Source organism: Pseudomonas farris (genome assembly GCF_019145235.1).
Classification (GTDB): Bacteria; Pseudomonadota; Gammaproteobacteria; order Pseudomonadales; family Pseudomonadaceae; genus Aquipseudomonas; species Aquipseudomonas farris.
In genome coordinates, this window is record NZ_JAHSTV010000001.1 from 576,384 (window position 1) to 690,793 (window position 114,410).

The following is a 114,410-nucleotide window of genomic DNA, read 5'->3' on the forward strand; positions in this document are numbered from 1 at the left end:
GTAGAAGCCTTCAGCTTCAGCTTTGGACAGTTGCTTCAGTTTCGAAGCTACAACGCGCAGGCCAGCTTTTTCGAAACGAGTGGTGATCTCGCCGATAACGTTTTTTGCAACAGCGTCAGGCTTGATGATGGAGAAAGTACGTTGAACAGCCATGGTGTAACTCCAGAAACGGTAATTTGCGAAAAATTAAACCCGCGAATTATACGCGGGTTCTTTGGTATTGCCTAACTGCGTACGGTGCAGATTCAGTCTGCTTCTTCGATCCAGGCGGCCTGAATGGCTTCAAGCACCTTCTCGCCACCGCGGGTCGGATCATCACTGAACTCCGGCAATGCCAGCACCCATTTGTGCAGATCGACGAAGTTCACGTAACGCGGATCCACTTCCGGCTTGGCTTCAGCCAGCTGGATCGCGATTTCAAGCACATCAACCCATTTCAGACTCATGTCGGTTCCTTGAATCAGTGCGGCGCTTCGGCTGCATGGTTGAGCGAGTATTTCGGAATTTCGACAGTCAGGTCTTCAGTCCCGACGATCGCCTGACAGCCCAGACGCGATTGCGCTTCCAGACCCCAGGCCCGATCAAGAAAGTCTTCCTCCAGCTCGTCAGCCTCTTCCAGCGAGTCAAAGCCTTCGCGGATGATGCAATGGCAGGTAGTGCAAGCGCAGACGCCGCCACAGGCGCTTTCCATCTCAATATGGTGTTCGTGGGCCAGCTCGAGAATGGAAATACCGGGTTCAGCCTCTACAACCATGCCTTCCGGGCAGAACTTCTCGTGTGGCAGAAAAATGACCTGCGGCATCAGTTATCCTCGATTTCATTCAGGTTGCGCCCCGCCAGAGCGGCTTTCACCGTCGAATCCAGGCGGCGGGCAGCAAAGGCATCGGTCACCTGCGACAGACGCTTGGTCTGCTGCTCGATGGCGTAACCATCGGTGCCTTTCATCAATTCGGTCAGTTCCTGCATTTGCAATTCGATGACCATGCGCTCTTCGGCGTCGAGCAGGCGTTCGCCGTCAACCTCCAGAGCACCCTGCACCGCTTCGATCAGGCGCTGGGCATCGACCTGCTGCTCACGCAATACGCGGGCGACTTTATCGTCGTTGGCGTGCTGGAACGAATCCTTGAGCATTTTGGCGATTTCGCCGTCGGTCAGGCCGTAGGACGGCTTGACCTGGATGCTGGCTTCGACGCCCGAACCCAATTCGCGGGCCGAGACACTGAGCAGACCGTCGGCGTCGACCTGGAAGGTCACGCGAATCTTCGCCGCACCGGCCACCATCGCCGGAATACCGCGCAATTCGAAGCGTGCCAGGGAGCGGCAGTCGCTGATCAGCTCGCGCTCGCCCTGCAATACGTGGATCGCCATGGCCGACTGGCCATCTTTATAAGTCGTGAAGTCCTGGGCGCGGGCGACGGGGATGGTGGTGTTGCGCGGAATCACCTTCTCCATCAGGCCGCCCATGGTTTCCAGCCCCAGGGACAACGGAATCACGTCGAGCAACAGCAGTTCGCCGCCGTCACGCTTGTTGCCGGCCAGGGTATCGGCCTGGATCGCGGCACCGATGGCGACGACTTGATCCGGATCGATTTCGGTCAGCGGTTCGCGACCGAAGGCGTGCGCAACAGCTTCACGGACGCGAGGCACGCGGGTCGAGCCGCCGACCATGACCACAGCGTGAACGTCCTCCAGCTCGATGCCGGAATCACGCACCGCGCGGCGGCAGGCTTTCAAGCTGCGAGCGACCATCGGCTCGATCAGCGCATTGAAGGCTTCACGGGTCAGCTCGGCCTTCCAGTCGCCATAAGCAACTTCGACGGACGAGCAGTTGGTCAGGGCTTCTTTGGCCGCACAGGCGGTTTGTAGCAGATGGCGCTGTGTACCCGGATCGAGGTCGGCCGACAAACCGGCACCCTCAATAATCCAGCCTGCAATGGCGTGATCGAAGTCATCGCCACCCAGGGCACTGTCGCCGCCGGTAGCCAGCACTTCGAAGACACCGCCGGTCAGGCGCAGAATCGAAATATCGAAGGTGCCGCCGCCCAGATCATAAATCGCGACCAGGCCTTCGGCGTGCTGATCCAGACCGTAAGCGACCGCGGCGGCGGTTGGCTCATTGAGCAAACGCAGCACGTTCAGACCGGCCAGCTTGGCCGCATCCTTGGTGGCTTGACGCTGAGCATCATCGAAATAGGCCGGAACGGTGATCACCGCGCCAACCAATTCGCCACCCAAAGTCGCTTCAGCACGCTGACGCAGCACCTTGAGGATATCGGCGGAAACTTCGACCGGGCTTTTCGGGCCTTGCACCGTGTCGATGAACGGCATGTGCGACTCGCCGTCGACAAAACGGTACGGCAGCTGATCGCCCAATTGCTTGACGTCGGACAGACCACGACCCATCAAGCGCTTGACCGACAGCACGGTGTTCAAAGGATCGGACGCGGCGGCCAGTTTGGCCGACTCGCCGACTTCGACGTGATCGGCGTGATAGCGCACGGCAGACGGCAGGATGACCTGCCCTTGCGCGTCGGCCAGAGGCTCGGAAAGACCACTGCGCAACGCAGCGACCAGCGAATTGGTAGTGCCCAAGTCGATCCCCACAGCCAGACGACGCTGGTGCGGTTGAGGACTTTGGCCGGGTTCGGCGATCTGCAGTAGGGCCATCGTTATCAGGACTTATCTGTATATCAGGCGTGCGACCGGAGCGGCACTGGGTTAATCGTCGAGGCGCTCTTCTAACTGGCGCACTTCGTAGGTGAGCTTGTCGAGGAACTGCATGCGCCGCATCAGGCGTTCGGCCTGTTCACGTTGCGCTGCATCATCCCAACAGGCTGCGAAGCTTTCGTTCAGTTCATCCTGCGCGGTCTTCAGGCGACGCTTGAACACTGCAACACCCGCCAGGTCGGCGCTGTCTTGCAGGTCTTCGAGCTCTTCACGCAACTCCATCTGTTGCAGAAGAAACTCCGGATCATGCACCGTGACCTCCAGCGGCAGCTCGCGACCGCCCATGGCGAGCAAGTAGCGCGCGCGTTTGGGGGGGCTTTTGAGCGTCTGGTAGGCCTCGTTGAGACTCGCGGATTGCTCGAGCGCCAGCCGCTGCTCACGCTCGGAAGCGTCTGCAAAGCGGTCCGGATGAACACCGCGCGCCAACTCACGGTAGCGCGTGGCCAACTGCTCAAGATCCAGACGGAAGCTCGGCTGCAGTTCAAATAAAGCGAAATGACAAGGAGTTCCCACAAGCAGCCTCAGATGTTGAAGCTTTCGCCGCAGCCACATTCACCGCGCACGTTGGGGTTGTTGAACTTGAAGCCTTCGTTCAACCCTTCCTTGACGAAATCGAGTTCGGTGCCGTCCAGGTAGGCGAGGCTTTTCGGGTCGATGATCACTTTCTCGCCGTGACTTTCGAACACTTGATCCTCTGCCACTACCTCGTCGACAAACTCCAGCACGTAGGCAAGGCCGGAACAGCCTGTGGTGCGAACACCCAGACGAATCCCTTCACCTTTGCCGCGCCCGTTGAGGGAGCGTCGCACGTGTTGAGCAGCCGCTTCTGTCATGCTGATAGCCATCGGTGACTCCTTACTCGTCGCCAAATCTTGAAAGTCAGATCAAGCCTTTCTTCTGCTTGTAGTCGCGAACGGCCGCTTTGATAGCGTCTTCAGCAAGTACGGAGCAGTGAATTTTTACTGGCGGCAGAGCCAGTTCTTCGGCCAGCTGAGTGTTTTTGATGGTCTCTGCTTCATCCAGAGTCTTGCCTTTCATCCACTCGGTTGCCAGGGAGCTGGAGGCGATCGCCGAACCGCAACCGTAAGTCTTGAACTTGGCGTCTTCGATGATGCCTTGTTCGTTGACCTTGATCTGCAGGCGCATCACGTCGCCGCACGCCGGAGCGCCGACCATGCCGGTGCCGACATCAGGATCTTCCGCGTCCATCTTGCCGACGTTGCGCGGGTTCTCGTAGTGGTCGATGACCTTTTCGCTGTAAGCCATGATTCTTAATCCTCACTCATCAGAGAGTCGCTCTTAAGCCCTGCGAACCGTAGTTTTACAGGGCCGGTTTGCGGCGACTTGAAATCAGTGTGCCGCCCACTCGATTTTCGAAATGTCGACACCGTCTTTGTACATGTCCCACAGCGGCGACAGAGTGCGCAGCTTGGTAACGGCCTCGCAGACTTTCTGCGCGGCGTAGTCGATTTCTTCTTCGGTGGTGAAACGGCCGAAGGTAAAGCGAATCGAGCTGTGTGCCAGTTCGTCGTTGCGGCCCAGGGCGCGCAGTACATACGAAGGCTCAAGCGATGCCGAGGTGCAGGCCGAACCGGACGAAACCGCCAGATCCTTGAGCGCCATGATCAGCGACTCGCCTTCAACGTAGTTGAAGCTCAGGTTCAGGTTGTGCGGTACGCGGGCGGTCATGCTGCCATTGACGTACAGCTCTTCTAGGCCTTCGACCTGCTTGAAGAAACGGTCGCTCAGGGCTTTGATGCGTACGTTCTCGGCAGCCATGTCTTCCTTGGCTACACGGAAAGCTTCGCCCATGCCCACGATCTGGTGGGTCGCCAGGGTGCCGGAACGCATGCCACGTTCGTGACCGCCGCCGTGCATGGTCGCTTCGATGCGAACACGCGGCTTGCGGCTGACGTACAGTGCGCCGATGCCTTTAGGGCCGTAGGTTTTATGGGCAGAGAACGACATCATGTCGACTTTCAGTTTCGACAGATCGATCTCGACCTTGCCGGTGGACTGAGCAGCGTCGACGTGGAACAGAATCCCCTTGGAGCGGGTCAGTTCGCCGATGGCCGCGATGTCGTTGATGGTGCCGATTTCGTTGTTCACATGCATGATCGACACCAGGATGGTGTCGTCGCGCAGGGCAGCTTCAACCATCTCTGGAGTAACCAGACCATCTTCGCGAGGATCGAGGTAGGTCACTTCGAAACCTTCACGCTCCAGTTGGCGCATGGTGTCGAGGACAGCCTTGTGCTCAATCTTGGTGGTGATCAGGTGCTTGCCTTTGGTGGAGTAGAAATGCGCCGCACCCTTGATTGCCAGGTTGTCGGACTCGGTGGCACCGGAGGTCCAGACGATTTCACGCGGGTCGGCGTTAACCAGGTCAGCGACCTGACGACGAGCGTTCTCGACGGACTCTTCAGCTTTCCAGCCGAACACGTGGGAACGGGACGCCGGGTTACCGAAGTTTCCGTCGACCAGCAGGCATTCACTCATCTTTTGCGCGACACGTGGATCAACCGGGGTCGTCGCAGAGTAATCAAGGTAAATCGGCAATTTCATGGACTATCTCCTAAATCAGGCTGGCTGGCGTGCCGCTAGCTCTTTGGCTGTCATTCGACGGCGGACGCTTCAATCTTGTCCAGGCGTGGCGCCTTGCTGTTGCAACGACGCTGGTCCTGACGCTGGGCTACTTCTTGCACCTCACGGCGAGTTACAAGGTCAGCCAAGCTGATACCGCTCAGAAATTCGTGAATCTGCAGGCTCAGATCGCACCACAAGTGGTGGGTCAAGCAGGTGTCGCCTTGATGGCAATCACCTTGGCCCTGGCATTTGGTTGCATCGACCGATTCGTTGACCGCATCGATCACCTGGGCGACCTGGATGCCCTGCATGTCTCGGGACAGCTGGTAACCACCGCCTGGACCGCGAACACTGGAAACCAGATTGCTGCGGCGCAATTTGGCAAAAAGCTGCTCGAGGTAGGACAGGGAGATGCCTTGGCGCTCGGAGATATCGGCCAGGGACACCGGCCCGTGCTGCGCGTGCAACGCCAGGTCAAGCATGGCGGTCACGGCGTATCGGCCTTTTGTAGTCAGTCGCATGGACAATTACCACGGAGTTCGGAATGGGGCGAGTATGCAATTCCCGAGTATTTAAGTCAACTATAAGACCTAGTACTTTACTCAGGTTTACCCGCAAAAGAGCGCGCGCATCATAGCAAAGGCTGACCGCGTACAGCCAGCAATTGCGCGCTATCGTTCTTCGCGGGCAAGCCTCGCTCCTACATGGGTTGCGCGAATCCTGTAGGAGCGAGGCTTGCCCGCGAAGAAACTGACACGGTCTAGCTGGCCTGGCTCTGATCCTTGTCCTTCACACAGGCAAAGTCTTCTTCGCGCAGTTCAGGCAGATCTTTCGCACAGTAATTGCTGCCCAGGTCCTTCAGCGCCCCGCACATCCCTTCAAGTCGACCATCTACAGCCTGCAGATGATCGAGCAACTGGTTAATGGCTCGGGCCACCGGGTCCGGCATGTCTTCACCAACACCGTAGGCATCGAAACCGATCTTCTCGGCCATGGCCTTGCGCTTGGCGTCCTGCTCTTCATCTGACTTGACGATGATCCGCCCCGGAATCCCTACCACCGTCGCCCCGGGCGGAACCGCCTTGGTGACCACGGCATTGGAACCCACCTTGGCTCCGGCACCCACCGTAAACGGGCCGAGCACCTTGGCGCCCGCCCCGACCACCACGCCGTCTTCCAGAGTCGGGTGACGCTTGCCCTTGTTCCAGCTGGTGCCGCCAAGGGTCACGCCTTGATACAGGGTGACATCGTTGCCGATCTCAGCGGTCTCACCGATAACAATGCCCATGCCATGGTCGATAAAGAAGCGACGACCGACCTTGGCACCCGGATGAATCTCGATCCCGGTCAACCAGCGACCGAAGTTCGATACCAGCCGCGCCAGCCATTTCCAGCCCATGCCCCACAACGCTGACGACAGGCGATGGATCCAGATGGCATGCATGCCCGGGTAGCACGTCAGAACCTCAAAAGCATTACGCGCCGCTGGGTCACGATGGAAAACACTTTGGATATCTTCACGCAAACGCTCGAACATCATTAATCCTTCCGCTTTAGAAGCTCACCACGGGCCGCCTTCTGGGTTTCCGTGAGGATGCCACGCAATATATTCATTTCCGCCCGACTGACCGAGCTGCGTCCGTACAACCGGCGCAGACGCGCCATCAAGTGCCGTGGTTTTTCCGGGTCGAGAAATTCGATGGCCACCAGCGTCTGCTCCAGGTGTTCATAGAATCGCTCCAGCTCATCCATGGTCGCCAGCTCACCACTTTTGGTGGATGCCACTTCATCCTTCTCGACCTTGCTCGGCTGACCAGCAGCCGCCAACCAGGACATGCGCACTTCATAGCTCAGCACCTGCACCGCCGCCCCAAGGTTCAGCGAACTGAACTCAGGGTCTGATGGGATGTGCACGTGATAATGACATCGCTGCAGCTCCTCATTGGTCAGGCCGGAATCTTCACGACCGAACACCAATGCGATCTCGGCACCCTGCTCCGCCTCCTCGACCACCTTCACACCACATTCGCGGGGATCGAGTAACGGCCAGGGAATGCGACGATCACGAGCACTGGTACCGAGCACCAGATTGCAGCCGACCAAGGCATCTTCCAGGGTGGCGACGACCTGAGCATTTTCAAGGATATCACCGGCGCCGGACGCACGTGCATCGGCCTCGTGATGCGGGAACAACCGCGGTTCGACCAGCACCAGCCGCGACAGGCCCATGTTCTTCATGGCACGCGCAGCCCCGCCGATATTCCCGGGGTGACTGGTATTGACCAGGACGACACGAATGTTTTGCAGCAAGGGAGGCGCTCTCGAACACAGAATTAGGGAGCAGAATCTTACAGTTCATCCTACCGTTAAGCTACGAAAGCGAACACCGACCTTCACCTGTAGAAACTTTCTGATAGAATGCCCGGCTTTCTTTAACAACCTTAGGTGACACATCCATGCAGCCCATGCTGAATATCGCGCTGCGCGCCGCCCGCAGCGCCAGTGAATTGATTTTCCGCTCCATCGAGCGCCTGGATACCATCAAGGTCGACGAAAAAGACGCCAAGGATTATGTATCCGAAGTGGATCGCGCCGCCGAACAGAAAATCATCGATGCGCTGCGCAAGGCCTACCCTAATCACTCGATCATGGGTGAAGAAACCGGCATGCACGCCGGTAGCGGCATCGAAGGCGAAGAGTACCTGTGGATTATCGATCCACTGGATGGCACCACCAACTTCCTGCGCGGCATTCCTCACTTCGCTGTCAGCATCGCCTGCAAATACCGCGGTCGCCTGGAACACGCCGTTGTTCTGGACCCGGTTCGCCAGGAAGAATTCACCGCCAGCCGTGGTCGCGGCGCCCAACTGAACGGTCGTCGCCTGCGCGTCAGCGGCCGCACCAGCCTGGACGGCGCCCTGCTGGGTACCGGCTTCCCGTTCCGCGACGAGCAAATGGACAACCTCGACAACTACCTGGGCATGTTCCGCGCCCTGGTAGGCCAGACCGCCGGCATCCGCCGCGCTGGCGCAGCGAGTCTGGACCTGGCCTACGTGGCTGCCGGCCGTTTCGATGCATTCTGGGAGTCAGGCCTGTCCGAATGGGACATGGCTGCAGGCGCCCTGCTGATCCAGGAAGCTGGCGGCTTGGTGAGCGACTTCACCGGCGGTCACGACTTCCTTGAGAAAGGCCACATCGTTGCCGGTAACACCAAGTGCTTCAAGGCAGTATTGACGGCGATCCAGCCGCACCTGCCAGCTTCGCTTAAGCGCTAAACGCAAAAGCACCTCAAGAAAACGCCCCGACTTGTTCGGGGCGTTTTTTTTGCGCAGAAAAAGACGAAAAAGACTTTTCCCACCAACACGAGACCGGGAATAGGCCGAACAACTAACGCCAGTCAGCCAATTGTGGGAGCGGACTTGCTCGCGAAGGCGATATGCCAGGCAACATTGATGTCGACTGATACTGCCTCTTCGCGAGCAAGCCCGCTCCCACAGGGATTGCACCTAACTGATTGGCACTGGACTGTGTGACCACTTTAGAAGCACCCATAACGAAAAATGCCCCGCATCTTTCGATACGAGGCATTTTCTTGAATCGCCAGCCTGAACAGGCTGGCGTTTCGGCATCGGAAGCTGGACTTAAGCCAGTTTTTCCTTGATGCGAGCTGCTTTACCGGACAGGTCACGCAGGTAGTACAGCTTGGCTTTACGTACGTCACCGCGACGCTTAACGGCCATGCTGTCGATTTGCGGGCTGTAGGTCTGGAAAGTACGCTCTACGCCAACACCATTGGAGATTTTACGAACGGTGAAAGCACTGTTTACGCCACGGTTACGCTTGGCGATAACTACGCCTTCGAACGCTTGCAGACGCGAACGATCGCCTTCCTTCACTTTCACCTGAACGACAATGGTGTCGCCCGGGGCAAAGGTAGGGATCTCTTTGGTCATCTGCTCTGCTTCGAGTGCAAGGATGATTTTGTTAGTCATGCTGTGCTCCTAAGGTAAATCGTCGGATCTACCATCGATACGTTGTTAACTATCGTCCCGCTCGCGGATGTATTCCTCGAGCAGCTTCTTCTCTTCTCCAGAAAGCGAGCGGCTTTCCAGAAGATCGGCGCGTCGTTCAAAGGTCCTACCAAGGGACTGCTGTAAACGCCAACGCCGGATATGCGCGTGATTGCCACTTAGCAATACGTCGGGAACACGCTGATCCGCATACACCTCCGGTCGGGTGTAGTGCGGGCAATCCAGCAAACCATCCGTAAAGGAATCTTCCTCGGCGGAGTCCGCATGCCCTAAAGCTCCAGGCAGCAGTCGTGTAACCGCATCGATCAGGACCATCGCCGGCAGCTCACCGCCAGACAGTACATAGTCGCCAATCGACCACTCTTCATCGACATGAGCATCAATAAAACGCTCGTCAATGCCTTCATAGCGGCCGGCAATCAGGATCAATGCATCCAGATTCGCCAACTCGCGTACCGCCGACTGAGTCAGTTGACGGCCTTGGGGGGACAGGTAAATTACCTTCGCCGCCTCCCCGGCTGCTGCCTTGGCCTGAACCAACGCATCTTCCAGGGGCTTGATCTTCATCACCATGCCCGGACCACCGCCAAATGGGCGATCATCCACAGTGTGATGTCGATCCGTCGTGTAGTCTCGCGGATTCCAACAGGTAAGCTGCAACAGCCCCTGCTTCACCGCCCGACTGGTGATGCCGTACTCGCTGATGGCGGAGAACATCTCGGGAAACAAACTGATCACTTCTACGCGCAGGTTAGCCACGTTTAGAAGTCCGCATCCCATTCCACCTTCATCTCGCCTGCGGCAAGGTCGACAACCAACACGCATTGCTCCGTATAGGGCAACAGGCGTTCGCGATCATCCAGGCTGCCAGCGCAAGGCTTGACCACCATTACATCATTGGCGCCGGTTTCCAGAAGATGATCGATTTTCCCGAGCAATTGCCCAAGTTGATCAATAACCTTCAGACCTTCCAGCTGGTACCAGTAGTACTCGCCGTCGGTCAATTCAGGGAACAGGTTGCGCGGCACACAGATCTCATAACCAGCCAGAAGACGTGCTTCTTCACGATCATCAAGACCCTTGAGCTTTGCGACCAGGAACTTGTCGCTCCCACGTCCGCTGACCAGCTCGACCTGTTTCACATTGCCTTCGCGCTTGAGCGTCCAGGTTTTGTACTGCAACAGGTTTTCAGTCGGATCAGTAAAGGAATACACCTTCACTTCGCCGCGAACGCCATGAACAGAATAAATTTTGCCAATAACGATCAAATCATCGGCAACAGCTGGCGTCGCGTTCATATTGCTCAGGCCGCAGCCTTAGCAGATTCCTTCAGCAACTGAGCAACGCGCTCAGAAGGTTGTGCACCAACGCTCAGCCAGTAGGCTACGCGCTCTTGGTTCACGGACAGACGAACTTCTTGACCACGAGCAACAGGGTTGAAGAAACCAACCTGTTCCTTGTGCGAACCGTCGCGCGGGTTGCGGCTGTCGGTTACGGTCAAGTGGTAAAACGGGCGCTTTTTGGAGCCGCCAAGGGCAAGACGGATTGTTAGCATGTGAACATCGTTCCTGTAGTCGGTGCTGCAAATCTAAAGGCACAGCGGGCATAGGTGCCCGAAAGGCCGCATATTCTAAGGAATATCCGGACTTTTGCAAATGTCTTTTTCCGGCGGCCTATCGGTCGCCATGCAGATTTGCTATAGAGCCGTCGTTGAAAACGGCCAGTCAGCTCCCGCCAAGTGCGGGTTTGCTGGAGATCCCACTTCCTTGTGGGAGATGCAAGGGCAAGCCCTTGCGTAAATACTTTACATTTTCGGCATGCCGCCGCCGGGCAACATACCGCCCATGCCGCGCATCATTTTGGCCATTCCGCCTTTCGCGGAGAACTTCTTCATCATCTTCTGCATCTGCTTGTGCTGCTTGATCAAGCGACCGATGTCCTGCACCTGAGTGCCGGAACCCATGGCGATCCGGCGCTTGCGCGAACCGCTGATCAGCTCAGGGTCGCGGCGCTCGGCCGGGGTCATGGAGTTGATGATGGCTTCCATCTGCTTGAACTGCTTCTCTGCCGCGCCCTGGGCATTACCCATTTGCGCCAGATTCACACCGCCGATGTTCGGCAGTTTGTCCATGAGGCCGCCGAGGCCGCCCATGTTCTTCATCTGTTGCAGCTGATCGCGGAAGTCTTCAAGGTCGAAGCCCTTGCCCTTCTTCAGCTTCTTGGCCAGTTTATCGGCCTTGTCTTTGTCGAGGGTCTGTTCGGCCTGCTCGATCAGGCTGAGCACGTCGCCCATGCCGAGGATGCGCGAAGCGATACGCTCAGGATGGAACGGTTCGAGCGCTTCGCTCTTCTCGCCCATACCGATGAACTTGATCGGCTTGCCAGTGATGGCACGTACCGACAGCGCGGCACCGCCACGGGCATCGCCGTCGACCTTGGTCAGGATCACACCGGTCAGCGGCAGTGCATCGCCGAAGGCCTTGGCCGTGTTGGCGGCGTCCTGGCCGGTCATGGCATCGACCACGAACAGGGTTTCGACCGGATTGATCGCGGCGTGCAGGGCCTTGATCTCGCCCATCATCTCTTCGTCGATGTGCAGACGACCGGCGGTATCGACGATGACCACGTCGATGAATTTCAGCTTTGCTTCTTTAATAGCTGCTTGCGCGATGTCGACCGGCTTCTGGCTCAGGTCGGACGGGAAGAAGGTAACGCCAACTTCACCCGCGAGCATTTCAAGCTGCTTGATCGCCGCCGGACGGTAAACGTCCGCGGACACGACCATGACCGACTTCTTCTTGCGCTCTTTAAGGAAGCGCGCGAGTTTGCCGGCGGTGGTGGTTTTACCCGCACCCTGCAAACCGGCCATCAACACGACGGCAGGAGGAACGGCGCTCAGGTTCAAGTCTTCGTTGGCCGCGCCCATCAGGCTTTCGAGTTCGGCCTGGACGATTTTCACGAAGGCCTGGCCCGGCGTCAGGCTGCGCGACACCTCGGTGCCAACAGCGCGCTCCTTGACCGAGTTGACGAAGTCTTTGACCACCGGCAAGGCGACGTCGGCTTCAAGCAACGCCATGCGCACTTCACGCAGGGTGTCTTTGATGTTGTCTTCGGTCAGCTTGGCTTTGCCGGTGACATGGCGCAGCGTCTGCGAGAGACGGTCGGTTAAGTTTTCAAACATTGCGCGATCCTTTCAGGCCCTGTGTAGACCGGGATAATGGCGGCCCAGACCGGAATAAACATGTGCTCGGCGAGCCTGCGGCGTGGGCAGGTCGCGGATTATAGCGAAGACTGCGTCTGGCGGACACCTCGCCGTCAGGTTGCATGGTCTTTCGTGCTGTGGGGGTTCTATGCCAAACTCAGCGCCTTTCGGGCTTGCCTAACAGGATTTATGCTCCCCTTGTCACCCAGTTTGCTTACCACCCTCGCCGCCGCCTGCTTATATGCCGCTGCGACCCTCTATCAGGGCACTCGTCTGGCCACCGGCGCCAAGGCGAACAAGCGCCTGCTGGTCACGTTCGGTGTGCTGGCCGTGCTGGCCCACAGCGTCAGCCTGATCACCTATCTGCTGACACCGATCGGCCTGGCCCTGGACTTCTTCAGCGCCGCCAGCCTGATTGCCGCAGCGGTTATTGCCCTGACTCTGTTGGCCTGCTCGCGTATTCCGGTGGAAAACCTGCTGCTATTGCTGTTTCCGCTAGGCGCCGCCACCGTGCTGCTGGCACAGTTTGCCCCCGCCGGCACGGTGCAGATCATTGACGAAGAGCCAGGCATCCTCGCCCACATCCTCTTGTCGATCCTCGCTTACGGCATGTTCACCATCGCGGTCTTCCAGGCTTTGCTGCTGCTGGTTCAGGACCATCAGCTCAAACACAAGCATCCGTCCGGTCTGATCAAAAATTTCCCGCCGCTGCAAACCATGGAAAGCCTGCTGTTTGGTTTCCTTTGGGCCGGCTGGAGCCTGCTGTCGCTGTCGCTGATCTCCGGCTGGCTGTTTGTCGAGAACCTGTTCGCCCAGCACCTGGTGCATAAAACCCTGCTGGCGTGCCTGGCCTGGATCGTTTTCAGCGTGCTGCTTTGGGGGCGCAACCGCCTCGGCTGGCGCGGACACAAAGCCATCCGCTGGACCCTTGCCGGTTTTTGCCTGCTGATGCTGGCGTACTTCGGTAGCAAGCTGGTCCGCGAATACATTCTGCATATCTGACGGGCGGCATTAATGGACGACTTGCCCATAGGGCCGATGCTCGCGGTGCTGGCCCTGCTGGTTTTATGGTCGGGGCTGTTTACCGCCATCGAAATTGCACAACAGCACTTGCTGGCCCAGCGAACGGCCTCGCGCTCGAGCGACAAACCGGTGGCCAAGCTGAGTTTCCCACTCAACAGCCTGATCCTCTGCAACACCCTGTGCCGCGCGCTGGTAGTGGTCATCAGCACCTTGCTGGCGATTTTCATCTGGGTGCAAAACGGTCCATGGATTGCCTGTCTCGGTGCCAGCGCGGTGCTGCTGGTGTTCGCCGACTACCTGCCGCGCACTCTTGCCATGCGCTATCCGGATGCCGTCCTGTCCCTGGGCAACACACTGCTCGGCATACCTTTGAAGATCGTCTACCCGGCTGCCTGGCTCCTCAATGGCATCAGCCAGCTGCTGACGCGACCATTCGCCCGCAAAATCAATGTGGTGCAACAAAGCGGAGACGAGGTGCCAGCCGACCGGCATGACGATCACGAACACGCCGCCAGTCGCCCGCATCCGCTATCAGGTATCCACGCGCTGGATAACATCACGGTCAACGATATTCTGGTGCCGCGCAGTGAGGTCGACGGAATCAACCTGGACGATCCCCTCGAAGAAATCATCGAACAACTGCGCCATAACAGGCGCACCCGCCTACCGGTGTTCCACAGCGACATCAACCAGGTCGAAGCGGTGCTCAACACCCGGCAGATCCGTCATTTGCTGCCGGATTCAAGCCTGACCATGGAAGCGCTGCAGGCAGCCAGTCACGAACCGTACTTCGTACCGGAAAGCACCCCGCTGCAGCTGCAATTGCTGAATTTCCACAAGCAGCAGCGGCGTTTGGGCATGGTGGTCGACGAATATGGAGAAGTGCTGGGTATCGTGACCCTGGAAGACATTCTCGAAGAAATCGTCGGTGAATTCGAAAGCCAGCACAGCCTGGATAATCCGCACATCCACCCGCAGGCCGATGGTCGCCTGGTAATCGAAGGTGCAGCGTCGATTCGCGAATTGAACAAGAGCCTTGGCTGGCACCTGCCCAGCGATGGCCCGAAAACGCTCAATGGACTGGTGACAGAGGCACTGGAAACGATTCCGGACAGCGCGGTTTGCCTGAAGATCGGGCGTTATCGGCTGGAGATTCTGGAAACGGAAGACAATCGCGTCACGCGCGTGCTGATCTGGCATACCAGTTCGACGCCTGCGATTGCCTCTATCCGTTAGATAGTTAAAAGATCTATGCCCTTGTTAGATCGTTAGCCGCCTTCCTATAATCAAGCCGCTTACCCAAGCCCCCGCCGAACCACGTGCTTACCCCGCACGCAGCAGGTTCCGGCCAGATCATCGACGATATCCGCACCACTGCGACGACTGTTCCTACCTTGAACAGCGACCGTGCCTCCACCCACATCCCTGGGTATTCGACCATAATAATTCGCTCCACTGGGGCACATGACTGTCAGGGATTACCGCATGACGACCAGCACAACGTTCAGCGACACCGCGCCTGCGCAACCAACCAATTCCGCCACCCGAGTAGCCACCGCGAGTTTCATCGGCACGGCCATCGAGTTCTACGACTTCTACGTCTATGCCACCGCAGCAGCGCTGGTGATCGGGCCGGTGTTCTTTCCGCAAACCTCCGGCACCGCCCAGATGCTGTCGGCGTTCCTCACCTTCGGTATCGCCTTCCTTGCGCGGCCACTGGGTTCGGCGCTGTTCGGCCATTTCGGTGACCGCATCGGGCGCAAATCGACACTGGTCGCCTCCCTGCTATTGATGGGCGTGTGTACCACGCTGATTGGCGTGCTGCCGGGTTACGACAGCATTGGCGCCTGGGCGCCGATCCTGCTTTGCGTGCTGCGCTTCGGCCAGGGCCTGGGGCTGGGTGGTGAATGGGGCGGTGCCGCATTGCTGGCCACGGAGAACGCGCCCAAAGGCAAGCGCGCCTGGTACGGCATGTTTCCGCAACTCGGCCCATCGATCGGGTTTCTGGCGGCCAACGGCCTGTTCCTGACTCTGGCCATGAGTCTAAGCGACGAGCAGTTCCGCTCATGGGGCTGGCGGATTCCGTTCCTGCTCAGTGCCGCGCTGGTGATGGTCGGCCTGTATGTGCGCCTCAAGCTCCACGAAACCCCGGTGTTCGCCAACGCCATGGCTCGCCAGGAGCGAGTGAAGATCCCATTGGTCGAGCTGTTCAGCCAATACTGGGCGCCGATGCTGCTAGGTGCCGGGGCGATGGTGGTGTGCTATGCGCTGTTCTACATCTCGACAGTGTTTTCGCTGAGCTATGGCGTGTCGACGCTCGGCTACACCCGAGAAACCTTCCTCGGCCTGCTGTGTTTCGCTGTGTTGTTCATGGCGGCCGCGACACCGCTGTCGGCCTGGGCGAGTGATCGTTTCGGGCGCAAACCGGTGCTGATCATCGGCGGTGTGCTGGCGATTCTGTCCGGATTCCTGATGGAGCCGCTGCTGACCCAAGGCTCGACCTGGGGCGTGGCGCTGTTCCTGTGCATCGAGCTGTTTCTGATGGGCGTGACGTTTGCGCCGATGGGCGCGCTGCTGCCAGAGCTGTTTCCGACCCACGTGCGCTATACCGGCGCATCGGCGGCGTACAACCTGGGCGGGATTGTCGGAGCCTCGGCGGCACCGTTCTTTGCGCAAAAACTGGTGGCGATGGGCGGTTTGAGTTATGTCGGCGGGTATGTGTCGGGGGCGGCGGTGCTGAGCCTGATTGCGGTGCTGTGCCTGAAGGAGACGCGGCATAACGATTTGAATCGGGTGGCCTGAAGAAAAAGCAAAAGCTTCGCGAGCAAGCCCGCTCCCACATTAGATTTTGGATGTATACAAAATCTGTATTCACACCGATCAAGTGTGGGAGCGGGCTTGCTCGCGAATGGCGCGACTCGGTTTAGAGCTCTACACCAACAGCCTGAGAAGCACGGGTCGCTTTAGCCCGGGCAGCCTCGATCGATTCATCACGCGCCAACGCCACACCCATCCGGCGCTGGCCATTGACCTCTGGCTTGCCGAACAGACGCAACGCAGTATCCGGTTCGCTCAACGCAGCGCCCAAATTGGCGAATGCGGTTTGAGTCGACTGCCCTTCCACCAGAATCACCGCCGAAGCCGAAGGCCCGAACTGACGGATCAATGGAATCGGCAGGCCCAGGATCGCCCGTGCATGCAGCGCGAACTGCGACAGGTCCTGGGAAATAAGGGTCACCAGACCGGTGTCATGCGGGCGCGGCGAGACTTCGCTGAACCAGACCTGATCACCCTTGATGAACAACTCGACGCCAAACAAACCACGGCCACCCAAGGCTTCGGTCACCGCTTTAGCAACGCGCTCGGATTCAGCCAGAGCAACCGGGCTCATGGCTTGTGGCTGCCAGGATTCCTGGTAGTCGCCTTTCTCCTGACGGTGGCCAACCGGCGCACAGAACGTAGTGCCGCCAACGTGACGCACGGTCAGCAGGGTGATTTCGTAGTCGAAATCGATGAAGCCTTCGATGATCACGCGACCTTTACCGGCGCGGCCACCTTCTTGAGCGTAATCCCAGGCCTTCTGCACGTCATCGACACTGCGCAGCAGGCTCTGGCCTTTGCCCGAGGAACTCATGACCGGTTTGACCACGCATGGGAACCCCAGATCTTCGACAGCCTTGTTGTAGTCCTCGAAGGTGTCGGCGAAGTAGTACGGCGACGTCGGCAGGCCCAGCTCTTCAGCGGCCAGGCGACGGATGCCTTCGCGGTTCATGGTCAGCTGTGCGGCGCGAGCGGTCGGGATCACGGTGAAGCCTTCGGACTCCAGCTCTACCAGGGTCGCGGTGGCGATGGCTTCGATTTCCGGCACGATGAAGTCCGGCTTCTCGGCTTCGATCACTGCACGCAGGGCGGCGCCGTCGAGCATGTTGATCACATGGCTGCGATGGGCGACTTGCATGGCCGGCGCATTGGCGTAGCGATCGACGGCAATCACTTCAACGCCCAGGCGTTGCAGCTCGATCACCACTTCCTTGCCCAACTCACCACAGCCACACAGCAATACGCGGGTCGCGGTTGGCGACAATGGAGTTCCGATACGGGTCATCTCAGGTCCTCAAGAAGCGGATCATCGAGGGATGCGGTGCCTGGCACGCTTCCCATGGGGAGAAAGCGCGGCATTTTACATGAACCTGAGGGTTTGGCTTCAGCTGGCGACAGCCTGATTACGCAAGCGCCAGGCCATGATCAGCCATACGACCGTCACACCTGCGAACTTCGAGCCCATGGCGGTGAGGATCACGGCCGGAGTGAACGCATCGATCATGCCGAAGAAGATGAAGGTATCCAGCGGGATGCTCAGGGCCGAACTTATCCACAGGCGATCGTGCAATGGACGCTTGGTGATGCTGAACACCAGCCAGTCGATGCCCTCGGACACGGCGAATGCGATCGCGCTGGCCAGTGCGATGGATGGGTCGGAAGTGACGTAGGACAGTGCCAACGCCACCAGCATCGCCGCGATCGCGCCGTGACCGAAGCGGGTTTGCACCATGTCACGCAGCACGAACACCAGCCCACCCCAGGCCGACCAGATGATGTCCAGGTGCGGGGCGCTGGAAAAGGCGTAATTGATCAGCACGACGCTGCTGATGTAGGCGATCAGGAAGAGCATGGGGCGGGGGGATACCTGTCAATTTGGTGCACAGGGTACTTCATCTTCAGCGCACAGATCACCTGTGGCGAGGGGGCTTGCCCCCGTTGCACTGCGTAGCAGTGCTAAAACCTGCAACTGTTTTCTACCTGAATCACCGCGCGTACCGACTTTACGACTGCTGCGCAGCCGAACGGGGGCAAGCCCCCTCGCCACAAAAGCCACTCTAACCACAAAAAATTCACGAGTCAGACTTGGAGGGCAACATCCAGATCAACCCACTCGACTTCGCCCGCTCATGGCACAACCCCAACACCTTGCGCCGCTCTGCGTTGTCCATCCGGCTCCAGCGAGTGATTTCTTCCACCGTGCGCTGACACCCGGTGCAAATGTCATCCTCATCCAGCGCACAAATGCTCACGCACGGCGATGGAACCGGTCGTTCAATGGTGCTCATTCTTCCTGCTCGACCAAATCGCGGGCATAACGCTGCGAGTTATGCACATAGTGGGCGGCGCTGGCTTCGAGCATCTTCTTCTGCGGCTCGGTCAACTCGCGTACGACTTTGCCCGGTGAGCCCATGACCAGCGAACCGTCCGGAATTTCCTTGCCCTCACCGATCAGCGAGTTGGCGCCGATGATGCAGTTCTTGCCGATTTTCGCGCCGTTGAGAATCACCGCGTTGATGCCGATCAGGCTGTAATCGCCCACCGTGCAGCCGTGGAGCATGGCGTTGTGGCCGATGGTCACGCCGGTGCCAATGGTCAGCGGGTAGCCCATGTCGGTGTGCATCACGGTGCCGTCCTGCACGTTGCTGTTCTTGCCGATCAGGATCAATTCGTTGTCGCCACGCAACACGGCGTTGAACCAGACGTTGGCGCCCTCTTCCAGTTTGACCTTGCCCACCAAAACGGCATTGGGGGCGACCCAGCTCTGCGGATGGGTGTCGACACGGGCGTCGCCCAGGCGGTATTTCATCTTGTTGTCCTCAAAGGCTCAGGCAGCCGCAGACTCATGCCATGCGAACGATGACTTCAGGTTTTGATAAAACTCTTGGGTGGTTGATGCAGGCTGATTTTCGCGTCATAGAGCAGGTTGATCAACTCGACGATCATGATCGCCGTCAGCCCCCAGATCTTGTACTCGCCATAACGGTAGCTCGGCACGTACCAACTGTGGCCCTGATAGTCGATGCGGTGGGTGTGCTCGCGCGGGTCTTTGCGGAAGAACTCCAGCGGCACGCTGAACACGGCAGCAATCTCGGCATCGTTGGCCAGGTATTCGACGAAATCCGGAATCACGCCGACATAGGGCGTGACCTTGATACCGTGTAGGGAGATTAGTGGGCTCAGCGGGCCGATCACTTCAACCAACCCCGGTGGCAGGCCGATTTCTTCTTCAGCTTCGCGCAGGGCGGTAAAAATCAGATCTGGGTCTTCGGGGTCGCGTCGACCGCCGGGGAAGGCAACTTCACCGCCATGGGTCGAGAGCCCACTGGCGCGAAGGGTCAGGACCAGTTCCGGTTCGTCACTGCGCGTGATAGGCACCAATACCGCGGCTTCAGGGAAACGCAGGTCGGTTTCCAGCGTACGCGGCGTGTGATTACTTACCCGGTGCAGTAGCTCGTCCAGCATGAGTCTTCTCGATCTGTGCCTTACCCTGCATCATGCACCAATCGCACCGGCCGCCCAAGCCCCGAACAGCCTCATGTCGCGAAACGACAACTTGCCGACCGACACCGCTGCACGCCAAGATAGGCGCAGCATTCAGGAACCCAAGCATGAAATTTTGCAGCCAATGCGGCAACCCGGTAACCCAGCGCATTCCCGAAGGCGATTCGCGCCTGCGTTTTGTCTGCGATAGCTGTCATACCATCCATTACCAGAACCCCAATATTGTTGCCGGTTGCGTGCCGACCTGGGGTTCGAAGGTGTTGCTATGCCGTCGCGCCATCGAGCCACGGCTCGGTTACTGGACCCTGCCCGCCGGCTTCATGGAAAACGGTGAGACCATCGAACAGGCCGCCATTCGCGAGACCGCCGAAGAAGCCTGTGCCCGGGTGCGCAACCTGAGCATCTATACACTGATCGACGTGCCACACATCAGCCAGGTGCATGTTTTCTTTCGCGCCGAGCTGGTGGACCTGGATTTTTCCGCGGGTCCCGAGAGCCTGGAAGTGCAACTGTTCGAAGAAGCCGACATCCCTTGGGGCGAACTGGCTTTCCGCACGGTGGGGCGTACCTTAGAATGCTTCTTCGCTGACCGGCGGACCGAGATCTACCCCGTGCGGTCCGAATCGATCCCACCGCTCGTCCAGCCTGCCATCATTTAACGCACCTACACGTAAAAGCATCTATAAAATCAATAATCGCGACACCTCTTAGGGATATCGTTTCAATGCGCTGGTTGCTTGCCGTTTTTTGCTTGTCGTTCGTCGCTGTCAGCCAGGCTTCCTCCACGGAAACGCTGGACGGCAAAGTCATCGAAAAAGTTCTGGTTCTCAAATCTGCCCACCAGTTGCAATTGATCAATGACGGCAAGCCGATCAAGACCTATCGCATTTCCCTGGGTAAACGCCCCAAGGGGCCGAAGCTGATGGAGGGCGACAAACGCACCCCCGAAGGCTTTTATTGGGTCGACTGGCGCAAGATCAGCGATCGCTTCAACCTGGCGATGCACATCTCCTACCCTAATATCAGCGACGCCGCCCGCGCCCGGCGCGAAGGCGTTGAGCCTGGTGGCATGATCATGATCCATGGCACCCCGGACACCGAAGACAACCCCGAAGACCTGTTCCATACGCTGGACTGGACCGACGGCTGCATCGCCATGCGCAACATGGACATGCGCGAGGTGTGGGGTCTGGTGCCGGATGGCACGATGATTGAGATTCGTCCGTAACCTCCCCCCGTAATGATCGTTCCCACGCGCAGCAAAGGAATGCAGCCCGGGACGCTCCGCGTCCCCTCCAGAGCCGAACGCAGAGCGTCCGTTGAGGCATTCCCACGCAGAGCGTGGGAATGATCAAGTGACTACCTTCGGTCGGCATCGAAAAATAATTTCAAAAGATCGCAGCTTTCGGCAGCGCCTACAGGGTAGATACCAATTCCCCCTGTAGGCGCTGCCGAAGGCTGCGATCTTTGCTTTCAAAATCCCCGCCTCTAATACCACTTAGAACCTTCCCCCATTAATAGCCTCCAGTAAGCCCGGCCTTGCTGCGCCCACAGCTAAGTACTGGCATTGACATGGTATTTAAGTGGTATTAGTTTTTCCCCACAACCGGGCGACAACAATCCTACATCCGCATCGGACCAAACCTACATGAATGACCTACAGGCCCTACGCCCTGACGACACCCAGCCCACGCCGCTGTACCTGCAACTGGCGCGCAATCTGGAAGCCGCAATCCATGCCGGCCAGTGGAAAGCCGAACAGGCGATGCCATCGGAACGCAACCTCAGTGAACTGCTGGGCATCTCTCGCGTCACCGCGCGCAAAGCACTGGAAGTGCTGTTCGAGCAAGGCCTGATCCGGCGCAATCAAGGCTCTGGCACGTTCATCACGCCACGCCTGGAACAACCGCTGTCGCGCCTCTCGGGCTTCAGTGAAATGCTCCGGCTCAAAGGCTTCGTCCCTGGTTCGCAATGGCTGGAACGGGAAATCACCCCGCCGACCCACGAAGAACTGATCCGCCTCGGCCTCTCGCCCAACGACAAGGTCGCGCGGCTCAAACGCTTGCGCAAAGCCGACGATACGGTGATGGCAATCGAGATGAGCACCCTGCCCGCCTCGATCATTCCCAAGCCGCAAGCGGTGGGCGACTCCCTCTACGAATACCTCGACGGCATCGGCAAACCCGTAGTCCGCGCCCTGCAACATATCCAGGCGATCAACGCCTCGGACGAATTCGCTGCCCTGGTGGGCATCGCTCCCGGCACCGCCATGCTGCTGATGACCCGGGTCGGCTACATGGAAGACAACACGCCAATCGAAGTCACCGACACCTATTGCCGCAACGACTACTACGACTTTGTCGCAGAGCTCCGCAGATAAAGAGCTCCCTCGATAAAGAGCTTCGTTGCCAAAACGAGCAAACGAGAACCGATCATGTCCGAAGACAACATCCTCACCGCCCACGGCTGGGTTCGCGGCCGGCTGATCCACGAACACGGCAAGGTCGTGTCCATCGAAGGCCTGCCGTGCGATCCGGCGGACAACGACTTGCCTTACCTGCTGCCGGGTTTCATCGACCTGCACGTTCACGGCGGCGGTGGTAAAGACATCATGGAAGGTGCGCCCGCCTTCGAAACCATCACCAAAACCCACGTGCGCTTCGGCACCACGTCGCTGCTGGCGACCACCATGACTGCGCCGAACGAAGAAATCTCGCGAGTGCTCAAGGACGTCGGCGAGTTCTGCGAGCAGCGACCCAAAGGCAGCGCCCGGGTCCTCGGCGTGCATCTGGAAGGCCCATACATCAACCCCGGCAAACTCGGCGCTCAGCCGAATTTCGCCCACACCGCGTTGATGGCCGAAGTCGAAGAATACCTGGCGCTGGCGCCGATCAGGGTGATTACCATCGCCCCGGAAATCGCCGGCCACGACGGTTTGATCCGTGCCCTCAGCGCTCGCGGCGTGCGCATGCAAATCGGCCATACGCTGGGCAGTTACGAGGAAGGCGTCGCTGCGCTTGCGGCCGGGGCCAGCAGTTTCACCCACCTCTACAACGCCATGAGCCCGCTGCACCACCGCGAGCCGGGCATCGTCGGCGCAGCGCTGGCCCACGCCAAGTACGCCGAGCTGATTCCGGACCTTCTGCACGTGCACCCCGGCGCGATCCGCGTGGCCTTGCGCTCGATCCCGTGCCTGTATTGCGTCACCGATTCCACCGCTGCCGCCGGCATGCCCGACGGTGAATACAAGCTCGGCAGCCACACGGTGACCAAATGCCTGGGCGGCGTGCGCCTGCCCGACGGCACGCTGGCCGGCAGCACCCTGACCATGGATCAAGCCCTGCGCAACCTGGTGAAGATTGGTTTGCCGATTGCCGAAGCCTCGCAACGACTTTCGCAATTCCCCGCCGACTACCTCGGCCTTCAAGAACGCGGACGCCTGCAACCCGGCGCCTGGGCCGACTGCGTGCAGCTGGACCGCTCACTCACACTGACCGCCGTCATGGTCGAAGGAGAAGACATTGACTTCAAAAATGCTTGAAGAGGCGTTGTCCTCGTTCGAGGCCGTGCACGCCCAATTGCAGCAACTCGACCCGCAGATGATCGAGATCGCCGGGCGCCTGCGCCGTCAGCCGCCGCAAGTGGCGATGACTGTCGCTCGCGGCAGCTCCGACCATGCCGCGAGCTACTTTGCCTACCTGACCATGCAGCAACTGGGCATTCCGGTGGCGTCATTGCCGATGTCGGTGGTGACCATGCAGCAAGCGCCGCTGAAGGTCAGCGGCCAGGTCGCGTTCGCCTTCTCGCAGTCGGGGCAAAGCCCGGATCTGGTGAACAGCCTGCGTCTGCTGCGCAAGCGCGGTGCCCTGAGCATCTCCATGGTCAACGCCGAGAACTCGCCTTTGGAAGCCGCCTGCGAATTCAGCCTGCCGCTGTGCGCTGGCACTGAAAGCAGCGTCGCCGCGACCAAAAGTTTTATCGCCACCCTCACCGCCAGCGTCCGCCTGATCGCCCACTGGAAAGAAGACGTGGGGTTGCTGGAAGCAGGCCTTGCCCTGCCGGAAGGACTGCGCGAAGCGGCAAAACAGGACTGGAGCCTGGCCATTGATGCGTTGCGCGATTGTCAGCGCTTGATGGTGATCGGCCGTGGCGCCGGTTTCGCCATCGCCCAGGAAGCGGCGCTCAAATTCAAGGAAACCTCAGCGATTCAGGCCGAAGCCTTCAGCAGCGCCGAAGTCCGGCACGGCCCGATGGCGTTGATCGACGAGAACTATCCCCTACTGATCTTCGCCCCGCGCGGCGCCGAGCAGGCCGGGTTGCTGAGCCTGGCGGCGGACATGCGCCAGCGCGGCGCCCGCGTGCTACTGGCCGCGCCGGATGACGTCGCCGAACGCGATCTGACACTGAGTCGCGCCGAACACCCGGCCCTGGACCCGATTCTGGCGATCCAGAGTTTCTACGTCATGGCCGCAGGCTTGGCCGTCGCCCGAGGCATGGACCCGGACCAGCCGCGTCATTTGAGCAAAGTAACGCGCACGCACTAAGCCCAATGACAAGTCTGAACCGTAGTTTTTATTGATGAGACCGAGCCATGCACAACAACAATAAAGAGCTGACCCTCAGCGCCCCGCTCAGCGGCCCGGTGCTCACACTTGCCAAAGTCCCGGACCCGGTATTCGCCAGCGGCGCGATGGGCGACGGGATCGCCATCGATCCGCTGAACGACACCCTGTACTCGCCTTGTGAAGCTGTCGTGACCCACGTCGCCCGCACTGGCCACGCCATCACCTTGCGCGCCGATAACGGCGCCGAGTTGCTGCTGCACTTGGGCCTCGATACGGTCGAGTTACAGGGCGTCGGTTTCTCGATGCTGGTCAAGGAAGGTGCGCGCGTCAGCAATGGCCAGCCGCTGTTGCGTTATGACCTGGACCAGGTCGCGCAGCAGTGCAAAAGCCTGGTCAGCCTGATGATCCTGACCAACAGCCAGGACTTTCAGGCGCGGCCGATAACGCTGAAATCGGTGAAGGTTGGCGATCCGCTGCTGCACATCGTGCCGAAAGTGGCCAACGGTGTGCAGATCGACATTGGGGTCGTCGGCATCGAGGTTCAGGGGCATATTCATGTCGCCCATCGCGGCGGCCTGCACGCCCGGCCTGCCGCGCTGATCCGCCAGACCGCCCAACAGTTCACGAGCAAATCCCGGCTGCACTTCGCCGGCAAATCGGCGGCCTGCGACAGTTTGATCGGCCTGATGGCGCTAGCCGTCGGTGAGCAGGATGAAATCAGGGTCAGCTGCCAGGGACCGGACGCCGAGGCCGCGCTGCAAGCCCTGTTGGCGGCGTTATCCACAGCCCTGGCCGAAGACAGTCACGCCGCTGCGCCAGCACCGATGGTCCAACGCAATCGCCCTGCCGAAGCGGGTGTGTTGCATGGCGTGTGCGCAGCTCCCGGTCTGGTGGCTGGGCCGTTATTTCGTCTGAACTCGATCAGCCTGCCAATGGATGCCGGCAATCATGATCCCGAGCAACAACGGCAAAGTCTGGACACCGTACTGACTGGGGTGCGCAGCGACATCGACGCCACTCTGGCCCAAGCGAAGAAGCACAAGAATACCGACGAAGAAGCCATCTTTGCCGCGCACCTGGCGCTGCTCGAAGACCCGGCGCTGCTTGATGCGGCTTATCAATCCATCGACCACGGCACCGCCGCGACTCACGCTTGGAGCCAATCCATCGACGTGCAGTGTGAGGTGCTTCAGCAACTCGGCAGCCCGCTACTGGCCGAACGCGCCAACGACCTGCGCGATCTCAAACAGCGCGTGCTGCGCGCCCTGCTCGGTGAAACCTGGCAGTACGACGTGCCGGCCGGCGCCATCGTCGCGGCCCATGAACTGACCCCGTCCGACCTGCTGCAACTGAGCCAGCAAGGTGTGGCCGGGTTGTGCATGGCCGAGGGCGGCGCGACTTCCCATGTGGCAATTCTCGCTCGCGGGAAAGGCTTGCCGTGCATGGTTGCACTGGGTTCGACGCTGCTGGATCAGGTGCAAGGTCAAGCGGTGGTGCTGGATGCCGACGGCGGACGTCTCGAACTGACGCCCAACGCCGAGCGCCTGGCCGAGGTGCATCAGGCGCAACTCGATCATCAACAACGTCGTGCGCTTCAACAGTCTCAGGCTCATACCCCGGCACTGACACTTGATGGTTTGCAAATCGAAGTCGCCGCCAATGTCGCTTCCAGTGCTGAAGCGGCCGATGCTCTGGCCAATGGTGCGGACGGCGTCGGCCTGCTGCGCACCGAATTTCTGTTTGTGGACCGCAACACAGCGCCGGACGAACAGGAACAACGCGTCGCCTATCAAGCTGTGCTCGATGCCATGGGTGATAAGTCGGTGATCATCCGCACCATCGACGTCGGCGGCGACAAGCAACTCGACTATTTACCGCTTCCGGTCGAAGCGAATCCGGTGCTCGGATTACGCGGCATTCGTCTGGCTCAAGTCCGCCCGGAACTGCTGGATCAGCAACTGCGCGCGCTCCTGCAGGTCAGCCCGCTGTCGCGCTGTCGGATTCTGCTGCCGATGGTCACCGAAGTCGACGAACTGCTGCACATCCGCCAGCGTCTCGATGCGTTGTGCGACGAACTCGGCCTGATCCAACGCCCGGAGCTGGGCGTGATGATCGAAGTCCCGGCCGCCGCATTGCTGGTCGAGCAACTGGCCGAACACGCGGACTTCTTGTCGATCGGCACCAACGATTTGTCCCAATACACCCTGGCCATGGACCGCGACCACGCCGGCCTCGCCTCGCGGGTCGATGCGCTGCACCCGGCATTGCTGCGACTGATCGCCCAAACCTGCACCGGTGCGGCGGTGCATAACCGTTGGGTCGGCGTCTGCGGCGCCCTCGCTTCCGATCCGTTGGCCACGCCCGTATTGATTGGCCTGGGGGTCAGCGAGTTGTCAGTGAGCCCGGTGCAAATCGGGGAAATCAAGGACCGCGTCCGCCACCTCGATGCTACCCAATGCCGACGCATCAGCCAGGACCTGCTCAAGCTGAGCAGCGCCAGCGCGGTGCGTCACGCTTGTCACCAGCAATGGCCGCTGAGCTGAACAACAGCCACTAAAAACAACAAGAACCCTGGGAGATCCGCCATGTACCAATACTTCATCGAAGGCCTGCAGCGCCTCGGTCGTGCGCTGATGCTGCCGATCGCGATCCTGCCGATTGCCGGGTTACTGCTGCGCCTCGGCGACACCGACCTGCTGAACATCGCGATCATCCACGACGCAGGTCAGGTGATCTTCGCCAACCTGGCATTGATCTTCGCCATCGGCATCGCGGTCGGTTTCGCCAAAGACAACAACGGCACCGCAGGCCTGGCCGGGGTTATTGGCTATCTGGTGATGATCTCCACCCTCAAAGTGCTCGATGCGAGCATCAACATGGGCATGCTCGCCGGGATCGTCAGCGGCCTGATGGCCGGCGCACTGTACAACCGCTTCAAAGACATCAAGTTGCCGGAGTACCTGGCGTTCTTCGGCGGACGGCGTTTTGTACCGATCGTCACCGGGTTCGCCGCCGTCGGCCTGGGCGTCGTGTTTGGGTTCATCTGGCCGCCGATCCAGCACGGCATCAATGGCTTCGGCGCATTGATGATGGAGAGCGGCAGCTTCGGTGCTTTCGTCTTCGGCGTGTTCAACCGCCTGCTGATCGTCACCGGCCTGCACCACATTCTCAACAACATGGCGTGGTTCGTGTTCGGCAACTTCACCGACCCGACCACGGGAGCTCTAGTGACAGGCGACCTGTCGCGCTACTTTGCCGGCGATCCTAAAGGTGGCCAGTTCATGACCGGCATGTTCCCGATGATGATCTTCGGCCTGCCCGCCGCCTGCCTGGCGATGTACCGCAACGCCCTGCCGGAACGGCGCAAAGTCATGGGCGGGATTTTCCTCTCCATGGCCCTCACCTCGTTTCTGACGGGCGTGACGGAACCGATCGAATTCGCCTTCATGTTCCTCGCGCCGATGCTGTTTTTGCTTCACGCGCTTCTGACGGGGTTGTCGATGGCCGTCACCAATCTGCTGAACATTCACCTGGGCTTTACGTTCTCAGGCGGCTTCATCGACATGGTTCTGGGCTGGGGTGAATCCACCAATGGCTGGCGGGTGGTTCCGGTGGGGCTCGCATATGCAGTGATCTACTACGTTGTATTTGATTTCTGTATTCGTCGATTCAATTTGAAGACGCCGGGGCGTGAAGATGTGCCGACTGGCAACAAGGTGGTGGTCGCCGAGAATGAGCGCGCCGGGGCTTACATCAAGGCGCTGGGTGGTGCGCAGAATTTGATCACGGTGGGTGCATGCACCACTCGGTTGCGGCTGGATATGGTGGATCGCAACAAAGTGTCCGACGTTGATTTGAAAGCGCTGGGTGCGATGGCGGTTGTGCGCCCAGGTAAAGGCGGGAGTTTGCAAGTGGTGGTCGGGCCGATGGCCGACAGCATTGCCGATGAAATCCGGTTGGCGATGCCGGCGTTGGGGCGAGCGGTTATCGCCTCCCCCGCTGCCGTTGTCGACGTACCAGAACCTGCCGCCGTGGCAGATACAGAAGCCCAGCAATGGCTGAAGGCCCTGGGCGGTGGCGACAATGTGCTGCAAATGGATTGCGTGGCCATGACCCGGATTCGGCTGCAACTGGCGGATGGCAAGGCGTTGTCGGAGGGTCAGTTGAAAGTACTTGGTTGCCTGGGGGTCAGTCAGTTGGACGGTGGGGTTTGGCATTTGCTGATTGGCGACAAGGCAGCGAGTTTGAGTTGTGCGCTGGAAGCATTGGTTAATCGCAGTGAGGTGAGTGCCAGGGTTTAGATTTTTGGCGGCTGAGAGTCGGCTTTCGCGAGCAAGCCCGCTCCCACAGTAAATCGGCGGCGTTCGTAATTATTGTGACCGACTCGGTCAAAATGTGGGAGCGGGCTTGCTCGCGAAGAGGCCCTCACGAACACCACAAATCTCAAAGCCCGCTGACCGTCACAGGTCCAGCGGGCTTTTTTTATCGTGCTACACCTGCGGGTCCAGATGATCCAGCACACGATTCACCGACAACTCCGCCAGAGAAATCATCTGCTGAATCCCCAATGCCAGATTGCACGCCGGCCCGGTCAGATCGAACGCCAACTCGCTAGCCATGACATTCGCCGAAGCCAGGGTTTCACAGGCATGGGCCAGCAGGGTTTCGGAATCTACGTTGGGCGCGACGACGAAGATCGTGCTTGGACGCTGGCCGGCTTTGGCCTTCTTCCGGGAAGGTGGCACGAGATAGTGATCGAGTGCACGGATTGCGGCGTCGTGGAGTTTTTTGGAATTGAGGCAGGCGTAGGGGGAAACGGATTCGTTTTCCATGTTTGCTTCTACATCTTTTACGTCTGTTTCTACGTCTGTTTCTGGAGGATTTTGGCTGTCTTTGATCATTGTGTAACTCCTAATGAAAAGTCGGAGCTACCAGCATCACTTGCAGATGATGGGTGGCAGCTGTGTGCGGGCCTGCAAGACCAAAGTCATTAGGCAACCTCGGCAGACCCGGAGATCTCCCGCACACAGCCACCATAAATCGATGACCATTAATCTAAGCGCAACGATTATAGGTGCGCTTAGAGGTGCCTAACAAACTATCGGCGGGCTTGCAGTCCCGGTCGCTGAATTGGCAGCGACAGCTAAAGGTTAGAGAGCCCACTTCCGACGCACAACCTGAAAGACTTGTGGGAAGGTTCTGATGTTTTGGCTGACCGATAAACATCGTTGCTTGTGAGGCCGCCATCGCGAGCAGGCTCGCTCCCACAGATCTGGGGGAGATTGATCGGCTGTGAGGCCGTCTTCGCGGGCAAGCCTCGCTCCTACAAGTGAGCCGGCGTATGTCTGAGAGAGATTGGTCGGCTTTAAGGCCGCCACGCCCTAAATCGCAGCCAACAAAAAACCCGCTGAAATCACTTTCAGCGGGTTTCTCATTTCAGCAGTCAGGAAGATCAGAAATCCTCCAACCGCCATACCTCGTAAGCCGGCGTCTCATAGGGATGGCTCTCTTTCAGAGCCACCACCACCGCCCGAATCAACTCATCGCTGACCACAAGCTCAACCTTCCATTCCTCAACCTGCTCGACCTGCCCCGCTTCGCCAATAAACGGCTGACTGCCATCCAGTGGACGAAACTGACCCAACCCAAACACCTGCCACGCACAGTGATCATAAGCCCCGATTCGCCCGCCACCGGCAGCGAACACAGCACTCTTGACCACCTCGACATGACTGGCCGGAACAAAAAAACTGAGCTTGTACACGGCGCTTAGTTAACCCAGACGCGAGCATTACGGAACATACGCATCCAAGGTGCGTCTTCGTTCCAGTCTTCCGAACGCCACGAGTTCTGCACGGCGCGGAATACACGCTCCGGGTGCGGCATCATGATGGTCACGCGACCGTCACGGCTGGTCAAACCGGTGATCCCGCGCGGCGAGCCGTTCGGGTTGGCCGGGTAGTTTTCGGTGACCTTGCCGTGGTTGTCGACGAAACGCATTGCCACGCAACCCGACAGATCGGCTTCCAGCAACGCTTCTTCGCTGACGAATTCTGCATGGCCTTCGCCGTGCGCGATGGCGATCGGCATGCGCGAACCGGCCATGCCCTGCAGGAAGATCGAGTTCGACTCCTGGATCTGTACCATCGCCACGCGAGCTTCGAACTGTTCGGAACGGTTACGCACGAAGTGCGGCCAGAACTCGCTGCCCGGGATCAGCTCGTGCAGGTTGGACATCATCTGGCAACCATTGCACACGCCGAGGGTGAAGCTGTCGTTACGTTCGAAGAAGCCCTGGAAGGCATCGCGAGCGCGGCTGTTGAACAGCGCGGACTTGGCCCAGCCTTCGCCGGCACCCAATACGTCGCCGTAGGAGAAACCGCCACAAGCCACCAGACCTTTGAACTCGTTCAGGTCGACACGACCGGCCAGAATGTCGCTCATGTGCACGTCGATCGCGTTGAAACCGGCGCGGTCGAACGCGGCCGCCATTTCCACCTGACCGTTGACGCCCTGCTCACGCAGCACGGCAACCTGTGGGCGGATGCCTTTCTTGATGTAAGGCGCGGCGACGTCCTGATTGACGTCGTAGCTGAGCTTGACGCTCAGGCCCGGGTTGTCTTCTTCCAGCAGCACGTCGAACTCTTGTTCGGCGCAGTCGGCATTATCACGCAGACGCTGGATCTGGTAGCTGGTTTCAGCCCACTGACGTTGCAGCAGACGACGCTGACCTTCGAACACGGTGTCGCCGTTGAAAGTGATGCTGATCTGGCCGTTGTTCATCGGCTGACCGATCACCGACACGCAGTCACCCAGGCCAGCAGCACTGAACTGCGCGAGGATGTCTGGAGTGGCGTCCTGGCGAACCTGGATCACAGCGCCCAGTTCTTCGTTGAACAGGATCGCGGCGATGTCGGCGGAGGTTTCTGCCAGACCGTCGAGGTTCAGGCTCAGGCCGCAATGACCGGCGAAGGCCATTTCCACCACGCTGGTCAGCAGACCACCGTCGGAACGGTCGTGGTAAGCCAGCAAGTGACCGTCGGCGTTGAGGCCCTGGATCACGGCAAAGAAGGCTTTCAGGTCTTCGGCGTCATCGACGTCCGGGGCCTGCTTGCCGAGTTTGCCGTGAACCTGAGCGAGGATCGAAGCGCCCATGCGGTTCTGACCGCGACCGAGGTCGATCAGGATCAGGTCGGTGGTGCCCTTGTCCATGCGCAGTTGCGGGGTCATGGTCTGACGGATGTCAGCCACGGGCGCGAAACCGGTCACGATCAGCGACATCGGCGAAGTCACAGTCTTGTCGACGCCTTCGTCGTTCCAGCGGGTGGCCATGGACATGGAGTCCTTGCCTACCGGAATGGTGATGCCGAGGTCCGGGCACAATTCCATGCCGACTGCTTTCACGGTGTCGTACAGACGCGCGTCTTCACCCGGGTGACCGGCGGCGGACATCCAGTTGGCCGACAGTTTGATGTCGGAGATTTTGGCGATGCGCGACGCCGCGATGTTGGTCAGGGTTTCGCCGATGGCCATGCGGCCCGACGCCGGAGCGTCCAGCAGAGCCAGCGGAGTACGCTCGCCCATGGCCATGGCTTCACCGGTGTAGACGTCGAAGCTGGTGGCGGTGACGGCAACGTCGGCCACCGGAACCTGCCACGGGCCGACCATCTGATCACGGGCCACGAGGCCAGTGATGGTACGGTCGCCGATGGTGATCAGGAAGCTTTTGCTGGCCACGGCCGGGTGATGCAGAACGCGCTCGACGCAGTCGGCGATCTCGAGGGTCGACGGATCGAAATCGTCGCCCAGCTCGTTTTCGCGAACGGCCGAACGGTGCATGCGCGGGGCTTTGCCCAGCAGCACTTCGAGCGGCATGTCCACCGGGCTGTTGCCGAAGTGGCTGTCGGTCACGGTCAGTTGCGGTTCAGCAGTGGCTTCGCCGACCACGGCAAACGGGCAACGCTCACGTTCGCAGATCGCCTGGAAGCGTTCGAAGTCCGCCGGGCCGACTGCCAGGACGTAGCGTTCCTGGGATTCGTTACTCCAGATTTCGTGCGGGGCCATGCCCGGCTCGTCGTTTGGAATGTTGCGCAGTTCGAAGCGACCGCCACGGTTGCCGTCGTTGACCAATTCCGGGAAGGCGTTGGACAGACCGCCCGCGCCGACGTCGTGGATGAAGCTGATCGGGTTTTTGTCACCCAACTGCCAGCAACGGTCGATAACTTCCTGGCAGCGACGCTCCATTTCCGGGTTTTCGCGCTGTACGGATGCAAAGTCCAGATCCGCCGAGCTGGTGCCGGTGGCCATGGAAGAGGCAGCGCCGCCGCCCAGGCCAATGAGCATTGCCGGGCCGCCGAGCACGATCAGCTTGGAGCCAACGGTGATCTCGCCTTTCTGTACGTGTTCGGCACGGATGTTACCCATGCCGCCGGCCAGCATGATCGGCTTGTGGTAACCGCGAACTTCGTCGCCACGCGGGGTGGTGATCGATTGTTCGAAGGTACGGAAGTAGCCGGTCAGGGCCGGACGGCCGAATTCGTTGTTGAACGCGGCGCCACCCAGTGGGCCTTCGATCATGATGTCCAGCGCGGTAACGATGCGCTCAGGCTTGCCGTACGGCACTTCCCACGGCTGTTCGAAGCCCGGGATCTGCAGGTTGGACACGGTGAAACCGGTCAGGCCAGCCTTTGGCTTGGCGCCGCGACCGGTTGCACCTTCGTCGCGAATCTCACCGCCGCTACCGGTGGACGCGCCCGGGAACGGGGCAATCGCGGTCGGGTGGTTGTGAGTTTCGACTTTCATCAGGATGTGCACCGGTTCCTGCACCGCGCCGTACTGACGGGTTTCAGGGTCCGGGAAGAAACGGCCGGCAACGGAGCCGACGATTACCGAGGCGTTGTCCTTATAAGCCGACAGAACACCTTCGCTGTGCATCTGATAGGTGTTCTTGATCATGCCGAACAGGCTTTTTTCCTGGCTCTGACCGTCGATGTCCCAACTGGCGTTGAAGATCTTGTGACGGCAGTGCTCGGAGTTCGCCTGGGCGAACATCATCAGTTCGATGTCATGCGGGTTGCGCTTCAAGCCGACGAAGGCTGCGACCAGGTAGTCGATCTCGTCTTCGGCCAGGGCCAGGCCCAGTTCGGTGTTGGCTTTTTCCAGCGCGGCGCGGCCGCCGCCCAACACGTCGATCGCGGTCAGGGGCTTGGGTTCGGCGTGGCTGAACAGGCCGGCGGCTTGTTCAAGGTTGTCCAATACGATCTGGGTCATGCGGTCATGCAGCGCGCCTGCGATCAGCTGCGCTTCGGCATCGCTGAACTGGCCGGCGACGTAGAACGCGATACCGCGCTCCAGGCGCTGGATCTTGGTCAGGCCGCAGTTGCGAGCGATGTCGCTGGCTTTACTGGACCACGGCGAGATAGTGCCAAAACGTGGCAACACCAGAAACAGACGACCGGTTGGCTCTTGTACTGGAACGCTTGGGCCGTACTTCAGAAGGCGCGCGAGCACCTGCTGTTCGTCGCCGGTCAGGACGCCGGTAACTTCGGCGAAGTGAGCGAATTCAGCATACAAGCCGCTGACAGCCGGAACCTTCTGGCTCAGTTGCTCAAGGAGTTTGCTGTGGCGAAAGGCAGAAAGGGCAGGAGCGCCGCGCAGGATCAACATCTTCGGGACAGCCTCGGGAAGGGGTGTGCTTTGAGGCCGTGCATTCTAGCCTAAACCGCCCGCGACAGCACCCGAAACGGTACGCACGGCTGCACCCGAACGTCGGGCCGGGTATTCGAGCCCGAAACAGGCGCGCGCCGCGGGTTATTTTTTCTGTCACAAAATGCTGTTCGGGCCCATTCCTGCGGGCTCCAAGCGGGTTTTAGACTCTCTAGCAGACAAGCCCTTCGCTGTCGAGATATGGCGCTCGTGGTCCTTTGCGTATACTGCGCAGATGTTTTCCCCAACGGCTTTGCGTCCGCGGTATGCCAAATGGCTGATCGCAACCGGACTCTTCCTGGTGCTCAGTGGCTGTGTTGATAAACCCAACACGCTGGAGCGCGTAAAGGAGGATGGCGTGCTGCGGGTGGTTACCCGTAACAGTCCCGCCACCTACTTTCAGGATCGCAACGGTGAAACCGGCTTCGAATACGAGCTGGTGAAGCGCTTCGCCGACGATCTGGGGGTCGAACTCAAGATCGAAACCGCCGACAACCTCGATGACCTGTTCAGTCAGGTGGGCAAGCCCAATGGCCCGGTGCTGGCTGCTGCCGGCTTGGTCAGCAGCGAGCAACGCAAACAGCAGGTGCGGTTTTCCCACTCTTACCTCGAAGTCACCCCACAGATCATCTACCGCAACGGCCAGTCACGGCCGACCGACGCAGGCGATCTGGTCGGCAAGAAGATCATGGTGCTCAAGGGCAGCACCCACGCCGAGCAATTGGCAGAGCTGAAAAAGAAATATCCCGGCATTGAATACGAAGAGTCCGACGCGGTTGAAGTCGTCGACTTGCTGCGCATGGTCGACGAAGCCCAGATCGATCTGACCCTGGTCGACTCCAACGAAGTCGCGATGAACCAGGTGTACTTCCCCAAAGTGCGGGTCGCCTTCGATCTCGGTGACGCCAGCAATCAGAGCTGGGCCGTGGCCGCCGGCGAAGACAACAGCCTGCTAAACGAGATCAACACCTACCTTGATAAGGTGAAGAAAAACGGCACCCTGCAACGCCTCAAAGACCGCTATTACGGGCACGTCGACGTACTGGGTTACATGGGCGCCTACACCTTCGCCCAGCATCTGCAGCAGCGGTTGCCCAAGTACGAACAGCATTTCAAGACGTACGCCAAGAAAGAGAAAGTCGACTGGCGCTTGTTGGCGGCGATCGGTTATCAGGAATCGCTGTGGCAAGCGGCGGTCACGTCCAAGACCGGCGTGCGCGGATTGATGATGCTGACCCAGAACACGGCGCAAGCCATGGGCGTGTCCAATCGCCTCGACCCCAAGCAAAGCATCATGGGCGGCGCAAAGTACCTGGCTTATATGAAGGAGCAACTGGACGAGTCGATCCAGGAGCCGGATCGTACGTGGTTCGCGCTCGCAGCCTACAACGTCGGCAGCGGTCACCTGGATGACGCGCGCAAACTGGCGGCCAAGGAAGGGTTGAACCCGGACAAGTGGCTGGACGTGAAGAAAATCCTGCCGCGCCTGTCCGAGAAGAAATGGTTCAGCAAAACCCGTTACGGCTACGCCCGGGGCGGCGAGCCGGTGCACTTCGTGGCGAACATTCGTCGTTACTACGACATCCTGACATGGGTCACGCAGCCGCAGTTGGAAGGCAATCAGGTCGCCGAGGGCAACCTGCATGTGCCGGGGGTCGACAAGACCAAGCCGAGCCAGGAAACCCCGCCGCTCTAACAGCCACCACCCATCAAATGTGGGAGCGAGCCTGCTCGCGAAGGCGGTTCAACATTCAGCATCTCTGTCGACTGCCACACCTCATTCGCGAGCAAGCCCGCTCCCACATTGGTTTTGTGTTTGGCTTTTAAGCTTTGGCGGCAGCCAGAATCAGCGCTTTCATCTCCGATACCGCCGACTTGAACCCGACGAACAACGCGTGGGCCACCAGCGCATGGCCGATGTTCAACTCGTTGATGCCCTTGATCGCCGCAACAGCTTCGACGTTGTGATAGTGCAGGCCGTGACCGGCGTTGACGATCAGCCCCTGGGCCAGACCGAATGCCACGCCATCGACCACGCGCTTGAGCTCTTCAGCGACTTCGGTTGGCGTCTCGGCGTCCGCATAACGCCCGGTGTGCAATTCAATGGCCGGTGCACCGACACGGCGGGACGCTTCGATCTGCCGCTCGTCTGCGTCGATGAACAGCGACACTTCACAGCCGATCTTCGTCAGGCGATCCACCGCTGCCTTGATCCGCGCCTCCTGCCCTGCCACGTCCAGACCGCCTTCGGTGGTCAGCTCCTGACGGGTTTCCGGAACCAGGCAAATATGTGCCGGGCGGATGCGTTCGGCGAACGCCATCATTTCTTCGGTGACGCCCATTTCGAAGTTCATGCGGGTTTGCAGCACATCCTTGAGCAGCAGCACATCGCGCTCCTGAATGTGCCGGCGGTCTTCGCGCAGGTGCACGGTGATGCCATCAGCGCCCGCCTCTTCCGCGTCCAGCGCTGCCTTGACCGGATCCGGGTAACGAGTACCCCGGGCCTGACGCAGGGTGGCAACGTGGTCGATGTTCACGCCAAGAAGAATGCGATTGCTGGTGGTCACGGAAGCGCTCCTGAAATAAGGGAAAGTTCGGTGCACAGCATACACGGGGAGCTTGGGTCTGTTGACGCAAGCATCAACAGTTCCTGTGGCTTGCGAAACTATGGCTTGCGGAACAACTCGCGACTGACCAGAGGACGACCGCCCAGATGAACGGCCAATGCCTGACGCATTAGGCGCTTGGCAGCGGACAGCGCTCCGGGTGCGGACCAGTCGGCATCGGCCATGGCCAGCAGTTCGGTGCCGTTGAACAGACCCGGTTGCAGCAGATAGACCCGCTCCAGACCCGCATCCACTTGCAAGCGATAGAGGCCGTCCGGCGCGATGGGGTCGTCATGGATGTCGGTATTCAACGCAAAGCCGTAGCCGAGGTCGTCGAGCAAACGCCATTCGAAGGAGCGCAGCAAAGGCTCCAGCGGACGGCCTTCCGCCAGGGCGAGCAAGGTCGCGGCGTAGTGATCGAAAACTGCGGGATGAGGGTCTTCGGCGGGCAGCAGACGGATCAGCAGTTCGTTGAGGTAGAGGCCGCTGAACAGCGCCTCGCCGTTGAGCCAGGTAGAAACACCGGCACTTTCCATGCGGCCGACGTTTTTCAGTTCACCCCGCCCCCGAAACTCGACTTCGAGCGGCACGAACGGCCGCGCCAATGTCCCGGCCTTGCCCCGCGCGCTACGCAACACCGCCCGCAGCCGACCTTGCGGCGTAAGGAAATCCACCAGCGCACTGCTTTCGCGGTAGGCGCGGCTGTGGAGGACGTAGGCGGCTTGGCCGATGGGGGCTTGAGACATGGAGTCAGGGTTCTCAATGACGGAGCGCAGTTTTAAAAACAACCCAAAACCAATGTGGGAGCGGGCTTGCTCGCGAAAGCGGTGTAACAGTCAACATCAATGCTGAATGTTACATCCTCTTCGCGAGCAAGCCCGCTCCCACAGTAGATCTATGTGCTGCCAAACGGTTTACAGGTCGCCATAACCCAGCGAACGCAATGCACGCTCGTCATCGGACCAGCCGCCCTTAACCTTGACCCACAGGTTGAGCATGATCTTGGAGTCGAACAGCAGCTCCATGTCCTTGCGCGCCTCGGTGCCGATGCGCTTGATGCGCTCGCCCTTGTCGCCAATGATGATTTTCTTCTGGCCGTCACGTTCGACGAGGATCAACGCATGAATGTGCAGGGTTTTGCCCTGCTGCTTGAACTCTTCGATTTCCACGGTGATCTGGTACGGCAGCTCGGCGCCCAACTGGCGCATGATTTTCTCGCGCACCAATTCGGCGGCGAGGAAGCGGCTGCTACGGTCAGTGATCTGATCTTCCGGGAAGAAGTGATCGTTTTCCGGCAGGTGCTCGGCGATCACTCGTTCCAGCGCGTCCAGGTTGTGCCCGTGCTGGGCCGAGATCGGCATGATCTGCGCGTTCGGCAGCTGCTCCTGCAACCAGCTCAGGTGCGGCATCAGCTCGGATTTGTCTTCGATACGGTCAGTCTTGTTCAGCGCCACGATCAGCGGGCCGGTCACGTACTGTACGCGTTCGAGGACCATCTGGTCTTCGTCGGTCCACTTGGTGCGGTCAACCACGAAGATCACCACGTCGACGTCTTTCAACGCCGCCGAAGCGGTCTTGTTCATGTAACGGTTCAGGGCCTTTTCGCCCCCCTTGTGCATGCCAGGGGTGTCGACATAGATCGCCTGAACGGCGCCTTCGGTCTTGATGCCGAGCATGTTGTGACGGGTAGTCTGCGGCTTGCGCGAGGTGATCGCCAGTTTCTGACCCAGAATGTGGTTCAGCAGCGTGGACTTGCCCACGTTGGGACGGCCGACGATGGCAACATAGCCACAGCGAGTTGCGGTTGAATCAGTCATGGCCATTCTCCACGCCCAGGGCAATCAGTGCTGCGGCGGCCGCTACCTGTTCGGCAATACGACGGCTCACACCCTGACCTCGGCTTTTTTCATTCAGTAAGATGATTTCACATTCGACGAAGAACGTCCGGCAATGCGGCTCACCCTGGATATCCACCACTTCGTAACGCGGCAGCTCACAACCACGGGACTGCAGGAATTCCTGCAGGCGGGTTTTCGGATCTTTGTTGGTGTCGACCAGCGTCAGGCCTTCGAACTCCCCGGCCAGCCAAGCCAGCACGCGCTCGCGCGCCATGTCCATGCCGGCGTCCAGATAGATCGCACCGATCAGGGCTTCCAGGGCATCGGCCAGAATCGACTCGCGACGGAAACCACCGCTTTTCAATTCGCCAGAGCCCAGGCGCAGGTATTCGCCCAGGTCGAAACCACGGGCCAGCACGGCCAGGGTCTCACCTTTCACCAAGCGGGCGCGCAAACGCGACAACTGGCCTTCGCGGGCCAACGGGAAGCGATCGAACAGCGCCTCGCCAGCGACGAAGTTGAGGATGGCATCACCGAGGAACTCCAGGCGTTCGTTGTTGCGCCCGGCAAAGCTGCGGTGAGTCAGGGCCAGGACCATCAGCTCCTGGTCTTTGAAGGTGTAGCCGAGCTGACGCTCTAGACGGCTTAAGGAGACGCTCACGGTTTACCCACGCTGAGTTCGTGGCTGGATTCCACCGCCATCGCCGTGGTGCGGCGCAGGCTTGGGACAATTAACGCTGTGTTCAAAAATAACGTCCTGAATATCGTTGTTTTCATGCTTCTGTCGCCGATTATGCCGACTCCAGAAATGCATTCGGCGCTGTGTTCAACAGCGCCGCGTGTGATTACTTGATCAGGCCAACCCGCGAGAAATTCGGCAGGTGACTGAGTTTGGGTTCCGGCCAGCTCATCCAGACTGCGAAGGCCTTGCCGACAATATTCTTGTCGGGAACCATGCCCAGCAGATCCTTGGGAATACTCGGATCATCCCAGTAGCGACTGTCGTTGGAGTTGTCGCGGTTGTCGCCCATCATGAAGTAGTGCCCGGCAGGCACGGTCCACGAACGATCCGGCGCTGCGCGGTAGCGGCTCATTTCCTTGCGGATAAGGTGCTCGGCGATGCCGAGTTTTTCCTTGTAGAGTTCGGCGCTGCCCAACGTGCCCGGCTCGGAGCCGACCAGTTGTTCGGCAACCGACTCACCGTTGACGAACAGACGCTTGTCCGCGGTGTAGCGAATCTGGTCACCCGGCAGGCCCACCACACGCTTGATGTAATTGACGTTCGGATCGCTCGGGTAGCGGAACACCATCACATCGCCGCGCTGCGGATCACCGACTTCGATGACTTTCTTGTCGATCACCGGCAGGCGGATCCCGTAAGAAAATTTGTTCACCAGAATGAAGTCGCCGACGTCCAGGGTCGGTTTCATCGAGCCGGAAGGAATCTGGAACGGTTCCACCAGGAACGAACGCAGCACCAGCACGATGAACAACACCGGGAAGAACGACTTGCCGTATTCGACCAGCAGCGGCTCTTTGTTCAGTTTCTCGACCACCACCATGTCAGCCTGGCTGACGCTACCCTGGTAAGAGTTAATGGCAGCCCGGCGCCGTGGCGCCAGGAACAGCAGATCGAGCAACGCCAACAGGCCGCAGACGAACACGGCGATGACCAGCAACAGCGGGAAATTTAGTGACATAGGACCTAACTATCCAACCTGAGCACTGCAAGGAAGGCTTCTTGTGGAATCTCCACGTTACCGACCTGCTTCATGCGTTTTTTACCGGCCTTCTGCTTTTCCAACAGCTTGCGCTTACGGCTGACGTCGCCACCGTAGCATTTGGCCAATACGTTCTTTCTGAGTGCCTTGACGGAAGTCCGCGCAATGATCTGCCCGCCGATGGCGGCCTGGATCGCGACGTCGAACATCTGGCGCGGAATCAGTTCTTTCATCTTCTCGGTCAACTGGCGACCTTTGTAGTGCGCATTGTCGCGGTGCACGATCAGCGCCAGGGCGTCGACCTTGTCACCGTTAATCAGCACATCCAGTTTCACCAGATTAGCTGATTGATAACGGTCGAAATGGTAATCCAGCGAAGCATAGCCACGGCTGGTGGATTTCAGACGATCGAAGAAGTCCAGAACCACTTCGTTCATCGGCAAATCGTAGGTCACCTGGACCTGAGTGCCGAGGAACAGCATGTCGTGCTGCACGCCACGCTTTTCGATACACAGGGTAATGACGTTACCCAGGTGCTCTTGCGGCACAAGGATATTGGCCCGCACGATCGGTTCACGCATGTCTTCGATCGACGACAGGTCCGGGAGCTTCGACGGGTTATCGACGTAAATCGTTTCGCCGGTTTTCAGCAACAGCTCGAAAATTACCGTCGGCGCCGTGGTAATCAGGTCCAGGTCGTACTCGCGCTCCAGGCGCTCCTGGATGATTTCCATGTGCAGCATGCCGAGGAACCCGCAACGGAAGCCGAAGCCCAGGGCGTCGGAGCTTTCCGGGGTGTACTGCAGGGAGGAGTCGTTGAGCGTGAGCTTTTGCAGCGCTTCACGGAAATCTTCGAAGTCGTCGGAGCTGACCGGGAACAGACCGGCGTACACCTGCGGCTGAATGCGTTTGAAGCCTGGCAGCACGTCAACGTCTGGCGTGGAGCTCAAGGTCAGGGTGTCACCGACCGGTGCACCGTGAATGTCCTTGATACCGGCAATGATGAAGCCCACTTCGCCGGCCTTCAGGTCAACGGTGGCGGTGTGTTTCGGGTTGAAGACACCGACGCTGTCCACCAGGTGGATCTTGCCGGTGGATTTAACGAGAATCTTGTCGCCCTTCTTCACACGACCGTGACGCACGCGTACCAGGGACACAACGCCCAGGTAGTTGTCGAACCAGGAGTCGATGATCAACGCTTGCAGCGGATCTTCGTAGTTGCCGGTCGGCGCAGGAATCGTGGTTACCAGACGCTCGAGCACTTCGTCGACGCCCAGGCCAGTCTTGGCAGAGCACTCGACCGCATCGGTGGCATCGATGCCGATGATTTTTTCGATTTCTTCTTTGACGCGGTCCGGATCGGCCTGTGGCAGGTCGATCTTGTTCAGGACTGGCATGACTTCCAGGCCCTGCTCGATCGCCGTATAGCAGTTGGCAACCGACTGCGCCTCAACGCCCTGACCGGCATCGACCACCAGCAATGCACCTTCACAGGCCGCCAGCGACCGGCTGACTTCGTAGGTGAAGTCAACGTGGCCCGGGGTGTCAATGAAGTTCAGCTGGTACTTGATGCCATCGCGAGCGGTGTAATAAAGGGTGACGCTATGGGCCTTGATGGTGATCCCGCGTTCACGCTCCAGGTCCATGGAGTCCAGTACCTGGGCTTCCATTTCACGCTCGGCAAGGCCGCCGCACATCTGGATGAAGCGATCGGCCAGCGTCGACTTGCCATGGTCAATGTGGGCGATGATGGAGAAATTGCGGATATGACTCAAATCACTCACGGATCAACACTCAAAAAGGCTGCAGGCATAGCCCGCCGAAAAATAGCCGGGAATTGTACCTGATCCACGGCGCAAGCGTCACGTTCGCAGGTCAGACGGCGCGTACAAAAACGCCCCGGTCTTGCGACAGGGGCGTTTTGAGTGACAAGCAATGTCGGGAATAACCCGCGATCAACCGGCCCGGCGCAACAACCAGACCCCGGCCAGGGCACAGACACCGGCCGGTACCAGCACCGCAAACAGCGGCGAGAAACCGAATACCAGGCTCGAAGGCCCCAACAAATCCTGGACGATACGGAAGGTGAAGCCCACCAGCACACCGGTAAACACCCGCTGACCGAGGGTCACCGAACGCAGCGGGCCGAAGATGAAGGAAATCGCCATCAGCACCAATGCGGCGGTCACCAGCGGCTGCAACACCTTGACCCAAAATGCCAGCCAGTACCGACCGTTGCTCAGGCCCTGGTCAGCCAGGTAGTGGATGTAACTCCACAGACCGGTGATCGACAGTGATTCAGGCGCCATCACCACGGTGCTCAGCAGTTGCGGGCTCAGGGCTACTTCCCAACGCTCCACCGGGGTCGTCACCACTTCGGTGTTCTTTTCATGGAACAACGTGGTCGTGACATCGCTCAGTTGCCAGTGATCCGTGTCGAATTCCGCGCGCTTGGCGAAGCTCGAAGACAGCATGTGGCGTTGATCGTCGAAGCGATAACGGGTCACGCCATACAGCAGACCGTTGGGTTGCACAGAGTTGACGTGAATGAACTCGTCACCCTGACGGTGCCATAGACCGTGCTTGGCGCTTTGCGCGTCGCCACTGCCTTGGGCCAGCGAGCGGTTGGCCTGAGCGGTGACTTCCGTGGCCGGCGCGACGTATTCGCCAATCACCAACCCCACCACCATCAAAAGCAGCATCGGCTTCATGACAGCCCAGACGATCCGCCCCAACGACACGCCCGCAGCGCGCATGATGGTCAGTTCGCTGTGGCTGGCCAGGCTGCCGAGGCCGATCAGGCAACCGATCAGCGCCGCCATCGGCAACATGTCGTACAGACGGCGTGGAGCGGTCAGCAGCACGTAGCTCAGGACATCCATCAGCGTGTAGGTATCGCTGACCTCACTCATTTCATCGATGAAGGCAAACAGCGTTGCCAGACCGAGGATGATCCCCAGCACTGCCAGGATCGCGACGAACACGCTGCTACCGATGTAGCGATCGAGCTTATCCACGGGCCACCTCCAGCGCACTGCGGCGACTCGCCATCTTCAAGCGCAACGGCTCCCAATACAGCAAGCCAAGGCCAATGGCCAGGAAGATCGCATGCACCCACCACAAGCCCAATGCCGCCGGGATCTTGCCCTTTTCGAGGGCGCCGCGAGCGGCAATCAGGATGGTCAGGTAAGCCATATAAAGAAGAATCGCCGGCAGCAGCTTGAGGAAACGGCCCTGACGCGGGTTGACCCGCGACAGCGGCACCGCCATCAGGGTCACGATGAAGACCAGCAACGGCAGAGACAGACGCCATTGCAGTTCGGTGCGCGAGCGGATGTCATCGCTGCCCAACAGGGAGCGGGTGGTCATCGCGTCACGATCGGTGACTTCGTCACTGACGTCCGGCTTAGGCAGCAATACGCCGTACTCGTCGTACTTGATGGCACGGTAGTCGGCCTGCCCCGGATTACCGTCGTAGCGGTAGCCGTTGTCGAGAATCAGATAGCGGTTACCGTCGGGGCGAATTTCCTGGCGCCCTTTCTCGGCCACCAACACGGAAATTCCACGATCCTTCTTATCGGAATTGATGTTCTTCTGCGAAATGAATACGCCGCCGAGGTTGATGCGGTCATCCGACAGCGTTTCGGTATAGGTCACCCGAGTACCGTCGCGCAAGGCCTGGAAGCGGCCTGGCTCAAGGGTATCGAATTCAGTCAGTGCGTCCTGTTTGTTCAGCAGCAACTGGAACTGGTTGGCACCCTGTGGCGCCAGGCTCAGGCTCAACCATGCCACCACCAGAGCAACCAGCGTGGCCGGAAACAGGGTGATGCGAAACAGTCGCTGCTGGCTCATGCCAGTGGCGGACAGCACGGTCATTTCGCTGTCGAGGTACAGACGACCGTAGGCCAGCAGGATGCCGAGAAACAGCCCCAAAGGCAGAATCAACTGCAGGAAACCCGGCAGACGGAAACCCATGATCAGGAACAGCGAACCCGGATCCAGAAGGCCAGAGGCCGCTTGGGCGAGGTACTTGATGAAGCGTCCGCTCATGATGATGACCAGCAGCACGGCGCTGACGGCGCTCAAGGTCAACAGGACTTCGCGGGATAGATAACGGAAGACAATCAAACCAGACACTCCAGGGTTGTCAGGCTAAGCGGCCAAACAAACAAACGTATCGGTCGGCCCGCAGAGCAGAGCCGCCGAAAAAGATGGCGCATTATCCTGTGATTGGGTGCGCCTGTCACTGCGCACGCTCAAGCAGACACCTGAACCACCGAAGTTCGCACGACCGAGGGTTGTCAGGCGCCGGTAGCGAGGTTCAAACTGCGGCCTTTGTCGCTGGCACTGCACCTGCGTCTTTCTACTTATAAGCAAGACTCTGCGCGTCGCGCACTTTGACCATTAATTCAGGGACCCAGACATGGAACTGGTTGTAAAAAGCGTTAGCCCGGAAACGTTGAAGACCGCCACGCTGGTGGTCGCCGTCGGCGAGGGCCGCAAACTCGGCGCCGTTGCCAAACAACTCGACGAGCTGAGCGGTGGCACCATCAGTGCCGTGCTCAAGCGCGGCGACCTGGCCGGCAAAGTCGGCCAGAGCCTGTTGCTGCACAGCCTGCCTAACCTCAAGGCCGAGCGCGTGTTGCTGGTGGGCGTGGGCAAGGATGAAGAGCTGGGCGATCGCCCGTTCCGCAAAATCATCGCCGGTATCCTCAACACCCTTAAAGGCCTGGGCGGCAGCGATGCAGTGCTGGCCCTGGACGAAGTCGTGGTCAAAGGCCGCGACAGCTATGGCAAGACTCGTCTGTTGGCCGAAACCCTGGTGGATGGCGAGTACACCTTCGACCAGTTCAAGAGCCAGAAAGCCGACCCGCTCTCCTTGAAGAAAGTCACCTTGGTGACCATCAAGGCAGCACAGGCTGAAGTCGAACGCGCCGTGGCCCACGCCACTGCGATCGCCAATGGCATGGCCTTCACCCGCAATCTGGGCAACCTGCCGCCAAACATCTGCCACCCGACATTCCTGGGCGAACAAGCCAAGAACCTGGGCAAAGAATTCAAGAGCCTGAAAGTCGAAGTCCTCGATGAGAAGAAGATCAAGGACCTGGGCATGGGCTCTTTCTACGCCGTTGGCCAAGGCAGCGCCCAGCCGCCGCGCTTGATCGTCATGCAATACAACGGCGGCAAGAAATCCGAGAAGCCGTACGCACTGGTCGGCAAAGGCATCACCTTCGACACCGGCGGCATCAGCCTCAAGCCGGGCGCCGGCATGGATGAAATGAAGTACGACATGGGCGGCGCCGCCAGCGTGTTCGGTACCCTGCGTGCCGTGCTTGAGCTGAAACTGCCGATCAACCTGGTGTGCATCCTGGCCTGCGCCGAGAACATGCCGAGCGGCAACGCTTCGCGCCCGGGCGACATCGTCACCACCATGAGCGGCCAGACCGTGGAAATCCTCAACACCGATGCCGAAGGCCGCCTGGTGCTGTGCGATGCTCTGACCTACTCCGAACGCTTCAAGCCGCAAGCGGTGATCGACATCGCCACCCTGACCGGCGCGTGTGTCGTCGCACTGGGTTCTCACACCTCGGGCCTGCTGGGCAACAACGACGAGCTGATCGGTCAACTGCTGAGCGCCGGCCAATCCGCCGACGACCGCGCCTGGCAACTGCCGCTGTTCGATGAATATCAAGAGCAGCTGGACAGCCCGTTCGCCGACATCGCCAACATTGGCGGCCCGAAAGCCGGCACCATCACCGCTGCCTGCTTCCTGTCGCGTTTCACCAAGAACCTGAACTGGGCGCACCTGGACATCGCCGGCACGGCCTGGACCAGCGGCGGTAAGGACAAGGGCGCCACTGGCCGCCCGGTTCCCCTGCTGACCCAATACCTGCTGGACCGCGCCAAAGCCTGAAACCGATGACCCTGAGGGCGTCACTTTCCAGTGACGCCCTCAGGGCTCAGGAACCGCAATGACCAAAGTCGACTTCTATATCCTGCCCAGCGCCGATCCTTCTGCACGGCTGGATTTCGCCTGCAAGCTCACCGAAAAAGCCTGGCGCATGGGCCACCGCATTTACCTGCACTGCAGCGATGCCGCCCAGCGTGATGACCTCGACGCGCGCTTGTGGGCCTTCAAGGGCGAAAGCTTCGTGCCCCACGGTCCCGCCGAAAGCGAGCCGGAGGGTTTGATTGTCCTGGGCCTTGGCGATGACTGCGGTCAGCATCAGGATCTGCTGGTCAATCTGGACCTGAAAGTCCCGGTATTTGCCAAACAGTTCGCCCGCGTGGCGGAAGTGGTGGTGGAAGATCCGACGATTCGTTCGGCTGCGCGGGAGAGTTTCCGTTTCTACCGCGAACAGGGCTATCCTCTGCAAGATCACCGTTTACAGCGACTCTGAGCATTCCGATGGACACTCCAAAACCGCAGCAAAATTCCGCGCATCTGCTGGATGACCTCGAGTCGATCCGCCAACTGCTCGGTGATGACAACCTGCAACCGCCCTTGCTGACCGACACGGTCATTGAAGGTGATCAGGAACAGATCCCCATGCTGTTCGACACGGTCGGCAATGCGCCGCAGCCGGTCGAAGCGACACCGCCACCCGCCCCAGCCGCGCAACCGTCGCCTGCCGCCAGCAAAGGCCCCGACGCCCTGCTGCACCTGGACAGCGAACTGCGTGCCGCCGCGCTATTGATCATGCAAGACGTGATCGACGACTTCGCCCCGCACATCGAAACCGAAATCAAACGCCGTCTTGATGCGCGGATGGAACGGTTGCTCAGCCAGTACGAATAACCCCCCCCTGTGGGAGCGAGCCTGCTCGCGATAGCATCACCTCGGTTTCCTGATAGACCGCGGCGCCTGCATCGCGAGCAGGCTCGCTCCCACATTTCATCTGAGCTGTAATTGATCAAGCGCCCTGTCTGCACCCGCTCGCCCTACGCCCCATGCCTCGCTATACTTGCCGGCTTTTCCTGAATAAATGCCAATAGGGTCCCGCCGCGCATGGATAAGACCTACCAGCCGCACGCCATTGAAACTTCCTGGTACAACACTTGGGAGTCTGAGAATTACTTCGCCCCGCAAGGCGCGGGCGAGTCCTACACCATCATGATCCCGCCGCCGAACGTCACCGGCAGCCTGCACATGGGTCACGGCTTCAACAACGCGATCATGGACGCCCTGATCCGTTTCCGCCGCATGCAGGGTCGCAACACCCTGTGGCAGCCGGGTACCGACCACGCCGGTATCGCCACGCAAATGCTGGTGGAGCGCCAACTCGAAGCCCAAGGCCAGAATCGCCACGATCTGGGCCGCGAAAAATTCCTCGAGAAAGTCTGGGAATGGAAGGATCAGTCCGGCGGCAACATCAGCCGTCAGATCCGCCGCCTCGGCTCGTCCGTGGACTGGAGCCGTGAGCGCTTCACCATGGACGACGGCCTCTCGGAAGCGGTTAAAGAAGCGTTCGTGCGCCTGCACGAAGACGGTCTGATCTACCGCGGCAAGCGTCTGGTCAACTGGGACACCAAGCTGCACACGGCGATTTCCGACCTCGAAGTGGAAAACCACGACGAGAAAGGTTTCCTGTGGAACCTGAAGTACCCGCTGGCCGACGGCGCCAAAACTGCTGAAGGCAACGACTACCTGATCGTCGCGACCACTCGCCCGGAAACCATGCTCGGCGATGCCGCCGTGGCGGTTAACCCGAACGACGAACGCTACAAAGCCCTGATCGGCAATTTTGTCGAGCTGCCGCTGGTTGGCCGCCGCATCCCGATCATCGCCGACGATTACTGCGATCCTGAATTCGGCACCGGTTGCGTGAAAATCACCCCGGCCCACGATTTCAACGACTACGAAGTCGGCAAGCGCCACAACCTGCCGCTGCTGAACATCTTCGACAAAAACGCCCACGTGCTGCCGGCTTGTCAGGTGTTCAACCTCGACGGCACGCTTAACGAAAGCATCGACGGCAAGATCCCGGCCGAATACGCCGGCCTCGATCGCTTCGAAGCGCGCAAGCAGATCGTGGCAGCGTTCGAAGCCGCCGGCCTGCTGGTCAGCGTCGACGATCACGCCCTGAAAGTGCCGAAAGGCGACCGCTCCGGGACCATCATCGAGCCGTGGCTGACCGACCAGTGGTACGTCTCCACCAAGCCATTGGCCGAGCCCGCCATCGCTGCGGTTGAAGACGGCCGCATTCAGTTCGTGCCAAAACAGTACGAAAACATGTACTTCTCATGGATGCGCGACATCCAGGACTGGTGCATCAGCCGTCAGCTGTGGTGGGGCCACCGGATTCCGGCCTGGTACGACGAGTCGGGCAAGGTCTATGTCGGTCGCGACGAAGCCGAAGTGCGTGCCAAGCACAACCTCGGCCCGGACGTTGCGCTGCAACAGGACAACGACGTTCTGGATACCTGGTTCAGTTCCGGCCTGTGGACTTTCTCCACGCTCGGCTGGCCGGAGCAGACCGAGTTCCTGAAGAAATTCCACTCCACCGACGTGCTGGTGACCGGTTTTGACATCATTTTCTTCTGGGTTGCCCGGATGATCATGCTCACCATGCACCTGGTGAAAAACGAAGACGGCACGCCGCAGGTTCCGTTCAAGACCGTTTATGTGCACGGTCTGGTACGTGATGGCCAGGGCCAGAAGATGTCCAAGTCCAAGGGCAACGTCCTGGACCCGCTGGACATCATCGACGGCATCGAGCTGGAAGAACTGGTGCAGAAACGCACCTCCGGCATGATGCAGCCGAAACTGGCGAAGAAGATCGAGAAGCAGACCCGCGACGAGTTCGCTGACGGCATCGCCAGCTATGGCACCGACGCCCTGCGCTTCACGTTCTGCTCGCTGGCATCGACCGGTCGCGACATCAAGTTCGACATGGGCCGCGTCGAAGGCTATCGCAACTTCTGCAACAAAATCTGGAACGCTGCGCGCTACGTGCTGGACAAGGGCGAAGACTGCGGTCAGAACGGCGAAGCGTATGAGTTGTCCCTGGCAGATCGCTGGATCATTTCGCAGCTTCAACGCACCGAAGCCGAAGTGACTCGTCAGCTCGATCAGTTCCGTTTCGACCTGGCCGCACAAGCCTTGTACGAGTTCATCTGGAACCAGTATTGCGACTGGTACCTGGAACTGTCCAAGCCTGTGCTGTGGGATGAAAATGCACCGGTTGAACGTCAGCGCGGCACCCGTCGCACGCTGGTTCGAGTGCTGGAAGTCGCGTTGCGCCTGGCGCACCCGTTCATGCCGTTCATCACCGAAGAAATCTGGCAGCGCGTCGCGCCGCTGGCCGGTATCGAAGGCAAGACGATCATGCTGCAACCTTGGCCAGTGGCCAACGAAGCACGCATCGATCAAGGCGCCGAAGACGACATCGAATGGCTCAAGGGCCTGATGCTCGGCACGCGCAACATCCGTGGCGAAATGAACATCGGTCCGGGCAAGCCGCTGAACCTGTTCCTGAAAAACGTCAGCGCCGAAGATCAGCGCCGTCTCACCGAAAACGAAGCGCTGCTGAAGAAGCTGGCGCGTCTGGAATCGATCACCGTTCTGAAGGCCGGCGAAGAAGCACCGCTGTCCGCCACCGCACTGGTCGGCGAGATGGAAGTGCTGGTGCCAATGGCTGGCCTGATCGACAAGGACGCCGAACTGGCTCGTCTGGACAAGGAAATCCAGCGTCTGCAGGGCGAAGTTCAGCGTGTCGGCGGCAAGCTGTCCAACGCCGGTTTCGTTGATAAGGCCCCGGCCGAAGTCATCGAGAAGGAACGCGCCAAACTGGCTGAAGCTGAACAGGCTTTGGGCAAGCTGGCCGAGCAACATGCGCGGATTGCCAGCCTGTAACGGCAAGATGCAATGAAAAAGGGAGGCCCGCAGCGGCCTCCCTTTTTTATGCCCGCCCCCTTCCCCCAAACACCGCAAATCCCCCTGTGGGAGCGGGCTTGCTCGCGAAGGCGATAAGTCAGTCAGCATCAATGTTGAATGAATGACCGCTTTCGCGAGCAAGCCCGCTCCCACATTTGATCAGTGTGCCCAGCACGATGGGCGATCGACACCACTCCCACACTGGATGTGGGACAATACCCGCCACTTTTAGCCATACCCGAATCGACAACGCCCATGAACGCCCCCCGCACACCAAGACCTGCGCGCAAGAAGCCTGACTCAGCTACCCCGGCCAAAGCCGTGGAACCCCGCGAGAAGGCCAGCCTGCATCCGCGCAATCGCCATCAGGGTCGTTACGACTTCCCGGCGCTGATCAAAACCACGCCGGAACTGGCGAAGTTCGTGATCATCAATCCGTATGGCAAGGAAAGCATCGACTTCGCCAGCCCGGACGCGGTTCGGGTGTTCAACCGGGCCCTGCTCAAGTCGTTCTACGGCATCGCCCATTGGGACATCCCGGCCGATTACCTGTGCCCACCGGTGCCAGGTCGTGCTGACTACGTGCACTTCCTGGCTGACCTGCTGGCCAGCGTCAATGACGGCGAGATCCCTCGCGGTGCGCCGGTCAAGGTCCTCGATATCGGCATGGGCGCCAACTGCGTCTATCCGTTGATCGGCTACAGCGACTACCGCTGGCACTTCCTCGGCTCGGAAATCGACCCGACGGCCGTGGCCGCCGCTAAAGCCATCGTGCAGTCCAACGGGCTGAACAAAGCCATCCAGCTGCGCCAGCAAAGCAATCCCAAGCACATTCTGCTGGGCCTGCTCGAACCCGGCGAACGCTTTGACCTGACTATGTGCAACCCGCCGTTCCACGCCTCGATGGACGAGGCAACCAAGGGCAGCGAGCGTAAATGGCGCGCACTGGGCCGCGCCGACCCAAAACGCAAACTGCCGGTGCTGAACTTTGGCGGTCAATCGGCCGAACTGTGGTGTGAAGGTGGCGAAGCACGGTTTGTGACGCAACTGATCGCCGAGAGCGCGCACTTTCAACACAAAGTGCTTTGGTTCAGCACCCTGGTCTCGAAAGCCTCGAACCTGCCTGCGATCCAGACAGCGCTGAAAAAGGCCGGTGTGTTGGAAAGCCAGGTCGTGGAAATGTCGCAAGGGCAGAAGCAAAGCCGCTTCGTCGCCTGGACGTTCCAGACTAAATCCGAACAGCAGGTCTGGCGCGAACGTTGGGCGCGTAAAAGCTGATTAACTGACCGACGTAGATCAACGGTGGGAGCGGGCTTGCTCGCGAAGGCGGTGTGTCAGTCGAATTCAATGGTGACTGACACTCCGCCTTCGCGAGCAAGCCCGCTCCCACATTGGTCATACGGTGTTTGCGGGTAAATCACAGACACAAAAAAACCGTGCCCGGATTGCTCCGGCGCACGGTTTTTTTTAACAAGTCTTACTTGTTAACAGCGTCGGTCAGGCCTTTGGCCACAACCAGCTTGATAACTTTCTTGGCAGCGATTTCGATGGCTGCGCCAGTCGAAGGGTTGCGGCCGGTACGGGCAGGACGCTCAGTCACTTTCAGCTTGCCGATACCTGGCAGGGTGATTTCGCCGCCGTTTTCCAGCTGATCAGCAACGATTTGGCCCAGTTGGTCCAGAGCGTTACGCGCGGTGGTTTTTGGCGCGTCGATAGCTTCAGCGATGTCGGCGATCAGTTGGTCTTTAGTAAGAGCCATGTAATGTTCCTTCCCTATCAAATTCATATGGATTGCAGAGTGCAGTGTCAGCCATCGAGCCCGATCTTCTGGATCTGGCACCCTCGGCCATAACCACGACGAGTCGGGGTTATAGATACCGAAATCAGGGTTTGGTTCGACCTGACAAATGCTGAATGCACGCTTAACGCAGTGACTTCGCGTAAGACCGGGCAAAACTAGCACAGAGACGGGGAAATATCCGCCTCTAGCTACCCATTTGGTCAGCTTTATTGCTCTAAATCGGCAAAAAACTGCATAAGGGCCGGTGGACAGCTGCAAATTGCCCTTGGCACCACGCCAAAACCAGTGGTTGCGGTACACTGAGCGCTTTTTCGGGGGAGCACGCCCTCCTCTCTTCAATCAGCCGAGAAGCCCATGCCGATCCGTCATTGCATCGTCCACCTGATCGACAAAAAACCCGACGGCACACCCGCAGTTCTTCATGCCCGCGATTCCGAACTGGCCGAGTCCAGCGCCATCGAGTACATGCTTGCCGACCTCAACGAGAGCTACAACGCCAAACAAGGCAAGGCCTGGGGTTTCTTCCATGCCGAGTCCGGGGCGCATCCGTTCAGCGGCTGGCTGAAGGAATACCTCGACGGCGGCAAGGACTTCACAGCCTTCAGCCGGGTGGCGGTGGAACATCTGCAAAAGCTGATGGAAGAGTCGAACCTCTCTGTGGGCGGCCACGTGCTGTTTGCTCATTACCAGCAGGGCATGACCGATTACCTCGCCATCGCCCTGCTGCACCACAGCGAAGGCGTGGCAGTGACCGATCAGCTGGACGTGACGCCTTCGCGACACCTGGACCTTGGCCAGTTGCACCTGGCAGCGCGGATCAACGTCTCCGAGTGGCAGAACAACAAACAGTCCAAGCAGTACATTTCGTTCATCAAAGGCAAGAACGGCAAAAAAGTTTCGGAGTATTTCCGCGACTTCATCGGCTGCCAGGAAGGCGTCGACGGCCCCGGCGAAACCCGCACCCTGCTCAAGGCTTTCAGTGACTTCGTCGAAAGCGAAGACCTGCCGGAAGAGTCCGCACGCGAGAAGACCAAGACCCTGGTGGATTACGCCAGCAGCCAGGCAAAAATGGGCGAGCCCATGGGTCTGGCAGAACTGTCCGAACTGATCGACGAAGAGCGCCCGAAAGCTTTCTACGATCACATCCGCAACAAGGACTACGGCCTGTCGCCCGAGATCCCTGCGGATAAGCGCACCCTGAACCAGTTCCGCCGCTTCACCGGCCGCGCCGAGGGCTTGTCCATCAGCTTCGAAGCGCACCTGCTGGGCTCGAAGATCGAATACGACGAAGAAGCCGGTACGCTGATCATCAAGGGCCTGCCGACCCAATTGACCGACCAGCTCAAGCGACGCAACTGATGCTCGGCGGCGTATTGAAGAAATGCCTGCTGATCTTGCTGGTGGTCGTGGTTTACCAGAACTGGGGCAAGATCGAGCGGGTGTTTCACCCCTCGCAGGTGGTGTCCGAGCGGACCCAGGCCAAGGCCAATGTCGTGCTCTACGCCACCGATTGGTGCGGCTACTGCAAGCTGACCCGACGCTTTCTCGACCAGAAGGGCATTCCGTACAAGGAGTTCGATATCGAGAAAGATGCCCTGGCGCGTAAAGCCTATGAGGCGCTGGGCGGACGCGGAATTCCGCTGATCGATGTCAACGGGACGTTGATACGCGGGTATGACCCGGACAAGGTTCTTGCGGCGCTGAAATAGCTCTTCAGACCGACGCCGTCCCTTGTGGGAGCTGGCTTGTCGGATCGCCGCACCGCTGCGATAGCGGAGTGTCAGGCAACATCAATATTGCTGGGCTGACCTCATCGCAAGCAAGCCAGCTCCCACAAGTTAGTGCATGGCCAGCGCCTAATGCGCTTCGATGCGAAACCCGAATCGCGGGAAGTGCACATGCACAACGCCGGCCCGCTCGTCTTCTCGACGCAAAATCAATTCTTCGCTACCCGCAAACAACAACTCACCCGTCACCGGATCAACGCCGTAATCGGTCGCAGCGATCACCACTTGCTGGCCAACCTCGAACCCGTTTGGCTCCTCAAACTGCTCATCCGGCAACGCAGCCGGTGTGGCATTGCGGGCTATCTCCAGCGCTTCCTCAGCCGTCATCTCGCTGAACGCGCCATGACCAAAGCCCATCACACGACCAAACCACGCCAAAACAGCCGGATAAGCATCCACCAACGGTGACGTCACGTGCGTCGCTTTGAGGAACCACAGTGAGTGGGCCAGGGCAAAGTCGGCAATCGACGGCTCGCCGAACAGGAAGTCACCCTGTTCGCGCTGAAGCTGCTGCTCCAGACGCGCCATGATCGTTGGCCACTGGTGCCGAGCCTGCTCGGCGGACAACCGAGTAGCGCTGCCACCGCTGAACAAGCCGGCGCGATCGGCCAGGAACCCCTTGATCGCTTCCGGCGACAACTTGCCAAAGCGCACCGCCACCGACGCCGGCTGGAACACCAGGCTGACCGCATGCTGGAACACCACCGAATCGACCCACGCCGCGAAGGTTGCGGTGATCATTTCCTGGCCTTCCGGGAAGAACGCCGGCAAGGCTTTTTCCTGCTCCAGACGACGAGCCATCAGCGCGGTGTCGCAATAGATATCCGCGCCAATCTGCAATACCGGCGTCTTGCGGTAGCCGCCGGTCAGGGCTGTCAGATCGGGTTTTGGCATCACCGGCGAGATGTTCACCGAGCGCCAGGACAGCCCCTTGAAGCCCAGCAGCAAGCGGGCCTTTTCGGCAAAAGGGGACGTCGGGTAGTGATGAAGAATCAACTCGGACATGCTCGGCTCCGCCGCTCGGATAAGGAGCCAGCAGCTTAGCGCGCAATCCGCACGCGGCCTACCCATCTGCCTGATGAGCGCTTATCAGTCAGATTGATAAACCCGCAGCCGCGCTCGCCACCAGACATTCCTTGGCGCTTTTCTTGAGTTTTTTGATCAATCGTTCCTGGCGCAGTGCTTCGCTTTTATCGCGGCAGATTTCGGTGTAGACCAATGCCACGGCCGGGCTCGACAGGAAGAAGCGCGCGCCTTTGCCACTTTGGTGGGTGGCGAAACGGCGGACGGGGTCGTCGCTGATCCCGCAGTAGAGCGAACCATTGGCCGCGCGAACGAGGTAGACGAACCAGGGCTTGCTGACAGGCAGCGGCGGTTCGGCGGCAATGACGGAAGATTCGCTCGAGGTGTTCACGTGACGATCAAGGCTTGTAGGAAACAAGCCGCGATCTTATCAGCGACTGGCCTGAAATGCCTTCAGCCCCTTCAAGGCCTGAGCGCGCACGGCGTTTTTCACCACCGGCGTCCAGCCCAACAACAGCCCTTTGAAACCCAGCGCCTGACGCGACCAGTGCCACAGATCAAAGCTGTCGTGATGCTCGCAGATCTTGCCGTCGCGAAACACGAAACGCGCCTGGATATCGTTGACCACGGTATTGCCGGTCTGGCTGAACAGGTACGTCGCCACCCAATGGGCACCGCCGGTGCGCTCATCACTGCGCACGTTATCGAAGGTCAGGGAGAAGTCCTTGGCGCGGGTGGTGAGCATGCGCCACATGTCGCCGGCATCGCGCCCGCGCAGTTCGCCGAACGCCGGATCACTGAACACCACGTCGTCGGTGTAGCAGGCACTCATGGCCTCGGCATCGAGCCGCTGGAAGGCTTGGTAGAACCGGGTGATCAAGGCGTTGTGGGCATCACTCATGGACAGGTTCCCTCTGGATGTGCAAATAGATGCACAAAGTGGCGTCGAAAGATTGCCTGCACGATAGTCAACAAATGCGCAGAACACTATCGGCATTCGTGGCCCGAATACCGACAGTGCGCAGAACGTCAGACTCTCTCGCTTTGAACCTCAACGTACAACGAACGTCCGGCACCGAGGCCGGCGATAATCGCGCCGAGGCCGATAACGCCGAAGATCCAGCCCAGGGCGCTCCAGCCGCCGGTCCAGTCATGCACCATACCGACCGCGAACGGCCCCATGGACGCCAGGGTGTAACCGAAGCCCTGGGCCATGCTCGACAGGTTGGCCGCGACATGGGCATCCCGCGAACGCAGCACGATCAGGGTCAGCGCCAGGCTGAACGTGGCGCCCTGCCCCAACCCCAGCAAGATCGCCCAGCCCCACAAGCCATCGATCGGTGCATAAAGGCAACCGAACAAACCGCCGAGCGTCATCACCATGACGATCACAATCGCCAGCCGCTGATCCTTACCGCGCGTCGCCAGCCAGGGTGCTGCCAGCGAGCTGATCAACTGGACAATCACCGAACCCGACAACACCAGACCGGCCTGGGTTGGCGTCAGACCGCGGCCGATCAGGATCGACGGCAGCCAGCCAAACACGATGTAGGCCAAAGACGATTGCAGGCCCATGTACAAGGTCACTTGCCAGGCCAGGGGATCACGCAACAGCCCTCGGACCCGATAGGCAACATGGTGCGCGCCGTGTTTCTGACCGACTTGCGGCAGCCAGAAAATTGCCGCGACCAACGCTGGAACCACCCAGAAGCCGAGACCCAAGGCCCAGCTCTTATCGAAATGTTCGCTCAACGGCACGGTTGCCCCAGCCGCCATGGCCGCGCCCAGGCACAGCGCCATGGTGTAGACGCCGGTCATGGTGCCGGCCTGTTTTGGGAAGTCTCGTTTGACAATGCCGGGTAGCAGCACGCCGATCACCCCGATGCTGGCGCCGGCCAACACGCTACCGGCGAACAGGCCGACCTCGCCGAATGAACTGCGCAAAATGATCCCGCCGGCCAGCATCAGAAGAATCCCCAACACCACCCGTTCGGCACCAAAACGTCGCGCCAGCACCGGCGCCAATGGCGCGAACAGACCGAGGCAGAGTACCGGCAAGGTCGTCAGCAACCCGGCCTGGGCGGCCGATAGCCCCAGCGTCTTCGAGATCTCGCTGAGCATCGGCGCCATGCTCGACAACGCCGGACGTAAATTCAGCGCCACCAGAATCAGGCCGAGCAACAACAACCACGGCCGACGCAGAACCGGGTGAGTTTGCTGAACCTGCTCGTCATCGGCCTCGGCGTCGATCAACAGCTCTTCGAGCTCCGCCGTACGCTTGAGCTGAGTGATGCTGCTGTTGCTGGCCTGCTGGGTGGACATGGGGTTCTCGGTTTCAAGGTTCATTGATCAACTGCCTCGACAGGGCTTTGGCCCGTTCCGGGTCGCGTTGCTCGACGGCATCGAGCAGTTCGACATGTAGGTCGAACACCGCTTGCCGCCGAGGTGAGATGTTCAGGGTCTGGCGCAAGTGCGCGCCGACGATGCTGGAGAAGTAGCGATACAGCTCGCTGAGTGTCGGGTTGTGCGCCGCCTCCACCAGTCGACGGTGAAACACCAGATCGCAGGCGATGTAGGTGTCGAGATCGCCATGGTAGTGACTGCCGCTGACACCTAGCGCTTCGCGCAATGCCACCAGGTCTTCATCAGTGCGGCGTAATGCGGCCAGACCGATGGCTTCGACTTCCAGAATGTGCCGGGTTTCCCGAGCCTGTTCCTGAGTGCAACGGGACAGCGCCTTCATGGTGTCCAGTGGATCGATCACCGCCCGCAGATAGCTGCCGTCGCCCTGGCGAATCTCGATCAACCCGGAAAACGCCAGCACGCGCATGGCTTCACGCACGGTGTTGCGGCTGATGCCCAGTTCAGTCGCCAGTTCCGGCTCGGTGGGCAAACGCTGGCCGACCGTCCAGATGCCTTGATTGATGCGCAGGCGTAACTGGTCCAGGGCCTGATCGACCAAGGATCGTTTAATTAATGGAGAAATGTCTGACATAGGATTCGCCCTTTCATCCAATCATAGGATGAATTTTCTGACATGTTAGTCAGCTTCATGTAGGACGACAACCGCCTACGGTCAGAGAGAGGGAATGGAGCGGGATTTTCGATTAGTCAAAATTACCCTTTAAGGGTAATTTCAGGGATAGGGTTCACGGTTTCTTATGGAAAAGAACACACCCCACTACGCCTTGTCAGTCGTCAAGGATGAGGTCAGAAGGCAAGGAGCCAAAGCGTTTACTCAAGTCGCATTGAGGTCCGGCAAGCGCATGGGATTGAACCTGCGAGATATGGAGTTAGTCATTTGCTCGCTGGAACGCCGGATGCTCTACAAGTCGATGACGGGCTACACCGATCACCGAAGCTGGCAGGACGTTTACCACACTACATTTCATGAAATGGAGCTCTACATCAAAGTGACCTACTGCCCCAAAGGTGGGCCCCCGGTGATCTCTTTCAAGGAGCAGAACGTATGAATACGCGGCAATGCATGAGTTGTGGCACTCAACATACCATGCAACATTTTGAAGGTCGCAGCCTCAGTGTCGACTACAAGAACGTATCACGCTGGGTGCACGACATTGCCGGCTGGGAGTGCACGGTCTGTGGTGAGATCATTTTCGATAATGATACTGACAGCGCCGAGCGCTACTCCGACGCCGGCGACAAATTGCTCGAAGACTGCTTTCAAATCATGGGCACCGAGATGAAGCGTATCCGCCGCAAAATGCATCTCACGCAGAAGGAAGCAGTGAAATTGCTTTCCGGCGCTGGCCACAATGCGTTCTCACGATACGAGCGCGGCGAAATTCCCCCACCTCAAGCTTTGTTCACGCTAATGCGCCTGTTGGATCGTCATCCGCATTTACTTGCTGAAATACAAGCAATGAACGAAGGCACTGACTTGAGGCGATTGCTCGCTGCACGATTCCCGGAACAGGAAACAACACTGGCGTCCTGACCTCGAAATCCAGACAAAAATAAACCCGGAACACTGTCCGGGTTTATTTCACTGCCTGGCTTCGATCAATGCAAAATCTGGCTCAGGAACAGCTTCGTACGCTCGTTCTGCGGATTGTCGAAGAAGTCATTCGGCGCCGCCTGTTCAACGATCTCGCCCTTGTCCATGAAGATCACGCGGTTGGCCACGGTACGGGCGAAGCCCATTTCGTGGGTCACGCAGAGCATGGTCATGCCGTCTTCGGCCAGGCCGATCATGGTGTCCAGAACCTCTTTCACCATCTCTGGGTCGAGTGCCGAAGTCGGTTCGTCGAACAGCATGATTTTCGGTTTCATGCACAGGGCACGGGCAATCGCCACACGCTGTTGCTGACCGCCGGACAGTTGCCCCGGGTATTTATGCGCCTGCTCCGGAATGCGTACGCGCTCTAGGTAATGCATGGCGATTTCTTCGGCCTTGCGCTTGGGCATCTTGCGTACCCACATCGGCGCCAGGGTGCAGTTCTGCAGGATGGTCAGGTGCGGGAACAGGTTGAAGTGCTGGAACACCATGCCGACTTCGCGGCGGACCGATTCGATCTGCTTGAGGTCGTTGGTCAGTTCCACGCCATCGACCACGATGCGGCCCTGCTGGTGTTCTTCCAGACGATTGAGGCAACGGATGGTGGTGGATTTGCCGGAACCCGATGGGCCGCACAAAACGATACGCTCGCCTTGCTTGACGTTCAGGTTGATGTCTTTCAACACGTGGAACTGGCCGTACCACTTGTTCACGCCCTGCATCTGAATAATGCCTTCAGGGCTCACAGGCTGTTTGATCGCTTCACTCATAAACTACGCTCCTAACGCTTGTGGCCAGTGTCCAGCTTACGTTCCAAATGCATGGAGTAGCGGGACATACCAAAACAGAAAATCCAGAACACCAAGGCCGCGAACACATAGCCTTCAGTGGCCATGCCCAGCCATTTCGGGTCGGCGGCGGCTTGCTTGACGCTGTTGAGCAAGTCGAACAGGCCGATGATGATCACCAGGCTCGTGTCCTTGAACAGCGCAATGAAGGTGTTGACGATGCCAGGGATCACCAGCTTCAGGGCTTGCGGCAGAATCACCAGGCCCATGCTGCGCCAGTAACCGAGGCCCATCGCTGCAGCCGCTTCGTACTGACCTTTGGGGATCGCTTGCAGACCGCCACGCACCACTTCAGCGATGTAGGCCGACTGGAACAGGATCACGCCGATCAGCGCCCGCAGCAGTTTGTCGAAGTTCATGCCTTCGGGCAGGAACAACGGCAACATCACCGAAGACATGAACAGCACCGTGATCAACGGCACGCCGCGCCAGAATTCGATGAAGGTCACGCAGACCACACGAATCGCCGGCATGTTCGAACGCCGGCCCAAGGCCAGAACGATACCCAGCGGCAATGCGCCGACGATACCGACGGTAGCGATCACCAGGGTCAGCATCAGGCCGCCCCACTGGCTGGTCGGCACTTCGGTCAGACCAAACCAGCCACCGTGCAACAAGGTGTAGGAAATGATCGGATAGAGCACCAAAAAGCTCAGGCCGTAGATTGCCTTGTGTGGAACGCGTGCGACGAACAGCGGCGCCACGCCAATCACCGCCAGCCACACGGTCAGATCCACGCGCCAGCGCAAGTCCACCGGGTAGTAGCCATACATGAACTGGCCAAAGCGCTGCTGGATGAACACCCAGCAGGCGCCCTCCTTGGTGCAGTCGGCGCGGGTGGTACCGACCCAGTTGGCATCGAGAATCGCCCAGCTCACGATAGGTGGAACTATCAAGTAAATCAGATAGAACGCGAACAACGTCAGCAGGGTGTTGATCCAGCTGGAGAACATGTGCGCCCGCATCCACGCCACGATACCGATGCTACTGCTCGGTGGTGGCATGTCGGGTTTGAAAGTATGAGTCGTCATGCGCTTTTCCTTACCGCTCGATCAGCGCAATGCGCTTGTTGTACCAGTTCATCAGCAAGGAAATGCTGATACTGATCGCCAGGTACACGCTCATGGTGATGGCAATGACTTCGATCGCCTGCCCGGTCTGGTTCAGCACCGTACCGGCAAACAACGACACCATCTCCGGATAACCGATACCGGCCGCCAGCGAGGAGTTTTTCGCCAGGTTCAGGTATTGGCTGGTCAGCGGTGGAATGATCACGCGCAGGGCTTGCGGGATGATCACCTTGCGCAGGGTCGGACCGTTGCGCAGCCCCAACGAGTGGGCCGCTTCGGTCTGGCCGTGGCTAACCGACTTGATGCCCGAACGCACGATTTCGGCGATAAACGCCGCGGTGTACACCGTCAAGGCCAGGGTCAGCGCCAGCAGTTCCGGGATCAATACCCAGCCACCGACGAAGTTGAAACCCTTGAGCTCTGGCATTTCCCAGTGCAATGGCGCGCCGAAGATCAATGCGCACAGCGCAGGGATCACCAGGAACAGCGCCAGGCCTACCCAGAATTTGTGGAACGGTACGCCGGTCGCTTCGAAACGCTTGTTGGCCCAGCGGCACATCAGCACGATCGCGACGATGGCCACGACCACACTCACCACAAACGGCCAGAAACCATCCGCAGCCAACGCTGCGGGCATGTTCAGGCCGCGGCTGCTGACAAAGAAGGTGTCGCCGAAGTTATGGCTGTTGCGCGGCCCTGGCATGGTCAGGAACACAGCGAAGTACCAGAACAGGATTTGCAGCAGCGGCGGAATGTTACGGAAGACTTCTACATAAACCGTTGCCAGCTTGGCAATGATCCAGTTCTTCGACAGCCGTGCCACACCGACGATGAAACCGAGGATCGTCGCCAGGATCACACCGATAAAGGTGACCAGCAGTGTGTTGAGCAGACCAATGACAAACACCCGGGCATAGCTGTCCGATTCGGTGTAGTCGATCAGGTGCTGAGCGATGCCGAAACCGGCACTGCGCTCAAGGAAGTCGAAACCCGAGGTGATGCCCCGGTGCTGGAGGTTGGTTTGCGTGTTATCGAACAGAAACCAGCCCAGCGAGACCACCGCCACAATGGTGATGATCTGGAATACCCACGCACGCACTCGTGGATCGCTGAGGCTGAGCCTCTGCTTTGGTGCGCCGATTGAATTTTGCATGAAGTGCCCCGGAAATAATGGAACAGAACATCACCCGGTGGTTGGCCCACCGGGTGATAGAACCATCAGCGCACTGGTGGTGCGTATTGAATGCCGCCAGCGTTCCACAGAGCGTTCAGCCCGCGGTCGATTTCCAGCGGAGTTTTCTTGCCGAGGTTCTTCTCGAACACTTCGCCGTAGTTACCGACTTGTTTGATGATCTGGACGACCCAGTCTTTCTTCACTTTCAAGTCTTTACCGTACTCACCGTCCGAACCCAGCAGACGAGCGACGTCCGGGTTCTTGGTGGCTTTGGCTTCTGCTTCGACGTTCGCCGAAGTGATGCCTGCTTCTTCAGCGTTGAGCATGGCATAACCAGTCCAGCGCACGATGGCCAGCCACTCGTCGTCGCCATTACGCACGACCGGACCCAGCGGCTCTTTGGAGATGGTTTCCGGCAGAACTACGTAGTCCTTCGGCGAGGCCAGCTTGCTGCGCTGGGCAAACAACTGGGACTTGTCGGAGGTCAGCACGTCGCAACGACCGGATTCCAGCGACTTGGCGCTTTCATCGGAGGTGTCGAAAGTGATCGGGGTGTATTTCAGACCATTGCCGCGGAAGTAGTCGGAAACGTTCAGCTCGGTGGTGGTACCGGCCTGGATGCAGATGGTCGCGCCATCCAGCTCTTTGGCGCTCTTGACGCCCAGCTTGTTGTTTACCAGGAAGCCAATGCCGTCGTAGTAAGTGATGAAGCCAGGAAACTTCAGGCCCATGCCCGCGTCACGGGAACTGGTCATGGTGGTGTTACGCGACAGAATGTCGATTTCACCGGACTGCAGCGCGGTGAAGCGCTCTTTGGCGTTCAACTGGCTGAATTTGACCTTGGTCGCATCGCCGAAAACGGCAGCGGCCACAGCGCGGCAGAAGTCAGCATCGATACCAACGATCTTGCCGGTAGAGTCCGGAACCGAGAAGCCCGGCAGACCGTCACTCACACCACACTGTACGAAACCTTTCTTTTGCACTGCATCCAGGGTTGCACCCGCCTGAGCGAACCCACTGACACCGAGCACTGCGGCTGCAGTCACGATGGCCAGGGTGGATTTCAATAACTTCATTCAAACCTCCAGTTTTGCTCTTGTTGTGTCGGAGCTTGAGCCCTGTCGCACCCTTATGAGGCGTTGTTGACCCGTGTTGGCTTTTTTTAGGGTCAACCGACGCAGGACCGTCGCTATGAGTCTAGTAGGAGAAAATCCACGTTATGGATAACTCCCTTCTCACCAATCGGCCGAACGGGCGGTAGCCCTTTCACGTTCGCGAAGCCCGTAGCGGCCTTTGGCGAACATCCATCACCGGATTCTTTGCTATCCCATGACCAGCCGTACACTGATAGTGTTACCGCCAGGCATGAGATTGGTTGCACAGGCTTCCCTATAGCAAAGCCCGTACCAGACCGCTCGCTAAAGCGATTCAGCGGCAGGTCAATAGCAAAACTTGTAGCCTTGCGACATCTTCTTAACTGATCAACCCGTTGCGCACTCCAACCTCGCACTTAAATGAGAGCGCATGCACAAATATGGAGCACCCATGACCGAGCCCTTGATTCTTCAACCCGTCAAGCCCGCAGACGCCTGCGTTATCTGGCTACACGGGCTGGGCGCCGACCGCTACGACTTCTTGCCGGTGGCTGAAGCGCTGCAGGAAAGCTTGCTGACCACTCGCTTCGTCCTGCCCCAGGCACCGACTCGCGCCGTCACCATTAATGGTGGCTACGAAATGCCGAGCTGGTACGACATATTGGCTATGAGCCCGGCGCGCGCGATCAGCCGCGAGCAGCTGGAAGCGTCCGCGCAACGGGTCTTTGATTTGATCGAAGAGCAGAAGGCCAGCGGAATAGACGCCTCGCGCATTTTTCTCGCCGGGTTTTCCCAAGGTGGCGCCGTGGTATTGCACACGGCCTTTTTGAAATGGCAGGGTCCGTTGGGTGGCGTACTTGCCCTCTCTACTTATGCGCCGACCTTCAGCGATGAACTGGAGCTTTCCGCCAGCCAGCAGCGCATTCCGGTGCTGTCTTTGCACGGCCAGTACGATGACGTTGTGCAAAACTCCATGGGCCGGACCGCCTACGAGTATTTAAAGCAACATGGTGTCACCGTGACATGGCAGGAATACCCAATGGGCCACGAAGTGTTACCCGAAGAAATCCGCGACATTGGCGTTTGGCTCGCCGAGCGTTTGCGCTAAAAGCTACCCATTGATCCATCCCACTACGCCGCGCCCGATTCTTGCATTACACTGGCCGGCGTATATTCCTTAACCAATTGATGAGATGACCGTGCTCAAAGCACTCAAGAAAATGTTCGGTAAAAGCGAGACTGAGCAGCTCGCGCCAGTCTCCAGCGCTCCTTCTCATACTCCCAGCCACCGCACCGACGGTAATCAGCCTGGCCGGACCGCAACCGTAGCGGCACCGAAACACGAGCCGGTGACCACACCGACCGCCCCCGCAGCCCCGGCCATCGCCTCTGAGCAGCCGCGCAGCGAAGCCCCGAAACCGGCAAAACCGCGTCGCGAACCAAAGCCAAAAGCGCCGGTTATTCCCTGGAAACTCGAAGACTTCGTCGTCGAACCCCAGGAAGGCAAAACCCGCTTCCACGATTTCAAACTCGCCCCCGAACTGATGCACGCCATTCAGGACCTGGGCTTTCCGTATTGCACGCCGATCCAGGCGCAGGTGCTTGGCTTCACCCTCGCGGGCAAAGACGCCATCGGTCGCGCCCAGACCGGCACCGGCAAAACCGCTGCCTTCCTGATTTCGATCATCACTCAGCTGCTGCAAACCCCGCCGCCCAAAGAGCGCTACATGGGTGAACCGCGGGCACTGATCATCGCCCCGACCCGGGAACTGGTGGTGCAGATCGCCAAGGACGCAGCCGACCTGACCAAGTACACCGGCCTCAACGTCATGACATTTGTCGGCGGCATGGACTTCGACAAGCAACTCAAGCACCTCGAAGCCCGTCACTGCGACATCCTGGTGGCCACTCCGGGCCGCTTGCTCGACTTCAACCAGCGCGGCGATGTGCACCTGGACATGGTCGAAGTGATGGTGCTGGACGAAGCCGACCGGATGCTCGACATGGGTTTCATCCCACAAGTGCGTCAGATCATTCGCCAGACTCCGCCGAAGAACGAGCGTCAGACGCTGCTGTTCTCCGCAACCTTCACCGAAGACGTGATGAACCTCGCCAAGCAATGGACCACCGACCCGTCGATCGTCGAGATCGAAGCGCAGAACGTGGCCAGCGAAAACGTCGAGCAACACATCTACGCGGTGGCCGGTGCCGACAAATACAAATTGCTCTACAACTTGGTCAACGATAACGGCTGGGAGCGGGTGATGGTCTTCGCCAACCGCAAGGACGAAGTGCGGCGCATCGAAGAACGCCTGGTACGCGATGGCGTCAACGCGGCGCAACTGTCTGGCGATGTGCCGCAGCACAAGCGTATCAAGACCCTGGAAGGTTTCCGCGAAGGCAAGATCCGCGTGCTGGTGGCCACCGATGTTGCCGGTCGCGGCATTCACATCGACGGCATCAGCCACGTGATCAACTTCACCCTGCCGGAAGTCCCGGACGACTACGTGCACCGCATCGGTCGTACTGGCCGTGCCGGCGCGGATGGCGTGTCCATCAGCTTTGCCGGTGAAGACGACTCCTACCAGCTACCGTCCATCGAGGCGCTGCTGGGTCGCAAGATCAGTTGTGAAACGCCACCGACGCATCTGCTGCGGGCGGTTGAGCGCAAGCGCCCGTAACTCGGGCCTTTCAGAAAGAGGCGCAGCCGGAAACGGACTGCGCTTTTTTTTCGTCCGGCTTTTTCAACAGGACTTGCTAGAGAAAACTAAAAGTCCATAATGGACAAATTAGTTTACTTTCAACACCCGGAGCCGACCATGCCCAGCACGCCTTACGTGATCACCCAACCTCAAGCCCGCGAACTGCTGGCACAAGTTGATGTGCCGCAGATCCTGCGTAAGCTGTTCCGCGACCTGGCCGCCGGACAAGCCGTGCAACCGGCGCAACAACTGGTGGAATTCCCGCAGGGTGCCGGGGACTTCATCAACTACCTGGGTGTGCTGGCCGAGGACGGGGTATATGGCGTCAAGACCTCGCCTTACATCGTGCGCGAGCAAGGCCCGCTGGTAACCGCCTGGACGCTGCTGATGTCGATGCAGACCGGCCAGCCGCTGCTGCTCTGCGATGCCGGTGAATTGACCACGGCTCGCACCGCCGCAACGACGGCGGTGGCGGTCGATGCCCTCGCGCCGTTGAAGGCCCAGCGTCTGGCGATCATCGGCAGCGGCAAGGTGGCTCAGGCGCACCTGCACTACGTCAAGGACCTGCGAGACTGGCAAAGCATCAGCCTCTACTCGCCGAGCCTGAGCGACAAGAATCCCGAAGCGCTGGCACAGCTCAAACGCCTCGATCCACGGCTGACCCCCGCCGACAGTTGCGAAGCTGCGATTCAGGACGCCGACGTGATCATGCTCTGCACTTCGTCCGCCGGCCCGGTGATCGACCCGTCGAACTTAAGCAAACCGGCGCTGATCACCTCCATCAGCACTAACGCCCCACGCGCCCATGAAGTGCCGCCGCAGAGCCTCAATGACATGCAGGTGTTCTGTGACTATCGTCAAACCACCCCGGGCTCGGCCGGTGAAATGCTGATCGCCGGTGAGCAGCATGGCTGGGACAAGCGTTCGATTGTCGGCGACCTGCCCGACTTGCTCAGCGAAAAAGTCCAGCGCCCCGAATACGATCGCACGGTGTTCTTCCGCTCCATCGGCCTGGGCCTGGAAGACATCGCACTGGCCAATGCCCTTTACCAACTACAGCGCTAACACCACAAACCCTGTGGGAGCGGGCTTGCTCGCGAAAGCGGTGGGTCAGTCGACATCCTTGTGAATGTCAGACCGCATTCGCGAGCAAGCCCGCTCCCACAGGGGGCCTCTAACAATTTCGGCATTTGCGCCCCCACAGGAGACGTTCATGAACCAGGCAGATTTCATCATCATCGGCGGCGGGATTGCCGGCGCTTCCACCGGTTTCTGGCTGTCGCAGCACGGGCGGGTGATTGTGCTCGAACGCGAATCCCATCCGGCCTATCACTCCACCGGACGCTCGGCGGCGCTGTTCACCGCCGCCTACGGCACACCGCAGGTTCGGGCATTGACCCAGGCCAGCCGCGACTTCTTCGACGCACCGCCGCCCGGTTTCTGCGAACACCCGCTGCTGACCCCGCGCGGCGAGATGACCGTCGACTTCACCGGAGATCCGGCCGAGCTGAGCAATCAATACCTGAGCGCCAAAGCCACGGTGCCGCAAATGCAATGGCTCAGCGCCGACGAAGCCTGTGCGCGTCTGCCGATCCTGCGTCGGGAAAAAGTTCATGGAGCGATCTACGATCCGACCGCCAGCGACATCGATACCGATGCTCTGCATCAGGGCTATCTGCGCGGTATCCGACGCAATAAAGGTGAAGTGCATACCGACAGCGAGGTGTTGAGCCTGAGCCGTGATGCCGAAGGGCAATGGCAGGTTCAAACCAACACTCAGACCTTCAGCGCCCCGATCATCATCAATGCCGCCGGCGCCTGGGCCGACAAGATTGGCGAGCTGGCCGGCGCCCAACCTCTGGGCGTGCAACCCAAGCGCCGGGCAGCTTTTATCTTCGCCGGCCCCGAAGGTCTGGATATCCATGACTGGCCAATGCTGGTCAGCCTCGATGAGTCGTTCTATATGAAGCCCGACGCCGGCATGTTCCTCGGCTCACCCGCCAACGCCGACCCGGTGGAACCGCACGACGTGCAGCCCGAAGAGCTGGACATCGCCATGGGCATTTACCAGATTGAAGAAGCCACCACCCTGACCATCCGCCGCCCGACCCGCACCTGGGCCGGCCTGCGCAGTTTCGTGCGCGACGGGGATTTGCTGTCCGGCTTCGATCAGCAGGTGCCGGGGCTGTTCTGGGTCGCGGCGCAAGGCGGCTACGGTATCCAGACGTCGCCGGCCATGGGCCAGGCCAGCGCTGCACTGGTACGCGGCGAATCCTTGCCCGAGCAGCTCAGCCGTTTCGGCCTGGACGCCGAGATGCTCTCTCCCGCCCGCCTGAGCTGATCCTGCCCCCTCAGGTGACGTGTCCACACGATTGCGGCAAACTTCCAGCGTCCCTTTTTACGGGGCGCTGACGCTGCCTGGAGTTCCACTGTATGAACGCACCTGAAAAAGACTCGGCCCTGGACGCTACGTCCCTGGACAACTTCCGCGCGATTGCCGATGCGATCGCCACGTTGTTCTTCCCTCACGCCGAGGTGGTGCTGCATGACTTGCGCACGCAAAAGGTCGATTACATCGCCAACAACCTGTCCAAACGGGAAATCGGTGACGACTCGTCGCTGGAAGACATGCTCAGCGAAGAGGTCAGCGAACGAAACATCGGGCCGTATGAAAAGCTCAACTGGGACGGCCAAAAGATTCGCAGCCTTAGCAGCGTACTGCGCGACAGCGAGGGTCGTCCGTTGGCGGTGCTGTGCATCAACTTGAATATCTCGTTGTTCGAGAACGCGAAAGCGGCGCTGGATTTGTTCCTGTCGCCGACCAAGCTGATCCCGCAACCGGACTCACTGTTTCGCGATGATTGGCAGGAACGGATCAACACCTTTCTGCATGCCTGGCTGCGCGAGCGTCAGTTGAGCCTGAATGTGCTGACCCGCGACCACAAACGCGAACTGGTGCTGGCGCTGCACGCCGAAGGCGCCTTCAAAGGCAAAAGCGCCTCCAACTATGTGGCCAATGTGCTGAACATGGGGCGAGCGACGGTGTACAAGCATTTGAAGGAATTGAAGGGTTGAGCCCTAAGATGTGTACAGCCTGATAGGGCCCCTTCGCGAGCAAGCCCGCTCCCACAGTTGATCGAGTTCTTCCTGAAGAAATGCGATCGAATGTGGGAGCGGGCTTGCTCGCGAAAGCGATTTATCAGTCGCCGTAGATATCGGACTTGAAGTACTTCTGCGAAATCTTCTGATACTCGCCATTGGCGCGAATCTCGTCGATCGCCTTGTTCAGATCCGCCACCAACTGCGTGTTGCCCTTGCGCACGGCAATCCCGGCGCCCTCGCCCACGTATTTCGGATCCTTGAGTTCCGGCCCGACAAAAGCGTAACCGGCGCCACGCGGCATCGACAGGAAGTCACTCAAGGGGATGGTGTCGGCAAAAATCGCATCGAGGCGGCCGGCGGCCAGATCCATGTAGATCTCTTCGTTGTTACCGTAGCGCTTGACGTTGATGCCCTTGGGTTCGAAAACCTCGGTGGCGTAACGGTCGGTGGTGGTTGCGCGTTGCACGCCGACATTCTTGCCCTTGAGGCTGGCGTACTGGTCATCCACCACTGCGCCGTCCTTCATCACCAGACGCGATGAGGTAAAGTAATACTTGTGAGTGAAATCCACCGATTTCTTACGGTCTTCGTTGATGGTCATGGACGACAGCGCCATGTCGATTTTCTTCACTTTCAGGGAAGGAATCAGACCGTCGAACTCGCCTTCGACCCACTCACACTTGACCTTCATCTGCGCGCACAAGGCATTGCCGATCTCGTAGTCGAAACCGACTATTTTGCCTTCTTGGGTTTTGGACGCGAACGGCGGATAAGCCGCTTCGATGCCGATACGCAGGTTTTTCTCGGCGGCAAACAAGCTACTGCACGCCAACAGGCTCAGGGCCAGACCGGTGATGAGGGGGAATTTCTTCATATTCGTTCTCTCGCGGGTTGTTGTTGGTTTGGCAAGACAGAAGAAGCTGAAACAGAAAAGCACTTTTTTGTACTTATAATTCCATACTGGACTTTTACGTATTATCCGTCAATCGGGCAGACAGCCTTATACCCGGCCTCTGGTCGGGTACTAGCCGAATGCAAAAAAGGCCGGGTCGGTGCTTCGCAAACAAGCGAAACACCGACCCGGCCCTCAGGAACCGCCCGGGGCAGTTATTCCAGTGCGGCAGCCGGCCCGAAGAACTCGTAACGGCTCTGCTTCTCAGGCACACCCAAGGCCTTGAGGTGACGCTTGATCGCCGCCATGAAGCCTTTAGGCCCCAGGAAGTACGCATCCACATCACGCTGTTCCGGCATCCACTCGCCGAGTTGCTCCTGGCTCAACAGGCCAACCTTGTCCGCCGCCGGGCTGACGCCATCGTCTTCGGCGTAGCAATAAAAACGCTTGAGCTGCGGATGACGTTCGGCCAGGCCATCGATCCAGTCACGGAAAGCATGCACGCTACCGTTGCGCGCGCAGTGAATAAAGTGCACCTGCCGCTCGGTCGCCAGCGCCGCTTCGAGCATCGCCAGCGTCGGGGTGATGCCAACGCCGCCACTGATCAGCACCAGCGGTTTGTCGCTGGCGGTCAGGGTGAAATCGCCCGCAGGCGGGAACAGCATGATGCTCGCGCCGACGTGCAGTTGATCGTGCAAATGGTTGGACGCGCGGCCGCCGGTTTCGCGCTTGACGCTGATGCGGTACTGGCCCTTGTTGGCCAGCGCCGACAACGAATAGTTACGCCGAATTTCTTCGCCATCGAGGATCAGTTTCATGCCGATGTACTGGCCAGGCTCTGCCGCGAGAATCGGGCCCTTGTCCGCCGGTTCGAAGTAGAACGAGGTGATTTCCGCGCTTTCCTCGACCTTGGCCGCCACGATGAATTCCCGCGCGCCACGCCAGCCGCCCGGCGCCTGCGCTTTCTGGTCGTAGATGCTGGCTTCGGCACCGATCAAGATATCAGCCAGTTGATTGTAGGCAGCGCCCCAGGCGCTCATCACTTCAGGCGTGGCAATCTCGTCGCCCAGTACTTCGGAGATTGCTCGCAACAGGCAGCTACCTACAATCGGGTAATGTTCCGGGAGGATTTGCAGTGCCACGTGCTTGTTGATGATCTTGGCCACCAGGTCGCCCAACTGATCGAGCTGATCAATGTGCCGCGCATACATCAATACACCGTTGGCCAAGGCGCGCGGCTGATCGCCGCTGGCCTGGTGGGCCTGGTTGAACAGCGGGCGGACTTCCGGGTATTCGGAGAGCATCATGCGGTAGAAGTGCGTGATCAGCGCTTCGCCACCGCTTTCCAGCAACGGCACGGTGGATTTGATGATTGCACGGTCTTGAACGCTAAGCATAAGAGCAACTCCTGGGCTTTATATGAATGACCTTTACGTATCAGTTTCCATGCCAACAATTAAATCCTTATAAATCAGTCAATTGAAATCACAGTAGTCATATCGACACCCTAGGCCTTATAGTCACACCGACTACACGGAGTCATTATGACTGCAAAATTACTGCTCACGACCCTGCTGCCCCTGGTCTCCGACCTGTCCCGCGAATTGCCCGAAGGCGAGCGCTACCGACGCCTGCTCGAAGCCATGCGCGCCCTGCTCCCTTGCGACGCCGCGGCCCTGCTGCGACTCGATGGCGAATGGCTGGTGCCGCTGGCGGTGGATGGATTGAGCACCGACACCCTCGGTCGACGTTTCAAGATCAGTGAACATCCGCGCTTCGAAGCGTTGCTCAGCAGTCCCGGCCCGACTCGCTTCGCCGCCGACAGCGATTTGCCCGATCCTTATGACGGCTTGATCGATGGCCTGCACGATCACCTGGAAGTCCACGACTGCATGGGCTGCCCGCTGTTTATCGACGAGCGCCCATGGGGTTTGTTGACCCTCGATGCGCTCTCCCCTGAACGTTTCGAGCCGATTGAACTGGACGCCCTGCAAGCCTTCGCCAGCCTAGCCGCCGCCACGGTCAACGCCGCCGAGCGCATCGAACGGCTGGCCAATCGCGTCGAGGACGAACATCAGCGCGCCGAGGTTTACCGTCAGGCCAGCGGCCAACAGAACCGCGAAATGATCGGCCAGAGCAAGACTTACAAACGACTGGTGGAAGAGATCAGCCTGGTGGGCGGCAGCGACCTGACGGTGCTGATCACCGGCGAAACCGGAGTCGGTAAAGAGCTGGTGGCCCAAGCCATCCACGCGGCGTCCCCACGGGCCGACAAACCGATCATCAGCCTCAATTGCGCCGCCCTGCCAGACACGCTGGTGGAGAGCGAATTGTTCGGCCATGTGCGCGGTGCTTTCACCGGCGCAACGAATGATCGGCGCGGCAAGTTCGAACTGGCCAATGGCGGCACGTTGTTCCTTGATGAAGTGGGCGAACTGTCACTGACGGTGCAAGCCAAATTATTGAGGGTGCTGCAGAGCGGACAATTGCAGCGCCTGGGCTCAGACAAGGAACATCAGGTCGACGTGCGATTGATCGCAGCAACCAACCGCGACCTGGCCGAAGAAGTGCGCAGTGGTCGCTACCGTGCCGATTTTTATCATCGCCTGAGCGTTTACCCGCTGCTGGTGCCTGCACTGAGGGACCGCGGTCGGGATGTGCTGTTGCTCAGCGGCTACTTTCTGGAACAAAACCGCTCATGCATGGGCCTCAATAGCCTGCGCCTGACCAGCGATGCGCAAGCGGCACTATTGGCGTATGACTGGCCGGGGAACGTGCGGGAGTTGGAGCATTTGATTGGTCGTAGTGCGCTGAAGGCCTTGGGCAACTGCAAGCAACGGCCGAAGATTCTCAGCTTGAGCGCGGCGGATCTGGACTTGCCCAATGGCAGCGTTGAACCCGCGCCAGAACCGGTGGATGCTGCACCGGCGGCGGTGTTGGTTTCAGGGGATTTGCGTGAAGCCACCGAGCATTATCAGCGCCAACTGATCAGCACTTGCCTGGAACGGCACCAGAATAACTGGGCTAGTGCGGCGCGGGAGCTGGGTCTGGATCGGGCGAACCTTGGACGGATGGCCAAGCGGCTTGGAATGAAGTGACGTCCTCATCGCGAGCAGGCTCGCTCCCACATTTGATCTTCATGAGACACGCATATTGCGTTCGTCGAAAACCCGCTGTGGGAGCGAGCCTGCTCGCGATGGGGCCCTACCATTCACCCAAATTGCTAAAGCCTGCCCCTATCAAGTCGATAACCCGGCATCGATAGCTGTTGGCGATCTTCACAATCGCCCATCACCTTTTTCCACAGAAGGTTTTTATGTCTTCCAACAAAGCCCGCGCAGATTCACTTTCGCTTCTGCTGTTTACCTTGCGCAGCGGCAAGCTGATGGCGATCAACCTGCTGAAAGTCAGCGAAATCATCCCCTGCCCGCCGCTGACCAGGCTGCCGGAGTCGCACCCCCACGTCAAAGGCATCGCCACCCTGCGCGGCGCATCGTTGTCAGTGATCGACCTGAGCCGCGCCATCGGCGAGCGACCGCTGGAAGACCCGAACGGTGGCTGCCTGATCGTCACCGACGTCAGCCGCTCCAAGCAGGGCCTGCACGTTCAGGCGGTGAGCAAAATCGTCCATTGCCTGACCACCGACATCCGCCCACCACCCTTCGGCTCCGGTGGCGTGCGCTCGTACATCACTGGCGTGACCTCGGTCGACGGCACGCTGGTGCAAGTGCTGGATATCGAAAAGGTCATCCACGGCATCGCTCCGGCGCAGATCGAAACGGCCCCGACCGAACTGAGCATGGAAGACGCCGAAGTACTCGGCAACGCGCGGATTCTGGTGGTCGATGACAGCCAGGTCGCCCTGCAACAATCGGTGCATACCCTGCGCAACCTCGGCCTGCAATGCCACACCGCTCGCAGCGCCAAGGAAGCCATCGACTGCCTGCTGGACCTGCAAGGCACCTCCCAGCAAATCAACCTGATTGTCTCGGACATCGAAATGTCGGAAATGGACGGCTATGCCCTCACCCGCACATTGCGCGAAACGCCGGACTTCTCGCACCTCTATGTGTTGCTGCATACCTCGCTGGACAGCGCGATGAATAGTGAGAAGGCTCGACTGGCCGGGGCCAACGCGGTGCTGACCAAATTCTCCTCACCGGAACTGACCAAATGCCTGATCGCGGCGGCCAGGGCCGTCGTCGAACAAGGTCACTGAGTTTTGGCCGAGATTTTTTGTTTTCTGATGCGGCGCAACCTGGCTGAGGATGTGCCGCCTTTCACTTGGCCAAATGGCATTGAGTTGACTGAGTACCGTCCCGAACTGGCCGAAGCCGTTCATCACCTGATGGAACTGGGCTATCGGGAAGGTAGCGGTCGCGTACCGGCTCTGGAGGTCTGGCAACAGCGTTTTGAAACCGATCCTGAATATGATCCGTCCCTGTGCTTCATTGCCCTGGATGCCGAAGGAATCGTCGGCGTCGCCCAGTGCTGGACCAGCGCTTACATCAAGAGCCTGGTCGTGCACCCGCGCGCTCAAGGCCTCGGACTTGGCCGTGCGCTGCTGCTGAATGCTTTCAACGTGTTTCAGCAACGCCGCGAAGGCTTTGTGGATTTGAAGGTCTTGGAAAACAACCTTCGGGCCCAGCGTTTGTATGAAAGTGCCGGGATGTATGTGGTCCGCCGGGAGCCCGTGCCTGTCTGACACACCGCTTTCGCGAGCAAGCCCGCTCCCACAGTTGATTTGTGTCGTACACCAAATCTGTGAACGACAGATGAACCACTGTGGGAGCGGGCTTGCTCGCGAAGAGGCCCGCACAACCACCCAAAACCATCAGGCATACTCCGACCTCGGCCACTACACGCCAAGGATGCCAAAACCATGAAAGCCACCACCCTGACCTTCCTCTGCCTCACCACCCTCGCCACCCAAGCCCACGCCTCCAGCCCCGACGCCTGGGCCGCCTACGACAAAGACTTACTCGCCAGTTGCACCAAAGCCAGCGGCCTGAAGAACGTCAAACCCGTCGGCAACGCCGCGCAGTTCGATGACCGAGTCGGTTATACCGCGCTCCTGCTGCAAGGCCAGTACCCGCAAAAACACATGAAAGGCCAGCAAGGCACCGAGCTGTGCCTCTACAACAAGAAAAGCAAAACCGCCTACGTGACCGAGTGGGACTCCATCCGCCCAACAGCAAAAGCGCAGTGAATGGCGCATAACTTGCTTCGGCACAGGCCTTTGCGGTGGCTTTTTGTCGCCATTTCATGCCCCCACAGGTGACTGGCCGTCCGATGAATACAACGTTTTCCTGCGTAGGTTGTGGCAAATGCTGCAACGACCACCACGTGCCCCTGACACTGGCCGAAGCCCGGATGTGGGCGGCCGATGGCGGTCAGGTGATCGTGCTGGCGGAGGCCTTTCTCGCCAATGGCCTGGGCCTGCCCGTGCAGCAACGCGAACACGCCGAACGCCGCTCGTTGGTGGTTCGAAGCGGCGCCTGCGAGGCGTACGTGGCGATCACCTTCGCCGCCTATAACGTCGGTCCCTGCCGGAATCTTGACGAAGACAACCTCTGCCGCATCTACGAACGCCGACCGCTGGTGTGCCGCATCTACCCGATGGAAATCAATCCGCACATCCCGCTCAACCCGGCGATCAAAGAATGCCCGCCCGAGTCCTGGGAAACAGGGCCGGATTTGATCATCGGTGGTGAGCTGGTGGATCAGGAGCTTGCGGGATTGATCCAACGTTCCCGTCAGGCGGATCGCGATGAGATTCAGACCAAGGATGCGATTTGTGCGTTATTGGGGATTCGGACGACAGCGCTGAAGGGCGATGGATTTACTGCTTATCTGCCGGACATGACGGCGTTTGCCATGGTCATTGATCAGGTGGCGCAACAGCCGTTGGCGGGGTCGGGCGGTGAATGGGTCTTTCATGTATCAGGCGACGATATCGCCGGGCAAGTGCTGGCAGCCGGGGCGCAAGTGGCGACTGAAGTGCCGCTGAACTATGCGTTTATTTCGTTGCGGGCGGCGTGAGACCAAGATCTGTGGTGTTTGTGCTGGCCCTTTCGCGAGCAAGCCCGCTCCCACAGTGGATTTGTGTCGTACACCGAATCTGTGAACGACGATGAACCACTGTGGGAGCGGGCTTGCTCGCGAAGACGGCAGATCAGGCACCGCCGTCTATGGCAGAAGATCAACGATCAGCGCTTACCCATCGAACGACGAGTGCCAGGAGGCGCTGCACCCGGGGTCTTGGTGTGACCATTCTTGGCGCCGTTCTTGTACCAAGGCTGGCTGGCATTCTTCGCCGCGGCCAATTCACCCGGCTTGAACGGAAACTTGAACGCAGGAATCGCCGCTTTGGTTTCGCTGTCTGCGCTGGAGTCGACGCTGTCTGGCAGGTCTGCCTGGTCGTCGCTCAAAGCGTCGGCAACCGGCGGTTGTGTCGGGGAAGTCATGAAAGCTCCGGGTGATGCTCAAAGAGTCGGGCCCGGTAGGCGAGCCGCGAAAGGCGGCAGTATACCTGTGTCGGGAGCCGCAAGCTTCACGCCGCAAGCGAGTCCGTCGGGTTTTGTGCTGACCGACCTGCCGCCATCGCGGGCAAGTCGAATCGTCGCACCGCCGCTCCCACAAGGTCATGCGCCAATTTCAAATCAGCACAAATCCTGTGGGAGCGGGCTTGCTCGCGAAAGCGGTGTGTCAGTCACTGCGATGTTGGATGTCCGACCTGCCGCCATCGCGGGCAAGTCGAATCGTCGCACCGCCGCTCCCACATTGTTTGCGGTGTGTCTACGCCGGATCGACGTTATCCAGTGCCCGGTTCACCGCCAATTCCGCCACCATGATGATCTGCTGAATCGCCATCGCCGTATGGCGCTGCGGACCGATCAGATTGTTGGCGAAATCGGTGGCCAGGACACTCGCTGAGGCCAACGATTCGTAGGCGTGGGCCAGCAGGCTTTCGGTGCCGGCACCCGGGGCGACCATGAACATCGTGCTGGGGCGACGGGGCTTTTCGGTGTATGGCGCCGGGGGATCGAGGTAGTAGTCGAGGGCGCGTTTTATGGCTTCGCGGTCTTTGAGTAATTCTTCGGTGCACAGGGTGTCGGGGTTGGCTTTGTTGAATTTCGAATCAGAATTATCGTTTTCCATTTGTAGCTCCTAATCTCAATTGGAGCCATCACTTGCCGTTATGGTCGTGAGGCTTTCGCCTACTCGTTTCGGGGATCTCACGCCCGGTCGCTGAATGTGCAGCGACAGCCAAAGACTAAAGAGCCTGCTTCCGACGGACAACCTGAAAAATGCGTGGGAAAGATCTGCGTTCCGACACATCGATTAAACATTCAAAAACAGCACTCACCCACCAATCCCACGTCTGACACTCATTGCTGTAGGAGCTGTCGAGTGAAACGAGGCTGCGATCTTTTGATCTTGAAAATCCACATCAAAAGATCGCAGCCTTTGGCAGCTCCGTGGGGTTGCGTACACCCGCGAGAGATTGGTCGGCTGTCAGGCCGCCTTCGCGAGCAAGCCCGCTCCCACAGTGGAGCGGTGTGCACCCGCCCTCGCCACTCATTAGCTCGCCTGCCGCTTTTGATCACGGGGAATCAGCATCAACCCAAAAAGGTCCAAACTGACAGCGCCGTCAGTTACCAGTCACTCTCCTGACGGGCGAACAGGTTTATAAAGGAAGGTATAAACCTGACAAAACTCCGACCACTCTGCCCGGCGCCCCACTCGCATGCGAATTCAGAAAAAAACCGCCCTGTTCGCCGCCCTTCTGATCGTCCTGGCAGCGCTGGGCGTGTGGTACGCCACCAAACCCGCCACGACCAAACTGGCCACCTCCACCGCCATCCCCGTGCGAGTAGTCAGCGTCGCTGAAAAAGATGTGCCCCGCTACATCAGCGGCATCGGCTCGGTGCTGTCGTTGCACAGCGTGGTCGTGCGCCCGCAGATCGACGGCATCCTCACCAAGCTGCTGGTCAAGGAAGGCCAACTGGTGAACAAAGGCGATCTGTTGGCCACCATCGACGACCGCTCGATCCGCGCCAGCCTCGACCAGGCCCGGGCGCAACTGGGCGAAAGTCAGGCGCAACTGCAAGTGGCTCAGGTCAACCTCAAACGCTACAAACTGCTGAGCGTCGACGACGGCGTGTCCAAGCAAACCTATGACCAGCAACAAGCCTTGGTCAACCAACTCAAAGCCACTGCCCAAGGCAATCAGGCCTCGATCGACGCCGCTCTGGTGCAGCTTTCCTACACACAGATTCGCTCCCCGGTCACCGGTCGCGTCGGTATTCGCACAGTGGATGAAGGCAACTTCCTGCGCATGACTGACACCCAAGGCTTGTTCACCGTGACCCAGATCGACCCGATCGCCGTGGCGTTTTCCCTGCCGCAACAAATGCTGCCGACCCTGCAAGGCCTGATCAACGATCCCCAGCACACGCCGGTCAAGGCCTACATCGGTGCCGACACCGACGGCGAAACCGGCAACCTGCTGGGCGAAGGCCGCCTGACCCTGATCGACAACCAGATCAACGCCAACACCGGGACCATCCGCGCCAAGGCCGAGTTCGCCAACCCCGCACAGAAACTCTGGCCGGGCCTGCTGGTTACGGTAAAGATTCAGACAGCGCTGGATAAAAATGCGCTGGTGGTGCCGCCCACCGTCGTACAACGTGGCCTCGATCAACATTTCGTCTACCGGGTCAACGGCGACAAGGTCGAAGCCGTTCAGGTGCAGATGGTTTATCAAGGCAGCGGCCAGGACATCATCAAAGGCGTGAAACCGGGCGATGTGCTGGTCAGCGACGGCCAGTCGCGGCTCAAACCTGGCTCGACCGTGCAGGTAGTGACCGACCCGCCGCAAGTGGTGCAATCGGAGCCGAAACCATGAAGGGCCATGGCTCGGTTTCCGCGTGGTGCATCGATCATCCGGTGGCGACGGTCCTGCTGACTTTTGCCTTGGTGCTGCTCGGTGTTATTGCCTTTCCGCGACTGCCAATTGCCCCGCTGCCAGAAGCGGAATTCCCGACCATCCAGGTGGCCGCGCAGCTGCCCGGCGCCAACCCCGAAACCATGGCCTCGTCGGTGGCTACGCCGCTTGAAGTGCAATTCAGTGCCATCCCCGGCGTGACCCAGATGACCTCGAGCAGCGCCTTGGGCTCGACCATTCTGACCCTGCAATTCACCCTCGACAAAAGCATCGACACCGCCGCGCAGGAAGTCCAGGCCGCGATCAATACCGCCGCCGGCAAACTGCCCAAAGACATGCCGAACCTGCCGAACTGGAGGAAGGTCAACCCGGCCGACAGCCCGGTGCTGATCCTCAGCATCAACTCGCCACAAATGCCGGGCACCGAAGTCAGTGACCTGGTGGAAACCCTGCTCGCCCGTCAGATCAGCCAGATCGACGGCGTAGGCAATATAAACATCACCGGTCAGCAACGTCCCGCAATCCGCGTGCAGGCGTCGGCGGACAAACTCGCCGCCATTGGCCTGACCCTGGCGGACATTCGCCTGGCGATCCAGCAGACCAGCCTCAACCTGGCCAAGGGTGCGTTGTACGGCGAGTCGAGCATTTCGACCTTGTCCACCAACGACCAATTGTTCCACCCCGAGGAATACGGTCAGCTGATTGTTTCCTACAAGGACGGCGCACCGGTTCATCTCAAGGATGTGGCCAAAGTCGTCAACGGTTCGGAAGACGCCTACATCCAGGCCTGGGCTGATAGTCAGCCGGGGGTGAACCTGGTGATTTTCCGGCAGCCGGGGGCCAACATCGTCGCGACCGTCGACCGTATTCAAGCGGCCCTGCCGACGCTGGAGGCCATGCTGCCGGCCTCGGTGCAGGTCAAGGTGTTGGTCGACCGCACCCAGACCATCCGCGCTTCATTGCATGAAGTGGAAGTCACCCTGCTGATCGCGATCCTGCTGGTGGTGGCGGTGATGGCTCTGTTCCTGCGCCAGTTGTCGGCAACCCTGATCGTGGCGTCGGTGCTCGGTGTGTCGCTGATCGCCAGTTTTGCCCTGATGTACATCATGGGCTTCAGCCTGAATAACCTGACGCTGGTGGCGATCGTGGTGTCCGTCGGGTTTGTGGTGGACGATGCGATTGTGGTGGTGGAAAACATTCACCGCCATCTGGAAGCCGGCGACGGCATGCGCGAGGCGGCGATCAAGGGTGCCGGCGAGATCGGTTTTACCGTGGTTTCGATCAGCTTCTCGCTGGTGGCGGCGTTCATTCCGCTGCTGTTCATGGGTGGCGTGGTCGGGCGGTTGTTCAAGGAATTCGCGCTGACCGCCACCTCGACCATCATGATTTCCGTGGTGGTGTCCCTGACGCTGGCGCCGACCTTGGCTGCGCTATTTATGCGCGCGCCGGTGCATCACGCCCACGACAAACCGGGTTTCGGCGAACGCTTGCTGGCGCTGTACGAAAAAGGCCTGCGCCGCGCCCTCGCCCATCAGAAATTGATGATCGGTGTGTTCGGCCTATCCCTCGGCTTGGCGGTCGCCGGGTACATTTTCATTCCAAAGGGTTTCTTCCCGGTGCAGGACACCGGTTTCGTCCTGGGCACCACCGAAGCAGCCGCCGATATTTCCTACGGCGACATGGTGAAAAAACACTTGGCGATGGCTGAAATCGTCGCCGCCGATCCTGCCGTCGAGACGTTCTCCCATTCGGTCGGCGTTTCGGGCAGCAACCAGACTATCGCCAACGGACGGTTCTGGATTTCGCTGAAAAAACGTGGCGACCGTGACGTATCGGCCAGCCAATTCATCGACCGGATTCGTCCGCAGCTGATGAAGGTCCCGGGCATCGTGCTGTACCTGCGCGCCGGGCAAGACATCAACCTCAGCTCCGGCCCGAGCCGTGCGCAGTACCAATACGTGCTCAAGAGCAACGATGGTGCACTCCTGAGCACCTGGACCCAGCGCCTGACGGAAAAACTACGCAGCAACCCGGCGTTTCGCGATATTTCCAACGACCTGCAACTGGGTGGCAGTATCACCCACATCAGCATCGACCGTAGCGCGGCGGCGCGTTTCGGCCTGACCGCCAGTGATGTCGATGAAGCGCTGTACGACGCCTTCGGCCAGCGGCAGATCAACGAATTCCAGACCCAGACCAACCAGTACAACGTGATTCTGGAGCTGGACACCAAACAGCGTGGCAAGGCCGAAAGCCTCAACTATTTCTACCTGCGTTCGCCGCTGAGCGGGGAAATGGTGCCGCTGTCGGCCCTGGCGAAATTCGATGCGCCAACTATCGGTCCGTTGTCTATCGCTCACGACGGGATGTTCCCGGCGGCCAACCTGTCGTTCAACCTGGCGCCCGGCGTCGCGTTGGGCGATGCGGTGATCATGCTCAATCAGGCCAAGACCGACATCGGCATGCCGACGGCCATCAGCGGTAATTTCCAGGGCGCGGCCCAGGCGTTCCAGAGTTCGCTGGCCAGCCAGCCGTGGCTGATTCTGGCGGCGCTGGTGGCGGTGTACATCATTCTTGGCGTTCTGTACGAGAGCTTCGTGCACCCGCTGACGATCATCTCGACCCTGCCCTCGGCGGGGCTCGGGGCGGTGATCATGCTGTGGATCTGCGGCCAGGACTTTTCGATCATGGCGCTGATCGGGCTGGTGTTGTTGATCGGCATCGTCAAGAAGAACGGCATTCTGATGATCGACTTCGCACTGGAAGCCCAACGCAACCGTGGCTTGCCGCCGGAAGAGGCGATCTATGAGGCGTGTATGACGCGGTTCCGGCCGATCATCATGACCACCCTCGCCGCCCTGCTCGGCGCCCTGCCGCTGATGCTCGGCTACGGCACCGGCGCCGAACTGCGCCAGCCGCTGGGCATCGCGGTGGTCGGCGGTTTGTTGGTGAGCCAGGCGCTGACACTGTTCACCACGCCGGTCATATACTTGTGGCTTGAGCGGCTATTCCATCGGCACTCTCTCCCACCAGCATCAGCACCGCTAACGGCGCTGGCGACCACAGACTGAGGCGGGGTCAGTTCGTCAGCTCGTTCAACGCCACTCTGGAACGGGTCGCACAGGCCTATTCGCGCCTGGAATCGTTCAACGCCGACGTGGCCCATGAACTGCGCTCGCCCCTGACCAACCTGATCGGCCAGACCCAGGCTGCGCTGACCCGTGGGCGTTCGGCCGAACACTATTTTGAAGTGCTGCAATCGAACCTCGAAGAACTCGAGCGGCTGCGCTCGATCATCAACGACATGCTGTTCCTCGCCAGCGTCGACCAGGGCAGCAAGGCCACTAAACTGACGTCCACTTCATTGGCCGACGAAGTGGCGACGACGCTGGAGTATCTGGATTTCATTCTTGAAGATGCGCAGGTTCAGGTCGAGGTCAGTGGCGATGCGCAGGTACGAATCGAGATCGCCCATCTGCGCCGGGCGTTGATCAACTTGCTGAGCAACGCGGTGCAGCACACCGAGCCCGGGCAAGTGATTCAGGTACGGATCGAAGTCGAAGAGCATCAGGTCAGCATCGGCGTCGCCAACCCGGGATCGCCGATTGCCAATGAGCATCTGCCGCGATTGTTCGAGCGCTTCTACCGGGTCGATGCGTCGCGCAGCAACAGTGGCAACAACCACGGTCTGGGGTTGGCAATCGTCAAGGCGATTGCGCTGATGCATGGCGGGGATGTGTTTGTGCGCAGTGATCATGGGATGAATACGTTCGGGATTCATCTACCGGTCTGACAGACCTCAAAAGATCGCAGCCTTCGGCAGCTCCTTGTATGTCTTCCCTGTTTCTGTCCCCGTTCGCCATGGCTGAAGAGTCGCAGACATTCGTTGCGCAAAACGCGGTGCGAGCCAAGGCTTACGAACAGTATCAAAGCGAACTGACGGCCAAGGCCCAGGAAGCTGCGCAAACCCCTCAAGCATCGAGCACTCAAGCCCAGCCACGGGTTGATTAAGACAGCTGACTTTTACGTATCGCTCTGTTTCCCTCGACACTTTTCATCGGCTCTTCCCTTTGAAAAGTTGTTTTCAAAGCCGCTGCTATCAGCGGCTTTTTTTTGTTGTGGTGTTGAACCTGCTCCGTCGGTTTTCGGTAATTGTCGACGACCCGATGAATGTCTTCTAAGCTTCAATTAGCAAAAGGCCAGCATGTTTTGCTGGCCTTTTTTTTATCCGGCATTTATATAGGCGCTCTGGACGCGACCGGTTTCTGGGACTCTGCCCGATTCTTGTAAAAGAACTTTCATAACGCCTTATTTGCAGAAGTCAGAACCATGAGTGTGAGCAGTGCGAAATCTCAACATCCGATCCGTTCGACACGATCGGAGCGGCTTCTGGTTCTCGGCAGTTTGTTGTTGGTGATTGCGATACTCAGCATCGTGACCTTTCTGCTGATCCGTGAACGCGCCAATGCCGAATTGTCCGCTGCTCGCGCCGCCAACAATATCGTGCAATTGATCGACGCCGACGTGCTGCGCAATGTCGAACTCTATGATGTGTCCCTGCTGGGTTTGATCGCTGCCTCCCAGCGAGAAGACCTCAAGAGCGTTTCTCCAGCCATTCGCCATCTGGCCTATTTCGACCGCGCCACCGCCGCGCCGTACAAGGGCAACATTTTGTTGCTCGACAACAAGGGCGATGTGATCGCCGACTCGGCCTCGGTGGAGCCCAGGCAGGGTAACTATGCCGATCGCGAATACTTTCAGTCTCACGTGAATAACCCAGACCCGGGCATGTTCATCAGTCCCCCCTTCCGAGCCAGGTCGCCCGAACAGGATTGGCGGATCAGTTTCAGCCGACGGGTGAACGGCTCCCAGGGTGAGTTCCTGGGCGTGGCCGAAGCTGCCATGCGGTTGAGTTACTTCGATCAGTTGTTCAACAGCTTGAACATCGGTCGTGATAGCACGGTCAATCTGATCAGCAAGGATGGGACTCTTCTGGCTCAGCAACCACGCCTTGCCGAAGAGCTGATCGGCAAGAACTTCAGTAACCGCCCCAATTTCCAGCGCATCGTCAAAGAAGGCAACGGCAGCTTCACAAGCATGTCCGATCGATACCAGGCCAAGCGTTTGTACACCTTCTCCAAGGTCGGGAACTTGCCGTTGATCGTCATCGTTGCGCTCTCGAGCGAGGAAGTCTTTGCGGCCTGGAAGCGCACTGCGGTGGTGGTCAGCTTTGCGACCATTGCCCTCTGCGTGAGCCTGTTGTGGTTGACCTGGTTGCTCTGCCGGGAATTGCGTCGGCGCCAAAGTGCCGAGCAGGAATTGGCGCAACTGGCCGCCACCGATCCCCTGACCGGTCTGGCCAACCGTCGAAGCCTGGATCAGGCCCTGCGCCATGAATGGTTCCGCGCCCAACGCTCCGGTCTGCCACTGTCGTTGTTGATGATTGATGTCGATCACTTCAAGGCGTTCAACGATCGCCATGGCCACCAAGGCGGCGACGATGCCTTGCGCTGGGTGGCCAAGGTGATCAGCACTCATGTTCGACGGCCCGCGGACCTGGTCGCCCGTTACGGTGGCGAGGAGTTTTCGGTGATCCTGGCTGAAACCGACAGCGCCGGCGCGCAACAGATTGCCGACAACATCCGCGCAGCGGTGGAGCAGTTGCCGTTGGTGGGGAGTGATACGTCGCCGATTACTGTCAGTATTGGTATCAGCACTTGGACGACGGCGTCCGACATCAGCTTGGAGCAGTTGCTGTTTGCGGCGGACAAGGCGCTGTATCAGGCCAAGGAAAGTGGGCGGAATCGGGTGGTTGCCGACTGACCATTTGTAGTGGATCTACTGGCCTCTTCGCGAGCAAGCCCGCTCCCACATGGGTACGCGGTCTACTGTGGGAGCGGGCTTGCTCGCGAAGGGGTCAGCCCAGACGCCACAAAAAACCGGATCATAAAAAAAGGCCACCCGAAGGTAGCCTTTAAAAACTAGAGAGGTTTTTTGCTTACACGGCCGCAACAGGACGCATGTAAGAGATCGGTGCAGTGCTGGCGTCTTCGAAAGTCACGACTTCCCAAGCATCTGTCTGCTCAATCAACTTGCGCAGCAGCTGGTTGTTCAATGCATGTCCGGACTTGAAGCCCTTGAACTCACCAATCAGGCTATTGCCCAGCAGGTAGAGGTCACCAATTGCATCGAGGATCTTGTGCTTCACGAATTCGTCTTCATAGCGAAGGCCGTCTTCGTTCAGTACACCATCCGCGTCGACCACAATAGCGTTTTCAACGCTGCCGCCGAGTGCGAGGTTGTGCTTGCGCAGGTACTCGATATCACTCATGAAACCAAAGGTACGGGCGCGGCTGACTTCTTTTACGAACGAAGTGCTGGAAAAATCCACGCTTGCACTTTGTGTGCGGTCACGGAAAACCGGGTGATCGAAATCGATCTCGAAGCTCACTTTGAAACCTTCAAAAGGGACGAAAGTGGCGCGCTTGTCGCCGTCTTCCACTGTCACTTCCCGCAGGATCCGGATGAACTTCTTGGCGGCGTCCTGCTCTTCCAGGCCGGCCGATTGAATCAGGAATACGAAGGGTCCAGCGCTACCATCCATGATCGGGACTTCGGACGCGGAGAGCTCGACGTAGGCGTTATCGATGCCCAGGCCAGCCATGGCCGAGAGCAGGTGCTCCACCGTGTCCACTTTGACGTCACCGTTAACAAGCGTGGTCGACATAGTGGTTTCGCCAACGTTTTCCGCGCGGGCAGGAATCTGCACCACAGGGTCGAGGTCAGCACGACAAAACACAATGCCGGTGTCGACGGGCGCTGGCTTGAGGGTCAGGTAGACCTTCTCCCCGGAGTGCAGGCCGACACCTGTGGCACGGATAATATTCTTCAGGGTGCGTTGTTTTATCATGGCATGGGCCGCTTCAGCGCAAATTGCGAACTGGTATCAACAAAGGCTGGCGATGATAGCAGACCAGACCTTTGCTGAACACCAATCACCCTAATACCCCTGATACATTTCATCAATCGGCCTGACGACGCAGGAAAGCCGGGATGTCCAGGTAGTCCAGGTCATCTTGCGGGTTCATCTTCGCGGCAGTCGCAGCACCGGCCTGAGCCTGGTTGCGCATGACGGTCGGACGGTCCAGGTCACGGTAGTTCACCGCAGGCTGTTCCTGACGAACAGGGGCTTGTTGTTGTGGCTGGGAAGCCATCGAGGTGTGAACGGTATTGTCGATGACCTTCACAGGCTTCTCGATTTTAGCGCCTAAACCGGTGGCAACAACAGTCACGTGCAGCTCGTCGCGCATGTCCGGATCGATAACGGTACCGACCTTGACCATCGCGTGCTCGGAAGCGAAGGCTTCAATGATGCTACCCACGTCGGAGTACTCACCCAGGGACAGGTCAGGACCGGCGGTGATGTTCACCAGGATGCCGCGTGCGCCTTGCAGGTTCACGTCTTCGAGCAACGGGTTGCGAATGGCCGCTTCGGTGGCCTCGCGTGCACGGTTCGGACCGCTGGCGCAGCCAGTGCCCATCATCGCCATGCCCATTTCGCTCATCACGGTACGCACGTCGGCAAAGTCGACGTTGATCATGCCCGGACGCTTGATGATGTCGGAGATACCGCGAACGGCACCGGCCAGTACATCGTCGGCCTTGGCGAAAGCCGACAGCAGGCTCGCGTCTTTACCGAGGATGGTCAGCAGCTTCTCGTTGGGAATGGTGATCAACGAGTCGACGCTTTCAGACAGCAGACGAATACCTTCGTCGGCGATCTGCATACGCTTGCGACCTTCGAACGGGAACGGGCGGGTCACCACCGCAACGGTGAGGATCCCCATTTCCTTGGCCACTTCGGCAATGATCGGCGCAGCACCGGTACCGGTACCACCGCCCATGCCGGTTGTGATGAACACCATATTGGTGCCCTGCAGGACTTCGGCAATGCGCTCGCGGTCTTCGAGAGCGGCCTGACGACCTACTTCAGGGTTGGCGCCGGCGCCCAGGCCTTTGGTCACGCCGGTGCCCAGTTGCAGGATGGTCCGCGCGCCGATACTTTTCAGCGCTTGGGCATCAGTGTTGGCGCAGATGAATTCAACGCCTTCAATGTTGCTCTTGACCATGTGATTGACAGCGTTGCCGCCGCCACCGCCAACACCGATAACTTTAATTACCGGGCTTGCGGGGATGTTGTCTACGAGTTCGAACATTTTCCCTCTCCTTACATTCTCTAGTTTTTTCGCCTACTGCTGTTTGAAGCGGTGTTGCGGTAAAGCTTTAGAAATTGCCTTGTACCCAGCTCTTGAAGCGATCGAGCAAGGCGACTTTCGGTTCGTCATTGCTGTAGCTGTCGCGGCTGCCGATGCCCGAGAACGAAATCCCGTCGGACTGCTTCTGCAGGCCGTACATCAACAGGCCAACGCCGGTGGAATAAATCGGGTTGCGGACCACGTCGTCCAGGCCCTTGACGCCATGCGGCACGCCCAGGCGAACCGGCATGTGGAAGATCTCTTCGGCCAGTTCCACCGCGCCTTCCATCTTCGACGTACCGCCGGTCAGCACGATGCCGGCCGGGATCAGGTCTTCGTAGCCACTGCGACGCAGTTCGGCCTGGATCAGGGTGAACAGCTCGTCGTAACGCGGCTCGACCACTTCGGCCAGGGCCTGACGGGACAGCTCGCGCGGTGGACGGTCGCCGACGCTCGGCACCTTGATGGTTTCACCGGCACCGGCCAGTTTGGCCAGGGCGCAGGCGTAGCGAATCTTGATTTCTTCGGCGTACTGGGTCGGGGTGCGCAGCGCCATGGCGATGTCGTTGGTCACCTGATCGCCCGCAATCGGGATCACCGCGGTGTGACGGATCGCGCCTTCGGTGAAGATCGCGATGTCGGTGGTACCGCCGCCGATGTCCACCAGGCAAACGCCCAGCTCTTTCTCGTCGTCGGTCAGGACCGAGTAGGCCGAGGCCAGTTGCTCGAGAATGATGTCGTCGATTTCCAGACCGCAGCGGCGCACGCATTTTTCAATGTTCTGTGCGGCGTTGACGGCGCAGGTGACCACGTGAACCTTGGCTTCCAGACGCACGCCCGACATGCCCAACGGCTCGCGAACGCCTTCCTGGTTATCGATCACGTAATCCTGCGGCAGGGTGTGCAGCACACGCTGGTCAGCCGGGATCGCCACAGCCTGGGCAGCGTCGAGAACGCGCTCAAGGTCGGCGGAGCTGACTTCGCGATCACGAATCGCCACGATGCCGTGGGAATTCAGGCTGCGGATGTGATTGCCGGCCACGCCGACGAACGCCGAGTGGATCCGGCAACCGGCCATCAGCTGCGCTTCTTCGATCGCGCGCTGGATCGACTGGACGGTGGACTCGATGTTCACCACCACGCCTTTTTTCAGGCCGCGGGACGGATGAGTACCAATCCCGACGATTTCGAGCGTGCCGTCGTCCGAGACCTCGCCTACCAGCGCCACCACCTTGGAGGTGCCGATATCGAGACCGACGATCATTTTGCCGCTTTGCACGTTTGCCATGGGTCCTGCCTCTTCTTAATTCTTCGCGACAGCGGGTTGGGCTGTCGTGGGCGCTACAGGTTCCCGCCAGCCAACAGCGAGGCCGTTGGCGTAGCGCAGATCGATGCGCGCAATGTTCGTAATCTGCTCTTTGAGCGTCTTGTCATAGATGGCAATGAAGCGGCGCATCTTTTCCACCAGCTTGCCGCGTCCCAGCAGCAGTTCGATTCCCGGGCCCGCGCTGCCGGCGCCGGTGGTCAGGAACCAACTGCCTCGTTCACGCAGTTCCAGGCGTGCAATCGAGAAGCCCAATGGCCTGAGCATCTGGCTCAGCACCTGGTATTGCTGCATCACTTGCTGCTGGGCCCGCTGTGGGCCGAACAGCTGTGGCAAATGTTCGTAGTTCGCCAGCTCACGCGGGGTGAACGCCTGCCCCTGGTTGTTCAACAGCGATTCGTCGCCCCAACGGGCCACCGGCAGCTGTTCTTCCAGACGAATCACTACTTGATCCGGCCATACCCTGCGCACTTCGGCGTGGGCAATCCATGGCATCGTTTCAAGCTCGGTACGCATACTCTCCAGGTCGATGGTGAAGAAGCTCGACGCCACGTAGGGGGCGATTCGCTGCTGCACCGCTTGCTGGCTGATGTAACTCAAGTCGCCCTGCACCGCGACCTTGGTGATCGGCCGGTCGGCGTACGGCAGCAAACGCTGTGCGCCTTCATAAGTGCCGAACCCCAACGCAACCAGCAGCACGGGCCAGAACAGGCTTTTCAGAAAACCAAAGTTGGCTTTCGGCAGGCGCGCGGACATCGGCTCTTTGGCAACCATTCGGCTGGCACCCCGCGGCACCGGCTTGCGGCCGGGTGCGGAGGGCTGATGACGTAGCTGAGCGCCTTGCATGGTCTTAACCTCGCGGCTCGTTATTGCCAGCAGCATTACCGGCAACGCTAGCGGCCAAAATCGCCAGAACCAGTTGCTGGAAATCCAGGCCAGCGGCACGGGCAGCCATCGGCACCAGACTGTGATCGGTCATGCCCGGTGCGGTATTGACTTCCAGGAACCAGAACTGCCCGTCGGCGTCCTGCATCACGTCTGCCCTGCCCCAACCGGCGATACCCAGCGCCTCACAGGCTTTGGCCGTGAGGTCCATGAGTTCTTTTTCTTTGTTGCTGTCCAGGCCACACGGGATCCGGTACTGGGTATCGGAAGCCACGTACTTGGCGTCGTAGTCGTAGAAACTGTGCGTCGTGCCCAAGGCAATCGGTGGCAACACCTGGTCACGCAGGGTGGCGATGGTGAACTCCGGACCTTGAATCCATTGCTCGACCAACACTTGCGAATCGTAGGTACTGGCCGCTTTCCACGCGTCGATCAATTCAGACGCGGAGGTCACTTTGGCCATCCCGATACTGGAACCTTCATGGGCCGGTTTGACGATCAAAGGGAAGCCCAGTTCCGTGGCCGCCGAAATACAATCGGCCTCGCAGCTCAGTACCGCATGGCGTGGCGTCGGAATACCAAGGCTGTGCCAGACCTGTTTGGTGCGCAGTTTGTCCATGGCCAGTGCCGAGGCCAGAATGCCGCTGCCGGTGTATGGAATGCCCAGGCATTCGAGCAAACCCTGCATGCTGCCGTCTTCACCGCCACGACCGTGGAGGATGATGAAGGCGCGGTCGATTTTTTCGTTCAGCAGACGCTGCAGCAGGTCATCGCCCACATCAAGACCGAAGGCGTCCACACCGGCGCTTTGCAGTGCTTCGAGCACCGCGTTACCGGACTTCAGGGAGACCTCACGCTCGGCACTCTTGCCGCCGAACAGTACGGCGACACGGCCGAAATCTTTCGGCGCGACAGTGGAGACGAGGTTGGCGTAAGCAGCAGTCATTTCAACTTCCCCACGCTTGGCGCGGCAACCGCGCCAGCGAACAACGGACTATTCAACAGTTTCGGTGCGAGACCGCCGATATCACCGGCGCCCTGGCACAACAGAATGTCGCCGGCACGCAGCAGCGGCTTGACGATCGGTGCGAGGTCGATGCCGCGCTCGATGTAGATCGGGTCGAGCTGACCGCGCTGGCGAATGCTGTTGCACAGCTTGCGGCTGTCAGCGCCCGGGATCGGCTCTTCGCCGGCCGGATAGACTTCCATCAGCAGCAGCACGTTGGCGTCGGCCAGCACATTGACGAAATCGTCGTACAGATCTCGGGTGCGGCTGTAACGGTGCGGCTGGTAAACCATCACCAGACGGCGCTCCGGCCAGCCACCGCGCACGGCTTTGATCACGGCCGCGACTTCGGTCGGGTGGTGACCGTAGTCGTCCACCAGCATCACGTTGCCGCCTTCAACCGGCAGTTCGCCGTACACCTGGAAGCGGCGACCGACACCCTGGAACCCGGACAGGCCCTGGACGATCGCTTCATCGCTGACGCCTTCGTCGGTGGCGATGCAAATGGTCGCCAGCGCGTTCAGCACGTTGTGGTTGCCCGGCATGTTCACCGAGACATCCAGCGGCTCACGATCCGGGCGCAGCACGGTAAAGAAGGTCTGCATGCCCTGTTGACGCACATTGATGGCGCGCACGTCGGCATCGTCGCCAAAGCCATAAGTGACCGTCGGACGTTTCACCTGCGGGAGGATTTCACGCACCACCGGATCGTCCAGGCACACCACGGCCAGACCATAGAACGGCAGGTTGTGCAGGAACTCGACGAAGGTTTTCTTCAGTTTGTTGAAGTCGCCGTCGTAGGTCGCCATGTGGTCGGCGTCGATGTTGGTGACCACAGCCACCAGCGGCTGCAAGTGCAGGAAGCTGGCATCGCTTTCGTCGGCTTCGGCAATCAGGTAACGGCTGGTGCCGAGCTGGGCATTGGTGCCCGCGGCATTCAGACGACCACCGATGACGAACGTCGGGTCCAGGCCACCGGCGGCGAACACCGAAGCGATCAGGCTGGTGGTGGTGGTTTTGCCATGGGTACCGGCGACGGCGATACCGTGGCGGTAGCGCATCAGTTCGGCCAGCATCTCGGCACGCGGCACCACCGGAATCCGGCGCTCCAGGGCCGTGGCCACTTCCGGGTTGGAAGTGTTCACGGCGCTGGAGGTGACCAGCACATCGGCGTTCGCGGTGTTCTCGGCACGGTGGCCGATATAGATGTGGGCACCGAAGGATTCCAGGCGCTCGGTCACCGGCGATGCTTTGAGGTCGGAACCGGACACTTCATAGCCCAGGTTCAGCAACACTTCGGCAATGCCGCACATGCCCACGCCGCCGATACCGACGAAGTGGATGCGACGGATGCGGCGCATTTCCGGGTGCGGCATGGCTTTCTTGTTCTCAACCATGGGCCACCTCCAGGCAGGTATCGACCACGTTACGAGTGGCATCGGGTTTGGCCAGGCGGCGTGCCGCGGTGGCCATGTCGTTGAGTCGTTGCGGTTGCATCAAGACCTCTGTCAGGCGAGCGGCAAGATCCGCCGCGCCAGTCGTTCTTTGCGGCATCAGGAAGGCAGCGCCTTCACGGGCCAAATAATCGGCGTTGCGGGTCTGGTGATCGTCGATCGCGTGGGGCAAAGGCACCAGCATCGAGGGCAGACCGGCAGCCGCCAGTTCACTGATGGTCAATGCGCCTGCGCGGCACACCACCAGGTCGGCCCAGCCATAGGCTTGGGCCATGTCTTTGATGAAAGGCTGCACTTGCGCCTCGACGCCAGCTGCGCGATAGCGCTCTGCAGTCACTTCATCGTGGTTTTTGCCGGCCTGATGAAACACGTCCGGGCGCAGGTCGGGGGCGACTTGCGACAGGGCTTCAGGCAGCAACTTGTTCAACGGCTCTGCGCCCAGGCTTCCGCCCAGGATCAGCAAACGCGCCTTGCGACCGGCCAGGGCAGGTCGCGGTGTTTCGAGGAACAGCTCGGTGCGCACCGGGTTACCGGTGGTGCGACGGCTGCTCGACAGGGTAAAGGTGTCAGGGAACGCTTCACAGACTCGGGCGGCCAACGGCACCAGCAACCGATTGGCGGTACCTGCCACAGCGTTCTGCTCATGAACAATCACTGGCACGCCGGCCAGTTTGGCTGCAACGCCGCCGGGGCCGGTCACGTAACCACCGAAGCCGACCACACACACCGGCCGCAACTGACGAATAATCGCCCGCGCCTGCCAGATCGACTTGAGCAACATGAACGGTGCCTTGAGCAGGGACAATTTGCCCTTGCCGCGCAAACCGCTGGCGTTGATCCGATGCAATTCAAGACCGGCCGCCGGCACCAGATCGTTTTCGATCCCGCGCGGCGTGCCGAGCCAGTGCACGGTATAACCGCGGGCCTGGAACTCTCGAGCACAGGCCAGCGCCGGGAACACGTGGCCCCCAGTGCCGCCAGCCATGATCAATACGTTAGCGCCCATGGTTCGGCTCCTCGGCGAAGTCGCTCTCATGGAACTCCATCTCTTCACTGCCCAAGTGGGTTCGACTCTCCCACTCGATGCGCAGCAACAAGCCAAGACAGGCACAGCAGATCACCAACGAACTGCCGCCATAACTGAGGAATGGCAGGGTCAGACCCTTGGTTGGCAGCAGGCCGACGTTCACCCCGATGTTGATCAGGAACTGACCAATCCACAGGAACGACAAGCCGTACGCGATGTAGGCGGCGAAAAATTGCTTAGCCTTCTCCGCCCAATAACCGATGTACATGCCACGAATACAGACAAAGACGAACAGCGCTACGGTGCACAAAGAACCCACAGCACCCAGCTCTTCGGCCAGGACCGAGAACACGAAGTCAGTGTGGGCTTCCGGCAGGTAGAACTGTTTCTGCACGCTGTTGCCCAGGCCAACGCCCAGCCATTCGCCGCGACCGAAAGCGATCAAGGCTTGAGACAACTGATAGCCAGCGCCGAACTGGTCGGCCCACGGATCCGCAAAGTTGGTCAGTCGCGCCATTCGATACGGCTGCATTTGAATCAACAACACCACCGCACCGACAGCCAGGACGACCATCAAGGAAAAACGGAACAGCCCGACCCCGCCGAGGAACAGCATCGCCGCCGCAGCCCCCATCATCACGACGGTGGCACCGAAGTCCGGTTCCATCAGCAACAGACCCGCCATCGGCAGCAGAACGATGAACGGCTTGAAGAAGCCCATCCAGCTTTCACGCACTTCTTTCTGGCGACGCACCAGATAACCGGCGAGGTAGATCACCACGAATACCTTGGCGATCTCGGAAGGCTGGACGTTGAAGAAACTGAAGCCGATCCAGCGCATCGAACCGTTCACTTCACGACCGATCCCGGGGATTATCACCAGCACCAGCAAACCGAACGCACCAATCAGCATCAGCCAGCCCAGGCGTTGCCAGGTAGCGATCGGAATCATCATGGTAACGATGCAGGCACCAAGGCCCAGCACCACGTAGATAAGGTGGCGAATCATGTAATACAGGGCACTGCCCGACTGCACCGCCGCCACTTCGGTCGATGCCGACGCAATCATCACCAGCCCCAGGCCCAACAGCGCCAGGCAACCGGCGAGCATCGGGAAGTCGAGGTCGATGCCGCGCCCGGTGATGATCGGCGACGGATACGGCTTGATGATATTCAGGAGGCTCATGCCAAGTCCTCCACCGCGCGGACGAACTGGTGACCGCGATCTTCGTAGTTCTTGAACATGTCGAAACTGGCGCAGGCCGGCGACAGCAGCACCGCGTCGCCCGGTTCGGCGATGGCGCGGCATTGCGCGACAGCTTCGTCCAGCGAGTTGACGCGAATCAGTGGTACGCCATCGCCGATGGCCTGGGCGATCAACTCGGAATCCCGGCCCATCAGCACCACGGCACGGCAGTTGGCCGCGACCGGATCACGCAGGTCCTTGAACTCGGCACCCTTGCCATCGCCACCGGCGATCAGCACGAGTTTGCCGTCGATGTCTGCCCCCAGGCCTTCGATGGCGGCCAGTGCGGCGCCGACGTTAGTGGCTTTGGAATCGTTGTAGTAGCTCACGCCGTTCAGGTCGCGAACCCATTGGCAGCGATGCTCGAGGCCGGCGAAGGTGCGCAGGCTCGAGAGCATGGCGTCGAACGGCAGCCCCACGGCGTGGCCCAGCGCCAAGGCCGCCAGGGCGTTGGACTGGTTATGCGCGCCACGAATTTTCAACTCGCGCACTGGCATCAGGTTCTGGAATTCGAAGGCTAGGTATTTCTCGCCATTCTCTTCCCGGATACCAAAGGCCTTGAAGTCGGGTTTGCTCAAACCGAAGGTCCAGCACGGTTGGCCTTCGCCCATCAGCGGACGGCTCAGGGCGTCCTGACGGTTGACCACAAATTGCTTGGCGCCCCGGAAGATCCGGTGCTTGGCCAAGTGATAAGCCGGCAGACCGCTGTAGCGGTCCATGTGGTCTTCGCTGATGTTGAGCACGGTTGCCACTTCGGCGCCGAGGTGATCGGTGGTTTCGAGCTGGAAGCTCGACAGTTCCATCACGTACAGCTCGACATCGTCGCTGAGCAAGTCCAGCGCCGGCGTACCGAGGTTGCCGCCGACGGCAACACGTTTGCCGGCCGCAGCCGCCATTTCGCCGACCAGGGTGGTGACAGTGCTTTTGGCGTTGGAACCGCTGATGGCGACAATCGGCGCCTTCGCGTTACGCGCGAACAGCTCGATGTCGCCGGACAACTTCACGCCACGGGCGGCGGCAGCCTGCAGGGCCGGGGTCGCCAGCGCCAGGCCGGGGCTCACGTAGAGCTCGTCGGCACGGCACAGGAATTCGACATCCAGCTCGCCACAACGCACTTCCACGTGCGGATAGTCACGCTTGAGCGTGGCCAGTTCCGGTGGATTTTCCCGCGTATCGGCGACAGCAAACGACACGCCCCGGTTCGCCAGGAAGCGAACCAGGGACATGCCGCTCTTGCCGAGGCCGACAACGATGCGGAAGTGGTCAGAAGCGATCAGAGACACTCGTTCTACCTCAGCTTCAGGGTGGCAAGGCCGACCAGTACCAGAATCACGGTGATGATCCAGAAACGGACGATCACACGCGGCTCGGGCCAGCCCTTGAGTTCAAAGTGGTGGTGTATCGGTGCCATGCGGAATACACGGCGACCGGTCAACTTAAAGGAGGCAACCTGGATGACAACCGACAGGGTCTCCATCACGAACACGCCGCCCATGATGAACAGGACGATTTCCTGACGGACGATCACCGCGATGGTGCCCAAGGCCGCGCCCAGCGCCAGTGCGCCGACGTCGCCCATGAATACTTGGGCCGGATAGGTGTTGAACCAGAGGAACCCCAGGCCCGCGCCGATCAGCGCGCCGCAGAACACGATCAACTCACCCGCGCCCGGTACGTAAGGAATCAGCAGGTATTCAGCGAACTTCACGTTACCCGACAGGTAGCAGAAGATCCCCAAGCCGCCGCCGACCATCACGGTAGGCATGATCGCCAGACCGTCGAGGCCATCGGTCAGGTTGACCGCGTTGCTCGAGCCGACAATCACGAAATAGGTCAGGACGATGAAGCCCGCGCCCAGCGGAATGCTGTAGTCCTTGAGCATCGGCAGGATCAGGGTGGTTTCTACCGGCGTCGCGGCAGTCATATAAAGGAAGATCGCCGCGCCCAGGCCGAACACCGACTGCCAGAAATACTTCCAGCGGCTCGGAAGGCCGCGGGAGTTTTTCTCGATGACTTTGCGGTAATCGTCGACCCAGCCGATGGCGCCGAACAGCAGGGTCACCAACAACACGACCCAAACGTAACGGTTGGCCAGGTCAGCCCAGAGCAAGGTGCTAACGCCGATGGACGAAAGAATCAGCGCACCGCCCATGGTCGGGGTGCCGGATTTGGACAGGTGCGATTGCGGGCCGTCGTTACGAACGGATTGACCGATCTGACGGTTCTGCAAGGTGCGGATCATCCACGGGCCATAGCACAGCGACAAGACCAGCGCAGTCAGCACACCGAGAATCCCGCGCAGGGTCAGGTACTGAAAGACCGCGAAGCCTTTGTAGAACTGTTGCAGATACTCCGCTAGCAGCAGCAGCATTAATGTTTCTCCAGACGGGTCCCGCACAAAGCGGCGACGATGTTTTCCATCGCGGCGCTGCGCGAGCCCTTGATCAAAATGGTGGTGTTTGTGTCCTGCTCGGCTTCCAGGGCCTTGATCAGCTCAGCCTGAGTGCTGAAGTGAAAAGCCTGCTCGCCGAAAGCGTTTACGGCGTGGGTCATCATCGGCCCGACCGCGTAAAGCGCGGAAACCTTGCCGCGGGCGTACTCGCCCACATCGCGGTGCCCCTGCTCCGCCCAATCGCCCAACTCGCCGATATCTCCGAGCACCAAAACGGTGCGACCGGAAAAGCCGGCGAGTATATCAACGGCGGCGCACATGGAGGTGGGGTTTGCGTTGTATGAATCATCGATCACGCGCATGCCGTTGGTCGCCAATTGCGCGACGGTGCGGCCCTTGACCGGTTGCACCGCGCCGAGACCGGTGGCGATGCCGAACAGCGACACGCCCAAGGCATGGGCTGCAGCGGCGGCAGCCATGGCATTGGCGACGTTATGGGTGCCGAGCAGGTTCAGTTGAACCCGTTCCACACCTTCAGGGCTGTGCAGATTGAACGCCGGGCAACCGCGGACATCGCGGTCCAGATCGCTGGCGTAGAAGTCGGCGCTGATGTTGCTCAGGGCAAACGTCAGCACTTTGCGACCGGCAGCTCGGGTTTTCCAGATTTCAAAAGCCTTATCGTCAAGATTCAGCACGGCGACGCCATCGGCATCCAGCCCTTCGAGAATCTCGCCCTTGGCTTCAACGATTTTTTCCGGCCCGCCGAACTCGCCGACGTGGGCGGTCCCGGCGTTGTTGATGACAGCCACGTGCGGCTTGGTCATGCCGACGGTGTAAGCGATTTCGCCGAGCCGCGAAGCGCCGAGTTCGATCACGGCAGCGGTGTGTTCCGGTGCCAGTTCGAGCAGGGTCAGCGGAGCGCCCAGGTCATTGTTCAGGTTGCCACGGGTCGCCAGCACCGGACCGCGCGTGCGCAGGATGCTCGCGAGCATTTCCTTGACCGTGGTCTTGCCGCTGGAACCGGTGATGGCCACCACCGGCTGAGTGAATGCCGCACGGTTCATCGCGCCCAATTGGCCGAGGGCCTGGCGGGTGTCCTTGACCAGCAGTTGCGGCAGCGCGCTGTCGGTGACTTCGCGCTCGACCAAGGCACCCACGGCACCTTTGGCTGCGACGTCATTGAGGTAGTCATGGCCATCGAAACGCGGGCCGGCCAGAGCAATAAACAACTGGCCGGGCGTGATCGCACGGCTGTCGATGCTAACGCCGTCGAAGCTGGCGTCGCTGGCAATCAGACGGCCATTCAACGCGCTGGTCAGTTCGCTCAGTTTCAAGGCTTTAAGCATGGGCCACCTCCCACGCGGTCAGGGCGTGATCGGCCTCGACCAGATCGGAGAAAGCGTGGCGCTCGCCGTTGATTTCCTGATAGTCCTCGTGACCTTTACCGGCCAGGACAACCACATCATCCGCCGAAGCACTGCCGATCAATTGGGCAATCGCCTGGCCACGGCCGGCGACGAAGGCAACTTTATCCACAGCGGTGAAACCGGCGCGGATGTCGTCGAAAATCACGGTAGGGTCTTCGGTGCGTGGATTGTCATCGGTGACCAGTACGCCATCGGCCAGACGCTCGACCACTTCCGCCATCAGCGGACGCTTGCCGCGATCGCGATCACCACCGCAACCAAACAGGCACAGCAACCGCCCTTTGGCGTGAGGACGCAGGGCCATCAAGACTTTCTCCAGCGCATCCGGTGTATGGGCGTAATCGACCACCACCAACGGCTGAGTACCGCCGCCCAGGCGCTGCATGCGACCGGCCGGGCCTTCGAGTTTCGGCAGCACTTTGAGGATTTCGTCCAGCGCGTAGTCCAGCCCGAGCAAGGCGCCGATCGCGGCCAATACGTTGCTCAAGTTGAAACGACCGAGCAAGGTGCTGCGCAAATGGTGCTCGCCTTGCGGCGTGACCAGCGTGGCGCGCACGCCTTCGTCGTCGAACTGCGCTTCGCGGCAATACAGGTAGGCGCTGGAATCTTCCAGGCTGTAAGTGATCAGTCGCGACTCGCCTTTATCGGCAGCCAGTTGCCGACCGAAATCGTCGTCCAGGTTGACCACCCGGCACTTCAGATCATTCCAGGCAAACAACTTGGCCTTGGTTTCGCCATAGACCTGCATGGTGCCGTGGTAATCCAGATGATCGCGCGACAGGTTGGTCATCACCGCCACATCGAACGCCAACGCAGTCACGCGGCCCTGATCCAGGCCGTGGGAAGAGACTTCCATGGCCACGGCTTTGGCGCCGGCCTTTTTCAGGTCGGCGAGGGTCGCTTGCACTGCAATCGGGTTCGGTGTGGTGTGCAGACCGCTTTCCAGCGCGCCGTAAAAACCGGAGCCCAGGGTGCCGACGATGCCGCAGTGCTGACCAAGCAGGTCGAGCGCTTGGGCAACCAATTGGGTCACGCTGGTTTTACCGTTGGTGCCGGTCACGCCGATCAGGTTCAAATGACGGCTCGGGTCGCCATAAAAGCGCCCGGCGATGTCCGACAGCTGCGCCGCCAGGCCTTTGACCGGAATCAATGGCACGTCGGTAATCGGCAGCACGGTCGCGCCTTCGACTTCATAAGCCACGGCAGCAGCGCCGCGTTGCAAGGCGTCCGCGATGTGCGCACGCCCGTCGAACTTGCCACCAGGAACCGCGAGAAACAGATCGCCTGCCCGTACGTTGCGGCTGTCCAGCGCCAATTCGCGGATCAACAGATCGCGGCCGGCGTGGGCGAAAATCTTGTTCAGGCTCAGCGACATCAGCCGCGCCCTCCATTAGCTTTCAGCGGAACAACCGGTGCGGCGTTCGCTTGTTGAGTGGCAGGCAAATTGTCCGGGGTGATGTTCATCAGACGGAGGGTCCCGGACATCACTTTACTGAACACCGGCGCCGATACCAGACCACCGAAGTAACCGGCCTTGGTCGGTTCATCGATCACCACCACGATTGCGTAGCGCGGATCGCTCATCGGGCCGAAGCCGGCGAACAGAGAGCGGTAGGAATTCTCGGCGTAGCCCTTGGTGCCGACCGACGTTTTACGTGCAGTACCCGACTTGCCGCCCACGTGATACGCCGGCACCTGCGCACGGAATACACCGCGCGGGGCTTCGATCACTTGTTGCAGCATGGTTTGCATGGTTTTCGCGACGGCTTCCGGCAATACCTGTGTGGTTTGCGGCGCCTTGTCGGTTTTGATCAGGGTCAGCGGCGCGAGGCGACCATTGTTGGCCAGGGCCGAGAAGGCGTGGACCAATTGGATCGCGGTCACGGAAATACCGTAGCCATAGGACAGCGTCGCAGTTTCAGCTTTGCGCCATTCGCGGTAGTTCGGCAGGTTGCCGACGCGCTCGCCCGGGAAGCCGAGACCGGTGTCCTGGCCGAGGCCGACTTTTTGCGCCAGGCGGAAAATCGTTTCGCCGCCAATATCGAACGCGACCTTACTCATGCCGACGTTACTGGAATTGATCAGGATACCGGTCAGGTCGAGTACCGGGCCTTCACTCTTGGATACGTCCTTGATGGTGTACTTACCAATCTGCAAGGTACCTGGATACACCTCAACGGTATCGGTCGGCTTCCAGCGCCCGGTTTCAATCGCGGCGCTCATGGAAATCGCCTTCATGGTCGAACCTGGTTCGAAGACGTCGATCATCGCACGGTTACGCATCATCGCCGGCTGCAGGTTGCGACGGTTGTTCGGGTTGTAGGTCGGCTGGTTGACCATGGCCAGGATCTCGCCGGTCTTCACGTCCATGATCACCAGGCTGCCAGCCTTGGCGCCGTTCTCGATGATCGCGTTGCGCAGTTCACGGTTGGCCAGGTATTGCAGACGCAGGTCAATGGACAACGCCAAGGGCTTGCCGGCCTTGGCGTTTTTGGTGACCTGGACATCTTTGATCAGCCGGCCGCGCCGGTCTTTGATCACTTGTCGTTTGCCGGGGACGCCAGCCAGCCATTCGTCGTAGGCCAGCTCGACGCCTTCGCGCCCGTGGTCATCGATGTCGGTAAAGCCGACCATGTGGGCGGTGACTTCACCGGCCGGGTAGAAACGCCGGAACTCTTCGATGCCATAAACGCCCGGCACTTTCAGATCGAGCACAGCCTGGCCTTGCTCGGGGGTCAGCCCGCGCACCAGATAAATGAATTCTTTATTGGCCTGGGCTTCGAGACGTTCTGCCAGGGCTTTCGGGTCCTGCCCCAAGGCAGCCGCCAGTGCCGGCCACTTCTCTTTGGCCGTTTGCATTTCCTTGGCGTTGGCCCACAGGGTGGTGACCGGGGTACTCACGGCCAACGGCTCGCCGTTACGGTCGGTAATCAGACCACGGTGAGCCGGAATTGGAATATGACGAACACTGCGCGCATCGCCCTGACCTTTAAGGAAGGCACGGTCGACCACTTGCAAATCGATGATGCGCCAGGCAATCGCCGCCACCATGATGCCGAGCAACCCGACCACCAGACGGAACCGCCAGGGAAAGAGCGCGCCTTCGAGTTTCATCATGGCGCCACCATCTGCACTTCAGCGGCACCGGGAATGCGCATCTTCAGCTGCTCGGTGGCCAGGACTTCGATACGGCTATGGGCGGTCCAGGTGCTCTGCTCGAGAATCAACCGGCCCCACTCCGCCTGCGCCTTGTCGCGCACACTCAATTCGCCGTACAGAGAATTCAGCAGCTGACGGTTCCAGTGCGCGCTATAGGACACGCCGATGGCCGACACCAGCACGCCGACAAACAGCAGCAGCATGAAAAAGCTTCCGCCGGGAAGTGGCTTGGCGAAAAGCTTGCTCACCGCAACTTCTCCGCGACACGCATGATGGCGCTACGGGAACGTGGGTTGGCTTTGAGTTCGGCCTCGGAGGCGGACTGCGCTTTGCCATGGATTTTGATTTTCGGTTCGAAAGCGACGTGACGGACCGGCAGGTTGCGCGGCAGGTTGTCGGCTTCGCCTTTCACCAGTTTGCGCATGAACAGTTTGACGATGCGGTCTTCCAGCGAGTGGAAGCTGATGACGACCAGACGGCCGCCCACTTCCAGGCATTCCAGCGCGGCTTCGAGGCCGGCTTCCAGATCGCCCAGTTCGTTGTTGACGTGAATACGCAGGCCCTGGAATGCACGGGTGGCCGGGTTCTTGCCCTTTTCCCATGCCGGGTTGGCGACTTTCAGCACTTCAGCCAGATCGCCAGTGCGCTCGAACGGCTTGATGTCGCGACGCTCGGCCACGGCACGGGCCATGCGACCGGAGAAACGTTCTTCGCCGTATTGCTTGAACACCCGGGCGATTTCTTCCACTGGCGCGGTGTTGACGAACTCGGCGGCGCTGATCCCGCGGGACGGGTCCATGCGCATGTCCAACGGACCGTCATTGAGAAAACTGAAACCGCGCTCCGGGTCGTCGAGTTGCGGCGAAGACACGCCGAGGTCGAGCAGAACGCCGCTGACCTTGCCGGCCAGACCGCGTTCTGCGACTTCCGAACCGAGCTCGGCAAAGCTGCGCTGCACAACGACAAAGCGGCCGTCTTCGGCCGCTAGCGTTTGCCCGGTGGCAATCGCTTGAGGATCTTTGTCGAATCCGAGCAACCGGCCATCAGGCCCGAGCTGGCTGAGGATCAACCGACTGTGCCCGCCACGTCCGAACGTACCGTCCAGATAGCAGCCATCAGGACGTACGGCGAGAGCCTCGACGGCTTCGTCAAGCAGTACGGTGATGTGGTTAAAGCCGCTATCAATAGTCACAGGATTAAATCACGCAGTTCATCAGGCATAGCGCCCGGTTGTTGAATAGCAGCCAGGTCAGCGGCAGAAACCGCATTCCAGGCATCCTCGTCCCACAATTGGAACTTGTTCAGTTGGCCTACCAACATTGCGCGCTTATCCAACTTGGCATATTCGCGAAGACGTGGCGGAACCAGAAAACGACCACTGCCATCGAGCTCGAGGTCGACGGCATTACCAATCAGTAAACGTTGCAGGCGGCGGTTCTCTTCGCGAAGCGAAGGCAGTGCGCGCAGTTTGGTTTCGATAATTTCCCACTCATCGAGGGGATAAACACACAAACACGGATCAACGGCATCGATGGTGACGATTAATTGACCGGAACTACGCGAAACCAGCTCGTCACGGTACCGGCTCGGCATTGCGAGACGGCCCTTTGCATCGAGACTGATAGCGTTAGCTCCGCGAAACACGTCAGCGTTTCTCCAAATATTAGCGTTTTACGCTCAAAAAACCCACTTCATGCCACTTTCCGCCACTTGCGCACACTATAGGAATGCGCCCACCACACCGTCAAGGCGCGGATTAAAGGAAAAGCCTTACAGAACGGAGATTTAGGAGCGTAAAAGGAGGGTTAACGAGAATCTGACGGATGAATTCGCTCAATAACTTGAATCAGCACAGAAGGCTGCGTTCAGAAGTTAAAGTAGTTTGTTAAGAGTAAGATTTTTTCGGTATTACAAAAGCGCTTCTGCTATTGATTCAGCAGGGAGGGAAATTGCCATTACACACATCGCTGCCAATGACTCGGCAGAGAGGAAAAAAGGTGGAGAGTCGATCTGTAAGCCGGGTTCTGTCTTGAACAGTCATTCGTCTACGATGGCCATCACTGGACATCTTTAGCAACCTACCCGGTCCCAGCGCGGGCCACGCCTTGGGACCCTATTTGGTCTTGCTCCAAGTGGGGTTTACCTAGCCACGAACTGTTGCCAGACGTGCGGTGCGCTCTTACCGCACCTTTTCACCCTTACCGGCGCCGAAGCGCTTAGGCGGTTATTTTCTGTGGCACTTTCCGTAGGCTCACGCCTCCCAGGCATTACCTGGCACTTCGCCCTATGGAGCCCGGACTTTCCTCCCCCCCCTAATTTTCATAGAGGGCAGCGACTGTCCGATCGACTCTCCGCCGCGAAGATTAACGGCAGAGCGGCCGAAGAACAAGCGCTAAAAGCCTCTGGCCGGCGCTGCATGTCGGTTTACTCGCCCTTCTGTTTATCCAGCGCGACCTGATAGAGCACATTCTTGCGTTCGCCGGTAATTTGCGCGGCCAATGCCGCCGCACGCTTGAGCGGCATCTCTTCGAGTAACAGATTGAGGATACGCATGGCTTCACTGCTGACAGCGTCTTCGGTCTCAGGGGCAGACCAGCCCGCCACCAGCACCACACACTCGCCACGCTGCTGATTGCTGTCCGATTCGACGAACTCGCGCAACTCAGCCAACGGCAAGCCTTTGAGGGTTTCGAAGGTCTTGGTCAGCTCACGGGCCAGCAACGCCGGACGCTCGGCACCGAATACCAGCTCCATGTCTTGCAGGCATTCGAGGATGCGGTGCGGTGCTTCATAGAAAATCAGCGTGCGCGGTTCTTCTTTAACGAGTTCCAGACGAGCACGTCGGCCGACAGCCTTGGCCGGCAAAAAACCTTCGAAGATGAAACGGTCGGACGGCAGCCCCGCCGCCGACAACGCCGCAATCAATGCACATGCACCCGGAACCGGCACCACATTGATTCCCGCGGCATGGGCCTGACGCACGAGGTGATAACCCGGATCGGAAATCAGCGGCGTCCCGGCGTCGGAAATCAACGCCACATCGTCGCCCGCCAGCAGACGCGTGATAAAGCGGTTACCCTCCTCCCGCTCGTTGTGTTCATGGCAGGCCGCCAGCGGCGTAGGAATACCGAAATGCTGCATCAATCGCTGGGAATGGCGAGTATCTTCGGCCGCGATCAAGGCGACCTCGCGCAGGATCTTCAGCGCACGCGCACTGATATCGTCCAGGTTGCCGATGGGCGTCGCCACCACATAAAGCGAGCCAGCAGCGGAATTCAAAGCACCTGGAGCAGTCAAAGCGCACACCTCATGATCGGTAAAAGGCGACATTGTAGCGCGTGCGATACGCCTTGCCCTCCCCGGGTTTTCCAGCCTTTTGTGCAGCGCTGCAACATTTGCACGAGCTAAATTGATCGATTCACGCCAGTAACATCGCGCCCCGGCCAGTGCTTGGGTACAATTCCACGCTAATTTGATCGAGTATCAGGAACACTTACATGATCGCTTGCCTGCGGCTGCTTACTGCCCTCTGCCTCGCTGCCTTGCTGGCGGCTTGCGCCAGCTCGCCCTCTTCCAGCCTTGGCGAACTTCCACGGACCCCGGACGCCAGTATCGAGCAACTGCTCGAACAGGCCACTAAAAGCAAAGATCCGGAAAAAGCCGCCCTATTGCGCTTGAGCGCAGCAGACCTGGCTTATCGTCAGGGCAATGCCGGCCAGTCCGCGCAAATCCTGCAACAGGTCCCGGTGGAACAACTCAAGCCTGGCCAACAAGTCTTCGCCAGCACCCTGGCGGCTGAACTGGCCATGGCCCGCAATCAGCCCAAAGCGGCGCTGACTGCCCTGAGCCATCCGAGCCTGCAACGCCTGGGCGAACTGCCCGTCGAACAACAAGTTCGCACCGGCACCGTACATGCCCGCGCCCTTGAGGCCGACGGCCAGACCCTGGCCGCCGCACGGGAGCGCATCTTTATTGCCCCGATGCTTGAAGGTGAAGCAGCCAGCAAAAACCACGAAGCGATCTGGACCTTGATCGCTTCGCTGCCGACCGATCAATTGCAGCCGACTACCGACGACGACCTCGGCGGCTGGATACGTCTGGCGCTGGCAGTGAAAACAGCCGGCACCCTGGAACAGCAGCAAGCGGCGATCGACAACTGGCGCGAAAAGAATCCAAAGCACCCGGCTGCCATCCAGCTGCCGCTGCCACTGACCAAACTCAAGGAGCTGGCCAGCCAGCCCCTGAGCAAGATCGCCCTGCTACTGCCGCAAGACGGCCCACTGGGTTCGGTTGGCAGAGCACTACGCGAAGGCTTCATGGCCGCTCACTACCAGGCGCAACAAGCCGGGCAGAAGCCGCCAGCCATCGAGTTCTATGACAGCTCGCGCCTGACCTCCCTCGACGAGTTCTATCGCAAGGCCCAGGCTGATGGCGTGCAACTGGTTGTCGGCCCGCTGGAGAAGCCGCTGGTCAAACAGCTCAGCGCACGCCCACAACTGCCGATCACCACCCTGGCGCTGAACTACAGCGAAGGCGAACAAGGTCCGGCCCAACTGTTTCAGTTCGGCCTTGCTGCTGAAGATGAAGCCCGCGAAGTGTCCCGTCGTGCGCGCGCCGATGGCCTGCACCGCGCCGCCATCATGGTGCCGAAAGGCGAATGGGGTGATCGCGTACTCCGGGCGTTCAGCCAGGACTGGCAAGCCAACGGTGGCAGCATCGTCGCCACCGAACGCGTCGACCAGCCAGTGCAACTGGCCCAGCAGATTGCCGACATGTTCCAGCTGCGCCAGAGCGAAGGCCGCGCCAAGAGCCTGCAAAGCACCGTTGGCTCGCAGGTTGCCGCACAACCTTCGCGTCGCCAGGACATCGAGTTCATCTTCCTGGCCGCGACGCCGCAACAGGCTCAGCAGATCAAACCGACCCTGAACTTCCAGTACGCGGGTGACGTGCCGGTTTATGCCACCTCCCACGTGTTCAGCGCCAGCGGCGATCAGAACCAGTACAACGACATGAACGGTATTCGCTTCTGCGAAACCCCATGGTTGCTGGATGCCAACGACCCGCTGCGTAAACAAGTCACTGCACAATGGCCACAAGCCGGTGGCAGCCTGGGCCGTCTGTATGCGATGGGCGTTGACGCCTATCGTCTGGCACCGCGCCTGGGGCAACTCAAGGCCTTGCCGGACAGCCGCATCCAGGGTCAATCGGGCAGCCTGGGCATGACTCAGAATCAACGGGTCGAGCGTCAGTTGCCATGGGCAGAGTTCACCAACGGTCAGATTCAACGCCTGCCGGATACCTCGCGCTGATGCCTGACAGGTCACGCCAGCAAAGCGGTAAAGATGCCGAGCGTCATGCGCTCGAGCATCTTCAACAACAAGGTCTGCGCCTGCTGGCGCAGAACTGGTTGTGTAAACGCGGCGAGCTTGATCTGGTCATGCTTGATGGCGATACAGTAGTATTCGTCGAAGTCCGCTACAGAAAAAACACCCAATGGGGTGGCGCGCTCGATAGCATCGATGGGCGCAAACGGCAGAAACTGATTTTCGCCGCGCAGTATTTTCTTCAGCGCGAGTCGCGTTGGGCCAATTCCCCCTGCCGCTTCGACGTGGTTGCCATCGACAGCAACCTTGATCAGTTGAACTGGTTGCAGAATGCCTTCGACAGCTGATCGCGTGCGCCCCGAACCGGACACCTTCACCCAACACTTTTGCTCTTTGCTTTGCGGGCTGCACATTCATGTGCCGAGTAGCCGCGCTAATTAAGGTCACACAGATGGACATGCAATCGCGAATTCGCCAGCTTTTTCAGGCCAGTATCGACACCAAGCAACAGGCGATGGACGTACTTGCACCGCACATCGAGCAAGCCAGCCAGGTCATGGTCAACGCCCTGCTCAACGAGGGCAAAATGCTGTCCTGCGGCAACGGCGGTTCCGCCGGTGACGCACAGCACTTCTCGTCCGAGCTGCTCAACCGCTTCGAGCGCGAGCGCCCGAGCCTGCCCGCCATCGCGCTGACCACCGACAGCTCGACGATCACCTCGATCGCCAACGATTACAGCTACAACGAAATCTTCTCCAAACAGATTCGTGCCCTCGGCCAGCCGGGTGATGTTTTGCTGGCGATTTCCACCAGCGGCAACTCGGCAAACATAATTCAAGCGATCCAGGCCGCACATGATCGCGAAATGATTGTCGTAGCATTGACCGGTCGTGATGGCGGCGGCATGGCGTCACTGCTTTTGCCTGAGGACGTCGAGATTCGCGTACCGGCCAACGTCACCGCACGTATTCAGGAAGTCCACCTGCTGGCGATCCATTGCCTTTGCGATTTGATCGACAGCCAACTGTTCGGGAGTGAAGAATGACCCCTAATCGCCTAGGCCTTCTGGCCTTGACCCTGTGTCTTGGCATCAGCGGCTGCACCTCGGTGGTTAACGCCAGCCGTGAAGCGCCGATCGATGATGACCGCGGCACCCGCACCTTCGGTAGCAAGATCGACGACTCCCTGATCGAAACCAAGGCCGGTGTAAACATCGCCAAGGCCGATCCAGACCTGGACAACAATTCGCACATCGTCGTCACCAGCTTCAACGGCGTGGTGTTGCTCGCCGGGCAAACCCCTCGCGCCGACCTCAAGGCCAAGGCCGAACAGGTTGCCTCGGCCGTTCAGCGGGTAAAGAAGGTGCACAACGAGCTGCAAGTACTGGCGCCCTCCTCGCTGCTGGCGCGCCAGAACGACACCTGGCTAACCACCAAGATCAAGACCCAGATGCTCACCGACGCCTCCATCCCGGGGTCGCGCATCAAGGTTGTTACCGAAAACGGCATCGTCTATTTGCTAGGTCTTCTGACCAAGCAGGAAGCAGCCCAGGCGACCAACCTGGTACAAGGCGTTTCCGGCGTGCAGAAGATCGTGAAGTTGTTTGAGTACATCGACTGATACTTGCTTACCGGCGATGGCGTCCTCGAGATCGCCACCGTTCTGTAGGAGCACAGCTTGCTGGCGATGGCGCCCTTGAGATCGCCTTCGCCGGCAAGCCTGGCTCCTACAGAAGTAATAAAAAGGCGATCCTTTCGGATCGCCTTTTTTTACTTCACCACCTTCAAACTCGGTCGACCGCTGGGACGCGGCGGCTCGCTGTCGGGTGGCGGAACATCATCATCCGGCTCGATATCTTCCTCGTCTTCCAGAGGCGATTCCATATCGAACACCATGCCCTGACCGTTCTCCCGAGCGTAAATGCCCAGGATCGATGCGATAGGCACGTACAGGGTGTGCGGCACGCCACCGAAGCGCCCCTCGAAACTGACTGCCTCGTTGTCCATGTGCAGATGACGCACGGCTGCCGGGGAAACGTTCAGGACAATCTGTCCGTCACTGGCAAAACCCTGAGGCACCTGCACCGATGGATACTCGGAATTAACCAGCATGTGCGGGGTGCAATCGTTGTCCACAATCCACTCGTAGAGCGCGCGGACCAGATAAGGTCGACTGGAGTTCATAGCGGCTCCTTAAGCCTTAGCGCATATCGCGTTCGACACCAGACAGACTCGCCTGGAAAGCCTCACGCGCAAACGAGCGCTCCATATAATCAAGCAGCGGCTTGGCAGGCCGCGGCAGTTCAATACCCAGAATCGGCAATCGCCAGAGTATTGGTAATAGGCAGCAATCCACCAGACTTTGTTCCTCACTGAGGAAAAACGGCTTGTCGGCAAACAACGGCGACACGCCTGTCAGGCTTTCGCGCAGCTCTTTACGAGCCACGACACGGGCTGCTTCCTTGGTCCGCGAATCCAGAATCAAATCCACCAGACCACACCAGTCACGTTGAATGCGATGAATCAGCAGACGACTGTTGGCACGCGCCACAGGATAAACCGGCAGCAATGGCGGGTGCGGGTAACGCTCATCCAGATATTCCATCACCACGGTCGACTCCCACAACGCCAGGTCACGATCGACCAGGGTGGGTAGACTTCCGTAAGGGTTCACCTCAATCAGTTTAGGCGGCTGGCGACCAGCTTCCACGTAAATGATCTCGGCGCTGACACCCTTCTCTGCAAGTACGATGCGCACTCGGTGGGAATAGTGGTCGGCGGGGTCGGAGTAACAGGCCAACCGATTGGTCACGCCCATGGCGGTCCTCCTCGCTTGTTGAAATTATCGGAAACGGAAAAACACGCGCGCCCAGAGGGCGCCTCCCGTAACGCCTGGATCACCAGACTCGTTACACCTTCAGAGACGCCCCTGGGCGCGCGCGATTAACAGCAATGGCTTACAGCTTTATCAATGGACGTCTTTCCAGTATTCACGCTTGAGCAAGTAAGCGAATACGAAGAAGAACGCCAGGTACAGCAACACATAGGTACCGATGCGCTGATGCTGCAGCTTCACCGGGTTGGCCGAGTAGGCCAGGAAGGTCACCAGGTTCTTGACCTTCTCGTCGAACTGCTCTTCGTTCAGCGTGCCGGTTTTCGGCAATACAGTCAGCTGATCGCAGGCTTCATGGGTCAAAGCGGTGCCGGTCAGCGGATCGTATTGCTTCTTGCCGTCTTCGACGATTTGAACTTGCTTACAGCCTACCACCTGACGACCCTGTAGGCCGACCAGAACGTTAGGCATGCCGACGTTCGGGAACACCTTGTTGTTCACGCCCCAAGGACGCGACGGGTCTTCATAGAACGAACGCAGGTAGCCGTAGAGCCAGTCTGTGCCACGAACACGAGCCACCAACGTCAGGTCGGGCGGCGCCGCACCGAACCATGTCTTGGCGTCAGCCGGCTGCATGCCGATGTTCATGTGGTCACCGATCTTGGCGCCGGTGAACACCAGCTTCTCAAGCATCAGCTCGTGAGGAATCCCTAGGTCATCGGCAACACGCTCGTAGCGCTGGAACTTGGCGCTGTGGCAGCCCATGCAATAGTTGGCGAACGTACGTGCGCCGTCCTGCATGGCAGCCTTGTCAGAAACGTCGATATCGACCTTTTCCAGCTCCGGGCCACTCGATGTCGATGCGAAAGACAGTACAGGCATCGCCGCAAGAATCAGTACAGCAAATAGCTTTTTCATCAGCCAGTCACCCTTTCCGGAACCGGTTTGGTCTTCTCGAGCCTGGTGTAGAACGGCATCAGAATGAAGTAGGCGAAGTACAGGAAGGTACATACCTGCGACAGCAACGTACGGCCTGGCGTTGGCGCCAGAACACCCAACACACCCAGGATCACGAACGAGATGCAGAACACCCAGAGCCAGATCTTGCTCAGCCAGCCTTTGTAGCGCATCGACTTGACCGGGCTGCGATCCAGCCATGGCAGGACGAACAGCACAGCGATGGCCGCGCCCATGGCGATTACGCCCAGGAGCTTGTCCGGAACCGCCCGCAGAATCGCGTAGAACGGTGTGAAGTACCAGACCGGAGCGATGTGCTCAGGGGTCTTGAAGGCGTTCGCCACTTCAAAGTTCGGCTTCTCGAGGAAGTAGCCGCCCATTTCCGGGAAGAAGAATACGATCGAGCAGAAGATGAACAGGAACACCACCACGCCGACGATATCTTTCACGGTGTAGTACGGGTGGAAGGCAATGCCGTCCAGCGGTACGCCGTTTTCGTCTTTGTGCTTCTTGATGTCGACGCCATCCGGGTTGTTCGAACCGACTTCGTGCAGCGCCAGAATGTGCACCACCACCAGACCGAGGATCACGATCGGCAGCGCAACCACATGCAAGGCGAAGAAGCGGTTCAGGGTAATACCGGAAATCAGGTAGTCACCACGAATCCACTGGGTCAGGTCGTTACCGATGACTGGGATCGCACCGAACAGCGAGATGATCACCTGGGCGCCCCAGTAGGACATCTGGCCCCACGGCAGCAGATAACCCATGAAGGCCTCAGCCATCAACGCCAGGTAGATCAGCATGCCGAACACCCACACCAGCTCACGCGGCTTCTGGTACGAACCGTAAAGCAGGCCACGGAACATATGCAGGTAAACGACGATGAAGAACATCGAAGCACCGACTGCGTGCAACATGCGCAGGATCGAGCCGTGCTCGACGTCGCGCATGATGTACTCGACGGAAGCAAACGCTTCTTCCGCCGACGGGGTGTAGCTCATGGTCAGCCAGACACCGGTAACGATCTGGTTGACCAGAACGAGCAGCGCCAGGGAGCCAAAGAAATAGAAGAAGTTGAAGTTCTTCGGGGCGTAGTACTTGCTGAGATGGTCTTCCCACATTTTGGTCGCGGGGAAGCGCGCATCAACCCAATCCATGAACTTGCTCATCACGCTTTCTCCGTATCGACGCCAATGACAATGACGTCATCGGTCTCATAGGAATGCGGGGGAACTGGCAGGTTCAAAGGCGCAGGTTGCGACTTGTAGACGCGGCCAGCCAAATCGTAATGGGAACCGTGGCAAGGGCAGAAATAACCACCTACCCAATCCTTGCCCAGGTCGGCAGGCGCCACTTCCGGGCGGAAGGTCGGAGAGCAACCCAGGTGAGTGCAGATACCGATCAGCAGCAGAACTTCTGGCTTGATCGAACGCGTCTCCGGGTCGACATAGGTCGGTTGCGTAGAGTTCTTGGAGGTCGGGTCAGACAGCTGGCCCTCGATCTTTTTCAGATTCCCCAGGATTTCCTCCGTACGGCGGACAATGAACACCGGCTGGCCGCGCCACTCAGCAATCATTTGCTGACCTGGCTCGATTTTGCTGACATTCACTTTCACCGGTGCACCTGCAGCTTTCGCCTTGGCACTGGGAAACCATGACCCCACGAACGGGACCGCAGCCCCCACCGCTCCTGCAGCACCCACCACGGATGTGGCTGCTACCAAGAAGCGACGCCGGCCTGCATTCACGCCGTCATTGCTCATTCAGTCCTCTCCCATCAGCTTTGTGGCCTGTTAAATCAGGCGTCTACTAAGTAAAAATCTGAACTTATAAAAATTTTGCCGAATGGTAATGAAAAGCCCCAATTCTGACAAGGTAATTACCGAGGGGCTCCACTGCCAAGCCTTGCAGTATAGGGCTTCTGCGGATGTGGCAAGTTGTCACAGCGCAATTCACTGATAAATCGCGCCCATAAAAAAACGCCCAGCTTCGCGAGGAAACTGGGCGTTCTTTTTGAACGCGAAAGCGAATTAACGCTTCGAGTACTGCGGACGCTTACGCGCTTTACGCAGACCAACTTTCTTACGTTCAACTTCACGAGCATCGCGAGTAACGAAGCCAGCTTTGCGCAGAGCGCCACGCAGGGTTTCGTCGTACTGCATCAGTGCGCGAGTGATACCGTGGCGGATTGCGCCAGCTTGACCACTTACACCACCGCCGATCACGGTGACGTAGATGTCGAACTTCTCGACAGTCTCAGTCAATTCCAGCGGCTGACGAACTACCATGCGGGCAGTTTCGCGGCCGAAGAAATTATCCAGCGAACGGTTGTTGATGGAGATGTTACCAGTACCCGGACGCAGGAAAACGCGTGCGGTTGCGGTCTTGCGACGGCCAGTGCCGTAATTTTGAGTCGCCGACATAATGAACTATTCCGTTAAAACTTCAGTTCTTGGGGCTGCTGAGCAGTATGAGGGTGTACAGCGCCCGCATAGACTTTCAGCTTACGATACATGTCGCGACCCAGCGGGTTCTTAGGCAGCATGCCTTTGACCGCGGTCTCGATCACGCGCTCAGGGGCTTTAGCGATCAGCTTTTCGAAGTTGATCGACTTGATGCCGCCCGGGAAACCGGAGTGGGAGTAGTAGATTTTGTCGGTGGTTTTAGCACCGGTTACACGAATCTGCTCGGCATTGATAACGACGATGTAATCGCCGGTGTCAACGTGAGGAGTGTACTCAGCTTTATGCTTGCCACGCAGACGGCTCGCGATTTCGGTGGCCAGACGACCCAGGGTCTGACCTGCAGCGTCGACGACAAACCAGTCGCGCTGTACTGTTTCCGGTTTAGCAGTAAAAGTTTTCATTCTTTATAGCCTCAGGGGCCGCCCTGTAAATTAGACGGCGGATCTTACTGAATAGTGCGTACTTTGACAAGTCAAAGGCAGCCGGATACAGACGCTTTCGGGGGCTCGGGTCGGCGCGTCCGTTCAACGGCAAGATTCTTCGGCGGCGGCGCATCACTTCCACTGCAGAAAGAGGTGCGCAATTATGCAGATTGCGAAAAATATTTCAACCTGCTTTTATGATTGTTTTGCCCAAGGAGCACCCGATGGACTATCGCCAGCTAGGCCGTACCGATCTGAACGTGAGTGCAATCTGCCTCGGCACCATGACCTGGGGTGAGCAAAACAGCGAGGCTGAAGCCTTCGCCCAGATCGAACGGGCCAAGAGCGCCGGGATCAATTTCATCGACACTGCCGAAATGTACCCGGTGCCGCCCAAGGCCGAAACCTACGCCACCACCGAGCGCTACATCGGCAATTACTTTAAAAGTCGTGGCGATCGCGCCGACTGGATCCTGGCGAGCAAGATCGCCGGCCCCGGCAACACCATCGACTACATCCGCGACAAAAACCTCAAGCACAACCGCGAGCACATCGTCCAGGCCGTGGATGCGAGCCTCAAACGCTTGCAGACCGACTACATCGACCTCTATCAGTTGCACTGGCCAGAACGCAGCACCAATTTCTTCGGGCAACTGGGCTACAAGCACACGAGCGAAGTCAACCTCACGCCGCTGGAAGACACCCTCCAAGCACTGGACGAACAGGTCAAGGCCGGCAAGATCCGCCACATCGGCCTGTCCAACGAAACGCCATGGGGCACCATGCGTTTCCTCGCCCTGGCCGAAGCCCGTGGCTGGCCGCGCGCGGTGTCGATCCAGAACCCGTACAACCTGCTCAACCGCAGCTTCGAAGTCGGTCTGGCGGAAATCGCTATCCGCGAACAGTGCGGCCTGCTCGCCTATTCGCCGCTGGCGTTCGGTTTCCTCTCGGGCAAATACGAAGGTGGCGCGCGTCCGCCCAAAGGTCGCCTGAGCCTCTACAGCCGCTTCAGCCGCTATTTCAATCCGCAATCGGAAGCGGCGTGCAGCCGATATGTGGCACTGGCTCGTGAACACGGCCTGGATCCGGCGCAGATGGCACTGGCATTCGTCACCCAGCAACCGTTCGTCACCAGCAACATCATTGGCGCCACCACGCTTGAGCAACTGGACAGCAACATTGCCAGCTTCGAGCTGAAACTTTCCGACGAAGTGTTGGCTGGGATCGAGGCGATTCACCAGGATCATCCGAATCCTGCACCTTGATTGATTCATAGGCCCAATCGCGAGCAGGCTCGCTCCCACATGGATCCGTGCCGATCACAAAATGGTGGTCGGACATAAATCCAGTGTGGGAGCGAGCCTGCTCGCGATAGCGGTCTGACAATCACTGCCGCATCAAAGCGACCGCGCAATAATCTCCTTCATGATCTCATTGGTCCCGGCATAGATCCGCTGCACTCGCGCATCCGCCCACGCCCGGGCGATAGGGTATTCCCACATGAACCCGTAGCCACCATGCAACTGCACGCATTCATCGAGCACCTTGCATTGCAGGTCGGTGCCCC

The 114,410-nt window shown here is 59.4% G+C and carries 111 protein-coding genes, 1 other RNA gene and 1 pseudogene (2 of these 113 cut by a window edge); 41 read left to right on the forward strand and 72 right to left on the reverse strand.

The window, feature by feature from the left end:
• The 11 genes from ndk to trmJ form a co-directional block, all read right to left on the reverse strand.
• Window positions 1–153, reverse strand: the 5' end (the start) of a protein-coding gene (gene ndk, locus KVG95_RS02545; protein WP_007916882.1) for a nucleoside-diphosphate kinase. Its footprint begins 273 nt before the window's first position; 153 of the gene's 426 nt are visible here — the first part of the coding sequence; it begins with the start codon at window positions 151–153; its stop codon lies off the left edge, out of view.
• A gap of 92 nt (window positions 154–245) precedes the next feature.
• Window positions 246–446 (reverse strand): Fe-S cluster assembly protein IscX, encoded by a 201-nt coding sequence (iscX, locus tag KVG95_RS02550; RefSeq protein ID WP_038981733.1) that lies wholly within the window; start codon window positions 444–446, stop codon window positions 246–248.
• Between the two features lie 14 nt (window positions 447–460).
• Window positions 461–802, reverse strand: coding sequence for an ISC system 2Fe-2S type ferredoxin (gene fdx, locus KVG95_RS02555; protein WP_008014719.1), 342 nt, complete (start codon window positions 800–802; stop codon window positions 461–463).
• A complete protein-coding gene (gene hscA / locus KVG95_RS02560; protein WP_038981731.1) occupies window positions 802–2,667 on the reverse strand; it encodes a Fe-S protein assembly chaperone HscA in 1,866 nt (621 codons plus the stop codon). The genes fdx and hscA overlap by 1 nt, the downstream gene beginning before the upstream one ends.
• A 51-nt stretch (window positions 2,668–2,718) precedes the next feature.
• Entirely contained in the window at window positions 2,719–3,240 is a 522-nt protein-coding gene (gene hscB / locus KVG95_RS02565; RefSeq protein ID WP_030129844.1) for a co-chaperone HscB, read from the reverse strand.
• 8 nt (window positions 3,241–3,248) lie between these two features.
• Entirely contained in the window at window positions 3,249–3,572 is a 324-nt protein-coding gene (gene iscA / locus KVG95_RS02570) for an iron-sulfur cluster assembly protein IscA (RefSeq protein ID WP_007903589.1), read from the reverse strand.
• A gap of 34 nt (window positions 3,573–3,606) precedes the next feature.
• A complete protein-coding gene (iscU, locus tag KVG95_RS02575) occupies window positions 3,607–3,993 on the reverse strand; it encodes a Fe-S cluster assembly scaffold IscU (RefSeq protein ID WP_003443374.1) in 387 nt (128 codons plus the stop codon).
• An 84-nt stretch (window positions 3,994–4,077) separates the two neighbouring features.
• The gene (locus KVG95_RS02580) at window positions 4,078–5,292 is read right to left on the reverse strand and encodes an IscS subfamily cysteine desulfurase (protein WP_052967501.1); all 1,215 of its coding nucleotides are present in this window, start codon (window positions 5,290–5,292) and stop codon (window positions 4,078–4,080) included.
• A gap of 50 nt (window positions 5,293–5,342) precedes the next feature.
• Window positions 5,343–5,834: a Fe-S cluster assembly transcriptional regulator IscR gene (iscR, locus tag KVG95_RS02585; RefSeq protein WP_007903581.1), complete on the reverse strand. Its 492-nt coding sequence runs from the start codon at window positions 5,832–5,834 to the stop codon at window positions 5,343–5,345.
• Window positions 5,835–6,073: 239 nt separating this feature from the next.
• Window positions 6,074–6,850: a serine O-acetyltransferase gene (gene cysE, locus KVG95_RS02590; protein ID WP_007903579.1), complete on the reverse strand. Its 777-nt coding sequence runs from the start codon at window positions 6,848–6,850 to the stop codon at window positions 6,074–6,076.
• Window positions 6,851–6,852: 2 nt separating this feature from the next.
• Entirely contained in the window at window positions 6,853–7,623 is a 771-nt protein-coding gene (trmJ, locus tag KVG95_RS02595; protein ID WP_217854398.1) for a tRNA (cytosine(32)/uridine(32)-2'-O)-methyltransferase TrmJ, read from the reverse strand.
• A gap of 146 nt (window positions 7,624–7,769) precedes the next feature.
• On the opposite strand from trmJ, the gene suhB reads away from it, so the two are divergent.
• Complete coding sequence (suhB, locus tag KVG95_RS02600; protein ID WP_123358119.1) at window positions 7,770–8,588, forward strand: type III secretion system regulator SuhB; 819 nt, start codon at window positions 7,770–7,772, stop codon at window positions 8,586–8,588.
• Window positions 8,589–8,954: 366 nt separating this feature from the next.
• Here suhB and rplS read toward each other — a convergent pair whose 3' ends face one another.
• From rplS to ffh, 5 genes are all read right to left on the reverse strand, one after another.
• Window positions 8,955–9,305: a 50S ribosomal protein L19 gene (gene rplS / locus KVG95_RS02605; protein WP_003175895.1), complete on the reverse strand. Its 351-nt coding sequence runs from the start codon at window positions 9,303–9,305 to the stop codon at window positions 8,955–8,957.
• Between the two features lie 45 nt (window positions 9,306–9,350).
• On the reverse strand, window positions 9,351–10,124 hold the full coding sequence (gene trmD, locus KVG95_RS02610; RefSeq protein ID WP_173667518.1) for a tRNA (guanosine(37)-N1)-methyltransferase TrmD: 774 nt from the start codon (window positions 10,122–10,124) through the stop codon (window positions 9,351–9,353).
• Window positions 10,106–10,642, reverse strand: a complete 537-nt coding sequence (gene rimM, locus KVG95_RS02615) for a ribosome maturation factor RimM (RefSeq protein ID WP_217854399.1) — start codon at window positions 10,640–10,642, stop codon at window positions 10,106–10,108. Before rimM ends, trmD begins: the two co-directional genes overlap by 19 nt.
• Before the next feature lie 5 nt (window positions 10,643–10,647).
• Window positions 10,648–10,899 carry a 30S ribosomal protein S16 gene (gene rpsP / locus KVG95_RS02620; protein ID WP_003198088.1) on the reverse strand — a complete coding sequence of 84 codons (252 nt, stop codon included), beginning with the start codon at window positions 10,897–10,899 and terminating at the stop codon, window positions 10,648–10,650.
• Window positions 10,900–11,148: 249 nt separating this feature from the next.
• Entirely contained in the window at window positions 11,149–12,525 is a 1,377-nt protein-coding gene (gene ffh, locus KVG95_RS02625; RefSeq protein WP_008014733.1) for a signal recognition particle protein, read from the reverse strand.
• A 210-nt stretch (window positions 12,526–12,735) separates the two neighbouring features.
• Here ffh and KVG95_RS02630 point away from each other — a divergent pair, with 210 nt between their 5' ends.
• The 3 genes from KVG95_RS02630 to KVG95_RS02640 all read left to right on the forward strand — a co-directional run bounded on the left by KVG95_RS02630 (window position 12,736) and on the right by KVG95_RS02640 (window position 16,371).
• Window positions 12,736–13,548: a cytochrome C assembly family protein gene (locus KVG95_RS02630; protein ID WP_217854400.1), complete on the forward strand. Its 813-nt coding sequence runs from the start codon at window positions 12,736–12,738 to the stop codon at window positions 13,546–13,548.
• A 12-nt stretch (window positions 13,549–13,560) separates the two neighbouring features.
• Window positions 13,561–14,805: a transporter associated domain-containing protein gene (locus KVG95_RS02635; protein WP_217854401.1), complete on the forward strand. Its 1,245-nt coding sequence runs from the start codon at window positions 13,561–13,563 to the stop codon at window positions 14,803–14,805.
• A gap of 249 nt (window positions 14,806–15,054) precedes the next feature.
• A complete protein-coding gene (locus KVG95_RS02640) occupies window positions 15,055–16,371 on the forward strand; it encodes an MFS transporter (RefSeq protein ID WP_217854402.1) in 1,317 nt (438 codons plus the stop codon).
• Window positions 16,372–16,492: 121 nt separating this feature from the next.
• Here KVG95_RS02640 and purT read toward each other — a convergent pair whose 3' ends face one another.
• The 5 genes from purT to KVG95_RS02665 all read right to left on the reverse strand — a co-directional run bounded on the left by purT (window position 16,493) and on the right by KVG95_RS02665 (window position 19,854).
• A complete protein-coding gene (purT, locus tag KVG95_RS02645; protein ID WP_217854403.1) occupies window positions 16,493–17,674 on the reverse strand; it encodes a formate-dependent phosphoribosylglycinamide formyltransferase in 1,182 nt (393 codons plus the stop codon).
• 99 nt (window positions 17,675–17,773) lie between these two features.
• A complete protein-coding gene (locus KVG95_RS02650; protein WP_217854404.1) occupies window positions 17,774–18,241 on the reverse strand; it encodes a 7-cyano-7-deazaguanine/7-aminomethyl-7-deazaguanine transporter in 468 nt (155 codons plus the stop codon).
• Between the two features lie 220 nt (window positions 18,242–18,461).
• A complete protein-coding gene (locus KVG95_RS02655) occupies window positions 18,462–18,677 on the reverse strand; it encodes a DUF1289 domain-containing protein (protein WP_052966547.1) in 216 nt (71 codons plus the stop codon).
• Entirely contained in the window at window positions 18,674–19,198 is a 525-nt protein-coding gene (locus tag KVG95_RS02660) for a gamma carbonic anhydrase family protein (protein WP_003221962.1), read from the reverse strand. Before KVG95_RS02660 ends, KVG95_RS02655 begins: the two co-directional genes overlap by 4 nt.
• A 56-nt stretch (window positions 19,199–19,254) precedes the next feature.
• Window positions 19,255–19,854 carry a CoA pyrophosphatase gene (locus tag KVG95_RS02665; protein ID WP_052966546.1) on the reverse strand — a complete coding sequence of 200 codons (600 nt, stop codon included), beginning with the start codon at window positions 19,852–19,854 and terminating at the stop codon, window positions 19,255–19,257.
• A 146-nt stretch (window positions 19,855–20,000) separates the two neighbouring features.
• Between KVG95_RS02665 and KVG95_RS02670 the strand changes: the two genes are divergently transcribed.
• The 7 genes from KVG95_RS02670 (at window position 20,001) to nagE (ending at window position 28,759) form a co-directional block, all read left to right on the forward strand.
• Complete coding sequence (locus KVG95_RS02670; RefSeq protein WP_217854405.1) at window positions 20,001–20,552, forward strand: NUDIX hydrolase; 552 nt, start codon at window positions 20,001–20,003, stop codon at window positions 20,550–20,552.
• A 65-nt stretch (window positions 20,553–20,617) separates the two neighbouring features.
• On the forward strand, window positions 20,618–21,121 hold the full coding sequence (locus tag KVG95_RS02675) for a L,D-transpeptidase family protein (RefSeq protein WP_038981698.1): 504 nt from the start codon (window positions 20,618–20,620) through the stop codon (window positions 21,119–21,121).
• 420 nt (window positions 21,122–21,541) lie between these two features.
• Entirely contained in the window at window positions 21,542–22,273 is a 732-nt protein-coding gene (locus KVG95_RS02680; RefSeq protein ID WP_038981696.1) for a GntR family transcriptional regulator, read from the forward strand.
• Between the two features lie 54 nt (window positions 22,274–22,327).
• Window positions 22,328–23,434: an N-acetylglucosamine-6-phosphate deacetylase gene (gene nagA / locus KVG95_RS02685; RefSeq protein WP_217854406.1), complete on the forward strand. Its 1,107-nt coding sequence runs from the start codon at window positions 22,328–22,330 to the stop codon at window positions 23,432–23,434.
• Complete coding sequence (locus KVG95_RS02690; protein WP_217854407.1) at window positions 23,415–24,437, forward strand: SIS domain-containing protein; 1,023 nt, start codon at window positions 23,415–23,417, stop codon at window positions 24,435–24,437. Before nagA ends, KVG95_RS02690 begins: the two co-directional genes overlap by 20 nt.
• 47 nt (window positions 24,438–24,484) lie before the next feature.
• Window positions 24,485–27,001 carry a phosphoenolpyruvate--protein phosphotransferase gene (gene ptsP, locus KVG95_RS02695; RefSeq protein WP_217854408.1) on the forward strand — a complete coding sequence of 839 codons (2,517 nt, stop codon included), beginning with the start codon at window positions 24,485–24,487 and terminating at the stop codon, window positions 26,999–27,001.
• Between the two features lie 42 nt (window positions 27,002–27,043).
• The gene (gene nagE / locus KVG95_RS02700) at window positions 27,044–28,759 is read left to right on the forward strand and encodes an N-acetylglucosamine-specific PTS transporter subunit IIBC (RefSeq protein WP_217854409.1); all 1,716 of its coding nucleotides are present in this window, start codon (window positions 27,044–27,046) and stop codon (window positions 28,757–28,759) included.
• A 189-nt stretch (window positions 28,760–28,948) separates the two neighbouring features.
• Here the strand turns inward: nagE and KVG95_RS02705 are convergent, their stop codons facing one another.
• From KVG95_RS02705 to purL, 3 genes are all read right to left on the reverse strand, one after another.
• A complete protein-coding gene (locus tag KVG95_RS02705) occupies window positions 28,949–29,359 on the reverse strand; it encodes a DUF6124 family protein (RefSeq protein ID WP_217854410.1) in 411 nt (136 codons plus the stop codon).
• Between the two features lie 551 nt (window positions 29,360–29,910).
• Complete coding sequence (locus tag KVG95_RS02710) at window positions 29,911–30,222, reverse strand: YqfO family protein (RefSeq protein WP_038981681.1); 312 nt, start codon at window positions 30,220–30,222, stop codon at window positions 29,911–29,913.
• Between the two features lie 5 nt (window positions 30,223–30,227).
• Window positions 30,228–34,124 (reverse strand): phosphoribosylformylglycinamidine synthase, encoded by a 3,897-nt coding sequence (gene purL, locus KVG95_RS02715; protein WP_217854411.1) that lies wholly within the window; start codon window positions 34,122–34,124, stop codon window positions 30,228–30,230.
• A gap of 274 nt (window positions 34,125–34,398) precedes the next feature.
• Here purL and mltF point away from each other — a divergent pair, with 274 nt between their 5' ends.
• Window positions 34,399–35,859: a membrane-bound lytic murein transglycosylase MltF gene (gene mltF / locus KVG95_RS02720; RefSeq protein WP_217854412.1), complete on the forward strand. Its 1,461-nt coding sequence runs from the start codon at window positions 34,399–34,401 to the stop codon at window positions 35,857–35,859.
• A gap of 127 nt (window positions 35,860–35,986) precedes the next feature.
• On the opposite strand, the gene pdxJ is transcribed toward mltF, so the two are convergent.
• The 8 genes from pdxJ to lptF all read right to left on the reverse strand — a co-directional run bounded on the left by pdxJ (window position 35,987) and on the right by lptF (window position 44,456).
• Window positions 35,987–36,730, reverse strand: coding sequence for a pyridoxine 5'-phosphate synthase (gene pdxJ / locus KVG95_RS02725; RefSeq protein ID WP_217854413.1), 744 nt, complete (start codon window positions 36,728–36,730; stop codon window positions 35,987–35,989).
• Between the two features lie 98 nt (window positions 36,731–36,828).
• Complete coding sequence (gene recO, locus KVG95_RS02730) at window positions 36,829–37,515, reverse strand: DNA repair protein RecO (RefSeq protein ID WP_217854414.1); 687 nt, start codon at window positions 37,513–37,515, stop codon at window positions 36,829–36,831.
• A 168-nt stretch (window positions 37,516–37,683) separates the two neighbouring features.
• The gene (gene era / locus KVG95_RS02735) at window positions 37,684–38,586 is read right to left on the reverse strand and encodes a GTPase Era (protein WP_008073130.1); all 903 of its coding nucleotides are present in this window, start codon (window positions 38,584–38,586) and stop codon (window positions 37,684–37,686) included.
• On the reverse strand, window positions 38,579–39,268 hold the full coding sequence (gene rnc / locus KVG95_RS02740; protein ID WP_052966248.1) for a ribonuclease III: 690 nt from the start codon (window positions 39,266–39,268) through the stop codon (window positions 38,579–38,581). Before rnc ends, era begins: the two co-directional genes overlap by 8 nt.
• A gap of 184 nt (window positions 39,269–39,452) precedes the next feature.
• Window positions 39,453–40,307, reverse strand: a complete 855-nt coding sequence (lepB, locus tag KVG95_RS02745) for a signal peptidase I (RefSeq protein WP_217854415.1) — start codon at window positions 40,305–40,307, stop codon at window positions 39,453–39,455.
• 5 nt (window positions 40,308–40,312) lie between these two features.
• Window positions 40,313–42,112, reverse strand: coding sequence for a translation elongation factor 4 (gene lepA, locus KVG95_RS02750; RefSeq protein WP_052966249.1), 1,800 nt, complete (start codon window positions 42,110–42,112; stop codon window positions 40,313–40,315).
• A gap of 171 nt (window positions 42,113–42,283) precedes the next feature.
• On the reverse strand, window positions 42,284–43,345 hold the full coding sequence (lptG, locus tag KVG95_RS02755) for an LPS export ABC transporter permease LptG (RefSeq protein WP_217854416.1): 1,062 nt from the start codon (window positions 43,343–43,345) through the stop codon (window positions 42,284–42,286).
• Window positions 43,338–44,456, reverse strand: coding sequence for an LPS export ABC transporter permease LptF (gene lptF / locus KVG95_RS02760; RefSeq protein WP_217854417.1), 1,119 nt, complete (start codon window positions 44,454–44,456; stop codon window positions 43,338–43,340). The genes lptG and lptF overlap by 8 nt, the downstream gene beginning before the upstream one ends.
• A gap of 295 nt (window positions 44,457–44,751) precedes the next feature.
• Here lptF and KVG95_RS02765 point away from each other — a divergent pair, with 295 nt between their 5' ends.
• From KVG95_RS02765 to rlmF, 5 genes are all read left to right on the forward strand, one after another.
• Window positions 44,752–46,242 carry a leucyl aminopeptidase gene (locus tag KVG95_RS02765; RefSeq protein ID WP_217854418.1) on the forward strand — a complete coding sequence of 497 codons (1,491 nt, stop codon included), beginning with the start codon at window positions 44,752–44,754 and terminating at the stop codon, window positions 46,240–46,242.
• A gap of 58 nt (window positions 46,243–46,300) precedes the next feature.
• Window positions 46,301–46,729, forward strand: coding sequence for a DNA polymerase III subunit chi (locus KVG95_RS02770; protein WP_008072051.1), 429 nt, complete (start codon window positions 46,301–46,303; stop codon window positions 46,727–46,729).
• A gap of 8 nt (window positions 46,730–46,737) precedes the next feature.
• Window positions 46,738–47,127: a DNA polymerase III subunit chi gene (locus KVG95_RS02775; RefSeq protein ID WP_217854419.1), complete on the forward strand. Its 390-nt coding sequence runs from the start codon at window positions 46,738–46,740 to the stop codon at window positions 47,125–47,127.
• Window positions 47,128–47,337: 210 nt separating this feature from the next.
• Window positions 47,338–50,184, forward strand: a complete 2,847-nt coding sequence (locus KVG95_RS02780; protein ID WP_217854420.1) for a valine--tRNA ligase — start codon at window positions 47,338–47,340, stop codon at window positions 50,182–50,184.
• A gap of 276 nt (window positions 50,185–50,460) precedes the next feature.
• Window positions 50,461–51,483 carry a 23S rRNA (adenine(1618)-N(6))-methyltransferase RlmF gene (rlmF, locus tag KVG95_RS02785; protein WP_007905515.1) on the forward strand — a complete coding sequence of 341 codons (1,023 nt, stop codon included), beginning with the start codon at window positions 50,461–50,463 and terminating at the stop codon, window positions 51,481–51,483.
• Window positions 51,484–51,682: 199 nt separating this feature from the next.
• On the opposite strand, the gene KVG95_RS02790 is transcribed toward rlmF, so the two are convergent.
• Complete coding sequence (locus tag KVG95_RS02790; protein WP_007905514.1) at window positions 51,683–51,964, reverse strand: HU family DNA-binding protein; 282 nt, start codon at window positions 51,962–51,964, stop codon at window positions 51,683–51,685.
• 396 nt (window positions 51,965–52,360) lie between these two features.
• Between KVG95_RS02790 and yejK the strand changes: the two genes are divergently transcribed.
• Both yejK and KVG95_RS02800 read left to right on the forward strand, forming a co-directional pair.
• Window positions 52,361–53,365, forward strand: a complete 1,005-nt coding sequence (gene yejK / locus KVG95_RS02795; RefSeq protein ID WP_050681775.1) for a nucleoid-associated protein YejK — start codon at window positions 52,361–52,363, stop codon at window positions 53,363–53,365.
• A complete protein-coding gene (locus tag KVG95_RS02800; RefSeq protein WP_217854421.1) occupies window positions 53,365–53,715 on the forward strand; it encodes a glutaredoxin family protein in 351 nt (116 codons plus the stop codon). The genes yejK and KVG95_RS02800 overlap by 1 nt, the downstream gene beginning before the upstream one ends.
• Window positions 53,716–53,862: 147 nt before the next feature.
• Here KVG95_RS02800 and KVG95_RS02805 read toward each other — a convergent pair whose 3' ends face one another.
• From KVG95_RS02805 to KVG95_RS02825, 5 genes are all read right to left on the reverse strand, one after another.
• A complete protein-coding gene (locus tag KVG95_RS02805) occupies window positions 53,863–54,798 on the reverse strand; it encodes a glutathione S-transferase family protein (protein ID WP_217854422.1) in 936 nt (311 codons plus the stop codon).
• 88 nt (window positions 54,799–54,886) lie between these two features.
• Entirely contained in the window at window positions 54,887–55,207 is a 321-nt protein-coding gene (locus tag KVG95_RS02810; protein WP_038981663.1) for a GIY-YIG nuclease family protein, read from the reverse strand.
• A 39-nt stretch (window positions 55,208–55,246) separates the two neighbouring features.
• Window positions 55,247–55,717 carry a nuclear transport factor 2 family protein gene (locus KVG95_RS02815; RefSeq protein WP_052966258.1) on the reverse strand — a complete coding sequence of 157 codons (471 nt, stop codon included), beginning with the start codon at window positions 55,715–55,717 and terminating at the stop codon, window positions 55,247–55,249.
• Between the two features lie 128 nt (window positions 55,718–55,845).
• A complete protein-coding gene (locus KVG95_RS02820; RefSeq protein WP_217854423.1) occupies window positions 55,846–57,162 on the reverse strand; it encodes a CynX/NimT family MFS transporter in 1,317 nt (438 codons plus the stop codon).
• Window positions 57,152–57,811 carry a FadR/GntR family transcriptional regulator gene (locus tag KVG95_RS02825; protein WP_217854424.1) on the reverse strand — a complete coding sequence of 220 codons (660 nt, stop codon included), beginning with the start codon at window positions 57,809–57,811 and terminating at the stop codon, window positions 57,152–57,154. Before KVG95_RS02825 ends, KVG95_RS02820 begins: the two co-directional genes overlap by 11 nt.
• 166 nt (window positions 57,812–57,977) lie before the next feature.
• On the opposite strand from KVG95_RS02825, the gene KVG95_RS02830 reads away from it, so the two are divergent.
• Together KVG95_RS02830 and KVG95_RS02835 are read left to right on the forward strand one after the other, a co-directional pair.
• Window positions 57,978–58,289, forward strand: a complete 312-nt coding sequence (locus KVG95_RS02830) for a type II toxin-antitoxin system MqsR family toxin (RefSeq protein ID WP_217854425.1) — start codon at window positions 57,978–57,980, stop codon at window positions 58,287–58,289.
• The gene (locus KVG95_RS02835; protein ID WP_217854426.1) at window positions 58,286–58,774 is read left to right on the forward strand and encodes a type II toxin-antitoxin system MqsA family antitoxin; all 489 of its coding nucleotides are present in this window, start codon (window positions 58,286–58,288) and stop codon (window positions 58,772–58,774) included. The genes KVG95_RS02830 and KVG95_RS02835 overlap by 4 nt, the downstream gene beginning before the upstream one ends.
• Window positions 58,775–58,839: 65 nt before the next feature.
• Here the strand turns inward: KVG95_RS02835 and KVG95_RS02840 are convergent, their stop codons facing one another.
• From KVG95_RS02840 to KVG95_RS02855, 4 genes are all read right to left on the reverse strand, one after another.
• On the reverse strand, window positions 58,840–59,604 hold the full coding sequence (locus KVG95_RS02840; RefSeq protein ID WP_038981658.1) for an amino acid ABC transporter ATP-binding protein: 765 nt from the start codon (window positions 59,602–59,604) through the stop codon (window positions 58,840–58,842).
• 11 nt (window positions 59,605–59,615) lie between these two features.
• Window positions 59,616–60,713 carry an amino acid ABC transporter permease gene (locus tag KVG95_RS02845; protein ID WP_038981657.1) on the reverse strand — a complete coding sequence of 366 codons (1,098 nt, stop codon included), beginning with the start codon at window positions 60,711–60,713 and terminating at the stop codon, window positions 59,616–59,618.
• A gap of 10 nt (window positions 60,714–60,723) precedes the next feature.
• On the reverse strand, window positions 60,724–61,905 hold the full coding sequence (locus KVG95_RS02850; RefSeq protein WP_217854427.1) for an amino acid ABC transporter permease: 1,182 nt from the start codon (window positions 61,903–61,905) through the stop codon (window positions 60,724–60,726).
• A 65-nt stretch (window positions 61,906–61,970) separates the two neighbouring features.
• Complete coding sequence (locus KVG95_RS02855; protein WP_217854428.1) at window positions 61,971–63,002, reverse strand: amino acid ABC transporter substrate-binding protein; 1,032 nt, start codon at window positions 63,000–63,002, stop codon at window positions 61,971–61,973.
• Between the two features lie 469 nt (window positions 63,003–63,471).
• Here KVG95_RS02855 and KVG95_RS02860 point away from each other — a divergent pair, with 469 nt between their 5' ends.
• The 5 genes from KVG95_RS02860 (at window position 63,472) to KVG95_RS02880 (ending at window position 68,797) form a co-directional block, all read left to right on the forward strand.
• Window positions 63,472–64,128 (forward strand): alpha/beta hydrolase, encoded by a 657-nt coding sequence (locus tag KVG95_RS02860; protein ID WP_123719455.1) that lies wholly within the window; start codon window positions 63,472–63,474, stop codon window positions 64,126–64,128.
• Window positions 64,129–64,213: 85 nt separating this feature from the next.
• On the forward strand, window positions 64,214–65,701 hold the full coding sequence (gene rhlB / locus KVG95_RS02865; protein ID WP_217854429.1) for an ATP-dependent RNA helicase RhlB: 1,488 nt from the start codon (window positions 64,214–64,216) through the stop codon (window positions 65,699–65,701).
• 138 nt (window positions 65,702–65,839) lie between these two features.
• Complete coding sequence (locus KVG95_RS02870) at window positions 65,840–66,787, forward strand: ornithine cyclodeaminase family protein (protein WP_217854430.1); 948 nt, start codon at window positions 65,840–65,842, stop codon at window positions 66,785–66,787.
• 148 nt (window positions 66,788–66,935) lie between these two features.
• Window positions 66,936–68,063, forward strand: coding sequence for an NAD(P)/FAD-dependent oxidoreductase (locus tag KVG95_RS02875; RefSeq protein ID WP_217854431.1), 1,128 nt, complete (start codon window positions 66,936–66,938; stop codon window positions 68,061–68,063).
• 92 nt (window positions 68,064–68,155) lie between these two features.
• Entirely contained in the window at window positions 68,156–68,797 is a 642-nt protein-coding gene (locus KVG95_RS02880) for a helix-turn-helix transcriptional regulator (RefSeq protein ID WP_217854432.1), read from the forward strand.
• 124 nt (window positions 68,798–68,921) lie between these two features.
• Here the strand turns inward: KVG95_RS02880 and KVG95_RS02885 are convergent, their stop codons facing one another.
• Both KVG95_RS02885 and hmpA read right to left on the reverse strand, forming a co-directional pair.
• Window positions 68,922–69,698, reverse strand: coding sequence for an ABC transporter substrate-binding protein (locus tag KVG95_RS02885; RefSeq protein WP_217854433.1), 777 nt, complete (start codon window positions 69,696–69,698; stop codon window positions 68,922–68,924).
• A 233-nt stretch (window positions 69,699–69,931) separates the two neighbouring features.
• Window positions 69,932–71,113: an NO-inducible flavohemoprotein gene (hmpA, locus tag KVG95_RS02890; RefSeq protein WP_217854434.1), complete on the reverse strand. Its 1,182-nt coding sequence runs from the start codon at window positions 71,111–71,113 to the stop codon at window positions 69,932–69,934.
• Between the two features lie 147 nt (window positions 71,114–71,260).
• On the opposite strand from hmpA, the gene norR reads away from it, so the two are divergent.
• The 5 genes from norR (at window position 71,261) to KVG95_RS02915 (ending at window position 75,758) form a co-directional block, all read left to right on the forward strand.
• The gene (norR, locus tag KVG95_RS02895; RefSeq protein WP_217854435.1) at window positions 71,261–72,814 is read left to right on the forward strand and encodes a nitric oxide reductase transcriptional regulator NorR; all 1,554 of its coding nucleotides are present in this window, start codon (window positions 71,261–71,263) and stop codon (window positions 72,812–72,814) included.
• Between the two features lie 218 nt (window positions 72,815–73,032).
• Entirely contained in the window at window positions 73,033–73,935 is a 903-nt protein-coding gene (locus KVG95_RS02900; protein WP_217854436.1) for a chemotaxis protein CheV, read from the forward strand.
• 27 nt (window positions 73,936–73,962) lie between these two features.
• Window positions 73,963–74,421 carry a GNAT family N-acetyltransferase gene (locus KVG95_RS02905; RefSeq protein ID WP_217854478.1) on the forward strand — a complete coding sequence of 153 codons (459 nt, stop codon included), beginning with the start codon at window positions 73,963–73,965 and terminating at the stop codon, window positions 74,419–74,421.
• Window positions 74,422–74,598: 177 nt separating this feature from the next.
• Complete coding sequence (locus KVG95_RS02910) at window positions 74,599–74,925, forward strand: hypothetical protein (RefSeq protein WP_217854437.1); 327 nt, start codon at window positions 74,599–74,601, stop codon at window positions 74,923–74,925.
• Window positions 74,926–75,008: 83 nt separating this feature from the next.
• A complete protein-coding gene (locus KVG95_RS02915; protein WP_217854438.1) occupies window positions 75,009–75,758 on the forward strand; it encodes a YkgJ family cysteine cluster protein in 750 nt (249 codons plus the stop codon).
• A 167-nt stretch (window positions 75,759–75,925) separates the two neighbouring features.
• Here the strand turns inward: KVG95_RS02915 and KVG95_RS02920 are convergent, their stop codons facing one another.
• Both KVG95_RS02920 and KVG95_RS02925 read right to left on the reverse strand, forming a co-directional pair.
• Window positions 75,926–76,183, reverse strand: coding sequence for a hypothetical protein (locus tag KVG95_RS02920; RefSeq protein ID WP_007905458.1), 258 nt, complete (start codon window positions 76,181–76,183; stop codon window positions 75,926–75,928).
• Between the two features lie 331 nt (window positions 76,184–76,514).
• Window positions 76,515–76,877 (reverse strand): DUF6124 family protein, encoded by a 363-nt coding sequence (locus KVG95_RS02925; RefSeq protein ID WP_217854439.1) that lies wholly within the window; start codon window positions 76,875–76,877, stop codon window positions 76,515–76,517.
• A gap of 589 nt (window positions 76,878–77,466) precedes the next feature.
• Between KVG95_RS02925 and KVG95_RS02930 the strand changes: the two genes are divergently transcribed.
• The 5 genes and pseudogenes from KVG95_RS02930 (at window position 77,467) to KVG95_RS02950 (ending at window position 84,489) form a co-directional block, all read left to right on the forward strand.
• A complete protein-coding gene (locus KVG95_RS02930) occupies window positions 77,467–78,627 on the forward strand; it encodes an efflux RND transporter periplasmic adaptor subunit (RefSeq protein ID WP_217854440.1) in 1,161 nt (386 codons plus the stop codon).
• Window positions 78,624–81,737: a multidrug efflux RND transporter permease subunit gene (locus KVG95_RS02935; protein WP_217854441.1), complete on the forward strand. Its 3,114-nt coding sequence runs from the start codon at window positions 78,624–78,626 to the stop codon at window positions 81,735–81,737. The genes KVG95_RS02930 and KVG95_RS02935 overlap by 4 nt, the downstream gene beginning before the upstream one ends.
• Window positions 81,738–81,745: 8 nt before the next feature.
• A pseudogene (locus tag KVG95_RS02940) lies at window positions 81,746–82,459 on the forward strand (heavy metal sensor histidine kinase); the annotation flags it as partial.
• Between the two features lie 38 nt (window positions 82,460–82,497).
• Window positions 82,498–82,677, forward strand: a complete 180-nt coding sequence (locus KVG95_RS02945; RefSeq protein ID WP_217854442.1) for a hypothetical protein — start codon at window positions 82,498–82,500, stop codon at window positions 82,675–82,677.
• Between the two features lie 318 nt (window positions 82,678–82,995).
• Entirely contained in the window at window positions 82,996–84,489 is a 1,494-nt protein-coding gene (locus tag KVG95_RS02950) for a sensor domain-containing diguanylate cyclase (protein WP_217854443.1), read from the forward strand.
• Between the two features lie 175 nt (window positions 84,490–84,664).
• Here the strand turns inward: KVG95_RS02950 and lpxC are convergent, their stop codons facing one another.
• The 18 genes from lpxC to rsmI all read right to left on the reverse strand — a co-directional run bounded on the left by lpxC (window position 84,665) and on the right by rsmI (window position 104,171).
• Window positions 84,665–85,576 carry a UDP-3-O-acyl-N-acetylglucosamine deacetylase gene (lpxC, locus tag KVG95_RS02955; RefSeq protein ID WP_007939852.1) on the reverse strand — a complete coding sequence of 304 codons (912 nt, stop codon included), beginning with the start codon at window positions 85,574–85,576 and terminating at the stop codon, window positions 84,665–84,667.
• Window positions 85,577–85,688: 112 nt separating this feature from the next.
• The gene (gene ftsZ / locus KVG95_RS02960) at window positions 85,689–86,882 is read right to left on the reverse strand and encodes a cell division protein FtsZ (RefSeq protein WP_007904318.1); all 1,194 of its coding nucleotides are present in this window, start codon (window positions 86,880–86,882) and stop codon (window positions 85,689–85,691) included.
• A gap of 67 nt (window positions 86,883–86,949) precedes the next feature.
• Window positions 86,950–88,209, reverse strand: coding sequence for a cell division protein FtsA (ftsA, locus tag KVG95_RS02965; RefSeq protein WP_007904319.1), 1,260 nt, complete (start codon window positions 88,207–88,209; stop codon window positions 86,950–86,952).
• 15 nt (window positions 88,210–88,224) lie between these two features.
• The gene (locus KVG95_RS02970) at window positions 88,225–89,091 is read right to left on the reverse strand and encodes a cell division protein FtsQ/DivIB (RefSeq protein WP_052966282.1); all 867 of its coding nucleotides are present in this window, start codon (window positions 89,089–89,091) and stop codon (window positions 88,225–88,227) included.
• Between the two features lie 4 nt (window positions 89,092–89,095).
• Window positions 89,096–90,076: a D-alanine--D-alanine ligase gene (locus KVG95_RS02975; protein ID WP_052966283.1), complete on the reverse strand. Its 981-nt coding sequence runs from the start codon at window positions 90,074–90,076 to the stop codon at window positions 89,096–89,098.
• The gene (gene murC / locus KVG95_RS02980; protein WP_123719473.1) at window positions 90,073–91,533 is read right to left on the reverse strand and encodes a UDP-N-acetylmuramate--L-alanine ligase; all 1,461 of its coding nucleotides are present in this window, start codon (window positions 91,531–91,533) and stop codon (window positions 90,073–90,075) included. The genes KVG95_RS02975 and murC overlap by 4 nt, the downstream gene beginning before the upstream one ends.
• Window positions 91,526–92,596 (reverse strand): undecaprenyldiphospho-muramoylpentapeptide beta-N-acetylglucosaminyltransferase, encoded by a 1,071-nt coding sequence (gene murG / locus KVG95_RS02985; RefSeq protein ID WP_050681759.1) that lies wholly within the window; start codon window positions 92,594–92,596, stop codon window positions 91,526–91,528. The genes murC and murG overlap by 8 nt, the downstream gene beginning before the upstream one ends.
• The gene (ftsW, locus tag KVG95_RS02990; protein ID WP_217854444.1) at window positions 92,586–93,803 is read right to left on the reverse strand and encodes a putative lipid II flippase FtsW; all 1,218 of its coding nucleotides are present in this window, start codon (window positions 93,801–93,803) and stop codon (window positions 92,586–92,588) included. The genes murG and ftsW overlap by 11 nt, the downstream gene beginning before the upstream one ends.
• Complete coding sequence (gene murD, locus KVG95_RS02995) at window positions 93,800–95,146, reverse strand: UDP-N-acetylmuramoyl-L-alanine--D-glutamate ligase (protein ID WP_217854445.1); 1,347 nt, start codon at window positions 95,144–95,146, stop codon at window positions 93,800–93,802. Before murD ends, ftsW begins: the two co-directional genes overlap by 4 nt.
• Before the next feature lie 5 nt (window positions 95,147–95,151).
• Complete coding sequence (gene mraY, locus KVG95_RS03000) at window positions 95,152–96,234, reverse strand: phospho-N-acetylmuramoyl-pentapeptide-transferase (RefSeq protein ID WP_007904350.1); 1,083 nt, start codon at window positions 96,232–96,234, stop codon at window positions 95,152–95,154.
• On the reverse strand, window positions 96,234–97,601 hold the full coding sequence (locus tag KVG95_RS03005) for a UDP-N-acetylmuramoyl-tripeptide--D-alanyl-D-alanine ligase (RefSeq protein ID WP_217854446.1): 1,368 nt from the start codon (window positions 97,599–97,601) through the stop codon (window positions 96,234–96,236). Before KVG95_RS03005 ends, mraY begins: the two co-directional genes overlap by 1 nt.
• Entirely contained in the window at window positions 97,594–99,057 is a 1,464-nt protein-coding gene (locus KVG95_RS03010; protein ID WP_217854447.1) for a UDP-N-acetylmuramoyl-L-alanyl-D-glutamate--2,6-diaminopimelate ligase, read from the reverse strand. Before KVG95_RS03010 ends, KVG95_RS03005 begins: the two co-directional genes overlap by 8 nt.
• Entirely contained in the window at window positions 99,057–100,796 is a 1,740-nt protein-coding gene (locus KVG95_RS03015) for a peptidoglycan D,D-transpeptidase FtsI family protein (RefSeq protein ID WP_177319036.1), read from the reverse strand. The genes KVG95_RS03010 and KVG95_RS03015 overlap by 1 nt, the downstream gene beginning before the upstream one ends.
• The gene (gene ftsL, locus KVG95_RS03020) at window positions 100,796–101,089 is read right to left on the reverse strand and encodes a cell division protein FtsL (protein ID WP_038981628.1); all 294 of its coding nucleotides are present in this window, start codon (window positions 101,087–101,089) and stop codon (window positions 100,796–100,798) included. The genes KVG95_RS03015 and ftsL overlap by 1 nt, the downstream gene beginning before the upstream one ends.
• On the reverse strand, window positions 101,086–102,033 hold the full coding sequence (rsmH, locus tag KVG95_RS03025) for a 16S rRNA (cytosine(1402)-N(4))-methyltransferase RsmH (protein WP_052966291.1): 948 nt from the start codon (window positions 102,031–102,033) through the stop codon (window positions 101,086–101,088). The genes ftsL and rsmH overlap by 4 nt, the downstream gene beginning before the upstream one ends.
• Window positions 102,030–102,485 carry a division/cell wall cluster transcriptional repressor MraZ gene (mraZ, locus tag KVG95_RS03030; RefSeq protein WP_003205355.1) on the reverse strand — a complete coding sequence of 152 codons (456 nt, stop codon included), beginning with the start codon at window positions 102,483–102,485 and terminating at the stop codon, window positions 102,030–102,032. Before mraZ ends, rsmH begins: the two co-directional genes overlap by 4 nt.
• A gap of 353 nt (window positions 102,486–102,838) precedes the next feature.
• An RNA gene (gene rnpB / locus KVG95_RS03035) (RNase P RNA component class A) lies at window positions 102,839–103,192 on the reverse strand.
• A 73-nt stretch (window positions 103,193–103,265) separates the two neighbouring features.
• A complete protein-coding gene (rsmI, locus tag KVG95_RS03040; RefSeq protein WP_217854448.1) occupies window positions 103,266–104,171 on the reverse strand; it encodes a 16S rRNA (cytidine(1402)-2'-O)-methyltransferase in 906 nt (301 codons plus the stop codon).
• Between the two features lie 167 nt (window positions 104,172–104,338).
• Between rsmI and KVG95_RS03045 the strand changes: the two genes are divergently transcribed.
• From KVG95_RS03045 to KVG95_RS03060, 4 genes are all read left to right on the forward strand, one after another.
• Entirely contained in the window at window positions 104,339–106,150 is a 1,812-nt protein-coding gene (locus KVG95_RS03045) for a penicillin-binding protein activator (RefSeq protein WP_217854449.1), read from the forward strand.
• On the forward strand, window positions 106,150–106,512 hold the full coding sequence (locus tag KVG95_RS03050) for a YraN family protein (RefSeq protein WP_007904371.1): 363 nt from the start codon (window positions 106,150–106,152) through the stop codon (window positions 106,510–106,512). Before KVG95_RS03045 ends, KVG95_RS03050 begins: the two co-directional genes overlap by 1 nt.
• A gap of 104 nt (window positions 106,513–106,616) precedes the next feature.
• Window positions 106,617–107,210 (forward strand): phosphoheptose isomerase, encoded by a 594-nt coding sequence (locus tag KVG95_RS03055; protein ID WP_007904374.1) that lies wholly within the window; start codon window positions 106,617–106,619, stop codon window positions 107,208–107,210.
• A complete protein-coding gene (locus KVG95_RS03060) occupies window positions 107,207–107,785 on the forward strand; it encodes a BON domain-containing protein (protein ID WP_052966293.1) in 579 nt (192 codons plus the stop codon). Before KVG95_RS03055 ends, KVG95_RS03060 begins: the two co-directional genes overlap by 4 nt.
• Window positions 107,786–107,934: 149 nt before the next feature.
• Here the strand turns inward: KVG95_RS03060 and KVG95_RS03065 are convergent, their stop codons facing one another.
• The 7 genes from KVG95_RS03065 to rplM all read right to left on the reverse strand — a co-directional run bounded on the left by KVG95_RS03065 (window position 107,935) and on the right by rplM (window position 112,822).
• Complete coding sequence (locus KVG95_RS03065) at window positions 107,935–108,348, reverse strand: ClpXP protease specificity-enhancing factor (protein WP_018930121.1); 414 nt, start codon at window positions 108,346–108,348, stop codon at window positions 107,935–107,937.
• A gap of 16 nt (window positions 108,349–108,364) precedes the next feature.
• On the reverse strand, window positions 108,365–108,982 hold the full coding sequence (locus KVG95_RS03070; RefSeq protein ID WP_007905304.1) for a glutathione S-transferase N-terminal domain-containing protein: 618 nt from the start codon (window positions 108,980–108,982) through the stop codon (window positions 108,365–108,367).
• Window positions 108,983–109,132: 150 nt separating this feature from the next.
• Window positions 109,133–109,915 carry a cytochrome c1 gene (locus KVG95_RS03075; RefSeq protein WP_217854450.1) on the reverse strand — a complete coding sequence of 261 codons (783 nt, stop codon included), beginning with the start codon at window positions 109,913–109,915 and terminating at the stop codon, window positions 109,133–109,135.
• Window positions 109,915–111,126: a cytochrome b gene (locus KVG95_RS03080; RefSeq protein ID WP_038981622.1), complete on the reverse strand. Its 1,212-nt coding sequence runs from the start codon at window positions 111,124–111,126 to the stop codon at window positions 109,915–109,917. Before KVG95_RS03080 ends, KVG95_RS03075 begins: the two co-directional genes overlap by 1 nt.
• Window positions 111,126–111,719 carry a ubiquinol-cytochrome c reductase iron-sulfur subunit gene (petA, locus tag KVG95_RS03085; RefSeq protein ID WP_038981621.1) on the reverse strand — a complete coding sequence of 198 codons (594 nt, stop codon included), beginning with the start codon at window positions 111,717–111,719 and terminating at the stop codon, window positions 111,126–111,128. The genes KVG95_RS03080 and petA overlap by 1 nt, the downstream gene beginning before the upstream one ends.
• A gap of 267 nt (window positions 111,720–111,986) precedes the next feature.
• A complete protein-coding gene (gene rpsI, locus KVG95_RS03090; RefSeq protein ID WP_002555064.1) occupies window positions 111,987–112,379 on the reverse strand; it encodes a 30S ribosomal protein S9 in 393 nt (130 codons plus the stop codon).
• A 14-nt stretch (window positions 112,380–112,393) separates the two neighbouring features.
• The gene (gene rplM / locus KVG95_RS03095; protein ID WP_007905295.1) at window positions 112,394–112,822 is read right to left on the reverse strand and encodes a 50S ribosomal protein L13; all 429 of its coding nucleotides are present in this window, start codon (window positions 112,820–112,822) and stop codon (window positions 112,394–112,396) included.
• Window positions 112,823–113,067: 245 nt separating this feature from the next.
• Between rplM and KVG95_RS03100 the strand changes: the two genes are divergently transcribed.
• Window positions 113,068–114,108 carry an NADP(H)-dependent aldo-keto reductase gene (locus KVG95_RS03100; protein WP_217854451.1) on the forward strand — a complete coding sequence of 347 codons (1,041 nt, stop codon included), beginning with the start codon at window positions 113,068–113,070 and terminating at the stop codon, window positions 114,106–114,108.
• Between the two features lie 132 nt (window positions 114,109–114,240).
• On the opposite strand, the gene KVG95_RS03105 is transcribed toward KVG95_RS03100, so the two are convergent.
• Window positions 114,241–114,410, reverse strand: the end of a protein-coding gene (locus tag KVG95_RS03105) for an acyl-CoA dehydrogenase family protein (protein WP_217854452.1). It continues 967 nt past the right edge of the window; only the last 170 of its 1,137 coding nucleotides appear in the window; its start codon lies off the right edge, out of view; it ends in the stop codon at window positions 114,241–114,243.

Coding starts and splice junctions, on each gene's coding strand:
- lepB (WP_217854415.1), bottom strand. CDS start 40,307: ATGTCACTAAATTTCCCGCTGTTGCTGGTCATCGCCGTGTTCGTCTGC.
- nagE (WP_217854409.1), top strand. CDS start 27,044: ATGTACCAATACTTCATCGAAGGCCTGCAGCGCCTCGGTCGTGCGCTG.
- KVG95_RS03100 (WP_217854451.1), top strand. CDS start 113,068: ATGGACTATCGCCAGCTAGGCCGTACCGATCTGAACGTGAGTGCAATC.
- KVG95_RS03065 (WP_018930121.1), bottom strand. CDS start 108,348: ATGAACTCCAGTCGACCTTATCTGGTCCGCGCGCTCTACGAGTGGATT.
- ftsA (WP_007904319.1), bottom strand. CDS start 88,209: ATGGCAAACGTGCAAAGCGGCAAAATGATCGTCGGTCTCGATATCGGC.
- lpxC (WP_007939852.1), bottom strand. CDS start 85,576: ATGATAAAACAACGCACCCTGAAGAATATTATCCGTGCCACAGGTGTC.
- rplM (WP_007905295.1), bottom strand. CDS start 112,822: ATGAAAACTTTTACTGCTAAACCGGAAACAGTACAGCGCGACTGGTTT.
- KVG95_RS02950 (WP_217854443.1), top strand. CDS start 82,996: ATGAGTGTGAGCAGTGCGAAATCTCAACATCCGATCCGTTCGACACGA.
- murG (WP_050681759.1), bottom strand. CDS start 92,596: ATGGGCGCTAACGTATTGATCATGGCTGGCGGCACTGGGGGCCACGTG.
- ftsZ (WP_007904318.1), bottom strand. CDS start 86,882: ATGTTCGAACTCGTAGACAACATCCCCGCAAGCCCGGTAATTAAAGTT.
- KVG95_RS03005 (WP_217854446.1), bottom strand. CDS start 97,601: ATGCTTAAAGCCTTGAAACTGAGCGAACTGACCAGCGCGTTGAATGGC.
- iscX (WP_038981733.1), bottom strand. CDS start 446: ATGAGTCTGAAATGGGTTGATGTGCTTGAAATCGCGATCCAGCTGGCT.
- KVG95_RS02825 (WP_217854424.1), bottom strand. CDS start 57,811: ATGTCAGACATTTCTCCATTAATTAAACGATCCTTGGTCGATCAGGCC.
- KVG95_RS02800 (WP_217854421.1), top strand. CDS start 53,365: ATGCTCGGCGGCGTATTGAAGAAATGCCTGCTGATCTTGCTGGTGGTC.
- rplS (WP_003175895.1), bottom strand. CDS start 9,305: ATGACTAACAAAATCATCCTTGCACTCGAAGCAGAGCAGATGACCAAA.
- KVG95_RS02845 (WP_038981657.1), bottom strand. CDS start 60,713: ATGACGACTCATACTTTCAAACCCGACATGCCACCACCGAGCAGTAGC.
- KVG95_RS02860 (WP_123719455.1), top strand. CDS start 63,472: ATGACCGAGCCCTTGATTCTTCAACCCGTCAAGCCCGCAGACGCCTGC.
- KVG95_RS02850 (WP_217854427.1), bottom strand. CDS start 61,905: ATGCAAAATTCAATCGGCGCACCAAAGCAGAGGCTCAGCCTCAGCGAT.
- murC (WP_123719473.1), bottom strand. CDS start 91,533: ATGGTTGAGAACAAGAAAGCCATGCCGCACCCGGAAATGCGCCGCATC.
- KVG95_RS03060 (WP_052966293.1), top strand. CDS start 107,207: ATGACCCCTAATCGCCTAGGCCTTCTGGCCTTGACCCTGTGTCTTGGC.
- rhlB (WP_217854429.1), top strand. CDS start 64,214: ATGACCGTGCTCAAAGCACTCAAGAAAATGTTCGGTAAAAGCGAGACT.
- rpsI (WP_002555064.1), bottom strand. CDS start 112,379: ATGTCGGCGACTCAAAATTACGGCACTGGCCGTCGCAAGACCGCAACC.
- KVG95_RS02920 (WP_007905458.1), bottom strand. CDS start 76,183: ATGACTTCCCCGACACAACCGCCGGTTGCCGACGCTTTGAGCGACGAC.
- KVG95_RS02630 (WP_217854400.1), top strand. CDS start 12,736: ATGCTCCCCTTGTCACCCAGTTTGCTTACCACCCTCGCCGCCGCCTGC.
- KVG95_RS02705 (WP_217854410.1), bottom strand. CDS start 29,359: ATGATCAAAGACAGCCAAAATCCTCCAGAAACAGACGTAGAAACAGAC.
- mltF (WP_217854412.1), top strand. CDS start 34,399: ATGTTTTCCCCAACGGCTTTGCGTCCGCGGTATGCCAAATGGCTGATC.
- KVG95_RS02930 (WP_217854440.1), top strand. CDS start 77,467: ATGCGAATTCAGAAAAAAACCGCCCTGTTCGCCGCCCTTCTGATCGTC.
- KVG95_RS02875 (WP_217854431.1), top strand. CDS start 66,936: ATGAACCAGGCAGATTTCATCATCATCGGCGGCGGGATTGCCGGCGCT.
- ptsP (WP_217854408.1), top strand. CDS start 24,485: ATGCACAACAACAATAAAGAGCTGACCCTCAGCGCCCCGCTCAGCGGC.
- KVG95_RS02910 (WP_217854437.1), top strand. CDS start 74,599: ATGAAAGCCACCACCCTGACCTTCCTCTGCCTCACCACCCTCGCCACC.
- KVG95_RS02765 (WP_217854418.1), top strand. CDS start 44,752: ATGGAACTGGTTGTAAAAAGCGTTAGCCCGGAAACGTTGAAGACCGCC.
- KVG95_RS02975 (WP_052966283.1), bottom strand. CDS start 90,076: ATGACTGCTGCTTACGCCAACCTCGTCTCCACTGTCGCGCCGAAAGAT.
- KVG95_RS02855 (WP_217854428.1), bottom strand. CDS start 63,002: ATGAAGTTATTGAAATCCACCCTGGCCATCGTGACTGCAGCCGCAGTG.
- KVG95_RS02880 (WP_217854432.1), top strand. CDS start 68,156: ATGAACGCACCTGAAAAAGACTCGGCCCTGGACGCTACGTCCCTGGAC.
- KVG95_RS02970 (WP_052966282.1), bottom strand. CDS start 89,091: ATGCAAGGCGCTCAGCTACGTCATCAGCCCTCCGCACCCGGCCGCAAG.
- KVG95_RS02815 (WP_052966258.1), bottom strand. CDS start 55,717: ATGAGTGATGCCCACAACGCCTTGATCACCCGGTTCTACCAAGCCTTC.
- hmpA (WP_217854434.1), bottom strand. CDS start 71,113: ATGCTTAGCGTTCAAGACCGTGCAATCATCAAATCCACCGTGCCGTTG.
- KVG95_RS02900 (WP_217854436.1), top strand. CDS start 73,033: ATGTCTTCCAACAAAGCCCGCGCAGATTCACTTTCGCTTCTGCTGTTT.
- KVG95_RS02670 (WP_217854405.1), top strand. CDS start 20,001: ATGAAATTTTGCAGCCAATGCGGCAACCCGGTAACCCAGCGCATTCCC.
- KVG95_RS02780 (WP_217854420.1), top strand. CDS start 47,338: ATGGATAAGACCTACCAGCCGCACGCCATTGAAACTTCCTGGTACAAC.
- KVG95_RS02885 (WP_217854433.1), bottom strand. CDS start 69,698: ATGAAGAAATTCCCCCTCATCACCGGTCTGGCCCTGAGCCTGTTGGCG.
- ftsW (WP_217854444.1), bottom strand. CDS start 93,803: ATGAGCCTCCTGAATATCATCAAGCCGTATCCGTCGCCGATCATCACC.
- KVG95_RS02650 (WP_217854404.1), bottom strand. CDS start 18,241: ATGCTCTTCCTGATCGCCTACATCAGCAGCGTCGTGCTGATCAATTAC.
- KVG95_RS02905 (WP_217854478.1), top strand. CDS start 73,963: ATGCGGCGCAACCTGGCTGAGGATGTGCCGCCTTTCACTTGGCCAAAT.
- rimM (WP_217854399.1), bottom strand. CDS start 10,642: ATGAACGCGACGCCAGCTGTTGCCGATGATTTGATCGTTATTGGCAAA.
- KVG95_RS03045 (WP_217854449.1), top strand. CDS start 104,339: ATGATCGCTTGCCTGCGGCTGCTTACTGCCCTCTGCCTCGCTGCCTTG.
- KVG95_RS03080 (WP_038981622.1), bottom strand. CDS start 111,126: ATGAGCAAGTTCATGGATTGGGTTGATGCGCGCTTCCCCGCGACCAAA.
- petA (WP_038981621.1), bottom strand. CDS start 111,719: ATGAGCAATGACGGCGTGAATGCAGGCCGGCGTCGCTTCTTGGTAGCA.
- trmD (WP_173667518.1), bottom strand. CDS start 10,124: ATGGGATGCGGACTTCTAAACGTGGCTAACCTGCGCGTAGAAGTGATC.
- hscA (WP_038981731.1), bottom strand. CDS start 2,667: ATGGCCCTACTGCAGATCGCCGAACCCGGCCAAAGTCCTCAACCGCAC.
- KVG95_RS02840 (WP_038981658.1), bottom strand. CDS start 59,604: ATGAGTGAAGCGATCAAACAGCCTGTGAGCCCTGAAGGCATTATTCAG.
- suhB (WP_123358119.1), top strand. CDS start 7,770: ATGCAGCCCATGCTGAATATCGCGCTGCGCGCCGCCCGCAGCGCCAGT.
- KVG95_RS03070 (WP_007905304.1), bottom strand. CDS start 108,982: ATGGGCGTGACCAATCGGTTGGCCTGTTACTCCGACCCCGCCGACCAC.
- rpsP (WP_003198088.1), bottom strand. CDS start 10,899: ATGCTAACAATCCGTCTTGCCCTTGGCGGCTCCAAAAAGCGCCCGTTT.
- KVG95_RS03010 (WP_217854447.1), bottom strand. CDS start 99,057: ATGTCGCTGAGCCTGAACAAGATTTTCGCCCACGCCGGCCGCGATCTG.
- KVG95_RS02660 (WP_003221962.1), bottom strand. CDS start 19,198: ATGAAATACCGCCTGGGCGACGCCCGTGTCGACACCCATCCGCAGAGC.
- KVG95_RS03015 (WP_177319036.1), bottom strand. CDS start 100,796: ATGAAACTCGAAGGCGCGCTCTTTCCCTGGCGGTTCCGTCTGGTGGTC.
- KVG95_RS02635 (WP_217854401.1), top strand. CDS start 13,561: ATGGACGACTTGCCCATAGGGCCGATGCTCGCGGTGCTGGCCCTGCTG.
- fdx (WP_008014719.1), bottom strand. CDS start 802: ATGCCGCAGGTCATTTTTCTGCCACACGAGAAGTTCTGCCCGGAAGGC.
- KVG95_RS02805 (WP_217854422.1), bottom strand. CDS start 54,798: ATGTCCGAGTTGATTCTTCATCACTACCCGACGTCCCCTTTTGCCGAA.
- KVG95_RS02820 (WP_217854423.1), bottom strand. CDS start 57,162: ATGAACCTTGAAACCGAGAACCCCATGTCCACCCAGCAGGCCAGCAAC.
- rlmF (WP_007905515.1), top strand. CDS start 50,461: ATGAACGCCCCCCGCACACCAAGACCTGCGCGCAAGAAGCCTGACTCA.
- cysE (WP_007903579.1), bottom strand. CDS start 6,850: ATGTTCGAGCGTTTGCGTGAAGATATCCAAAGTGTTTTCCATCGTGAC.
- KVG95_RS02775 (WP_217854419.1), top strand. CDS start 46,738: ATGGACACTCCAAAACCGCAGCAAAATTCCGCGCATCTGCTGGATGAC.
- KVG95_RS02655 (WP_052966547.1), bottom strand. CDS start 18,677: ATGAGCACCATTGAACGACCGGTTCCATCGCCGTGCGTGAGCATTTGT.
- KVG95_RS02835 (WP_217854426.1), top strand. CDS start 58,286: ATGAATACGCGGCAATGCATGAGTTGTGGCACTCAACATACCATGCAA.
- KVG95_RS02925 (WP_217854439.1), bottom strand. CDS start 76,877: ATGGAAAACGATAATTCTGATTCGAAATTCAACAAAGCCAACCCCGAC.
- KVG95_RS03055 (WP_007904374.1), top strand. CDS start 106,617: ATGGACATGCAATCGCGAATTCGCCAGCTTTTTCAGGCCAGTATCGAC.
- KVG95_RS03075 (WP_217854450.1), bottom strand. CDS start 109,915: ATGAAAAAGCTATTTGCTGTACTGATTCTTGCGGCGATGCCTGTACTG.
- KVG95_RS02935 (WP_217854441.1), top strand. CDS start 78,624: ATGAAGGGCCATGGCTCGGTTTCCGCGTGGTGCATCGATCATCCGGTG.
- mraY (WP_007904350.1), bottom strand. CDS start 96,234: ATGCTGCTGCTGCTAGCGGAGTATCTGCAACAGTTCTACAAAGGCTTC.
- purL (WP_217854411.1), bottom strand. CDS start 34,124: ATGTTGATCCTGCGCGGCGCTCCTGCCCTTTCTGCCTTTCGCCACAGC.
- era (WP_008073130.1), bottom strand. CDS start 38,586: ATGACTGATTCAACCGCAACTCGCTGTGGCTATGTTGCCATCGTCGGC.
- rsmI (WP_217854448.1), bottom strand. CDS start 104,171: ATGTCGCCTTTTACCGATCATGAGGTGTGCGCTTTGACTGCTCCAGGT.
- KVG95_RS03050 (WP_007904371.1), top strand. CDS start 106,150: ATGCCTGACAGGTCACGCCAGCAAAGCGGTAAAGATGCCGAGCGTCAT.
- KVG95_RS02640 (WP_217854402.1), top strand. CDS start 15,055: ATGACGACCAGCACAACGTTCAGCGACACCGCGCCTGCGCAACCAACC.
- KVG95_RS02675 (WP_038981698.1), top strand. CDS start 20,618: ATGCGCTGGTTGCTTGCCGTTTTTTGCTTGTCGTTCGTCGCTGTCAGC.
- ffh (WP_008014733.1), bottom strand. CDS start 12,525: ATGTTTGAAAACTTAACCGACCGTCTCTCGCAGACGCTGCGCCATGTC.
- KVG95_RS02945 (WP_217854442.1), top strand. CDS start 82,498: ATGTCTTCCCTGTTTCTGTCCCCGTTCGCCATGGCTGAAGAGTCGCAG.
- KVG95_RS02790 (WP_007905514.1), bottom strand. CDS start 51,964: ATGGCTCTTACTAAAGACCAACTGATCGCCGACATCGCTGAAGCTATC.
- iscA (WP_007903589.1), bottom strand. CDS start 3,572: ATGGCTATCAGCATGACAGAAGCGGCTGCTCAACACGTGCGACGCTCC.
- KVG95_RS02915 (WP_217854438.1), top strand. CDS start 75,009: ATGAATACAACGTTTTCCTGCGTAGGTTGTGGCAAATGCTGCAACGAC.
- KVG95_RS02680 (WP_038981696.1), top strand. CDS start 21,542: ATGAATGACCTACAGGCCCTACGCCCTGACGACACCCAGCCCACGCCG.
- yejK (WP_050681775.1), top strand. CDS start 52,361: ATGCCGATCCGTCATTGCATCGTCCACCTGATCGACAAAAAACCCGAC.
- KVG95_RS02580 (WP_052967501.1), bottom strand. CDS start 5,292: ATGAAATTGCCGATTTACCTTGATTACTCTGCGACGACCCCGGTTGAT.
- recO (WP_217854414.1), bottom strand. CDS start 37,515: ATGTCTCAAGCCCCCATCGGCCAAGCCGCCTACGTCCTCCACAGCCGC.
- iscU (WP_003443374.1), bottom strand. CDS start 3,993: ATGGCTTACAGCGAAAAGGTCATCGACCACTACGAGAACCCGCGCAAC.
- KVG95_RS02870 (WP_217854430.1), top strand. CDS start 65,840: ATGCCCAGCACGCCTTACGTGATCACCCAACCTCAAGCCCGCGAACTG.
- nagA (WP_217854406.1), top strand. CDS start 22,328: ATGTCCGAAGACAACATCCTCACCGCCCACGGCTGGGTTCGCGGCCGG.
- purT (WP_217854403.1), bottom strand. CDS start 17,674: ATGACCCGTATCGGAACTCCATTGTCGCCAACCGCGACCCGCGTATTG.
- KVG95_RS02830 (WP_217854425.1), top strand. CDS start 57,978: ATGGAAAAGAACACACCCCACTACGCCTTGTCAGTCGTCAAGGATGAG.
- norR (WP_217854435.1), top strand. CDS start 71,261: ATGACTGCAAAATTACTGCTCACGACCCTGCTGCCCCTGGTCTCCGAC.
- iscR (WP_007903581.1), bottom strand. CDS start 5,834: ATGCGACTGACTACAAAAGGCCGATACGCCGTGACCGCCATGCTTGAC.
- KVG95_RS02665 (WP_052966546.1), bottom strand. CDS start 19,854: ATGCTGGACGAGCTACTGCACCGGGTAAGTAATCACACGCCGCGTACG.
- KVG95_RS02770 (WP_008072051.1), top strand. CDS start 46,301: ATGACCAAAGTCGACTTCTATATCCTGCCCAGCGCCGATCCTTCTGCA.